This is a genomic window from Nocardia sp. NPDC051787 (assembly GCF_040681325.1).
Taxonomy (GTDB): Bacteria; Actinomycetota; Actinomycetes; order Mycobacteriales; family Mycobacteriaceae; genus Nocardia.
This window is the reverse complement of record NZ_JBFAYO010000002.1, coordinates 230687-345147: the sequence shown is the minus strand read 5'-3', so window position 1 is coordinate 345147 and position 114461 is coordinate 230687. Positions and strand designations below refer to the sequence as shown.

The window sequence follows — 114461 nt, the reverse complement described above, 5'->3', positions numbered from 1 at the left end:
CGCCCGGGTCACCGCGAGGACGACCAGCCCGGCGCACAGCGAGACGACGAAGGTGAGCAGCCGATTGGAGAACTCGACGGCCTGGTGGATCGCCGGAACCTCCGACACCGCGACCGGCGTGAAGCTGCCGGGGAAGCACTGCGGCCAGGTGGGGCAACCGAGACCGGACGCGGTGACCCGCACGACGGCGCCGGTGACCGAGATGCCCGCCTGGGAGAGGATCACCGCGACCGCGATGAGGCGCTGCGCCCGCAGCGAGGGCAGCGGCAGCTTGTCGACGAGTCGCAGGAACGCGCGATACAGCACGTCGAAAATGGTAGCCCGGCCGGATCCGGCCACCGCACCCGGTCTACTACATTCGGTCGTTGGCTGGCTCAGTGGAAGCGGAACAGCCGGGTCGCGAGGACGCCGGCCACCGCGCCCCACACCGCGAGCACGGCCAGGCCGAACCAATCGAGGCTGTTGCGCATCGCGTCCTCCAAAGCGACCGCCAGCGCGCCCGAGGGCACCAGCCGGGCCAGCACGCTCACCGCGGTCGGCAGGTCGTCGCGGGCGAACACGATGCTGGCGATGCCGAGCATGACGAACCACAGGATGTTCGCCAGCGCGAGAACCACCTCTGCCTTGAGCGTGCCGCCGAGCAGCAGCCCCATCGCCGCGAAGGTGGCGGTGCCGAGCGCGATCACAGCGGCGCCCAGCAGCAACCCGACGGGTGCGGGTCGCCAGCCCAGCGCGACGCCGATCAGGCCGAGCAGGACCGCTTGCAGCACCACGACGATGAGCACCGCCGCGCTCTTGCCCGCGATGACGCCCCAGCGCGGCAACGCCGTCGCGCCGAGCCGCTTGAGCGCGCCGTAGCGGCGGTCGAAGCCGACCGCGATGGCCTGACCGGTGAACGCGGTGGACATCACGGCCACCATCATCACCGCGGGCACGATCGTGTCCACCCGGTGGGTGCCCAGGTCGCCGAACGGCAGCAGGCTCAGACCGACCAGCAGCGTGATCGGGATGAACATGGTCAGCAGCAGCTGTTCGCCGTTGCGCAGCAACAGGATCAGCTCGAGCCGGGTCTGCGCGAACATCATCGCGGCGCGGGAACTCGGGCGCGGGGCGGGGGCGAAGGTGCCCGGCGCGAAGCGGTTGGCGGTCGAATCGTGTGTGCTCATCCGCGCAAATCCCGTCCGGTCAGTTCCAGGAAGACGTCTTCGAGACGGCGCTGATCGATCCGGATGTCGGTGGCCAGCACGTTCATTCGCGCGCACCACGCGGTGACGGTCGCGAGCACCTGCGGAGTGATCTCGCCCTCCACCAGATACGTCCCCGGCGCGGTCTCCCTGGGCGCGAAGCCTTCCGGCAGCGCCGCCTGCAACAACTCCAAGTTCAGTTTGGCCGGCGCGCAGAACCGCAGCTGCCCGGCCGCGCCATGGGCGGTGACCTCGGCCGGAGTGCCGGAGGCGACGATGCGGCCGTGGTCGATGATCACCAGCTGGTCGGCGAGCTGCTCGGCCTCGTCCATCATGTGCGTGGTGAGCACGACGGTCACCCCGTCGCGGCGCAGGGCGTCGATCAGTTCCCAGACCATCAGCCTGGCCTGGGCGTCCAGACCCGCGGTCGGCTCGTCCAAGAAGACGATCTCCGGCTTGCCCACCAGGGCGCAGGCCAGCGCGAGGCGCTGCTGCTGGCCGCCGGAGAGGCGACGGTAGGGCGTGCGCCGGTTGTCCTGGAGACCCAGCGTGCGCAGCAGCCAGTCGGGATCGAGCGGATCGGCGGAGTAGGCGGCCACCAAGTCGAGCATTTCGCCCGCTCGCGCACCCGGATACGCGCCGCCGCCTTGGAGCATGACGCCGATACGGGGACGAAGCCGTTCGGAATCGGTGACCGGGTCCAGGCCGAGCACTCGCACCGAACCCGCGTCCGGGGCGGCGAACCCCTCGCACATCTCCACCGTCGTGGTCTTGCCCGCCCCGTTCGGTCCGAGCAGCGCGAGCACCTGCGCCGGTTCGACGTCGAACGTCAGGCCGTCCACCGCCGTTGTCTCGCCGTAACGCTTGACGACATCGCCGACGCTGACGGCAGGTCCGGAAGTCACTGTCACGACTTCGCCTCGCTGGCGCTCGGCTGCCTCGCGCCCGCTGGTGCTGTGTTGATGGTTCCCTCGCTGCGCTCGGTCACGACTCCGCCTCGCTGGCGCTCGGCTGCGTCGTGCCCGCTGGTGCTGTGTTGATGGTTCCCTCGCTGCGCTCGGTCACGATCTCACACCGTAAGAGGTGGGCACCTGTGACGGAGCCGACACCCCCGTCTGCCCACGCCAGGGCAGCGCGTTGCGCGTGATCACGATGAACAGCACTCCGACGATCACGGTGGCGATGGCGGCACCCACGATCTGGAAGACCTCGAGGTTGGCGCCGCGCGGCATCAGGATCACGCTCACAACCGCCGAGAAGACCACCGCAGGAACGCGGAACACCGGCCGGGTGGCCCACGCGGCCATCGGCACGATCGCCCACAGCAGATACCACGGCTGCACCACCGGGAACAGCAGCACGATCGCGCCCAGCGCCACGCCGAGCGCGCCCACCGCGTGCAGCCGCCCGGTGCCGGTGGCCACCAGCATGCGCACCGTGAAGAAGCCCGCGACCACCGCCGCGATCGGCCGGGTGATGCTCAGCAGCGCGGTGGTGTGATCGCCCAGCCCCAGCAGCACACCGCCGAATCCGGTGATGATGCCGAGCGCGGTTGGCAGCGACATCCAGCTGCGCACCGCGTTCGCGGTGTTCAGCGTGTAGATCCAGCCGAATCCGAGCCCGCTGACCGAACTGATGAACAGCGTTGTGCCGATGGCGATCGCGCCGAGCATGGCGGCCGCGACGGCGACCGAGCGCAGCGAAGCGCCCCACCGCCGCGCCAGCGCCATCCCGACGAACCCGAGCACGATGATCGAAGTGAACTTGATCGTCGACGAGAGCGTGATGATGATCGCCCCGCTGATCAGCCACGCGTAGGCCCGGCCGTCGAACGGGTGGGTGTCCTCGATGGCGCGCAGGCAGAACTCGAGGCCCGCGAGCATCAACCCGAGCATCAGCGCGTCGTTGTGCACGCCGCCCACCAGGTGGAACAGCACCAGCGGGTTGGCCGCGCCGAGCCACAGCGCGCTCACCGGCGCGACGCCGCAGCGCACCGACAGCCGCGGCAGCGCCCAGACGATCAGCGCGACGCCACCCAGGGCCAGCATCCGGTGCACCCAGACGCCCGCGATGATGTTGTCGCCGGTGAGTTCGGCGATTCCGCGACCGATCCACAGGAACAGCGGACCGTACGGCGCGGGAGTATCGCGCCAAATGGTCGGAACGTTGTTGGTGAGGACGTTGTCGATGCCCAGCCCCGCGACCGGCCCCTCCTCATAGGGATCGATGCCGCGCGCGGCGATCTCGCTCTGCGCCAGATAGGAGTACACGTCGTTGCTGAACAGCGGCGGCGCCACGCTGAGTGGGATGATCCACAGCAACAGCGTGCGGTCCAGCTGCGAGCGGGTCAGCCGGTGGATGGGGGAGCCGCCGATGCCGCCCACCGCGAACCGGCCCAGCAGCAGCCAGGCCAGCACCACCACGACGGTGCCGGTCATGCACATGGCCAGCGAGCCGGTGTGCGCACGGGCGAAGATGCCGAGCACGCGAACGCCGGAGGTCGGGTTCTGATGCACCGGCTGCGCGCCGATGCCGAGCGCGCTGATCGCCATCAGCACCGTGCCCGTCGCGCCCATCAGGCGGATCCGCTCCAGCTGCGCCAGCTCTTTGCGGTCGAGTCCGGGCACTTCCGATTCGTCACGATGCAGCACCGCGATCGTGTGATCGGGCGTGGGCACATCGAGTCCGAGTGCCCGGCGCCCGAACGCCAGTGTCCTACGCCGCGCGCCCTCCAGTACCGCCACGAGACGAAGCCTAGTTCGGGCGGCGGTCGCCCACCGCGAACGGGCACCGGTCGTTCCGATCGGACCCCTCCCGTCCGCGGGGCACAATCGACGCATGGTTTCGGAGTCCAGGCGGCGGATCGAGGTCGCCGCGTGCGGGCTGCTGGCGCGGCACGGGTATCACGGGTTCGGGCTGAAAGCGTTGAGCGAGGCGGCCGAACTGCCGTACGGCTCGATCTACCACCACTTCCCGGGCGGCAAGGAGGAGATCGCGGTCGCCGCGATCACCGGTACCGGGGTGTTGACCGGCCGGATGATCCGGCAGGCTCCGAACGACGTGTTCGCCACCATGACGACGCTGTTCGAATTCATGGTCGCCAAGCTTGCGGACTCGGACTGGACCGACGGGTGCCCGATCGGCACGCCCGCGCTGGATGGCGGCAGCGACGTCGATGCGGTGCGCTCGGCCTGCGTGACCGCCTTCGACACCATGGAGCGAGCTTTCGCCGGGCTGCTCACCGAGCTGGGCCTGGGTGGGGAAGAAGCCGCGGCGTTGGCCACCACCGTGGTCGCCGCCTATGAGGGCGCCACGATTCTGGCCCGGATCAGGCAATCGGACGCGCCGCTGCGAACCGTGGCGGATTCCATGGAGCGGCTGATCCGGTCGACGTTCGCCGCGAACGGCGCCGGGTTCGCACCAGGCGATGCGTCGGTCCCCGGGGCAGGTCCGGTGGCCGGGCAAGCGGCAGCCGGAAATATTTCGGAAATGCCCCTCGATCAGGGCGATTCGGCGTAATTCCTTGACTAGAAAGAACGTTCTAGCGACACTCGGACGATGAAGCGTCTGATGCTCACCGGTCCCGGCGAAATGCGCTGGGAGGAACACCCGGAACCTGAACTGAGCGAGCCCGGCCAGGCACTGGTGCGGCCGGTCGCGCTGGGCCACCTGCGACCTCGACCCCGCCGTCTTGCGCGGAGCGTTCCCGCTGGCCGGGCCGTATCCATTCGGGCACGAGGGCGTCGCCGAAGTGGTCGCGGCCGGTCCGGAAGTCCGCAGCGTCACCGTGGGCGATCTGGTGGTCGTGCCCTTTCAGATCTCCTGCGGGAATTGCCGGGCATGCGCGCGTGGCAGGACTGGGAACTGCGGCAGCCATCCGCCGCTGTCCACCTTCGGGCTGGGTCCCCTTGGCGGGCTGGACTGGGGCGGATTGTGGGCCGACCTCGCCTTGGTGCCGCACGCCGACGCCATGCTCGTCCCGCTGCCGTCCGGCGTCGACCCGGCCGCCGTGGCCAGCGCCAGCGACAACATCCCGGACGCCTATCGCTCCGTCGGGCCGCAACTCGCCGCCGATCCGGGTGCCGAAGTCCTGGTGATCGGCGGACCCGCCGCCCCATCGATCGGCCTGTACGCCGCCGGGCTCGCGGCAGCCCTCGGCTCCGCTCGCGTTGTCTATCTCGATGACTCCGCTGAGCGGTTGGAGATCGCGAAGTCGCTCGGAGCCGACTCGATCGAGGGTCCGCAGGATGCCCGTGTCGGCCGGTTCCCGATCATCGTGGAGGCGGCGGGCGGGCCGAAGGCGCTGCGCGCCGCGATCGACGCCACCGCCTACGACGGCTGGTGCACCAGCGTCAGCGTCCAGCTGCAGGATGTCGCGCTGCCGATCCTCGATATGTACACCCGCTGCTGCACCTTCCACACCGGCCGCGCGCACGTCCGTCCGGTCATTCCCGCGGTCCTCGAGCTGGTCGCCGCGGGCCGCTTCGATCCGGCGCTCGTCACGACCGCCACGGCCGCGTGGGACGAGGCCGTGGACGCGCTACTGGAGACGCCGATGAAGCTGGTCGCCGTGCGGTGAATGCCGCTTGTGACCAATCGCACTCCATGAGCTCATCACCGCTCTGACCGTCAGGCCGGGCGTGTTCGCCAGGAGTGATGACGGGCATTCGATGGGTGAGCGGTCGCCGACCGGTTCATTCAACGGTGCTTATCCGCAGGTCGGCCCGGGGATGGCGGGCGGAGGCGGCGGGTGGGTGACCGTCCTGAGTGAACGCTCGGCGCCATGTAATTCGCGCAGGTCACTGGGGTCGATAACTCAGGGGACCCTTATTAGATTTCGGGAACGAATTCCGCCACACTGATGTTGTGAAAACCGTGGGTTTGCGGAGAGACGACGCAGGAGCCGGTCGCAGGGCCGACGCCGGGTCGGTCGCTGCGCCCGCGACGGTCGGCGGCGAGGGACATACCCGTGCGGCCATCGTCCAGTTGCTGCTGGAGGAAGGGCCGATCACCGCGACCGCCATCGGGAGCAGGCTGGGCCTGGCCCCGGCGGGCGTGCGCAGGCACTTGGACGCCCTGATCGAGTCCGGTCAGGCACGAGCCGGCCGATCGGCGCCGTGGCAGCAGAAGGGCCGCGGTCGCCCGGCCAAGCAATACCAGCTCACCGCGGCGGGACGAGGCAAACTGGGCCACGCCTACGACGATCTGGCCGGAGCCGCGATGCGGCAGCTCGGCAAGATCGGCGGCGATCAGGCCATCACCGAGTTCGCCCGCCAACGGGCACGCACTATCGTGGCCGGGATCGAACCGGTCGCGGAGCACACTCCGGAGCAGACCGAGGCCAAGGCCGAGGAGATCGCCGAAGCGTTCACCGACGCCGGTTTCGCCGCCACCACCCGCAAGGTGGGCGCGGGCGTGCAGATCTGCCAGCACCACTGCCCGGTCTCGCACGTCGCCGAGAAGTTCCCGCAGTTGTGCGCGGCCGAACTCGAGGCGTTCCGTGAGTTGCTCGGCACACACGTGCAGCGGCTGGCGACGATCGCCAACGGCGACTGCGCGTGCACCACGCACGTGCCGCTGGTGGTGCCACCGATAGCCCACACCACAACGTCAGCACAAACCGCTGCACAGCCCGCAGCGGTACGAACGAACGACTCCGGAAGGAGTGCCGAATGACGACGACCACCGACCAGGTGCAACCGCTCACCCAGGAAGAGACCATCGCCTCGCTGGGTAAATACGGTTACGGCTGGGCCGATTCGGATGTGGCCGGCGCCAGTGCGCAACGAGGTCTGTCCGAGGCGGTTGTCCGCGACATCTCGGCGAAGAAGAACGAGCCGGAATGGATGCTCGACCAGCGGCTCAAGGCGCTGCGCATCTTCGATCGCAAGCCGATGCCGATCTGGGGCTCCAATCTCGAGGGCATCGACTTCGACAACATCAAGTACTTCGTGCGCTCGACCGAGAAGCAGGCCGCGTCCTGGGACGAGCTGCCCGAGGACATCAAGAACACCTACGACAGGCTCGGCATCCCGGAGGCGGAGAAGCAGCGGCTGGTCGCCGGTGTCGCCGCGCAGTACGAGTCCGAGGTCGTCTACCACCAGATCCGCGAGGACCTCGAGGCCCAGGGCGTGATCTTCCTGGACACCGACACCGGTCTCAAGGAGCACCCGGAGATCTTCCAGCAGTACTTCGGCTCGGTGATCCCCGCCGGTGACAACAAGTTCTCCGCGCTGAACACCGCGGTGTGGTCGGGCGGCTCGTTCATCTACGTGCCGCCTGGCGTGCACGTCGACATCCCGCTGCAGGCCTACTTCCGGATCAACACCGAGAACATGGGCCAGTTCGAGCGGACGCTGATCATCGTCGACGAGGGCGCCTACGTGCACTACGTCGAGGGCTGCACCGCTCCCATCTACAAGTCCGACTCGCTGCACTCCGCGGTGGTGGAGATCATCGTGAAGAAGGGCGGCCGCTGCCGCTACACCACCATCCAGAACTGGTCGAACAACGTCTACAACCTGGTCACCAAGCGGGCCAAAGCCGAGGCGGGCGCGACCATGGAGTGGATCGACGGCAACATCGGCTCCAAGGTCACCATGAAGTACCCCGCCGTCTGGATGACCGGCGAGTACGCCAAGGGCGAGGTCCTGTCGGTGGCGTTCGCCGGTGAAGGCCAGCACCAGGACACCGGCGCGAAGATGCTGCACCTCGCCCCGCACACCTCCTCGACCATCGTGTCGAAGTCGGTGGCGCGTGGCGGCGGCCGGGCCTCCTACCGCGGCCTGGTGCAGGTGAACAAGGGCGCGCACGGCTCGAAGTCCACGGTGAAGTGCGACGCGCTGCTGGTCGACACGATCAGCCGCTCCGACACCTACCCCTACGTCGATATCCGCGAGGACGACGTGACCATGGGCCACGAGGCGACCGTCTCCAAGGTCTCCGAGGACCAGCTGTTCTACCTGATGAGCCGCGGCCTCACCGAGGACGAGGCGATGGCGATGGTGGTGCGCGGCTTCGTCGAGCCGATCGCCAAGGAACTGCCGATGGAATACGCGCTCGAACTGAACCGCCTGATCGAACTGCAGATGGAAGGAGCCGTCGGCTGATGGCAATCGAGAACGTTGCCGAAGCGGCCGAGGCTCGTACTCCCGCGGTCAACAAGGGCGAGGTGTTCACCTCGTTCGACGTGGATGCTTTCGAGGTGCCCTCCGCCAAGGACGAGGCGTGGCGCTTCACGCCGCTGCGCCGTCTGCGCGGACTGCAAGACGGCACGGCGGTCCGTGACGGCCGCGCGACCGTCGAGGTGGCGGCGGCCGACGGCGTGACGGTGGAGACGGTCGACCGTGCCGACGCCCGGCTGGGCGAGGGCGGTGTGCCGTCGGATCGCGTTGCCGCGCAGGCCTACTCGGGCTTCGAGCAGGCCACCGTCGTGTCGATCGGCAAAGAGGTCGAGGTCGGCGAGCCGGTGACCATCACGATCACCGGCCCCGGCGAGGGCAAGACCGCCTACGGTCATCTGCAGATCCGCCTGGACCGCTTCGCCAAGGCCACCGTGGTCATCGACCAGCGCGGCAGCGGGACATACGCGGAGAACGTGGAATTCGTGCTCGGCGACTCCGCCAAGCTGACCGTCGTCGCTGTTCAGGACTGGGCTGACGACGCCGTCCACACCACAGCGCACCACGCCAAGCTCGATCGCGACGCCACCCTGCGGCACACCTCGGTCACCCTCGGCGGCGACCTGGTCCGACTGACCGGGAACGTCCGCTACGACGGCCCCGGCGGCGACGCCGAACTGCTCGGCCTCTACTTCGCCGACGCGGGCCAGCACTTCGAACAGCGCCTGCTGGTCGACCACGCGGTGCCGAACTGCAAGTCGAGGGTGCTGTACAAGGGTGCGCTGCAAGGCGACCCGGCTCTGTCCGATGGACGCTCCGCAAGCTCCGCGTCTGGGCCGAAGGGCGATGCCCGCACCGTGTGGGTGGGCGACGTGCTCATCCGCGCCGCGGCCGAGGGCACCGACACCTTCGAGGTGAACCGCAACCTGGTGCTCACCGATGGGGCCAGGGCCGACTCGGTGCCGAACCTGGAAATCGAAACCGGCGAGATCGTCGGCGCGGGACACGCGTCCGCGACCGGCCGGTTCGATGACGAGCAGCTGTTCTACCTGCGCGCCCGCGGCATCCCGGAGGACGCCGCCCGCCGTCTGGTGGTGCGTGGGTTCTTCCACGAGATCATCCAGAAGATCGCGGTTCCCGAGGTCCGGGAGCGGCTGGAGGCGGCCATCGAGGCCGAACTCGCCGCCATCGGCGCCTGAACAACGACCCCATACCCCGCAAAGGAATTCGAATTCGATGACCACCCTGGAAATCAAGGACCTGCACGTCGAGGTCGCCAACCCCGACGAGTCCGGCGAGCCCATCAAGATCCTCAAGGGCGTGAACCTCACGGTGAAATCCGGTGAGACGCATGCGATCATGGGCCCGAACGGCTCCGGCAAGTCGACGCTGTCCTACGCGATCGCCGGTCACCCGAAGTACACGGTGACCTCCGGCTCGATCACGCTGGACGGCGAGGACGTGCAGGAGATGTCGGTCGACGAGCGCGCGCGTGCGGGCTTGTTCCTCGCCATGCAGTACCCGGTCGAGGTTCCCGGCGTCTCGATGTCGAACTTCCTGCGCACCGCCGCCACCGCCGTTCGCGGCGAGGCCCCCAAGCTGCGGCACTGGGTCAAGGAGGTGAAGGAGTCGATGAGCGAGCTGGAGATCGACGCCGCCTTCGCCGACCGCAGCGTGAACGAGGGCTTCTCCGGCGGTGAGAAGAAGCGCCACGAGATCCTGCAGCTGGGCCTGCTCAAGCCGAAGATCGCGATCCTGGACGAGACCGACTCCGGCCTGGACGTCGACGCGCTGCGCATCGTCTCCGAGGGCGTCAACCGCTACAAGGAGCGCGAGGACGGCGGCGTCTTGCTGATCACGCACTACACCCGCATCCTGCGCTACATCCAGCCGGAATTCGTGCACGTCTTCGTCGGCGGTCGCATCGTCGCCGAGGGCGGCCCCGAACTCGCCGAGGAACTCGACGCCAACGGCTACGTCCGCTTCACTCAGTCCGCGACCGCTGGAGCCTGATATGACCGCTACGGTCCGCACCCTCGACGTCGCCCGCATCCGGGCCGACTTCCCGATCCTGAGCCGCACGGTCCGGGACGGGAAACCGTTGGTGTACTTGGACTCCGGCGCGACCGCGCAGCGGCCGATCGGGGTGCTCGAGGCCGAACGCGACTTCCTGATCACCAGCAACTCGGCGGTGCACCGCGGCGCGCATCAGCTGGCCGAGGAGGCGACCGACGCCTATGAGGGCGCGCGGGCCGATATCGCGCGGTTCGTCGGCGTCGACGCGGGCGAGATCGTGTTCACCAAGAACGCCACCGAGTCGCTGAACCTGGTGACCTACGCGTTCGCCGACAACCGGTTCCCGTACCACGTCGGGCCGGGCGACGAGATCGTCATCACCGAGCTGGAGCACCATGCGAATCTGGTGCCCTGGCAGGAGCTGGCCCGCCGCACCGGCGCGACGCTGAAGTGGTACGGCGTCACCGACGAGGGCCGCATCGATCTGGACTCGCTGGAATTGTCGCCCGCCACGAAGGTGGTCGCGTTCACCCATCAGTCGAACGTCACCGGTGCCGTCGCCCCGGTCGCGGAGTTGGTGCGCCGGGCCGAGAACGTCGGTGCGCTGGTGGTGCTGGACGCCTGCCAGTCGGTGCCGCACATGCCGGTGGACTTCCGTGAGCTCGGCGTCGATTTCGCCGCGTTCTCCGGGCATAAGATGCTCGGCCCGTCGGGCGTCGGCGTGCTCTACGGCCGCCGCTCGCTCTTGGAGGAGATTCCGCCGTTCATCAGCGGCGGGTCCATGATCGAGACCGTGTTCATGGACCACAGCACCTACGCCCCGCCGCCGCAGCGGTTCGAGGCGGGCGTGCCGATGACCTCGCAGGTGGTCGGATTGGGCGCGGCCGTGCGGTATCTGGAAGAGATCGGGATGGACGCCGTTGCCGCCCATGAGCATACGCTGGTCAGCGCGGCGCTGGAGGGCCTCGGCGCGATCGAGGGTGTGCGCATCATCGGGCCGACCGAGAACATCGACCGCGGCGGCGCGGTGGCGTTCGTGGTCGACGGCATCCACGCGCACGACGTCGGACAGATCCTGGACGACGAGGGCGTCGCGATCCGGGTGGGCCACCACTGTGCGTGGCCGCTGCACCGGCGTTTCGGCATCGCCGCCACCGCCCGCGCATCCTTCGCGGTCTACAACACCGTCGCCGAGGTGGACGCGTTGGTCGCCGCGGTGCGGAAGGCCCAGAGCTTCTTCGGGGTTGCATAAGACATGCGCATGGAGCAGATGTACCAGGAAGTGATCCTGGACCACTACAAGCACCCGCATCGCCGCGGGCTGCGGGAGCCGTTCGGCGCCGAGGTGCACCACGTGAACCCGACCTGCGGCGACGAGGTGACCCTGCGCGTCGCGCTGGATGACAACGGCGATGTCGCCGACGTCTCCTACGATGGGCAGGGCTGCTCGATCAGCCAGGCCGCCACGTCGATCCTCACCGATCAGGTCATCGGGCTCCCGGTGCAGCAGGCGCTGAAGGTGGTCGACTCCTACAGCGAGATGATCTCCAGCCGCGGCACCATCGAAGGCGACGAAGACGTGATCGGCGACGGCATCGCCCTCGCCGGGGTGTCGAAGTACCCCGCACGGGTGAAGTGTGCGCTGCTCGGGTGGATGGCGTTCAAGGACGCCGTCCTGCGGATCGGCCCCGAGCAGCCCGCCGCCACCGCAGAAGAGAAGTGAAGCGTCCGATGGGAAACGGGGAAGCGTCATGAGTGACACACCGGCCACCGACACGACCGAGCAGGCCGAGCTGTCCGCCGAGGACATCAAGCTGCTCGAGGACATCGAAGAGGCGATGCGCGACGTCGTCGACCCGGAACTCGGCATCAACGTCGTCGACCTGGGCTTGGTCTACGGGTTGCGCGTCGACCAGGATAATGTCGCCGTCCTCGACATGACGCTGACCTCCGCGGCCTGCCCGCTGACCGATGTCATCGAGGACCAGTCGCGCAACGCGCTGGTGCGCAGCGGACTGGTGGAAGACCTGAAGATCAACTGGGTCTGGATGCCGCCGTGGGGCCCGGACAAGATCACCGAGGACGGCCGCGAACAGCTGCGCGCGCTCGGCTTCACGGTTTAGGCGTACCTCCGCCCTCCGCCTTCGCGTAGCGCCGTTCGACATCGGGCCCGGATCGCAACGATCCGGGCCCGTCCCATGTCCTTGCGCGGCGGCAGGCTTCCTGGGTCGTCATGCGGCATCGGCGTACTCGTCCCGCTATTGGACGGATTCGATGACGGCGGCAATGATTGCGGGGTGCCGATTCCTGGGCGCATCCGGTCGGCTTTGCCGTCGCGGTAAGCAGCCTTGCGATGGGGTCGGTGTTGGGCGCGGGATCGGCGAACGCGGCGGGCTTGTACGCGGCGATCGCGATGAGCGGGGGTTCTTGGACGTACGGGGTGAGCACCGATGAGGCGGGCTTCGACGAGGCAAGGGCCGCGGCGCTCGCCAACTGCGGTGCCGCCGACTGCGAGGTGCTGGCCTCGTGGGCGAACGGCTGCGGTGCGCTGGCCGAGAGCAACGAGGGTGTGGCCGCGGGGTCCGGTCCGAACCGTGCCGAGGCCGAGCGTGCCGCCTATCAGCGGCTCGCGGAGTTCACCCCGATGGCGCAGCTGGCCAACGTCGGTTCCGCCAGCCTGAGCGGCGCGAAGATCGTCGAGGTCGTTTGCACGAGCAACGCCCGCTGATACGACGGTGAGATTCCGGGGCCCGGATCCACGAGGGGTCCGGGCCCGTTCGCGGGCTCGCCTTCTCGCGAAAGGCGGGTTCGCCGGCCACCGCGCGCTCTGCCGTAGGGCGAGCCGACCGAAAAGCGTGCGGTAGCTGGCCTTTGGGGTTCCTGATCGGGAGCCTACGCGGCCGAGCACAACCGAATGTACGACGTGGTCCATACCGCACGGTGTGGGAAGCCTGATGTTGGACAAGGCAAGTGAGCGGGACGATGATCTGAGCCCTGAGTCTGTCGGAGACGGGGAGGATCGTATGTCGGTGCCGCACAAGGCTGCCCTTGGTCTGGCGGTGGTGTCCGCCGCCACCTGCGCCATAGTCGGCAGTCCTGCGGGCCAAGCGCGTGCGGCCGGGGCTTACCATGGCGCGATCGCGCTTTCGTCGAGCACCGGCGCGATCGGGTCGGCGGTCAACTTCTCGACCGCCGCCGCGGCCGAGACCGCCGCCCGTTCCCAGTGCGGTATCAGCGACTGCCGGACGGTCGTACAGTTCTGGAATGCCTGTGGGTCGCTGGTCCGGGGAGCCGACGGTCGCCACGGTTGGGCGTGGGCGGCCACCCGGGCCGACGCCGAACGCCGGGCCATCGAGTTCCTCGGTCCCAGCGCCCCGCCTTTCCCCGATCTCGGCAGCGCTGTGCCGCGCCCCGCCACAGTGCGCCTCACGGTCTGTACGATGACCGCCGGATAGCTCAGCGGCGCAGTATCTTCCGGGCCAGCCAGTTGCCGGAGAACTGGATGCCCTGCACACCCGCGATGATGATCAGCGCCGCGACCAGCGTGACCTGCCAATCGAAGCGCTGATATCCGTAGACCAGAGCGAAGTCGCCGACGCCCCCACCTTCGACCGTGCCCGCCATCGCGGACATGTCGACGATCGCGATCACCACGAACGTGTAGCCGAGAATCAACGGGCCGAGCGCCTCGGGAATCAGCAGGGTCAGGATGATCCGCAGCGGGCCCGCGCCCACCGCGCGCGCCGCCTCGATCACGCCGGGATCGACCGTCACCAGGTTCTGCTCGACGATGCGCGCGATGCCGAACGACGCCGCGACTATCATCACGAACGCCGCCGCCTCGGTGCCGATGGTCGTGCCCACCACCTCGAGCGTCACCGGGCCGAGCGCGGCGAGCAGGATGATGAACGAGATCGGCCGCACCACATTGACGATCACGTTCAGCAGCAGGTTGACCGGCGCGTTCGCCAGCAGCCCGCCCTTGCGGGTGGTGTAGAGCGCGGTACCGAGCACCACGATGGTGACGCCGAAGTCGCGATTGATCTTCCGCAGTAGCCGCAGCACCTCGCCGGTGGTTTCCGGGTCCAGTGCCGAGGTCGGCTCGTAGGCCAGCAGCAACGACGGCGAGGTGTCCAGCGCCCTGGCGATGCCGACACGCTGCTTCTGGCCGCCGGACAGCTGATCCGGATAGCTGCGCGCCTTGTCCGACAATCCGACGAAGTCGAGCAGTTCGGCGACGCGCGCCTTGCGTTCCGCGCGTTTCCGGCCCGCCACCTTCAGCAGGTACTCGACATTCCCGCGGCCGTGCGCGATTGGAATAGGTTGAACTGCTGGAACACCATCCCGATGTCGCGCCGCAGCCGCCGCACCTGCGCCTCCGGCGCATCCGTGATGGGCGTGCGGGAGATCTCGATGGTGCGGGCGGCTTCCCTGCCTGTTCGCCAGTAGGTTGCTCGCGGTCGGTTCGTTGTTGGTTGTACCCCGAATGGCACCGGAGAGGATGTTATAGCAGCGTTTCCTGATGGTTGCTACAAAGTTGCTAATCACCATGGGGGTGGGTGTGAGAATGAGTCCGGTCACGCGAGTTCGTCCCAGTCGGAATCCACCCACTTTCCTGGAAGGGAGCTCGGTTATGGCAGCACAGGACATGGCCACCGAAAGCAGGACGATGTCGGAGGGTCGGCGTGAGGAGATGGCGGATGTCCGGGGGGAGGTGGAGATGCTGCGGATGCGGTTGGACGAGGCGCGGCAGGAGGCACAGAGTGCCCGCCAGTACGCGATGCAGGCCAGCGGGTTGGCACGGCAAGCCCAGGCGCAGGCCCGTCAGGTGCAGCATCAGGCGCAGATGGCCCAGCAGGACGCGAACCAGGCCAATCAGCAAGCTCAGCAGGCCCGGCAGCAGGCCATTCTGGCGGCGAATCAAGCCCAGCAGGCCCAAAGTGAGGCCGACCGGGCCCAAAACCAGGCCCAGCAGGCCCAAGGGGAGGCCAATCAGTCCCAGCAACGCGCGGCCTCCGCGCAGGATCAGGCCGATCAGGCCACGCAGCTGGCGCAGCAGGCGGAGGATCAGGCCAGCCGCACCCAGGATCGGTCCAGCCAGTGGGAGATGCAGCTGCATCAGATCCGCCAGCAGGCCCGGCAGCTGCAGGGTCGCTGACCGGCGGACGGATACCGAGTGAGTACGCGCCGACGGACCGGCGCACCGGAAGCCCGGTGCGTTCGGTTCGCCGGTCCGGGAGAGGTGGGTGGCGATGAGTGATCAGACCCCGCCTCCCCCGGCGGAGGAGCCGGGGGTCGATGTCGAGGTGGTGGTACCTCAGGCGCTGAGCGCCGGGGTATATGCGAACGGATTCACCTGCTGGTACAACCGGACTGATTTCACCGTCGACTTCTTGGTCTATCTGCCCGCCGAACCCGGTGCGGTCAAGAGCGACGGGCCCGTGATGCGGCAGCCCGTGCAGGTGGTATCCCGCGTGAAATTCCCGCCCGCGTTGATCTTCCGATTGATGCAGACGCTCAACGATGCGATGAGCAACTACGAACGCCAGTTCGGGCACATCACCCACCTCGGCGAATAGCCGTCGAGCCGATTACGCGTCAGGAGAAACCCGCGATGGTCACCCGGTCCGGCCCGGTCATCCTCGTCGCCTGTGCGCTCGACCGCTCGGTCATGCCCGATCCAGCCGTGCGGTATCAGCCCGAACCGATCACCGGTCGCCGCTACCAGCCCGTCACCGTCGCTCCACGACCGGCGCCCACATCCCACCCCATCGTCTCCAGGCGGCCCGCGGGCAGCGTGGGGTGAGGCCGGGATCGGCGATCGGCGCGGTCCCTCGGCCGTCACGTCGCTGTGCCGGGCTCTGGACCAGCCACCGGTATCCGGCGAAACCCGTGCGGTCCGGCCGCGGAAGTGGACAGGATGCCGGAGTGGACGAGATGACGTATCTGTGGTCGAGACAGGCACTGCACGCGACGGCGGAGTTGCTGATCGCGGGGCCGCAGTACCAGAAGTTCGGCACAATCCGGCTGCGGGCCGCGCCCGGGGGATTCGGGGGTGTGCGGTGGCCTGTTTCGGTCGGCGGCGCCGAGCTGGTGTGGCCGGAGGGACGGACCCCACTGGAGGGAACCTACCGCGAGGTGGCGCGCGTGGCAGGCTTCGAACCGGGAGCGCCGGAGGGTTCCTATTCGGACACGACCGGTGTCGATCCCGACGCCGCGATCGAGCTGGACCCGTCGGCGGCTGGGCTGATCGAGGAGTGGTTCGCGGTGGGGGACAGGGCGTTACGCTGCCTGGCACCCGAGGTGACGCCGGTGCTGTGGCCGGAGCATTTCGATCTGGCGAGCACGCTGGACGAGGTGAACTATGGCGTGTCGCCGGGCGACGACGCGCATCCCGGACCGTACGCCTATGTCGGACCGTGGACCCCGCGCAGCGGCGATTTCTGGAACGCGCCGTTCGGCGCGCTGCGTCCGCGCGACAAGGTGCACACCGTTGCCGCGCTATTGCAATTCTTCGAGGAAGGCCGGGAACGGGCTGCTCAGAGCTGACCCCAAGTCGACCGGTTCGGTGGCCGGCCGCTCACCGAACGTCCGATCGGCGAAGATCAGGCGCCTTTGCGGGCCGCGGTCTTCTTGGCGGTCTTCTTCGCGGGTGCCTTCTTCGCTGTGCTCTTCGACGCCGCGCTCTTCGACGCCGCGCTCTTCGACGCCGCGCTCTTCGACGTGGTGCTCTCGGCCGCGCTCTTGGAACTCTTGGCCGCCGTCTTCTTCGCCGCCTTCTTCGGTTCGGTCTTCGCCGCACCGTCGCCGCCCGCCGTCCGGCGTCCGCTGGCCTCCAGGCTGCGCTGCAGCGCGGCCACCAGGTCGACCACCTCGGCGTCCATCCCGCTCGGCACCATCTCGGGCTGCTCGGGCACCGTGCCGGTGCCGCTGGCGATCGCCTCGTCCAGCAGACGTTTGAGCTCGATCTGGTATTCGTCGGTGAACTGGTCCGGATCGAAGTCGTCGGACATTGCCTCGACCAGCGTCTCGGCCATCTTGATCTCCTGCGGTTTCGGTTGGGCGACACCGTCGAGGGATTCGAAGTCGACCGAGCGCACCTCGTCCGGCCACAGCAGGGTTTGCAGCACCAGGACGCCGTCGCGCACGCGCAATGCGGCGAGCCTGGTCTTCTGGCGCAGCGTGAAGTTCACCAGCGCGGTGCGCTCGACCTCCTCGAGCGTCGTGGCCAGCAGCACGTACGCCTTCGGTGTGCTGGAATCCGGTTCCAGGTAGTAGCTCTTGTCGAACAGGATCGGGTCGATCTGGTCGGACGGCACGAACTGCAGCACCGGGATCTCATGCTTCTCCGCCACGGGCAGTTTCGCGAAGTCCTCGTCGGTCAGGACGACCTTGTCCCCGTCCGGAGACTCGTAGGCCTTGTCGATATCGGTGTACGGGACGGACTGACCGCACACGGTGCAGACGCGGTCGTATTTGATCCGGCCACCGTCCTTGGCATGGACCTGATGGAACCGGATGTCGTGGTCCTCGGTGGCGGTGTACACCTTCACCGGGACATTCACCAGCCCGAATGCGATCGAGCCTTTCCAGATCGATCTCATGCTCCCATCATGGCCGAACCCGGGCGACCGCGCGACGGAACCGGAATCCCGAGTGTCGCGGCCACGACACGCCGGCGCAGCCGCCACGGCAACGCGGCGAAGAGGCTTCGCATCGCGTCGACGGTGCCGGTCAGGTCGGTGCGGCCGGACAGATACGCGCGTTGCGCCGCCGGGGGCAACTCGAAGAACGCGTCGAAGAACTGCGGGATGTCGGCGGGCGGCAGGGCCAGCAACGCCCGCAGCCCCGCGCCGCGAAGACGATGAACAACCCGCGCGTCCGCCGGCCACACGTCCTGACCGGCCGCCATGGCATCGGCCGCGGCCAGCGCGGCGGCGACGCTGTATCCGGTCGCCGGATGCAGGAACCCTCCCGCCGCGCCGAACGTGTGCGGGCCCGGACGCCCGCCCTGGACGGGGAACCGGACATGCTCGACAGGTTCCGCACCGGTGAGCCGGATGCCTCTGGAACGCAGCCGATGGTGCAGGCGCAAGCGCAGCCGCGAACCCGCGAGCGCGGGACGACCGGCCAGACAGGTCTCTTCCAGCAGCATCCGCTCGTCGTCCAGCGGGATGGCGTAGAGGAACGAGGGCGTTTCGCCGGCCGCCGCGCCGTTGTCGGCGCGCCAATCCATGAACAGCGGTTCGAGGCCTGCGCAGCGCTCGGCGTCCACGATCACGCCATAGGCCGTCTGCTCGGCCCGCGCCGGGGAACGGGTGAGGCCGCGGGCGTCGACGACTCTGGCCGCCGCGATTGACCTGCCCGAGGCGAGAGTCACCCGCTCGGGCGAAACCTCGACCGCGCGGTCCTGGATGATCCGTGCGCCGGACAAGGACAACGACATCTGCAAACGCGCGGTATCCAGCACGACGTAGCGGCGGTCGACCCGATGCGCCCGAGTTCCCCATGCCAGCGGCCGCGCCACCGTCGCGGCAATGGCCTCCGGTGCCAGCCAATCCGGCAGTTCATCGGCCCACGCCGCATATGTGGCCGTCCATCCGCGCTCCGGCCGGGGATCCAGAGCGATGACCGTGCGCCCGCGCGCCGTAGCGCGATGCGCAAGGGCACGTCCGGCCGGGCCGAGACCACAGACGATCAGGTCCGGTGTCACGCTACGTCCGCCGGGGTGCGCCTGCGTGCATCGTCTGAGCCTTTCGTTCGCTCGCTCGGTCCTCGACTGGTCGGAGCCTAGTAGCTGCCTCGCCTCGACGGCGATATCGCGGTTCTCGCCGTCGGTCCACACTGTCATGCCGAAGCCGGGCAAGTCCGAGATGAATTCTTCGCGAATACCGCGGCACGGACCCGGCCGCGGGCCGGTTATCCGAGACCACGGTGGAGCTGCCGTCGAGACGCCGGAACAACGGCGCAGCGAACTCTGTTCCCGGGCGCGGTACCACACGCTTCGCGGACAGGTGAGATGTGCGCCCAGGAGGGTGGCGGCGTCACGGCAAATGTCCCGTCGCGCGGCGGCACCGGATCTCGGCCGCCCGGCGGGCGGTGCACGTCCGAGCGCCGGTCATGCACGGAATGTGTTCTCGCCCACCGCAGTTTCCCGCGACGTTGTTAGGATTCCGGGGCGCTGGCGCACGCATCCGGCCCCGGTGTCGAGGTTCGGCGGCGAATGACCGGCGTACCGGTGCGCCGCGATGGCGCGCCGGAAAGGTAGGCGAACCGGCGACACCGTGGCAGTCCGAGGACGAAAGCGGCCCGGCCGGAACGAGTTAGGGGTAGACGCGGTGTTCGAACTGACCAGGCGGCGCAGCCGGTGGATCCTGGGGGTGTTCGTCGTGCTCGCGCTGGCGATGGGCACACTGAGCGCGACGCTGTTCGACAAAGTGCAGGGCGGCGGGTACATCGATCCCGGCAGCGAATCCAGCCGGGCGGCCGCGGTGCTGCGGGACACCTTCGGCCAGGCCACCCCGAATCTCGTGCTGCTGGTGCAGACTCCCGGGTCGGTGGACGACGCCGGCGCGGTCACCGCGGCGACCGAGCTGGTCGCCGCGCTGAAGTCGGAATCCGGCGTCGCGGGCGTCGCCTCCTACTGGACCGAGAAGTCGCCCGCGCTGCGCAGCACCGACGGCGCCAAGGGCCTGATCGTGGCCAGCATCCTCGGCGAGGAGTCCCAAGTCGACCAACGCGTCGGCGATCTCGCCGAGCGGTTCGGCGGCACGCACGGCCCGCTGGAGGTGCGGGTCGGCGGCTACGCGATGTTGCTGCACGAGACGGTGCGACAGAGCGAGAAAGACGTCGTGCTCGGCGAATCCATCGCCTTCCCGGTCACGCTGATCGCGCTGCTGCTGGTCTTCGGTGGTTTGGTCGCGGCCAGCCTGCCGCTGGTCGTCGCCATGATCACGGTGATGATCACGATGGGCGCGCTGTGGCTGATCGCGAGCGTCACCGATCTCGCGGCGACCGCGACCAACGTCGCCACCCTGCTCGGGCTCGGCCTCGCGATCGACTACAGCCTGTTGATCATCAGCCGCTATCGCGACGAGCTGGTCGCCGGACAGCAGCCCGCGGCCGCGGTGATGGCGACCATGCGCTCGGCCGGCCGCACCGTCGCGTTCTCGGCCGTGACCGTCGCGGTGGCGCTGTCGGGCCTGTTGTTCTTCCCGCTGCTGGCCGTGCGGTCGATGGGGTACGCGGGCCTGGCCGTGGCGGTGATCGCCGCGGCGGTCTCGCTGACCGTGCTGCCCGCGATCCTGTTCCTGCTCGGCACCAAGATCGACAATGGTCAGCTGTGGTGGTTCCTGCGCGCCGCGCGGCCCGCGCCGGGCGAGGGCGCCTGGCATCGCCTGGCCCGGTTCGTGATGATGCGGCCGGTGCCCATCGGCCTCGCGGTGACCGCGCTGCTGCTGGTACTGGGCGCGCCGTTCCTCGGCGTGAAACTCGGCTTCCCGGATGAACGTTCGCTGCCGGAGTCGATGAACAACCGCCAGGTCACCGAGGCCATCCAGCGCGACTTCGCCGCCACCGAGCAGATCGGACTGTTCGCGGTGCTGCCCGAAACCACCTACGACGCGGCGGAATTGGACGCCTACGCCCGGGAACTGTCGGAGATCGAGAACGTCCGCCGGGTCGACACCGCCACCGGCAGCTATAGCCACGGCGGTCTGCTCGCCTCGCCCACCGCGGCCAACGACCGCTTCCGCGCGCCGAACGCCGCCTATCTCACCGTGGTTCCGGACACCACCGATCCCGGTGCGCTGGACCGGATCGCCAGTGCCGTGCGCGCGACGCCCGCCGCGTCGCCGGTGGTGGTCGGCGGCGTGGCCGCGGCGAACGCGGACGCGATCGACGCGGTGGTCTCCGCGCTGCCGTACGCGCTGTTGTTCGTCGTGCTGATCATGGTGGTGGTCCTGTTCCTGCTCACCGGAAGCGTCGTGCTGCCGCTGCTGGCGGTGGTGCTCAGCGTGCTGAGCCTGACCGCGACCTTCGGGGCGCTGGTCTGGATCTTCCAGGACGGGCATCTGTCCGGTTTGCTCGGCTTCACCGTCACCGGCGACCTGCCGCCGACGGTTCCGGTCATGCTGTTCGGTGTCGCGTTCGGCCTTGCCATGGACTACCAGGTGTTCCTGCTGGCCCGTATCCGCGAGGAGTATCAGCGGACCAGATCCAACGCGCTGGCGGTCACCTCCGGGCTGGAGCGGATCGGGCGGATCGTCACGGCGGCGGCGGTGTTGATCTCGCTGGTCTTCCTCGGCTTCCTCGCCTCGGACATCACGTTCATGAAAGCGTTCGGTATCGGCCTTCCGCTGGCGGTCCTGGTGGACGCGACCCTGGTCCGCGGATTCCTGCTGCCCGCGGCAATGGAGCTGCTCGGCGACTGGAACTGGTACGCACCCGGGCCACTGCGCAAGCTGCACCGGCGTTTCGGCATCGAGGAGGGACCCGCCGCCCCGGTTGCCGGCTCCCAGGATTGGCGTCAACCCGCCCGGCTCTGATCCGCGTATCCGGTAGGGTCGGTCGGGCATCCCGGGGGAGCCCGCACGGGGTGGGACGGCCGCCCGAGGATGTGGGAAGGCGACCGCGATGACGTATCCTCCCGGCCCCGGATTCGACGGTGGGTCAGGCGATTACCCGAAATCCGGCGATGTGCACTATGGGTGGGGGCAATCATCCCCGCCCAGCGAGTACCCGATGTCGGCGTGGGAAGCGCCGCCGCTGCCACCGCCGCCGAAGTCCAGCACCGGCCTGATAGCCGGGCTGGTCGTCGGCATCGTCGTTGTCCTGGTCGCGGTCGGCATCGGTGTAGCGGGGGTCCCGCGCGAGCGTGGCTCCGCGCAAGCCGCCGCCACGTCCGCCGACGCGACGACCCGTGCGACCACCGCCACCAGTACGCGGCCGGCTGGCCCGTCGTCCGGCCGGGTTAGCCACACCGAATACGCCGGGAACTGGGACTTCCGGTTCGACCGCGTCGAGTTGCACGCCGACTGGGTCGACGGCCGCGACCACTCCGACTGCGGCGACATCGACAAGGCGGGCAAGCTCACCGGTCTCGGCTGCACGTACGCGGCGGAAATGGTGTTCCGCACCGAGGGCGGCGCCTTGATGCTCACCCAGTTCATCCTCGGCTTGACCGATGAGAACCGGGCCGCCGCGGCGAAGGATCGATTCACCGACGCGGACCTGATCCTGCGGCCGGGCTCGTACATTTCCGGTTACTCGACCGGCAAGTGGAAGGACGGCAGCCAGAAGGAGTTCGTGGTGGTGACCATAGCGACCGCCACCGACGCGGTCGCCACGGAGACGGTGGAGAAGTATCTGCGCTACCGGCACGCCGACATACTCGGCGCACTGGCGTTCCGGTAGCGCGGCGGCCCGCATCGGCACGGGGATCTCCGTGGAGAGGTCAGAGTCCGCCGGTCGACAGCAGCCCGCCGTCCACCCGCACGGTCTCGCCGGTGATCCACGCGGCCTCGTCGGAGACCAGGAAGCCGATCAGGCGTGCCACGTCCTCCGGGCTGCCCAGCCGCTTCATCGGGTACACACTCGCGGCGCGTTCCTCGTCGGCCGAGTACAGCGCGTCGGCGAACTTCGTCTTGATCACGCCCGGCGCGACCGCGTTCACGCGGATCTTCGGTCCCAGCTGCCAGGCGAGTTCCTCGGTGAGGCGGATGAGCGCGGCCTTGGACGCGCCGTACGCGGCGATCACGCCGGTGGAGCGGATACCCGCCACGCTGGCCACGTTCACCACGGCGCCCCCGTGGTCGCGCATCCAGGCCTGGTACGCCTCCTGGATGTAGCCGAGCGCCGCGACCACATTCACGTCGAAGATCTTGCGCACCGCGTCCAGGTCGGCGTCCATCAGCGAGCCGAATACCGGGTTGATGCCGGTGTTGTTGATCAGGACATCCAGCGAACCGAACTCCGTGACCACGCGCTCGACCGCGGCCGCCCGATCCTCGGCGACGCCGGAGTTGCCCGCCAGCGCGACGACCTGCCCCTGGTGGCCCAGTTCCCGCAGCTCGGCGGCGGCCTCGTCCAGCGGGTCCTTCTTCCGCGCGGTGATCAGCACGTTCGCGCCGCGGCCGAGCAGCTCTGCCGCGACCGCCTTGCCGATGCCCCGGCTGGCCCCCGTGACCAGAGCGCTCTTGCCCAATAGATCGGTACTCATGGCATCGCACGGTAGCGCAGCGGTCCCCGCGTGCCGTTACCGCCGTCACATGCGGGGTGCTGGGCTGCGGGAGGGCCGTTCGTCCCGGTTAAAATCGGTGGTTCTTGTGCGCGTCGGGTCGCACAATCGAGCAGCATGCGTCCAGCACCACGATCCGCGAGGAGAAGTTTGTGATCACCGCGACCGACCTGGAGGTCCGGGCCGGAGTCCGCACCCTGCTGTCGGCCCCTGGGCCGGCACTGCGCGTGCAGGCGGGCGACCGGATCGGACTGGTCGGGCGTAACGGCGCCGGCAAGACGACCACGCTGCGCATCCTGGCGGGCGAGGGCGAGCCGTACGCGGGAAAGATCCTGCGTTCCAGCGAGATCGGTTACCTGCCGCAGGATCCGCGCGAAGGCAACCTGGACGTGCTGGCCCGCGATCGGGTGCTGTCCGCGCGCGGCCTGGACACGCTGATCCGGGAGATGGAGAAGCAGCAGGCCCTGATGGCCGAGGTGGCCGACGACAAGGAGCGCGAGAAGGCGGTACGCAAGTACGGCAGGCTCGAGGAACGGTTCTCCGCTCTGGGCGGTTACGTCGCCGAGAGCGAAGCGGCGCGCATCTGCCACAGCCTCGGATTGCCCGACCGGGTGCTCGGCCAGCCATTGCGCACTCTCTCCGGCGGCCAGCGCCGCCGAATCGAATTGGCGCGCATCCTGTTCGCCGCCTCCGATGGCAGCGGCGGCCGCTCGGACACCATTCTGCTGCTGGACGAGCCGACCAACCATCTCGACGCCGACTCGATCACCTGGCTGCGCGGTTTCCTGCAGAACCACGACGGTGGCCTGATCGTGATCAGCCACGACGTCGAACTGCTCGCCGACGTGGTGAACAAGGTGTGGTTCCTGGACGCGGTGCGCGGCGAAGCCGACATCTACAACATGGGGTGGAAGAAGTATCTGGACGCACGCGCCACCGACGAACAGCGCAGGCGCCGCGAACGCGCGAACGCCGAGAAGAAGGCGAGCGCGCTGCGCGCCCAGGCGGCCAAGCTCGGCGCGAAGGCCACGAAAGCGACTGCGGCGCAGAACATGGCCAAACGGGCCGATCGACTGATGGCCGAACTCGACGACGTGCGCGTCGCCGACAAGGTCGCCAGGATCAAGTTCCCCGAGCCCGCGCCGTGCGGGAAGACGCCGCTGATGGCCGAGAACCTGACCAAGGTCTACGGTTCGCTGGAGATCTTCACCGGCGTCGATCTCGCGATCGACCGCGGCAGCCGGGTGGTGGTGCTCGGGCTCAACGGCGCGGGCAAGACCACCCTGCTGCGCCTGCTTGCCGGTGTCGAGCAGCCGACCGCGGGCGGCTTGGTGCCCGGCCACGGCTTGAAGATCGGATACTTCGCGCAGGAGCACGACACCCTGGACGATGACGCCACCGTCTGGGAGAACATCCGCCACGCCGCGCCGGACGCGGGTGAACAGGACCTGCGTGGCCTGCTCGGCGCGTTCATGTTCTCCGGTCCGCAGCTCGACCAGCCCGCAGGCACTCTCTCGGGTGGTGAGAAGACCCGTCTGGCACTGGCCGGTCTGGTCTCCTCGGCGGCGAACGTGCTGCTGCTCGACGAGCCGACGAACAATCTCGACCCGGTCTCGCGCGAGCAGGTGCTGGACGCGCTGCGCACCTACGCGGGCGCGGTGGTACTGGTGACCCACGACCCAGGGGCAGCGGAGGCGTTGTCTCCGGAACGGGTGATCCTTCTCCCGGACGGGACAGAAGACCACTGGTCGGCGGAATATCTGGAACTTATTCAGCTTGCGTGAGTTTCATCACAGGAACCCGTTGATCATGGCCTGCTGAGTGCTTAGCCTGGAAAGACGCTGCTCGGCGACTCGGAGGAAGCCATGAGCGACAGGCCCACACAGAGCAAGGCCACATTGGGTAAGGGCACACGCGTCACCGGGAAGTCACGCGATCGCCTACAAACCCAGCTGAAGAAGCAATACGAGGCGGGTGCGAGCATCCGGTCACTGGCACGGTCCACCGGCCGTTCCTATGGCTTCATCCACAACGTGCTAGTGGAGTCGCATGTGCAGCTCCGCAGCCGGGGTGGGGCCAATCGCCGGAAAGGCCAGTAGCGCCCTGCGATGAATTCGCGCCGCGGGGATCGTCCGCACTGTTGAAACCGGTGTCGACGGAAGGACCTCGCGGTGCGGGAGCTGCTGCTGCAGATCATGGTGACGTTGGACGGCTACGCGGCCGGGCCGGACGGAGCGCTCGACTGGATCGAGGTCGACGATCCCGGACTGGACGACTATCTCGCCGAGCTGCTCACCGGCGTCGACGCGCAGATCTTCGGGCGCACGTCCTACGAGCTGCTCGCCGGGTATTGGCCGCAGGCGCAACGGAATCCGGCCACACCCGGAGACGCGCGGCTCGCTCCGCTGGTCAACGCGCTGCCCAAACTGGTGCTCACGCACCGGGGGGACCTGGAGCTGCCGTGGCAGCCCGCCCGCCGGATCGGCGCGGACCTGCCCGCCGAGATCGCGGAGCTGAAGAACAGCTCCGGCAAGCCGGTGGTGGTGTTCGCGGGCGTGCGGACCGCGCAGGAGTTCCTGCGCCTCGACGCGGCAGACGAGCTTCGGCTGCTGGTGTTTCCGGTGCTGCTCGGCGCGGGTCGGCCGCTGTTCGAGGGGGTGGCGCCACGGCGGCTGCGGCTGGTGGACGTCGTCGCGTTCCCGGCGTCCGGCGTGGTGCGGCAGACCTATCGCCGGGCTCAGTAACCGGCCACCACGCCGTCGCCGTCCACCAGGAGGTTGGCCAGGCTGCGGAAGATGGGCAGTCCGGTCTTGATCTCCAAATAGGCGAACTGGCCCTGCGGATTGACCTCGAGAAAGTAGTACTCGCCATCGCGGCCGAGCCGGATGTCGAGTACCCCGAAGGACAGCCCGAGCGCACCCATCAGGGTGGCCAGCGATTTGCTCACCGCGGCGGGCAGGTGGTCGGGCGTGAAGTCGACCGAGGTGTCCAGGCGGGAGTCGACCTTGCCGACCCCGGCCTGGGAGTCGATGCGCACGGTCCATTCGATCCCGTCCACCCACACGACGCGCAGGTCACACGTGGCGTCGATGTAGTCCTGGAAGGTGGTCGGCGCCGAACGGATCGCGGCGAGCCTGCCGAAGTCGTCGCGGGAGATGATCCTGGTTTCGGCGAATTCGCCGCGGCTGGTGCCGGTGCGCTTGTAAACGACCGGACCGGGCCGGGATTCGACGAAACTGCGCGCCTCGTCCGGGTCGTTGGTGATCAGCGTCTCCGGTACCGCGAACCCGGCCCGCAGCGCCGTTTCCAGCTGCACGATCTTGCGTCCCGCGGTGCGGTCCGCGCCTGGGTCGTTGACCCAGTAAGCCGGGATGGACCAGAGCAATCCCTGGATGAAGCCATCGCACTCGGCTTGGCGAAAGTCGTTGTCCGAGGCTCGGACCCCCGCGGGCACCTGGGCGGGATGCGGGCGCCGCCACCACACCGACCGGACGTCGTCGAGGCCGATCAGGTGCGACAGCGAGCGAGTCGTGCCGAGCCGGTCCAGGCGGAAGCTGCCGGACTCGCGCGGAAAATCCCGCAAGTCGAGTTGAATCGGACTGAGCCCATGGTGCTCTCGTAACGTCGCCGCCATCGCGGTGCCGTGGAGGTCATCGGATTCGGAGACGATCAAGACCGAAGCCTTCCGGCGTGCCGCCATGCGCGTGCCGTTCAGTCGAGACTGTCGCAGTTGATGCCGTCGTCGCTGCCGCCGAGCGATTTGGTCTGGCAGTAGGTGAACGTCGCGCCGCCCGCACCCGGGCCCTGGACGAGTTGCAGCCGGTCGGCCCAGCTTTCGGTGAGGCGGCGCAGCTGGTCGTCGCCGAGCGCCTCCGACGGCGACTCCGGGATGGTCATCGGCCGGTCGACCAGGTCGATCCGCAGTCGCTGGGTGAAGTCGGCGGTGGCGCCCGCGCGAATGTCCACCAGCACTGGGCGGCCGTCCTGACCGGAGTGCGGCACAGCGGAATCGACTACTCGCAGAACGTCGGACCGGCGGAAAGTCCACGTTCCCTCGGCGACGCGCACGCTGATCTCGCGGTCCGATTCCGCGACCAGCAGACCCTGGAGCGGAGGAACGCGGTCACCCCTCGGCGTCGTCCCGGGAAGGCGGATTGCGTCGGTCATAGCCGTTTCTCCGATCTGCTCACCATTTGCCACGACCCCCAAGCGTGTGAGCGATCATATCGCGGTAGGCGCTGCGATCGGTTGGGATCGGGAGATTTACCGGCCGATGGCAAACTGAATTCCGATCCGGAACTGGCGAGCACCGAAAGATTTCCGGCAGGACGGAAATAGTCAGGGGGCGATTATCGCGCTACCCCCGGTGGTGGCTACAGACCGCGTCCATAGCCCGATATTGGCGGCTGTGCATCTGTACTTTCGTGCACCGCGGCCTCCGGCGGGCGGCCCCGGCCGGAACCGTCACCGCGTCCGCACGGATCGTATTTCCTCGGCTCGGCAATGTGGGTCGTCTTGATCAGCTTGATCGAATCGGACTGCGTGAGCTGGGATTTGCGGTGCCACGCGCGCCGGAGGGGGCTCAGCGCCGGTTGCTGTTGCGCTCGGCCCACCACGCGGAAGCGTCGACGAAGTGGTTGTCGAACTCGTCTTGGGCCGCCGCGAGCTCGGCCATGGTCGATTCGCCTGCGGCGATGCGCTCCAGGAGGCGGAAGTACTCGAAGCGCTGCACGCCCGGTGTGAGGGCGATCAAGATGCGCGCCGAGCTGTCCGGCGCGGCGCCGAACGCGTGCGGCATGAACCTGGGCACCACGATCGAACCGCCCGCGCCCACCGTGACGATCCGGTCGCCCGCCAGCAGTTGCAGTTCGCCGTCGGCGACATAGAACAGCTCTTCGGAAAGCGTGTGGTAATGCGGTGCCGCGCCGTCGGCCCCGCGGTCCATGGTCACTTCGAGCGTGCTCAGGGCGCCACCCGCCGCCTCGGCGTCGATCAGTAGTCGCAGGGTGGCCGACTTCGTGTGCAGTGTCTCCGCGTCCTGCGGCTGGCGGATCGCGGCATCGGTGTGCGGGGCGGGGGCGCTCATCGGTACTCCAATGATTCGTTGATTTATAGTTCGCTACCGAACTATATACCGACGAATAGAATCCGCCCATGACCGAACGCAAGACCGACCCCATCGACGCGATCGTGGCGCAGTGGCGGCGCGAACGCCCGGACCTCGACCTCGGGGCCATGGCCGTGATCGGCAGGATGGGCAGGCTGATGATGGTGGCACAGCGCGAGATCGAGGCGGTGTTCGGCAAACACGGCCTGCAACGCGGTGAGTTCGATGTACTCGCCGCGTTGCGTCGTTCGGGGGAACCCTTCGAGCTGAACCCATCGGTCCTCGCCGATACGCTGATGCTCTCGCGGGCGGGGATGACCGGGCGGTTGGATCGGCTGGAAGCGGCGGGGCTGGTGCGGCGGGTCGCGGACGGACAGGACCGTCGCGCGATCCGGGTCGCCCTCACCGAGGCAGGGCGGGAGCTCGTCGACACCGTGGTCACCGAACACACCGCGAACGAGACCAGGATGCTGTCCGTGCTGACCGCCGATGAGCGGCGTGAACTGGACCGGATCGCGCGAATTCTGCTCAGCAGCATGGAACCGGGGGACCAGGCGCGGTAGCCCACGCGGCCCTCGACCCGTCGAAACTCGCTCTACATGGGGAAACTCGGGGGCCGGATGAGGTAGCTCGATACTCACGCCTGCGGTGCCGCGCGGGTTTACCTTGGAATTGCGTGCCGAAAGTTTCGGTGCGATTGTGCAAGGAGGACACGATGATCGACATCATCACTCTCCGCGGCACCGGGGAGCCGCGGAACTCCGATGGAACGCCCGCGGGCATGCTGCACGAAGTCGCCAAACTACTCGACACCGACAAATTCAGCTGCTTCGAGCCCGAGTGGCCCGCATCGGTGGGACCTGTGCCGGTGGGGCCCGCGCCGAATGTCTGGGGGCCCTCGCTGGACACATCGGTGCGGCTCGGCACGGCTGCGGGGGTGAAAGCCATCCAGGAGTCGCCGAATGTCTGCGGGCTGCTGAGTTATTCGCTCGGCGGCATCTGTGCGAGCCGGATCTTGGAGGGCGTCCGGTCGGGGAAGTACAAGAACATCGACGGCACGCCGCTGGAGATCGCGTTCGCGGTGAACATCGCCAACCCGTTGCGGCGGGCCGGTGAGTCGGTCGGAAACCTCTGCCCGGCATCGACCTTCGGTCTGCACGGGCAGCGCGGCGCGTGGCCTGCCTCGGTCGCGGTCCGCGAGTACGCCAACCCCGGCGACATCATCACCGCCGCCCCGAAGGATTCGCCGTTGCGCATCATCGGTGTCGGTATCTCGCCGTTCTCCTTCGTCGAGGGCGCTCGCATCGGCAACGTCGCGCCGCTGATCTTCGCCGAACTACTCGAAATCCTGCAACGCGACCCGATCGGCAACCTCGATCGCTACAGCGCGGCGGTCCGCGGCGTCATCGGTTACCTGACCCCATGGCCGTACGGTCAGCACGTGCTCTACGCGACGAAAAACATGCCGGGCACGAATGTTCTCTGGACCAAGCACGCGGCGGAGTACATCAACACCACCTACTCCTCCGCCTCTCCGGGTCTTTAGGCCGTACTAGTTGGGTGCCGCCGCATTTGCGTTCAGGTCCTGCGCTGCGTGCCACCCGCGTTCTGGGCGTACCGGGCGAGTTACCCATGTAGGTGCGAAATCAGTCGTCACGTTGGAGGTTGCGGCAGAAGCGCGGAGAAGAGAAGAAAGGGAGCGTCAGTGCTTGCGGCGGACGGAGGCCTCGACTAGATCGAGCACCGCGGAGAGGTTTTCGTTGGTGTGGCCGGAGGCGATTCGGGCGATCAAGCCGTCCAGGACGAGGTCGAGGTAGCCGAGCAGGACGTCGGTGGGGACGTCGTCGCGCAGTGCGCCCGCGGCCTTGCGGCGTTCCAGGCGGGCCAGGGTGGCGGCGGTGAGCTCGGCCGAACGCTGGGTCCAGCCGGCGCGGAATTCGGGATCGGTGCGCAAGCGCCGCGCGATCTCCAAACGCGTTCCGAGCCAGTTGAACTGCTCAGGGTGGGCGAGCATATCGCGCATCACCTGCACGATGCCCTGGTTGGCCGCGACGTCGGCCATGCGCTCGGCATCCTCTTGGGCGAGGGCGAGAAACAGCGCGTCCTTGTCGCGGAAATGATGGAAGATGGCACCCCGGGAGAGCCCGATCTCCTCCTCCAGGCGGCGCACGGTGGCGCCGTCGTAGCCGTACTCGGCGAAGCAGCGGCGTGCCCCGTCGAGAATCTGGCTGCGCCGGGCGGCGAGGTGATCGTCACTGACCTTGGGCATCGGGCTCCTCCGGGGGAAGCGGGCATCGCGCGTGGGGTGCGCGGTGCGGCGCGAAGCGGAATGTGGAGAGGTCCGCGCACCGCGGATGCGGTGCACGGACCCTTCTGCGACGGTTCCTACCGTCGGCGGAACACAGTTCAGCCGCGAATCATGTTGCGCAGCACGTACTGCAGGATGCCGCCGTTGCGGTAGTAATCGGCCTCACCGGGGGTGTCGATCCGCACGACCGCGTCGAAGGTGATCTTGTCACCATTCTCCTTGGTGGCGATGACTTTCAGGGTCTTCGGGGTGACACCCTCGTTCAGCTTGGTGATGCCCTCGATGTCGAAGGTCTCCGTGCCGTCCAGCTTCAGCGACGCGGCCGACTCGCCCGCCGGGAACTGCAGCGGGATGACGCCCATGCCGATGAGGTTGGAGCGGTGGATGCGCTCGAACGACTCGGTGATGACGGCCTTCACGCCCAGCAGCCGGGTGCCCTTGGCGGCCCAGTCACGTGACGAGCCCGAGCCGTACTCCTTGCCACCGAGCACGACCAGCGGGATGCCCGCGGCCTGGTAGTTCTGCGACGCGTCGTAGATGAACGCCTGCGGGCCGCCCGGCTGGGTGAAGTCGCGGGTGTAGCCACCCGAGACGTCGTCGAGCAGCTGGTTGCGCAGCCGGATGTTGGCGAAGGTGCCGCGGATCATCACCTCATGGTTGCCGCGGCGCGAGCCGTAGGAGTTGTAGTCCTTGCGCTCGACGCCGTTGGCCTCCAGGTACTGGGCGGCCGGGGTGCCCGGCTTGATGTTGCCCGCCGGCGAGATGTGGTCGGTGGTGACCGAGTCCCCGAGCAGCGCGAGCACCCGGGCGCCCGTGATGTCGGTGACCGGCTCCGGAGTCTGCGGCATGCCCTCGAAGTACGGAGGCTTGCGCACGTAGGTGGACTCCTCGGCCCACTCGAAGGTCTTGCCCTCCGGCGTGGGCAGGCTGCGCCAGCGCTCGTCGCCGCGGAAGACGTCCTTGTAGTCCTCCAGGAACATGTCGCGGGAGATGACCCGGTCGATGGTCTCCTGGATCTCCTGCGGCGAAGGCCAGATGTCCTTCAGGAAGACGTCGTTGCCGTCCTGGTCCTTGCCGAGCGCGTCGTGCTCGAAGTCGAAGTCCATGGTTCCGGCGAGCGCGTAGGCGATGACCAGCGGCGGCGAGGCCAGGTAGTTCATCTTCACGTCGGGGGAGATGCGGCCCTCGAAGTTGCGGTTGCCGGAGAGCACCGCGGTGACGGTGAGGTCGTTGTCGTTGACCGCCTTGGAGATCTCCTCCGGCAGCGGGCCGGTGTTGCCGATGCAGGTGGCGCAACCGAACGCGACCAGGTTGAAGCCCAGCTTGTCAAGGTACGGCCACAGGCCGGCCTTCTCGTAGTAGCCGTTGACGACCTGCGAACCCGGCGCCATGGAGGTCTTCACCCACGGCTTGCGGGTCAGGCCCTTCTCCACCGCGTTGCGGGCCAGCAGCGCCGCGCCGAGCATGACCGACGGGTTGGAGGTGTTGGTGCAGGAGGTGATCGAGGCGACCACCACCGCGCCGTGGTCGAGCACGAAGTCGCCGTACTCCTCGGTGCTCACCTTGACCGGCTTGGACGGACGGCCCTCGGCGCCGTTGGCCGCCGACACCAGGACGGCGTCGTCGTCGGCGAAGGACAGCACGGCCGGATCGCTGGCCGGGAACGACTCCTCGATGGCCTCGTCCAGGTGCGAGTGCGGCGTGCTCGCGGCGGGGCCGCTGACCTCGTCGCTGGTGTAGTTGTGGATGTCCTTGCGGAAGGCGACCTTGGACTCCGACAGCAGGATTCGGTCCTGCGGACGCTTCGGGCCCGCGATGGACGGCACCACGGTGCTCAGGTCCAGCTCGAGGTACTCGGAGTAGGCGGGTTCCTTGTCGGCGTCGTGCCAGAGGCCCTGCTCCTTGGCGTACGCCTCGACCAGCGCGACCTGCTCGTCGGAGCGGCCGGTCAGGCGCAGGTAGTCGACGGTCACGTCATCGATCGGGAAGATCGCGGCGGTGGAGCCGAATTCGGGGCTCATGTTGCCCAGGGTGGCGCGGTTGGCCAGCGGCACCTCGGCCACGCCCTTGCCGTAGAACTCGACGAACTTGCCGACCACACCGTGCTTGCGCAGCATGTCGGTGACGGTGAGCACGACGTCGGTCGCGGTCACTCCGGGCCGGATCTCGCCGGTCAGCTTGAACCCGACCACCCGCGGGATCAGCATCGAGACGGGTTGGCCGAGCATGGCCGCCTCGGCCTCGATACCGCCGACGCCCCAGCCGAGCACGCCGAGGCCGTTGACCATCGTGGTGTGCGAGTCGGTGCCGACGCAGGTGTCGGGGTAGGCCTGCCCGTTGCGGACCATGACGACGCGCGCCAGGTGCTCGATGTTGACCTGGTGCACGATGCCGGTGCTCGGCGGGACGACCTTGAAGTCGTCGAACGCGGTCTGGCCCCAGCGCAGGAACTGGTAGCGCTCACCGTTGCGCTGGTATTCGATGTCGACGTTGCGCTCGAAGGCGTCCTCGCGGCCGAACACGTCGATGATGACGGAGTGGTCGATGACCATCTCGGCGGGGGCGAGCGGGTTCACCTTGTCCGGGTCGCCGCCGAGGGTGGCCACGGCCTCGCGCATCGTGGCCAGGTCGACGATGCACGGCACGCCGGTGAAGTCCTGCATGATGACGCGGGCGGGCGTGAACTGGATCTCGGTGTTCGGTTGCGCCGACGGGTCCCAGTTCGCAATGGCGCGAATGTGATCGGCGGTGATGTTCGCGCCGTCCTCGGTGCGGAGCAGGTTCTCCGCGAGGACCTTGAGTGCGTAGGGGAGTTTCTCGGTGCCGGGCACGGCGGAGAGGCGGAAGATCTCGTAGGAGTTGCTACCGACCTCGAGGGTGCCCTTGGCGCCGAAAGTATCGATACTTGTCGTCACGTCAGCTCCACTCGTCTGTGAGGGTGGCCGCCGACGGGGCTGTGCCGGCGACCGAGTCTTCGGAGGTGCTCCGGCGCCGCTGGGGCGCCGGGTCCTCGCGGTACGACCTTAACAGTACGCTTGTCCTGTGAAACACCAGGGGGCCGGTTGGGCGTGCCGTGGGCCGGTGATGCGACACTCCGTCGCGTACTGTGCTTTCGAGCCAGCAAGGGGGACCTCGCTCGACCCTGCAGTGTTGGATGCCTGTCGCTTCGGTTGCCGATGCGGCTCGACAGACCGGATGGAAGATGACCGCCCCGCACACCTCGGTTTTCACCCCCATGGCCGCGGAATTGCCGCCGAACCTCACCACCGACACCGTGCGCTCGCTCAACGCCGATCTGGCCGATGATCACGTCGCGACGCTGACCGGCAAGGATGAGGCGGAACTGGCGGCCATCGCCGCGGAAGCGCGATCCCATGGAATCCCGCTGAGCATCGTGGTCGTCCCCGGCAATCCAGGACACGACTCGAGCCTACGGGACCTGGCCACCGAAGTCGGCAAGACGCAGCACGGCACCGTCGTCGTCTTCAGTGACGACTGGATCGGCACCTACAGCGACACGATCAGCCGGGTGCGGCTGGAATGGGCCGAGGACGCCGCGAAGTACCGGCAGGGTGACAGCGGCGAGGCGGCGAGCATCTTCGCGGCCCGTCTCGAATCGCCGGAATCGGTCTCCTGGACCGCCATGACCTGCGCGCTGCTTGCCGGGACGCTGGCGGCCATCGCCGGGCTGTACTGGCTCAAAGCCCGGCGGCCGCAGGCGGACGGGCATGTCTCCGCCGACCGGGTATTGCCGGAGGACGAGTCACCGGACGTTCGCGCCGTCTAGCGCCGCGCGGCGGTTCCGCTCTTCTCGGCCGGTCTCTCCGGGCGATCCGCCCTCGGCCGCGTGGCGTCGCCCGCGGTACCACTCTCGACTGGCTGGGCTCCTGGCGTGGTCTTCGCCCATATGGGGGCTGCGATGTGCCCCCTCGGTGGCAATCCGGACGTCAGTATCTCAGTAGCTAACTTTCCGTCCGGTTGGTCTGTTATGTCCGGCGGAAGCCTTGGCGAGGTTTAGCAAATTTGCAGCAATTGTGAATCGACACTGGTCGCCGGTGTTACTGCTGTTGTTTATGTGACTTATGTGTCATACGGTTCGAATGGTCACTGATGGGGAATATGAGTTTCCAGAGGCCATCTGTCGACCACAGTGCGTCATGGTTCGCCTGATGCCCGCGAGGCATTGCCGGAGTCCGGTCCATGGGAGGTGTGATGCGCAACAACGGCGAGCTAGCCGACCGGCGCCCGCTATGGGTCGCTATGGGATTGCTGATATCGGTCGCCACGGTGGTCACCACCGGACCGGTCGCCGCTGTGCCGCCTCCCCCGCCAAATCCCAGCGACACGCAGATCGCCCAGGCCGGCGCCCACGTCGACGCCGGGGTCGCGGAGGTGGGCACCCTCATCAACCAGGTCGCCACCGCCGACCACCAACTGCGGCAACTCGACGACGTGGTCGCGCAGCGCCGGGAAGACGTCAACCGGGCGCTGGTCGACCTGCAGAACGCGCGGGATGCCGCCGACGCGGCGGCCGTGGTGGTCATCGATACCCAGCGCGCACTGGTCGACGCCGGAGCGCGCGTCGGCCAGGCGCGGCACAACTTCGACCAGTTCGCCACCCAGGTCTACACCCGGCCCGGTTCCGATTCGATGATCACCTACCTCGCGGCCGCCACCCCGGCGGCCGCGCTCGACCGCGCCCAGGTGCTGGAGCTGGTCTCCAAGAACCGGCAGCAGGTGCTCGACGGCCTGCGCCGCGCCCAGATCGATCAGGGCAACAAGAATTCCGCCGCCAGGCAGGCGAAGTCGGCCGCCGATGCCGCCGCGGCCGTAGCGGCGGCACGCAAGACCGACGCGGAGAACGCGGTCGCCGCGGCAAAGGCCGAACTCGACCACCAAGCCGCGCAGCGCGACGACCTGCTGCGCAGGCGCCAGAACGCACAGGGCAGGCTGGATCAGGCGCGCCATAACGTGGCCGGTCTGCGGGACCAGCGTGACGCCTTTCTGGCCTGGGACGCGCAGCGCAAGGCCGAGGAGGCGGCGGTGCGCGCGGCCGCGGCGGCCGCCGCCGCCCGCGCGGCCGGTGATCAGGCCGCCCGGGACCGCGCCGCCCAGCTCGGCACCGGAAAGCGCCCGCACACCCAGCTGGAGGACACGCCGCCGCGCCGGAGTGCGCCACGGCCGGACTCGCCCTCGGTCGGAGGTTCGACGGCGATCGAGATCGTGGTCGACCGGGCGATGTCGCAGCTGGGCGTCACCTATGCCTGGGGCGGCGGCGACGAGGACGGGCCTACCCTCGGCATCCGCGACGGCGGCGTCGCCGATAGCCATGGCGATTACAACAAGGTCGGCTTCGATTGCTCGGGTCTGATGGTCTACGCGTTCGCGGGCATCGGGGTTTCACTGCCGCACTACAGCGGCTACCAGTACAACGCGGGGACGAGGGTGCCGGTCGGTGAGCGAGAACGCGGCGACATGCTGTTCTGGGGTCCGAACGGCAGCAGGCACGTCGCGCTGTATCTCGGGGACGGCAAGATGGTCGAGGCACCCGAGTCCGGCGATGTGGTGAAGGTGTCCCCGGTCCGCGAAAGCGGCATCATGCCCTACGCGGTGCGCATAGTCTCCTGACATATCGGACATTCCGGGTATCGCAGGGGGGCCGGGGGCTCGTCGAATTCCCATCATGTCGGGTCCCGTTGCGGCACAGGCCGTGATTACCTGGAATAGTTGTGGCAGCACGCACAGGACCAAGGCGAAAGCGGGGATGTTGGTGACTTCGACGGACGGTGTGAGCGGGGCGAACCTGGCGAAGGATGCGCCGGCCCCAGCGCCCAGCACCCTCGAGCGTGACGTCCAGACCCTGGAGAAGGCGATCTACGAGGTCAAGCGGGTGATCGTGGGCCAGGACCGCCTGGTCGAACGTCTGCTGGTCGGTGTGCTCGCGCGTGGTCACGTGCTCCTCGAAGGCGTTCCCGGTATCGCGAAGACCCTGGCCGTGGAGACCTTCGCCAAGGTGGTCGGCGGTTCGTTCGCGCGCGTCCAGTTCACGCCCGACCTGGTGCCGACCGACCTCATCGGTACCCGCATCTACCGGCAGGGCCGCGAGGAATTCGACACCGAACTCGGCCCGGTCGTCGCGAACTTCGTGCTCGCCGACGAGATCAACCGCGCGCCGGCCAAGGTGCAGTCGGCGCTGCTCGAGGTGATGGCCGAGCGGCACGTGTCGATCGGTGGCAAGACCTATCCGATGCCGGATCCCTTCCTGGTCATGGCGACACAGAACCCGATCGAGAGCGAGGGTGTGTACCCGCTGCCCGAGGCGCAGCGCGACCGCTTCTTGTTCAAGCTCCTCGTCGACTACCCCTCCGTGGAAGAGGAGCGCGAGATCATCTACCGGATGGGCGTGACCCCGCCGGAGGCGAGCCGGATCCTGCAACCGGAGGACTTGATCCGCCTGCAGAAAGTCGCGGCCAACACCTTCGTTCACCACGCCCTGGTCGACTATGTGGTCCGGGTGATCACGGCGACCCGTACGCCGGCCGACTTCGGCATGCAGGACGTCGCCAGCTGGATCTCCTACGGCGCGTCGCCGCGCGCCAGCCTCGGGATCATCGCCGCGGCCCGTGCCGTCGCGCTGATCCGCGGCCGCGACTACGTGGTGCCGCAGGATGTCGTCGAGGTGATTCCGGACGTGCTGCGGCACCGTCTGGTGCTGTCCTACGACGCGCTCGCCGACGAGATCAGCCCGGAGGACGTGATCAAGCGCGTGCTGCAGACCGTCGGCCTGCCGCAGGTCGCGCCGCAGGCCGTCGCGCCCACTGCGGCCCCGCAGGGTGCGCCGCAGCAGCAGATTCCACAGCCGCCGTCGCCGCAGCAGCAGGCCGTGCCCCAGCCGCCGAACGGGCAGCCGTCGCAGCCCGCGGGCACCATTCCGCCGAAGTGACCTCGGCCTCGGATCCGGTCGCGCCAGTGCCGATGTCGTCGCACGCACCACCGTCCTTCCACGCAGGGGAGCTGACCGACCCCCGGCTCTCGGTCGCGCTGAAAACCCTCGAGCTCACCGTCCGCCGCAGGCTCGACGGCGTGCTACACGGTGATCACCTCGGGCTCATTCCGGGACCCGGCTCCGAGCCGGGCGAGGCGCGCGTGTACCAGCCGGGCGACGATGTGCGCCAGATGGATTGGTCGGTCACCGCCCGCACCACCCACCCGCACGTGCGGCAGATGATCGCCGACCGGGAGCTGGAGACCTGGATGGTGGTCGACCTGTCGGCCAGCCTCGACTTCGGCACCGCGTCGTGCCAGAAGCGCGATCTCGCCATCGCCGCCGCGGCTGCCATCACGCATCTGACCAGGGGCGGCGGCAACCGGATCGGTGCGGTCGTCGCGACCGGCGAGCGTCTGGTCCGCATCCCGGCACGTGGCGGGCGCCTGCACGCGCAGTCATTGCTGCGCAGCATCGCGACCACCCCGCACGCGCGTGACGGCGTCCGCGGCGACCTGCGTGGCGGCATCGAATCGCTGCGCCGCCCGCAGCGCAAACGCGGGCTCGCGGTGATCATCAGCGACTTCCTGGGTGACATCGACTGGCAGCGCTCGCTGCGCGCCATCTCCGCCAGGCACGACCTGCTCGCGGTCGAGGTGCTCGACCCGCGCGACCTGTCGCTGCCCGACATCGGCGACGTCGTGCTGCACGACCCGGAGACCGGGCGCACCCGCGAGTTCAGCATGACGCCCACCCTGCGCGCCGATTTCGCGACCGCCGCGCAGCGCCACCGCCAGCAGGTCGAGCAGGCCCTGCGCAGCTGCGGCGCTCCGGTGCTCACCCTGCAAACCGATCGGGACTGGATCGCCGACGTGGTCCGGTTCGTGTCCACCCGGCGCCACAGCTTCGGCGCCCCGACCGGGCGGGTGCCACGTCAGTGAGTATTTCGCATTTCACCGCGCAGATCTGGCTCGGATTCCTCGCCGTCATCGCGTTGATCGCGCTCGGCTACGTCCTGGTGCAGCGCAGCCGGCGCAAGCACATGCTGACGTTCACCAACATGGAGCTGCTGGAGAAGGTCGCTCCCTCCCGGCCGAGCCCGTTCCGGCACGTCGCCGTGGCGCTGCTGCTGGTCGGCATGGTGTTCCTCACCGTCGCCGCGGCGGGGCCGACGGCGGTCAAGAAGGTGCCGCGCAACCGCGCAACCGTCATGCTGGTGATGGACGTGTCGCTGTCGATGGAGGCGACCGACGTCGCGCCGAGCCGGATTCAGGTCGCGAAGAAGGCCGGTAAGGAGTTCGTCGACGGCCTGCCGGAGGGCGTGAACATCGGTTTCGTCACCTTCGCGGGCACCGCCTCGGTGATGGTGTCGCCGACCACGAACCACGAAGCGGTCAAAGCCGCGATCGACAACGTGCGGCTCGCCGAGCGCACCGCGACGGGCGAAGGCATTCTCACCGCGCTGCAGGCGATCGACACGCTGGCCACGGTTCTCGGCGGAGCCCAGGAACCGCCACCGGCCCGGATCGTCCTGATGTCGGATGGTAAGCAGACCGTCCCCGCGTTCGAGGACGTCGACAATCCGCGGCACGAGTTCGTCGCCGCCCGGCTCGCGAAGACCAAGAATGTCCCGATCTCCACGATCTCGTTCGGCACCAGTTGGGGCGTCGTCGAGATTCCGCGCGAGGACGGCAGCCGCGAGCAAGTGCGGGTGCCGGTGGACGACGACGCCATGCGCGAACTCGCTCGGCTGTCCAGCGGAGAGTTCTACTCCGCGTCGTCCCTGCAGGAGCTGACCAGGGTCTACGACACCTTGGAGCAGCAGATCGGTTACGAGCTGACCAGAGGCGACGCCAGCCGTCCGTGGCTGCTGCTGGGACTGCTGGTGATCGCCGCGGGAATCGTCATCGGCCTGCTGTACCGCCAGCGCCTGCCCTAGCGCTACGAGTCGCGTCCCGATGTCCGCACCACCCAGCAGGACTCCCTTCGACTCGGGCTGCCGTTGTGCCGATTCACCAACACCGCCGGGTGCGAGTGTCGGTTCGACGAACGTGGCGGCCCTGTCATGACCGATCTATACGACCAGGTAGGTTGAACCCCATGTCGAACATCACATCCCGGTCGGTCCTGGTGACCGGCGGTAATCGCGGCATCGGTCTCGCGGTCGCGCAGCGTCTGCTCGCCGACGGTCACAAGGTGGCCGTCACGCATCGTGGGTCCGGAGTGCCGGACGGTTTGTTCGGTGTGAAATGCGATGTGACCGACAGTGAGTCGGTGGATGCTGCGTTCGCCGAGGTCGAAGCGCACCAGGGCCCGGTCGAGGTGCTCGTGGCCAACGCGGGCATCACCGACGACACGCTGCTGATGCGGATGACCGAAGAGCAGTTCACCCGGGTGCTCGACGCCAACCTGACCGGTGCGTTCCGCTGCGCCAAGCGGGCAAACCGTGCGATGCTGCGGGCGCGCTGGGGCCGGATGATCTTCCTCGGCTCGGTGGTCGGCCTCAGCGGTCAGGCCGGCCAGATCAACTACGCCTCGTCCAAGGCCGGTGTGATCGGTCTGGCGCGCTCGATCACCCGTGAGCTCGGCTCGCGCTCGATCACCGCCAATGTCGTCGCTCCTGGCTTCATCGAGACCGACATGACCGCGGGGCTGCCCGACGACATGCGCGATATGGCCAAGAAGTTCATCCCCTTGCAGCGGCTGGGCCAGCCGGAAGACATTGCGGCCGTAGTGAGCTTCCTGGCGTCCGAGGATTCCGGCTACGTTTCCGGCGCCGTGATCCCGGTCGACGGCGGCATGGGTATGGGCCACTGACCCGACCGAACGCGTAGCGCGGCCGGTCCCGGCTGCCCGCAGCCAACTCACCATCCGAGATTTCAGGAGAACCGAGAACACATGGGCGGACTGCTCGAAGGTAAGACCATTCTGGTCACCGGCATCATCACCGATTCGTCGATCGCGTTCCACGCGGCGGCGGTCGCGCAGGAGCAGGGCGCGAAGGTGGTCATCACCGGCATCCCGGAGCGGCTGCGGCTGATCGATCGGATCGCCAAGCGCCTGCCGCAGGAGGTCCCGCCTGCCATCGGGCTCGACGTCACCAGCGAGGAGGATCTCGCCGGACTGGCCGACAGGCTGCGGGAACTGGCGCCCGAGGGAATCGACGGGGTACTGCACTCGATCGCGTTCGCCCCCCGCACTCTGATGGGGCCGGAGGCTCGGCCGTTCCTCGAGGGGCCCGGACCGGACGCCGCGAAGGCGTTCGAGATCTCGGCATGGAGCTACGCGTCGCTGTCGCGCGCGGTGCTGCCGGTGATGAACGAGGGCGGCTCCATCGTTGGCATGGACTTCGATCCGCGCACCGCGATGCCGTACTACAACTGGATGGGCGTGGCCAAAGCGGCGCTGGAGTCGGTGAACCGGTACGTGGCGCGGGAAGTGGGCACTGCCAAGAAGATCCGCTCCAACCTGATCGCCGCCGGTCCGATCAAGACGCTGGCCGCCAAGGCGATCGCGGGCACCGCGACCGACGACGCCGCCAAACTCAACCAGCTCAACACCTACTGGGACGGCGCGTCGCCGATCGGCTGGGACGTCGACGATCCCACGGTGGTGGCGAAGTCGATCGTCGCGCTGCTGTCGGACTGGCTGCCGGGGACCACCGGCTCGATCATCTACGTCGACGGCGGAGCCAGCCACAACACCTGGTTCCCGGAGAACATGGCGATCAACTGAGCTCCGATTCGATGGGAGACACCGTGGTCCGGGCCGTCGACGCGCTGCTGCTGCTGTCCTTCGGCGGTCCGGAACGGCCCGAGGACGTGATGCCGTTCCTGGAGAACGTCACCCGGGGCAGGGGAGTGCCGCGCGAGCGCCTCGACGCGGTCGCCGAGCACTACCTGCACTTCGGCGGCGTTTCCCCGATCAACGCGCTCAACCGGGACATCATCACGGCGGTAGAGGCCGAATTGGCCACGGCGGGGCTGGATCTGCCGGTCTATTTCGGTAACCGGAATTGGCATCCCATGGTGGAGGACACCGTCGCGCGGATGGCCGCCGACGGTGTCGGCTCCGCGCTGGTGTTCCCGACCTCGGCGTGGGGTGGGTACTCCGGCTGCCTGCAGTATCACGAGGACATCGCAAGGGCACGTGCGGCTTTCGGTGCCAGCGCGCCGGAGCTGGTGAAGCTGCGTCAGTACTTCGACCACCCGCTGCTCATCGAGGCGTTCGCCGACGCGATTCGCGTTGCGCGGGAGCGGCTTCCGGTTGACCAGCGTGCCGGAGCGCGACTGGTATTCACCGCTCATTCGGTTCCGGTGTCCGCCGACGCCGCCGCGGGCCCGCCGCCTGACGGCGGCACGCTCTACAGCCGCCAGGTCGCCGAGGCCGCCCGATTGTGTACCGCTGCGACCGGTTTCCCCGACTACGACCTGGTCTGGCAGTCTCGTTCCGGTCCGCCGCAGGTGCCGTGGCTGGAGCCGGACATCGTCGACCATCTGGACGACTTGGCCGCGAAGGGTGTCGAAGCCGTCGTCGTTTGTCCGGTCGGCTTCGTCTCCGATCATCTCGAGGTCATCTGGGATCTCGACAACGAGGCCGCGCAGAAGGCCGCCGAACTCGGCATGGGGTTTTCGCGGGCTGCTACGCCCGGCGCCGATCCCCGCTTCGCGAAGCTGGTCGTCGAATTGATCTCCGAGCATCTGGGCGATACCGAACCCCGTCGGCTCGGCGGCGTCCCGGGATACGGCTGCACGCGCAACGGCGCTCCGTGCGCGCCCGGCTGCTGTGCTGCGAATCGTCGTCCCAGTGCTGGGAATTGACGCCGAGCACGCGCCGATAACATCCATCTGCGCCTGAGACCAATCAACGAACTCATACCTCTGGGGGTAATTTTCGATGACCTATGCCGACGTGCTGACCAACGCCGCCGTACTCGACCCGCACGCCTGGTCCGACGCGGATGTGTGGACCGTCGCTCTGGACGCCACCGAAGCCCGCCGCCGCCGCGGCCGTAGCAGCGGTAAAGGCTTTTCGATTGTCGGCCTTATCCTGTGCCTCGGGGTTGTCGCCGTGGTCATCGGCCTGGTGATCTGGCTGAGCAAACGAGGAAAGTCGAACTCGAACCAGCCCCAGCAGCAGTATCCGCCGCAGCAGTATCCGCAGGCTCAGCCCTACCAGCAGCCCTACCAGCCGCAGCAGCAGTATCAGCAGCACCCACAGCAGCAGTATCAGCAGCCCTACCAGCCGCAACCGCAGCAGCAGTACCAGCAGCCGTACCCGCCGCAGCAGTAGCCAGCCGCCCTGGGGGAGGAGGTCAGTCGTTTCCGCGCGCCGAGGCGTGCACCGCGACCAGTCTGGCCGCGCGGATCGCGTCCCACAGCGGGCGCAACAGCGATTCCTGCGCGCCGATCGCGCTGGCGGAGGTGGGAGCAGAGGCCGGTTCCCGCTGCGCCACCGTGAGGATGGCCGCGACATGGTCCGCGGTATCCAGAATGCGCCTGGCGCGCAACGGAATCGAGTCGGGATAGTCATGCCGGGAGTAGTCGGCGAGTTCGGCCTCGATGAGCTCACGCGGATCGGATTCGGCCGTGCCGAGCGCGGTGGTGTGCAGTTTCATCAGCGCGTCGGCGGCGTCGCGGACCGCTTCCCGCATCGCGTATTCGGCCTCGCCCAGCGACATGTCAGGGCCCGGCGCCGCGGGGATGGGGGTGCTGTAGACGGTCCACTGCAGGGTGGCCTCGTCCGCCCACTGTGGGATGAGACCGGTACCGTCGGTGCCGGGGACACCGATCAGGATGCCTTCCTCGGCGGCGATCGCGTCGGCGGCGAACGCCGTGCCCCCGGGGACTCCGCGCACGTCTCCGGGGACCGGGAGTACCAGTCGCAGCTGCGAACCCGGCAGCGCCATGGTCTCGCGAATCACCTTGAGCAGGGCCATGACTCCGCTTCCCGGCAGATTGCCGTGCGCGGACCAGGGTAAGTCGGTGCGGCCGCCGGCGAGCGGATCACCCGCCGCGATCGTGTGCTTCGGCGCCCACGCGTGCAAGGCCGCCAGAACGTCGTCGGGCGCACTGCGGCCGGCCAGCCAGGAGCTCGCCCACACCGTCAGCGTCGCGCTTGGAGAGCACATAATTATCGAGCATAAAGGGTGGGCGCTACCGGTGGGCATCCATGCGCGATGGCATTCGTGAGCAGCGCCGGGACCACGGGCGCAGCACCCGTGACGACCGCTGGTTCCGCGCGGATACCGTCCGGCATCCGTCTGCCGCGGCCACGATCCGCTGACGCGCTACGACGTTTTCAGCCGATGTCCGTCCTCAGCCCTCCCCGGTCCGCGTGGAGCCCGGAGGCGGCTGCTTGTGTGCCGGGGCGAGTGGAGGCTCGAGGCTGCTGCACATGCACTGGGCCGAGTGGAGGCTCGAGGCTGCTGCACATGCACCGGGCCGAGCGAAGGCGAGGCAGCTGCCTATTCCGGTTCGGTGACGAAGTCGATCAGTCGCTCCACCGCGCCGATGAGCGGCGCCTCCAGGTCGCGGAATGAGCTCACCGCGCCGTAGACGCGCCGCCATCCGTCCTGCGGGGTGCCCCAGCGCAGGCGTGCGCAGACGCCGGTCTTCCAGTCCTCGCCCCGCGGCACGTGGGGCCACTGCGCGATCCCCACGGTCGCGGGGCGCACCGCCTGCCAGACATCGATGAACGGATGCCCGGTCACCAGCACGTGCGGTCCGAGCCCGGTGGTCAGCTGCGTCTCCTTCGATCCGGTCACCAGATGGTCGACCAGCACGCCGACCCGCCTGCCCGGGCCCGGCTGGAAGTCCGCCAGCCGCTCGGCCAGGTTGTCCAGGCCCTCCAAGTGCTCGACGACCACGCCTTCGACGCGCAGATCGTGACCCCACACCCGCTCCACCAGCGCCGCGTCGTGGACACCCTCGACCCAGATCCGGCTACCACGGGCCACCCTGGCGCGCAGCCCCTCGACCCGGGTGGAGCCCGAGGCGGAGCGGGCCGGCTTCTTCGGCGCGGCCGTGACCGGCCGGACCAGCGTGACGGGCTCGCCGTCGATGAGGAACGCGGCCTCGCGCAGCGCGAACAGGCGCACCGCGCCGCGGGCGTCCTCGAGCTTCACGAACTCGCCGTCGTAGCTGCGATCGAAACCGACCACCGCGCCGCAGAATCCGGTGGCGGCGTCTTCGACGACCAGGTCGCGTTCCGCGGTGACCGTAGGTACCGCCCGCGTTTTCGATCGGGGATGTCCGGAGAAGATGTCGCCATACCTGTCACGCCCGCTCACCCGCCTGAAGCTAGCACCGCCGCTGGAGTTTTCAAGGCAACGGGTCTGCGCGCGTCCCGGCGGCGAATTCGCACGGCGTACTCACGGCGGTCGGTCCCGCGAGAACGGCCGGAGCACTACAGTGATCGTGTGGCCGCAATTTTTTGGCTTGTCGCGGGCATCCTGCTCGCGGCAGCGGAAATGCTCACCGGGGACCTGACGCTGCTGATGCTCGGTGCGGCCGCGCTCGGCACCGCGGGTGTCAGCGCCGCGGCGGGCACGTCGCTCGTAGTGGACGCCATCGTGTTCGCGGTGATTTCAGGGGTGCTGCTGCTCGGCGTCCGCCCGATTCTCCGGCGACGTTTCGGAACTCCGCCACCGACGCCGACGAACGTGGACGCCCTGCCGGGTAAGACGGCGCTGGTGCTCGAGCAGGTCGCGGCGCATTCCGGTCAGGTGAAACTCGGCGGGGAAGTATGGACCGCGAGGCCGATGGACGTGAGCGAAGTCTACGAGCCGGGTACGACCGTGTACGTCATGAAGATCGACGGCGCGACCGCCGTCGTCTGGAAGGGGCCGTAATGGCTGTACTGATCGTTGCCGCCGTCCTCGTCCTGTTGGTCGTGGTGGTGGTCTTCAAGTCGATCGCGCTGGTGCCGCAGGCCGAGGCCGCGGTGATCGAGCGCCTTGGCCGGTACTCGCGCACGGTATCGGGCCAGCTCACGTTCCTCGTCCCGTTCGCCGACCGGATCCGCGCCAAGGTGGATCTGCGCGAGCGGGTGGTGTCGTTCCCGCCGCAGCCGGTGATCACCGAGGACAACCTGACCCTGCACATCGACACCGTGGTCTATTTCCAGGTGACCAGCCCGCAGGCGGCGGTCTACGAGATCAGCAACTACATCGCCGCGGTCGAGCAACTGACCGTCACCACGTTGCGCAACGTGGTCGGCGGGATGACGCTCGAGCAGACGCTCACCTCCCGCGACTCGATCAACGGCCAGCTGCGTGGCGTGCTCGACGAGGCGACCGGGCGCTGGGGGCTGCGCGTCGCGCGGGTCGAGTTGAAGAGCATTGATCCGCCGCCGTCGATCCAGGAGTCGATGGAGAAGCAGATGAAGGCCGACCGCGAGAAGCGCGCGATGATCCTTACCGCGGAGGGTCAGCGGGAATCGCAGATCAAGACGGCCGAGGGCGCCAAGCAGGCTCAGATCCTGTCCGCCGAGGGCGCCAAGCAATCGGCGATCCTGTCCGCCGAAGGTGAACGGCAGAGCCGCATTCTGCGCGCCCAAGGTGAGCGCGCCGCCGCGTATCTGCAGGCGCAGGGTCAGGCCAAAGCCATCGAAAAAGTCTTCGCCGCCATCAAATCCGGCAAGCCGACGCCGGAACTGCTTGCCTACCAGTACCTGCAGACGCTGCCCATGGTCGCCCGCGGCGACGCCAACAAGGTCTGGCTGGTACCGAGCGATTTCGGCAAGGCGCTCGAAGGGTTCGCCAAGAGCTTCGGCACGCAGGGCCAGGACGGGGTGTTCCGCTACGAACCGCCCGCCTCCGACGGCTCGGAGGTCAAGCCGGAGGACGACTCCGATGTCGCGGACTGGTTCGACACCGCCCCCGACCCGACCATCGAGCGGGCTGTGCGCGCCGCCGAGGCCACGGCGCGCACTCCGGTCGAGGGCTTGGCGCCGGCCGCGCCGCCGCAGGGGTACGAACCCTCCCCGCACCAGCCGGTGCTTCCTCCGCAGGAGGCTTTCCCGGCGCAGCAGCCGCCGCAACAGCAGCCGCCGCAGCAACCCCCGGCCCACCGCCCGGATGACCCGCACGGCCGCCCCTGGCAGCCCCCGGAGAACTTCTCGAAGTAGGACCGCGTCGAAGCGCCCCGGATTCCCACTGGAGTCCGGGGCGCTGTGGCACCGGGAACGCTCAATCGGGCAGTCCCGAGGCGCGGATCGCCGGAACGATGACGTCGGCGACGCCGCGCATGCCCTGCGGGGTGGGGTGGTAGGGGACCAGCGTTTCGGTGGCGATCACCGGGTCGATCCAGCGAACACCGGCGGGGGCGCATGCGTCGTGGCCTTCCGATGCGGCGCGGGTGTCGACATAGGTGGCTCCATGTGCCGTGGCGGCGCGGGCCACCACAGTGTTGAGGCGGTCGAAGGCGGCCTGTATATGGGCGGCGTCGGACGGGCGAAGGCCGACCAGTTCGGGGCAACCGCCGTCGCGGACGTAGCGCGGCCAGCCGTCCACGACGATCTTCGCCTTCGGTGCCAGCGACGAGATCTGCCGCAACGCGGCCGAATACGACGCCGCGATGCCATCGATGTCGGCGTCCCAAGCCGGACCGGCGCAGGCGCCGATGCCGGATATCCCGGACACGTGGCAGCCGACCACGTGTTCGGCCATCAGGGCGTCGTTGGCGCCGATGTGCACCGTCACCAGTCTGGTGCCCGGGCCGAGGGCGTCGAACTGCGGTGCGATGCCCGGCTCCTGCGATGTGGTGAGGTCTCTGATGCGCGCCGAGTTGCACGTGCGGTCGTCGAGCCGCAGGCCGAGATCCAGGGCGACCAGCTTCGGTGTGTTCGCGGTCGAGCGGAGACACCGCGGCGGGGCCGAGGTGTCGAAGTTCCGCACACCGGTGGTGGCCGCGCCGGAATCGCCGAGCGCGACGTACTCGGCCCCTCCTCCGGCGGGCATCGCGACGGCGGGGGCGGTGCTGCCGAGGGCGAGCAGGCAGGCGGTGACGGCGATGGCGTGCGGCAGATTCGTCATGTCGTGTCCTGTGCGGTGTCGGCTGGCGCTGTCATGAGTGGGCGAGCACGTCTTCTTGTGCCGCACGCTACTCGGCAAGCCGTTCTGTGGCGCGGAATCCAGTGGCAGACTTCCAGGCATGACAACACCTGGATGGGCCGATGTGGACGGCTACCTAGTGGACACGCTGGTGGCGGATCCGACGTCCGAAGCCGCACTGGCCGCGAACAAGGCGGCGGGCCTGCCCGCGATCGACGTGTCACCGCCGCAGGGCAAGTTTCTGCATCTGCTGGCCAGGACGGTCGGGGCGCGGCGGGTGCTGGAGATCGGCACGCTCGGTGGATACAGCACCATCTGGCTCGCCCGCGCGGTCGGCGCGAAGGGACAGGTGGTGACGCTGGAGTTCGCCGCGCAGCACGCGGAGGTGGCACGGGCGAACCTGGAGCGGGCCGGGGTGGGCGACCGGGTGGACATCCGGGTCGGCGCCGCACTGGACAGCCTGCCCGTGCTCGCCGAGGAGGACCCCGATCCGTTCGATCTGGTGTTCATCGACGCGGACAAGGCGAACAACTCGAACTACGTGCTGTGGGCGCTGCGCCTGACCCGGCCGGGCTCGGTGATCATCGTCGACAACGTGGTCCGCGGCGGCGCGGTCGCCGAGGAGCACTCGCAGGACCCGGCCGCACAGGCCAGCCGGGAACTGATCGAATTGCTCGCCGCCGAACCGAGCCTGGACGCGACCGTGGTGCAGACCGTGGGCAGCAAGGGATGGGACGGTTTCGCCTACGCCGTCGTCAACGGCGACAGCTTCGAGTGAGCCGCCGCGGTCAGGGAATCAACACCACCTTGCCGGTCGTTCCACGCGTTTCCAGCGCGCGGTGTGCGGCGGCTGCCTCGGCCAGCGGGAAACTGTGCACTGCGGGGCGCAGCCGACCGGCGGCCGCCTCGGCCATGGCTAGCTCCTCCAGGACGCGCAGATCGCCACCGGCCCGCGCCAGCATCGGCGGGCCGACCACCAGCTCCGAGGTGATGTCGCGCGCGGCGAGTTCATCGGCTGAAAGCGCAAGCGGCCCTTCGTCGTTCGCACCGGACCGGCCGTAGACCAAATGCTGCCCACCTTTGCCGAGTAGGTCCACACCTGCGCGGGCGACGGCGCCGCCCACGGAGTCGAACAGCACGCTGGCCCCGCGGTCGCCGATGTACGCACGACCTCGGTCCGGCCAATCCGGCAGTAGGTAATCCACCGCGAGGTCGGCGCCGTTGCGTCGCACCTGCTCGACTTTCGCGGGGCCGCCCGCCAGTCCGATCACTGTCGCTCCAGCGTTCTTGGCGTACTGCACCAGCAGCGTGCCGATGCCGCCCGCCGCGGCTGTCACGACGGCGACACTGTCGGAATCCAAGTGGGTGAACTGGAGAATGCCCATGGTGGTGCGCCCGGTGCCGATCATCGCCACCGCCTCGGCCGCATCCAGGTTCGCGGGTATGTCGAGCAGCCGAGCGACTTCCGTCACCGCCAGCTCGGCGTAACCGCCCGGCACCGCGCCCAGATGGGCCACCACCCGCGCGCCGAGCAGGCTCGGGTCGACGTCCGCACCGACTCGGTCCACGGTGCCCGCGACCTCGCGTCCCGGGATGGTCGGCAGTTGCGGCAACGTATAGGGGCCCGGCTCGCCCTTGCGGAGCGTTGTGTCCACCAAGTGCACTCCGGCGGCGGACACGGCGATGCGAACCTGGCCGGGACCGGGGGTGGGGTCGGATACGGTTTCGTAGCGCAGGTTTTCGGCCGGGCCGAAGCTATGAAGGCGAATGGCGTGCACGGTGACTCCTGTTCGTAATGCGGTCACCGACCAGCTTGCGACCTCGAGTTAGGTGGAGGTCAATCGCTCGCGCCGTGCCGCCCGTGCCGCGAATCCGTCGCACAGGGCGTCGAGCCCGCCATAGAGTAGTTCCTCCTGCGTCAGCTCGCTTACGCCGCTGCCCGCGAGATCGGCGAGCACCGGCGGGACCGGCCCCTCGGTCGTGCCGTTCAGCAGTGTCCGCAGAGCGTTGTCGCCGGCGGGATTCATGCCCTTGCGCGCCATCAACTCGGCGCTGATCTCCGGCAGGGTGGCCCCGGAGATGTAGTTCCACACGGTGAAGGACATGCTCGTCGCCTCGCGGGTGGACACACCGAGTTCCAGGAAGCCGTCCACCAGCCACGCGAGGCAGGTCAGGCTTTGCGGGCCGAAGCTGTAGCGCGGCGTGGCGAAGGTGAGCAGCACCCACGGATGCTGCCGGTAGAGCGCCCAATCGATCTCGGCGGCGATGCGGACCCGGTCGCGCCAGGTCCACCGTTGCCCCTCCGGCGCGGGGTACGGGTTGCGCCGGGCCACCTCGTCGGTCATCAACGCCAGTAGCTCGTCCTTGTTCGCGACGTGGCGATACAGCGACATGGCTCCCACGCCGAGCCGGTCGGCGATGCGCCGCATGGACAGCGCGTCCAGGCCCTCGGCATCGGCGAGCTCGATGGCGGTGCCGACGATGGCGGTGCGGTGCAGCTTGATCTCGGTCATCCCACGGCTCGCTTCCAAATTGGCGCCCGGATCCGTAGCGTACACTGTACCCGGACCATGCGTACGACGTACGCGCCAGCGAGAGGACGTTCGGAATGACAGACGTGCGGGCAGTAGGGACGGCGCCGACCACGGTGGGCTCGCGCCGCGCCTGGCTGGGCCTGGCCGTCCTGCTGCTGCCGGTGCTGCTGGTGTCGATGGACATCTCGGTGCTGTTCCTCGCGTTGCCGACGCTGACCGTCGACCTGGACCCCTCGGCGGACCAGCAGTTGTGGATTCTCGATATCTACGGGTTCCTGATCGCGGGCCTGCTGATCACCATGGGCAACCTCGGTGACCGGGTCGGGCGGCGCACCATCCTGCTGGCCGGCGCCGCGGTGTTCGGGATCGCGTCGGTGATCGCGGCGTTCGCGCCGAGCGCGGGCGTGCTGATCGCGGCGCGGGCGCTGATGGGCATTGGTGGCGCGACCTTGCTGCCGTCCAGTCTGGCGCTGATCTCCAGCCTGTTTCCCGACGCGCGCGAGCGCGCCGCCGCGATCGGCGTGTGGACGGCGTTCTTCGCGGGCGGCTCGGCCGTCGGACCGATCATCGGCGGCATTCTGCTGCACCACTTCTGGTGGGGCTCGGTCTTTCTCATCAATATCCCGGTGCTACTGATCTTGCTCGCGTTCGGCCCGTTCGTGCTCCCGGAACATCGGGCGGCCGTACTGGGACCGCTGGACTTGCCGAGCGTCGCCCTGTCCATCGGCGGCATCCTGCCGGTGGTCTACGGCATCAAGCACGCCGCGACCGAAGGCATCGACGCGCAGGCCGCCGTCATCGCGCTGATCGGCGCGGTGCTCTCGATCGTCTTCGTCCGCAGGCAGCGGCAGCTCGACGAACCACTGCTCGACCTGCGGTTGTTCGCCAGGGTCCCGTTCTCGGTGGCGATCGGCTCCAGCCTGATCGGCATGATGTCGCTGGCCGGTCTGAGTTACCTGACCAGCGTTTATCTGCAGTCGGTGACCGGGCGCACGCCGCTCGCCGCGGCGCTGTTCGGCATCCCGATGGCGATTGCGGTGTTCGTCTGCTCCATGGGCGGCGCACGGGTCGGCCACCGCTTCGGGGTTACCGCCACGTTCGTGTTCGCCTTGCTGGCCTCGGCGGTCGGCAACCTGATGGTGCTCGGCGTCGGCGTGCACGGCGGGCTCTGGTGGTATCTGACCGGCTCCACCATCGCCGGCATCGGCTATGGCCTGGCCTTCACCCTGGTGTCCGACGTAGCGGTGTCCTCGGTGCCGGCGGAGCGGGCCGGGTCGGCCGTCGGTATCTCCGAGACCAGCTTCGAGTTGGGCAACGCACTGGGCCTCGCCCTGCTCGGCTCGCTCGCGGCGCTGATCTTCCGCTCCGGCGGTGACTATGCGGCGACGCTCGGCGAGACCATTCAGAAGGCGGGCGGCGATGCGGCGCTGATCGAGTCGGCACGCGAATCCTTCGTCAACGGAATGCATATCGCGGTGGCCGTCGGCGCTACGGCGCTGGTGGCGATGGCTCTGATCGCCCGGTTCGCCTCGTCCGCCCGGCGTTGACCGGGCGCGGGCCCAGCGACCGGAGTTACAGTCGAATCCGTGAACCACACCCCGGCCTCGAGCAACGGGCGGCCGATCGCCGAACGGGTGGCGACGCGCCTGCTCTATCCCACATCGCGTCCGCGTGAAAGGACGTTGCGCGCCGCGGTCGACGGCCAGATCGTGCTGGTCACCGGCGCATCGCACGGAATAGGCAAAGCCAGCGCGCGCAAGCTGGCCGCGGCGGGGGCGACCGTTCTGCTCGTCGCGCGCTCCGCCGAGGAACTCCACCGGTTGGCCACGGAGATCACCGCGGCGGGCGGCGTCGCGCACGCCTATCCCACCGATCTCACCGACATGGATGCGGTCGAACGCCTCGCCCGCGGACTGCTCGACGAACACGGCCGCCTCGACGTGGTGATCAACAACGCGGGCAAGTCGATTCGCCGTCCCATCGCCGAGTCCTACGACCGCTTCCATGATTTCACGCGCACCATCGATATCAACTATCTCGGTCCGGTGCGCCTGCTGCTCACGCTGCTGCCCGCGATGCGCGCTCGCGGGCGAGGGCACATCGTCAACATCTCGACGTGGGGTGTGCGTGTGCCGCCCGCCCCACGGTGGGCGGCCTATGGTGCGTCCAAGGCCGCGTTCGACGTGTGGTTGCGCAGCGTCGCGGCCGAGGTGGCCTCCGACGGCGTGACGACCACCTCGATCTATATGCCGCTGGTACACACCAGGATGAGCGCGCCCACCGACTTCAGCCGGGTTCCCGGGCTGACCGTCGACGAGGCCGCCGACCTGGTCTGCCACGCGGTGACCGCCAAGCCGCGCGAGATCGCCCCCTGGTGGTCGGCGCCGGTGCAGGCGTGGACCGACCTGACCCGTGGCCGCGCCCAGCGATTCATGGAACGCGCCTTCCGGCGCTGACCCGCACCGAAGCGGAACCGGCACGACGCAGGAACGCCGGGACACCTGTGCGACACGCCGGACATAGGATCGACGGGTGCGTGAATCAGGTCTGTGCGGTCCGGCTGCGTCGAGCCTTACGACGGTGCTCGCACTCGCCGACTCGCGGCTGCCGATCGGTGGGCACGTGCACTCCGGCGGAGTGGAGGAGGCCGTCGCCTCCGGCCTGATCCGCGACGCGGCCACAGTAGAGCTGTACCTGCGCCGCCGAATCCGGACAACGGGCCTGGTGGCCGCCTCGCTGACCGCCGCGGTGTGCGCGGGCGAACTCGATCCGGCCCGCGCCGAGACGGAGGCCGACGCGCGCACACCCGCGCCCGGCGCCCGCGCGGCGTCTCGCGCGCAGGGCCGCGGCCTGCTGCGTCTGGCCAAACAGCTGTGGCCTGAGCACGAATGGTCGCCACTCGGCACGACACCGCACCTGTCCACGGTTTTCGGTGTGGTCGGCGCGGCCGCCGCGGTGCCGCCCCGGCAGATCGCGAGCGTTGTCGTCTACACCACCCTCACCGGTGCGGCGACCGCCGCCCAGCGCCTGCTGGCGCTGGACCCCGCCGCGATCGCCGCGTGCACGATGCGCCTCGCCGACCTGTGCGACCGGGTCGCCGCCGAGGCGGTGACCGGTCTCGCCGCGGTGTCCGATCCACTGCAAGACGTGCTCGCCGAGCGTCACCTGCGCCGCGACATGCCACTGTTCGCCAGCTGAACCCCTCGAACGAAGGAGACCGCGCCATGCCCCCGCACCTGATCGACGGCGAGCCGCACGACCACAGTCACGATCGGCCCAAGCGGACCCGGACTCCCGGCGAGGCGTTGCGCATCGGCATCGGCGGTCCGGTCGGCTCCGGCAAAACCGCTCTGGTGGCCGCGCTGTGCAGGCAACTGCGCGACGAGCTGTCACTGGCCGTGCTGACCAACGACATCTACACGACCGAGGACGCCGACTTCCTGCGCAGGCACGCGGTACTGCCCGACGAGCGGATCACCGCCGTGCAGACCGGCGGCTGCCCGCACACCGCCATCCGCGACGACATCACCGCCAACCTCGACGCCATCGACGATCTGGTCGCCGCCAACCCAGCACTGGATCTGATCCTGGTCGAATCCGGCGGTGACAATCTCACCGCGACATTCTCCTCCGGACTGATCGACGTGCAGATCTTCGTCGTGGACGTGGCGGGCGGCGACAAGGTACCGCGCAAAGGCGGTCCCGGCGTGACTTTTTCGGATCTGCTCGTGATCAACAAGACCGATCTCGCCCCGCTGGTCGGCGCGGATCTGGGCGTGATGGAGCGCGACGCGGCGCGGGTACGTGCCGGCCGCCCGACCGTGCTGGTCTCGCTCACCGAGGACCCGGCGGCGACGCCGGTGCTGAACTGGGTGCGCGAGCAACTACGCGCGGTCGCCGGGCAGGACCGCGCGGGCACCGGCGAATCCGCTGTCGCGCACTGAGTTCCGCTGTTGCGCACCCAGGTACGGATAGTCGCCACCGCCGCGGCACTCCCGGAGATCCACGCCAGCGGTGGACTGTCGGCTCGCCGCACCGGTCCGCGGACGGTTCATCTGATCGGCACTGCCGCCACGCCGCTCGGCGGTGACGAGCTCGACGTCGTCGTCGTGGTCGCACCGGGCGCCGAACTGGTGGTGCGCTCGGCCGCGGCGACCTTGGCGCTGCCCGGCGCGACGACGACGCTGTCGTTCGCGCGATGGCAGCTCGAGGTCGGTAGCGGGGGAGCGCTTGATTTCGATCCCGAGCCGATGATCGTCGCGGGCACCGCCCGTCACCACACCGTCACCACGATCCGGCTGGCCGCCGATGCCCGGCTGCGCATGCGTGAACGCGTCCAGATCGGCCGCGCTGGTGAGGATGCGGGTGAGTGGCGGGGAGACCTGATCGCCGACGTCGACGCCACCCCGTTGCTGCGCCATCGTCTCGAACTGGGCGCGGGAACAACGGCCGACGACGCGCTGGCCGCTCCGCGCGCGCTGGAGAGCGAACTCGTCTATCCCGACGGACGTCCGGCGGCGACAACAGGTTTGACACAGACCCGGCTGCCGCTCGCGGCCGGTGGCAGCCTGTTCACTCGCACCGGTTCGCTGCTCGCCGTCTCCGAATGAGACCTCGCCGAGCCTGTGGCGGGGCTGCTATTCGACTGGGACTGCTCGGTTCCGTTGCGGCGATACGCCGCAGCCCACATCAGGAGTCGTAACGAACCTTCGTACGCGTCCTGTGGGATCGCCCAGTCCGGGTGTAATCCGGTCGATCCGGGGAGAAAAGAAAAGGGTGGGAGCCCGCCAGCGTCGCCGGGTTCCCACCCTTTCCGGCTCGTCCCTCGAATGCGCCGGTCCGGTCAACCGTTGGCCCCCTCCAGGGCCGGATCGACTTCAGGAGTGCCGTCGGACTCCGGAGGTGTGCTGAGGGCCTGCGGGGGCGCGCTGATGGAGTGCACCGCACCGAGCGCCGCACCGACGCCCGCGCCGATGGCCGCAAGGGGAACGGCCATGAGGGCCGCGCCGTAAGCGGCACCCATCGGGCCGGCGGCAAGACCGATCGGCGCGAACGGCAGACCGATTGCCCCGCCGATCACACCGCCCATGGCGGCCCCGAACAGCGCGAACGGGCTTGCCACCGCCGCACCCGCGGCCGCACCGATCGCCGCGGCGCCCACGGTCTGGCCGGCGATGCGGTCGGATCTGGTGCGCTCCATGCCGACCGAGTCGAGGAATGTCGCCATATTGGCCTCGACTTGCGCGGCGCCGTCGTTGAGCTGGATCGCCTGCTCCCGGTAGAGCCACTCCGGCGCGTCGACTTGCACGTCACCGAAGCGCAACTTGCCCGGCGGCGGCGCGATCGGCGGCACCGGGTCGACCGGAACGGGCAGGTGCAGCACGTCCACCGGGGCCAGGTATTTCTTCTCCGGCATCGGCCGCGCCCATTGCAGCGAGCTGAGCGTGTCCTCCGGAATATGCAGGCCCTCGTACGGACGCACGTTCGGCGCTTCTGCCGCGGGCCACTGCTGATCGGCCGGCCCCGCCGGAACGGACTGATCGGGCTCGGCGTTCGCGGTTCCGGTTCCCACCAGCGCGACGACCAAGGGGATCGCACCCGCTACGACGATCGAGCCGATCTGCTGTCGACGCGGGTCGGCTGCTCTGTGCTTGCCTGTGCCCATAGATCACCTTTCATCCGGAAGGAGACTTCGACGCCTCACATTCGGATTCGCTGGCGACCTGGATTGGTCGAGCGTGCTATGACACCACGAATTGAAATAACTGCGTGTTTGCTATCTAACCCGCTTTGACGTTGGTGCTGGCTTTGTCCACCGCCGCCCGGCTATTGGTGGAGGCGCCGAGCGCAGCGGCCAGTTGTTCGGCGTCTTCGTCGTCGCCGGTATTGATCGCCTCCAGGGCTAGTCGCGCGAACACCCACTGCTCGGTAGCCGCCATCTGTCCGCGGGTGCGGCCGAGGAAGGTGACGAACCACTGGATCACGGTGATGATCCGGCTGCGATAGCCGACCAAGTAGTACAGGTGCAACGCCAGCCAGGCCAGCCACGCGATGAACCCGCCGAACTCCAGCTTGCCCACCTGGCACACGGCGCTGAACCGCGAGATGGTGGCCATGCTGCCCTTGTTGAAGTATTTGAACGGCTTGCGCTCCTGTGGCGTCTGTCCGTTCAGGCCCGCCTTGATCTGCTTGGCTGCGTAGGTCGCGCCCTGGATGGCGCCCTGCGCCTGACCGGGCACGTTCGGCACCGACATCAGATCGCCGACCACGAACACGTTCGGGTGGCCCTTGACGGTCAGGTCCGGCTCGACCACGACCCGGCCCGCGCGATCGACCTCGGTGCCGTCGGACTGCTCGGCGATCATCTTGCCCAGCGGGCTGGCCTGCACGCCCGCCGACCAGACCTTGCACGCCGACTCGATGCGGCGGATGGTGCCGTCGGAGTCCTTCACTGTGACACCGAACGCGTCGACATCGATCACCATCGCGTTGAGCTGGATCTCCACACCCATCTTCATCAACCGTCGTTCGGCTTTGCCGCCGAGCTTCGGCCCCATCGGCCCGAGTACCGCGCCCGCGCCCTCGATCAGCACCACGCGCGCGTCGCGCGGATCGATGTTGTGGAAGGTGCCCTCCAGGGTTCGGTCGGAGAGCTCGGCGATCTGACCGGCCAGCTCGACGCCGGTCGGGCCTGCGCCGACGATGACGAAGGTCAGCAGCCGGTCGCGCTCCTCCTGGGTGGTGGCCAGCTCGGCCTGCTCGAACGCTCCGAGGATCCGTCCGCGCAGCTCCAGCGCGTCGTCGATGGTCTTCATGCCGGGCGCGAAGGTGGCGAACCGGTCGTTGCCGAAGTAGGACTGCTGCGCGCCGGTCGCGACGATCAGACTGTCGAACGGGGTGACCGTGTCCTTGTCGAGCAGCCGCGAGGTCACCGTCTTGTGGTTCAGGTCGATGTCGGTGACCTCGCCGAGCAGCACCTGCGCGTTCTTCTGCTTGCGCAGCACGAGCCGGGTGGCGGGCGCGATCTCGCCGACCGACAGGATGCCGGTAGCGACCTGATAGAGCAGCGGCTGGAACAGGTGGGTCGAGGTCTTGGAGATCAGCGTGACATCGACGTCGGCGCGCTTGAGGTGCTTGGTGCCGAACAGGCCGCCGAAGCCCGAGCCGATCACCACCACCCGGTGACGACCGTTCCCGACAGTCTGACTGCTCATCGTGCTGCTCCTCGATGGACCTCGGGGGGCGTCCCCGGCGACGGTTCCTGACACGCCCAACCGTAGCCGCCGCGCCGTGCACCGTCACGGCGAGATCCCCGTTCCTGGCGTGTTGCGGTGCGAGATCTCACCGCCGGTGAATCGCCGCGGGGAGGATCGTCGCGGCGGAACCGGCCGAGCGGACGCGGCGGAAAGCCTACGATGGACACTGTCGTTCAGGGAGGTTCGCCATGGTCGCCGGTGACCGCGTGATCGGTCGAAAACCCAGCGTGCAGGCCGAATCGGAGAACGCCGCGCTGATCGAGGTCCCGCACGATCATCTGATCGACCGCGCGCTGGGGTTACTGCCGGAACGGCGCCAGGTGCTGGCCAGTCCACCGCGCGGCAGCGACACCGTCGCCGTGCGCGGCGATGCCGGCTTGCCCTATCTGGGCCGGGCGTTGCATTACATGCGCTGGGGTCCGGCCGAGATGATGGAGCGCTACCGCCGCTACGGGCCGGTCTCGCTGAACACCTCGCTCGGCGTGGACCGGGTACTGGTCGCGGGGCCGGACGCGCTCGACGAGGTGCTCGGTCACCGGCGCCGGGACTTCGGCCAGGGCTGGGACTACTTCATCGGTCCGTTCTTCCGGCGCGGACTGCTGCTGCTGGAATTCGACGAGCACAAATTCCATCGCCGGATCATGCAGCAGGCCTTCACCAGGGACCGGCTGGAGGCACACCTGGCGGCGCTGACACCGGTGGTGCGCGCGAGCATCGCGCGGTGGGTTCCGCAGAGGCGCAACGCCGAACGGACCGTCCGGCTGTATCCGACGATCAAAGAGCTGACCCTCGACATCGCCGGAGAGACGTTCATGGCCGTCGACGTCGGCCCCCGGCGCCAGCAGCTCATCGACGCGTTCGTGGATTGCACTCACGCTGGGCTGGCCATCGTCCGGCACTCGGTGCCCGGGGGCAACTGGCGGGCCGGACTGCGCGGCCGGAAAGTGCTCGAGGAGTACTTCACCGCCATGCTGCCGCAGAAGCGCCGCACCGAATCGCCGGACTTCTTCTCCGGGCTGTGTCATGCGCGCAGCGAGGACGGCGGCGTCTTCGGCGACGCGGACGTGGTGAACCACATGATCTTCCTGATCATGGCCGCGCACGACACCACGACGACCACGGCCACCGCGGTCGCCTATTACCTGGGCAAACACCCGGACTGGCAGCAGCGGGTGCGTGCCGAGGTGCTCGGCATGGATGAACGGCTCGGCGACGCGCCGCCGACCATCGCGGATCTGGAGGGACTGCGCGATCTGGACTTGGCCGTCAAGGAAAGCCTGCGGTTGATGCCGCCGGTTCCGGGATTGTCGCGTCGCGCCGTGCGCGACACCGAGATCGCCGGGCACTACATTCCGGCCGGCGCCCCGGTCGACCTCGCCTACCAGGTGAATCACCTGCTGCCCGAGCTATGGACCGAGCCAGGGCGATTCGACCCCGAGCGGTTCGGCGAGCAGCGGCGCGAGGACAAGTCGCACCGCCTGGCCTGGATGCCGTTCGGCGCGGGCGCGCACAAGTGCATCGGGATGCACTTCGGCACGTTCGAGGTCAAGACGGTTACCGCCGCCTTGGTCCGCGAATACGAGTGGCGGATCCCGGAGAAATACCGGATGCCCTGGGGATTCACCACGATTCCGTTCCCCAGGGACGGCGCGCCCATGACGCTGCGCAGGCGTTCGGCTACCTGAGTGCTTCACACGAGTCCCAGCCCTGCTGCCCTCCGAGGCCGCAGGCGCTGGCAAACAAACACAGTCCAGCCGCTTCACGCCTCCCAGCCCAGTCGGGTGCGAGTCTTACGAGCACCGTTCGCGGCCCGTCTCGCGTCCGAGTGACCGAAGCGCATGCGCCGCAGGCGCGAGTCTCGGTCGCTCGGACGCGAGACTTCCCGGGGCCGCGAACACGCAGCGCCGCAGGCGCTGCAAATCAGACTCAGCGTCCGGCGAACAGCATTTCCGCGACCTTGGTATCGGTGTCGGCGCCTTCGGTGTAGCCGCCCGAGTCACCCAGCGACGTCATGATGGCCAGGGTGTAGCGCTCGCCCGGTCCGGCGAAGCCCACCGAGTTGACCACCCAGCCGCCCTCCTCGGAGGACCAGCCGTTCTTCAGGCCCGGGCGCATCTTCGCGCCCGCGCCCCACACGCCCCAGTGCTGGTTGGAGTCGACCGCGCGCATCCGGTCCACCAAGTAGTTGCGGTCGTCCGGGTGCATCTGCTCGAGGATGTGGTTCATCAGGCGGTCGAGGTCGGCGGCGGTGCACTTCTGGAACGACCAGTCCGGGAACAGCGCGGTGTTGGTCGGCTGCGGCACCAGCGAGGTCATGCCGTTGGCGCGGAAGGCGTTGTTGAACGCCATCCGGTCGATGCCCGCGTACTTCGTCCACAGCAGGTCGGCGGCGCCGTCGTTCGAGGTGGCCAGCATCGATTCCAGCAGGCCGCGGTCTTCCGGAGGCAGCGCGATCGCACCGACGCGCGCCCGATTCAGCAGATCGGCGGCGATCGCGAGTTTGATCGTGGACGCGGTCCAGACCGCGCTTTCGGCGTTGGCATTGGCGTAGATCCCGCCGGACACCCGGTCGCGAACGACGTAGCCGGTGGCGCCGGGACGGTTCTTGAGATAGGCGTCGACGGCGGCGATACGGCTGCTCATATCGCAGTCGAAACCGGCCAGGCATCCCTGCGTATGCGCGAGCGGCGCCGCGCCCGCGGTCGGGAGCATGGCGGGCAGGCTCGGAGCGAGGATCGCGGTGGCGGCGAGGACACAGGCGGAGGCGGCCACGCGGGGAACGGTTCGGGTGGCGGGCGACGGATAACGCACGAGGGACCACGATCGCACATTGCGGGTCCGGACGCACGTCTTGAGCTCGGGTCCGGGTTGTGCTATTCGGGCGTTTTCGTGCTTGCGTGGCACCGGGTTCCGACTGTCGTCGCAGGCCGGAGCGGTTCAGCGGAAGGCGGCGCGGAGTTCATCGACCGTCCGTCCGTTGAGGCGGTAGCAGTGTTCGAACGCCTCGGTGTGCCGGTCCCGGGGCCAGGAATGGAGGACGACGGTACGACCGTAGTGGCGCGAGTTGACGAGCTCCCAACGGTCACCGACCCGGCGGACTGTGAATCCGCCTCTCGGAACCAGGGGAATCACCATCGCATCCATGAACGCGAACCAGCCTTTCGGTGCAGCTCTCGTCCCTCCCCGGTGCAGCACTGTCGCACATCGGTCGCGCGGAGCCCGCGTGACACGACGGAGTAATCCGTTCTCGTGTGGTCTATTTCACTCGTGTCCGGATGGGGCGGTGCGATTGCGCGTCGGTCGCCGGGCGTATAAACGTGCACGAAGTCCGAGGCCAGCGCAGCCCGGCACCAATCGACCGAGAGGGCGCAGATGCCGCTGCACATCCACCGTGCCGAGCGCGCCGACGTCCTCGCCCGGGCGCTCGCCGGGGTGCTGTCGTCGCCGCAGGAGGACCCGTTCGCGGCCGAGGTGGTCGCGGTGCCCGCCAAAGGCGTGGAGCGCTGGCTGACGCAGACGCTCTCGGCGGTGCTGGGGGCGGGCGACTCGGCCGACGGTGTCTGCGCGAACATCGCCTTTCCGTCACCGGCCGCGCTGGTCGCCGAAGTACTGGCCGCGGCGAGCGGGGTGGCGCCCGAGGACGACCCGTGGACGCAGGAACGGGCCGTGTGGACCCTGCTGCGGGTGATCGACGCGTCGTTGCCGGAGCCGTGGTGCGCCGTGCTGGCCAGGCATCTGGGCGCGCCGGCAGGCGCGGGCCGCGAGCACCGTGTCGGTCGGCGTTACGCGACCGCGGCCGAAGTGGCCGCGCTGTTCGACAGCTACGGCACCCAGCGCCCAGCACTGATCACCGAGTGGGCGGCGGGCCGGGACACCGACGGCGCGGGCGCCGCGGTGCCCGACGACCTGCTCTGGCAACCCATGCTCTGGCGCAGGCTGCGCGCCGAGATCGGGGCGCCCAGCCCGGCGGAGCGACTCGAGGCCGCCTGCGCGCGCCTGCGCGCGCAACCGGATCTGGTCCCGCTCCCCCCGCGGGTGTCGCTGTTCGGGGTCACCCGGCTCCCCAGCGACCAGCTCGCGGTGCTCTCGGCCCTGGCCGCCGCTCGCGACATCCACCTGTGGCTCGCGCATCCGAGCCCCGTCCTGTGGTCGCGGTTGGATCGGATGCCCGCGGCGCGGACCCGTGCCGAGGATCGCAGCGCCGCGGCTGTGTCGCATCCGCTTCTGGCGGGACTGGCCCGCGACGTCCGGGAGCTCCAGCAGCGGCTGGACGATCTCGCGGCCACCGGCTCCGACACCCACTGTTCCGCCGCGGTGGCTGGGACCGATAATGTTGCACCGGAAGGGGATTCGCCCACGACATTGCTCCGTGCGTTGCACGCGGGCATCCGGGCCGATCGATGGCCGCCGGTGCCAGGAGCGGTCGGCGCGGACGGCACCGTGCAGGTGCACGCGTGTCACGGTCCGGCGCGGCAGGTCGAGGTGCTGCGGGAATGCCTGCTCGGGCTGTTCGCGGCCGACGAGACACTCGAGCCGCGCGACGTGCTGATCATGTGCCCTGAGGTAGAGACGTATGCGCCACTGGTACGCGCCGCGTTCGGGCAGCGGACGCCGGGATCGCCTGAGGCGCAGGCTGATTCGGATCACCCGGCGCATCGGCTGCGGGTGCGCCTTGCCGACCGGGGGCGCGGGGTGACCAATCCGCTGCTCGCGGTGATCGGGGTGCTGCTGGATCTCGCCGACGGCAGGGTGACCGTAACCCAGGTGCTCGACCTCGCGGCGGCCGAAACCGTCCGGCGCCGTTGCGGTTTCGACGACGACGACATCGAACGGCTGCGCGAGTGGGCGGCCGAATCCGGCGCGCGCTGGGGGATCGGGCAGCGCCAGCGCCAGGCGTTCGGGCTGGCCGACTTCGCGCAGAACACACTCAACAGCGCGGTGGACCGGATTCTGCTCGGCGTCACCGCGGGTGAAACCTCGGACGACTGGCTGGATCTCGCGCTGCCACTGGACGACGTGGACAGCAACGACGTCGACTTGGCCGGACGCTTCGCCGAGTTCATCGACCGGCTCGCGGTGTGCCTGCGCGACCTGCGCGGTCCGCGGCCCGCGCAGGAGTGGGCGGCGGCGCTGGGCCGCGCGTTGGACCTGCTGACCGACGTGCCGGAGGCCCAGGCGTGGGTGCGCACCGAGGCCAGGCAGGAGCTCGCCGCCGCCACCGAGCACGCGGGCGAGGTGTCGTTGCGGCTGGCCGACGTCGGGGTGCTGCTGCGTTCGCGGCTGGCCGCGCGGCCGACCAGGGCCAACTTCCGTACCGGGGAGCTGACCGTCTGCACGATGGTGCCGATGCGGTCGGTGCCGCACCGGGTGGTGGTGCTGCTCGGCTTGGACGACGAGGTGTTCCCGCGCGCGAGCGGCGCGGACGGTGACGACCTGCTGGCCAGGCAACCGCTGCTGGGCGAACGGGATCCGCGCGGCGAGGACCGGCAGCTGCTGCTGGACGCGGTTCTCGCGGCCCGTGACACGCTGCTGGTATTGCACACCGGCGCCGATCCGGTGAGCGGGGCGCACCGGCCGCCCGCCATCCCGGTCGCCGAACTGCTGGACGCGCTGCGGGCGCACGTCGGCGCCGCGGCGATGGAGGAGGTGGTCACGCGGCATCCGCTGCAAGACTTCGACCGCCGCAATTTCCGAGCCGAGCGTCCGTTCAGTTTCGACACCGCGGCGCTGGCGGGCGCGCACGCGTCCGGGCGTCCCGCGCAGCCGCGTCCCGCGTTCCTGCCCACGCCGCTGCCGCCCGCCGAAAAGACGGATGTGGCGCTGGCCGACTTGATTTCGTTCGCGGAGCATCCCGTGCGCGCATTCCTGTGGCAGCGTCTCGGCCTGCGCGTCCCGGAGCACGAGGAGGACATCGCCGACCGGCTGCCCATCGAACTCGACGGCCTCGCCAAGTGGGAACTGGGCGAGCGCCTGCTCGCCGCCCGCCTGACCGGCGCGGATCCGGCGGGGTTGCGGGCGGCGGAATGGCGGCGCGGCACCCTGCCGCCCTTCGGTTTCGGCGCGGCCGTGCTCGACGAGGTCGAGCACACGGTGGACCGGTTGGTGCGCGTCGCGCAGGCGGACTATGCGGGCACCCCGCGCGCCGTGGACATCGCGGTGGATCTGGGCAACGGACGCAGGCTCACCGGCACCGTGCCGGAGGTGCGCGGCGAAACGCTGGTCCGCACCACGTTCTCCCGGCTCGCTCCGAAACACCGTGTGGGCGCGTGGGTTTCATTGCTGGCCCTCGCCGTCACCGAGGACCGGTCGTGGCGCGCGGTGAGCACCGGTCGTGGCCGATTCGGCCGTCCCGCATGGCGCTGTGAGCTCACCGCGCCCGATCCGCCGGTGGCCGGGGAGATCCTGCGCGAGCTCGTCGCGCTGCGCGACGCGGGGCTGACCGAACCGCTGCCCGTCGCGCCCACCGCCACCGCGGTCTACGCCGAACGCCGCTTCCGCGGGGCGGATACCGGCGACGCGATCGCCGCGGCGGAGCGTGAATTCAACGGTGGCCCCAATGGTCCCGGGCCATTCGGTGACCACACCGACCGCCACCTGCGCTACGTCTGGGGCCCGGCGCCCCGGCTCGGCGACCTCATGGCCGCGCCCGCACTTGCGGGAGAGCCGGGTGAGACCACCCGCTTCGGCGCGCTGGCCCGGCGGATCTGGGCTCCGCTGCTGGCCGCGGAAAGCCAGGGGCAGCCGTGATCGGTCACGACGCGGCCCGGCGGCGCCACCCGTCGGGCGCGCTTCGGCGCGGAGCACTGGAATCCACCACCGCCATGGCGCGTGTTGGTCGCCCTTGCGCGGTCGGGTGCACGGCAGAATGGCAGCTCGGACAGTCGTATCCGGCTGGCACTTCGGATCCGCTCGGCGCGGCGTGGCCGATCCACCGCACGTTCGCGACGTCCACAGATCGCGTGACGTCCGGCCGCGCAGGAGGGAGGCACGCGTGACCGTCCAGGAAACCTCCTTCACCGCGCCCGGGTTCGACACCGCCGCCGCGTTCGAGCCGTACGGGCCCTTGCCGACCGGAACGACCGTGCTGGAAGCCAGTGCCGGCACCGGCAAGACGCATGCCATCGTCGGGCTCGCGGTGCGCTACGTCGCCGAGGCCGGTATCGAGGTGTCCCAGCTGCTGCTGGTGACGTTCAGCCGCGCCGCCACCCAGGAGCTGCGGGAACGAACCCGCGACCGGTTCGTCGCCGTCGCCGCCGGATTGGCCGACCCGGACGCGGCGCGGGCCCATGCCGACGAGCTGGTCCGGTATCTGGCGGACGCCGACGAAGCGCAGGTGCGCCTGCGGCGCAGGCGCCTGCTGACCGCCCTGTCGGATTTCGACGCGGGCACCATCGCCACCACGCACAGCTTCTGTCAGCGGATGCTCGACGAACTCGGGTTCGCGGGAGAACACGATCCCGGTACCCGGCTGGTGGAAAACGTGGACGACCTGGTCGCCACGGTCGTCGACGATCTGTATCTCAACCGATACGCGCGCGCCGAACCGCCGTTCCCGGTGAAGGAGGCCCGCTCGCTCGCCCTGGCCGCGGTGCGGGACCGGCACGCGGCGCTCGTCCCCGACGGCGAGTCCGATGCGAGCGAGCGGGTGGCATTCGCGCACGCCGTCCGCGCGGAGACCGAACGACGCAAACGGCTGGCTGGGCTGCGCGACTTCGACGACCTGCTGGTGCTGCTGCACGACGTGCTCGCCGATCCGGAGCACGGCCCCCGCGCGTGCCGCCGCATCCGCGCACGCTACCGCGTCGCCCTGGTCGACGAGTTCCAGGACACCGACCCGCTGCAATGGGACATCCTGCGCAGGTCGTTCCACGGACATACCACGTTGGTCCTGGTCGGCGACCCGAAGCAGGCGATCTACGCCTTCCGCGGCGCCGAGGTGCTCAGCTACCTGGACGCGGTCGCGCACGCCGACACCCGCAAGGAGCTCACCACCAACTGGCGCAGCGACGCAGGACTGCTGGCCGCGCTGGACCACCTGCAGGGCGGTGCCGAGCTGGGGCACAAGGAAATCGGCGTGCATCAGGTCACCCCGACCAGGGCGTGGTCGCGGTTGTCCGGTCCGGATGAGCTGATCACCCCGATGCGCGTGCGGTGCCTGCCCCGCACGGGTGCCGGACCACTGAACAAGTCCGGGTTCCCGTCCGTCGGCCGCATGCGAGCCAAGGTCGCCGACGACCTGGCCGCCGACATCGTCCGCCTGCTGGAATCCGGCGTGCTGCTCGATGTGAAAGCGGAACCCGGTGTAGGGGTTGCAGATTCGAGCGAGGCGTTGTCCGGCGACGCGGCGCGCAGGCTGATCGGACCCGGTGACATCGCGGTGCTGGTGCGGACCCGCTCGCAGATCGAGGTGGTGCGCGCCGCGCTGGACCGTGTCGGCGTTGCCTCCGTACTCGCCGGCGGCACCAGCGTCTTCGCGACCAGCAGCGCGACCGACTGGCTGTGGGTGCTGCGCGCGCTCGAACAGCCGCACCGTGGCGACCGGGTGCGGCTGGCCGCGTGCACCCCGCTGCTCGGCGTCACCGCGGCCGAGATCGATAGCGGGGGAGCGGATCTCGTCGGGCGGGTCAGTGCGCAATTGCGCGAGGCCGCGCGGCTGTTCACCCGCGCGGGCTTCGCGGCCGTCTTCGAGAAGATCGCCGCCGAAGCGTGCCTGGCGCAGCGGCTGCTCGCCGTGGAGAACGGGGAGCGCCGGCTCACCGACCTACGGCACATCGCGCAGCTGCTCGACCAGGTCGCGCTCACCGAAGGACTCGGGCTGACCGCGCTGACCCGATGGCTGGCCGACCGGGTGCGCGATCCCGCCTCCGGTGCCGTCGCCGACCGCAGCCGCAGGCTGGACCGGGACGCCGCCGCCGTGCAGATCGCGACCGTGCACGCCAGCAAAGGACTGGAATTCCCGGTCGTCTACCTGCCCTTCGCCTGGGACAGCGCGAAGAACCCGTACCCCGCGACGCTGCTGTTCCACGACGACAATGGTGCGCGCGTGCTCGACGTGGGCGGGCCGGACGCGGCGGGCTATGCCGAACGCAAGGCACGCAGCGAAGCGGAGGAGGCGGGAGAGGAGCTGCGGCTGCTGTACGTCGCGCTCACGCGGGCGATGTGCCAGATCGTCGCCTGGTGGGCACCGGCGATCACCACCGCGGCTTCCCCGCTGCACCGGATGGTCTTCGGGCGGGCCGACCGCGCCGCCGCGGTCGCCGCGCGCGCCGCCGTGCCCGCGGATGCCACTGCCGCCTCGGCCTTTTCGGCCTGGGCCCAGGACGCGGGAGCGGCTGTCTCGGTGACGGCGGTGGCCGCGAGCGACGACGTTCCGACCCGGCGGGTGCGTACCGAATCCGGCCTCGGCGAGCTGGCGGCCGCGCGGTTCGACCGCGTCCTGGACCAGCAGTGGCGGCGCACGTCGTACTCGGCGCTCACCGCGTCGGCGCACGGACCGGCACTGGAGACCGACAGCGAACCGGAGGACACCGGAGATCCCGGCGACGAGCCCCCGGGTGCACCGACGATCGGCGCGTCCGAGCCGGAGCCCACCGGCGCCGCCTCGCTGATGAACGCGCTGCCCTACGGCGCGGAATTCGGCACGCTCGTACACGGCGTACTGGAACGGATCGACACCGATCGCGCCGATCTGGCGGCCGAGGTACGCGACCGGTGCCGCGAGGCGGTGGCGGAACTGATGGCCGAGGTGGACCACGAACAGCTCGCCGCCGCGCTGCTCGCGGTGCTGCGTACACCGCTCGGGCACGGCTGCCTGGCCGACGTCGCCCGCCGCGACCGCCTCACCGAACTCGAATTCGAACTGCCGCTGGCGGGTGGCGACCGGACCGTCGCCACCGCGGCCACGCTGCGGCGGATCGCCGACCTGCTGCGCGCGCATCTACCGGCCGACGACGACCTGTACGCGTACGCGGACCTGATGGCGGCACTGGAGGACATCCCGCTGCGCGGTTACTTGACCGGCAGTATCGATGCGGTGCTGCGCATCCTGGATGACGCGGCGCCGCGGTTCGTCATCGTCGATTACAAGACCAACCGGCTCGGCATCGGCGATCTCACCGTCGCGCATTACACGCGCGACCGGATGGCCGCCGAGATGCTGCGCTCTCACTATCCGCTGCAGGCGCTGCTGTATTCGGTCGCGCTGCACAGATATCTGCGCTGGCGACTGCCGGGCTACGATCCGGCGCGCCATCTCGGTGGCGTTCGATACCTGTTCGTGCGCGGCATGGTCGGGCCGGAGACGCCGTCCGGTTGTGGCGTCTTCGACTGGTATCCGCCCGCCGATCTGGTCGTCGCACTGTCGGCGCTGCTGGCCGGGGAGGCCGGGCGATGACCTCGATTCAGGTGGCGCAGCGGGGAACCGGCCTGTTGCGCACGTTCAACGAGGCGGGTGTGCTGTCGGCCGCCGACGTGCACGTGGCGCTGCGGCTGGGCAGGCTGGGCCGGGAATCGTCGGAAGAGGTGCTGTTCGCCGCGGCGCTGGCCGTGCGCGCGGTGCGCTCCGGCTCGGTGTGCCTGGAACTGCACCGGATGCGGGAGATCGGCGTCGATGCCGACGAAACGTGGGACGCGGGCATCGATCCGGCGACGCTGCCGTGGCCGGATATCGCGGCGGTGGTGGCCGCGCTGCGGGTCAGCCCGCTGGTGTGCGGCGGACCGGCGGGGCCGTTGCGGCCGCTGCGGCTGGTCGAATCCCAAGGGCCCGGCGATTCCGGCCCGCTGCTCTACCTGGATCGGTACTACCGGCAGGAGCAGACGATCCGGCGGGTGCTCACCGAGCGGTCCGCGCAGCACCCGGTAGTCGATCCGCGGATCGTGCGTAGCGAGCTGGACCGGTTGTTCGACGCACCGGTGGGCGCGGCGCCGGATCGCCAGCGGCTGGCGGCGGCACTCGCGGCGACGCACTGGACCACCGTGGTGGCGGGCGGGCCCGGCACCGGAAAGACCCACACGATCGCGCGGATCATCGCGCTGCTGGTCGCACACCGCGAGGCCGAGCCCAAGCTGCCCGCGCTGCGCATCGCGCTGGCCGCGCCGACCGGCAAAGCGGCCGCGCGCTTGCAGGAAGCCGTTCGAGAACAAGCCGATTCGCTCGGACTCCCGGATCTCACCGCCGCGACCCTGCATCGGCTGCTCGGCTGGCAACGCGGGCGTGGCACCCGGTTCAGGCATCACGAGTTCAACCGCCTGCCCTACGACGTGATCGTCGTCGACGAGACGTCGATGGTCTCGCTGACCATGATGAGCAGGCTGCTGGCCGCGTTGCGCCCGGACACCCGACTGATCCTGGTCGGCGACCCGGATCAGCTCGCCTCGGTCGACGCGGGCGCCGTGCTCGCCGACCTCGTCGCCGGACCGGTCGCCACCACCCCGAACCCGGTCCTCGACCAGATTCTCGGCCAGGAAACCCCAGCCGCGGATCATTCGGAAGCGCTGACCGCGCTGGAGCGGACCCGGCTGCGCGGCGGCATCGTGCGATTGACTCGTGGCCGCAGGTTCGGCGGCCGCATCGCCGACCTGGCCGTCGCCGTGCGGGCGGGTGACGCGGACACCGCCGTCGAGCTGTTGCGCACCGGCGGCGACGAGTTGTCGCTGGCCGCGCCCGATCACCTGACCGCGGTGCGCGCCGACGTCGTCCGCGCCGCCGCCGCGGTCACCGGCGCGGCGCTCGAGGGGGACGCGGCGGCCGCGCTCAGCGCACTCGAATCGCACCGGTTGCTGTGCGCGCACCGCCAAGGACCCTTCGGCGTCGAACGCTGGGACCGGATGGCCGCCGAGTGGGCCGCCGCCGGAGGAGCGGGCCCCGACGCCCACCAGGCCCCGTGGTACCCCGGCCAACCGCTGCTGGTGACCGCGAACGATCACGAGGCGCGCATCTACAACGGCGACACCGGCGTCGTCGTGCGCATGCCCGACGGTTCACTGCGGGCGGCGTTGCAACGCGGCAGCGAACCGTATCTGGTGCATCCCACCCAGTTCCCCGCGGTCGTCACGGTCTTCGCCATGACCATCCACCGCAGCCAGGGCAGCCAGTACGACACCGTCTCCATCGTGCTGCCCGAGCCGGAATCGACCCTGCTGACCAGGGAACTGCTCTACACCGCGATCACCAGGGCCCGCCGGCACGTGCGGATCATCGGAACCGACGAGTCCATCCGCGCGGGTATTGCGCGCCGGGTGCTGCGCGCCAGCGGACTGTCACGCCGGGAAGCAGAACCCGTAATTGGGTCCCGGTAGTAATCGCGCGGGTGGTCGGTTCGTTCGGTGGCCGGAGTCCGCCGAGCGGTGGATTCGTTGAGGGTGGGTTCGCCGCAGGCGGATGCCAGGAGCGTGAGGGCGAGGGCGAGCCGCCGTGCCGAGCCGGGTGGTGCGGCGACTGCCGGTGAAAACGGGTTTCATGGGTTGTCTGCTGTCGATGGGATGGGCTCGGATCAGGGTCACGGTTGGAGCAGGGCTTTGATGGCGCGGCGTTCGTCCATCGCCCGGTAGCCTTCGGCGACCTCGGCCAGGGGCAGCGTGAGGTCGAAGACCTGGCCGGGGTCGATGCGGCCGGTGCGGACGCGGTCGATGAGATCGGGCAGGAATCGGCGCACCGGTGCCGGGCCGCCGCGTAGTCCGACATGGGAGAAGAACAGGTCTTCCCCGGAGATTTGCACGTCGTGGGGGACGCCGACGAAGCCGACATTGCCGCCGGCGCGGGTCGAGCGCAGCGCCTGATTCATGGATTCGGCGGTGCCGACGCATTCGAGGACCGAGTCCGCGCCGATGCCGTCGGTCATTTCCCTGATCCGGGCGATACCGTCGTCGCCGCGTTCGGTGACGATGTCCGTGGCACCGAACGCGGTGGCGAGTTTCTGCCGGTCGGGGTGGCGGCTCATGGCGATGATGCGTTCGGCGCCGAGTTCGCGAGCCGCGAGTACCCCGCACAGGCCGACCGCGCCGTCACCGACGACGACCGCTGTGGAGCCGGGACCAACCTCGGCCGCGACCGCGGCGTACCATCCGGTGCCCATCACATCCGACAGGGTGAGCAGGCTGGGGATGTGCTGGGCGTCGGGCTGGTCGTCGGTCGCGACGAGGGTGCCGTCGGCGTGCGGGATGCGCACGTACTCGGCTTGGCAGGTGGACATGAATTCGCGGTGCACGCAGGAGGATTGGTAGCCGTTGCGGCAGTTCGGGCAGGTGTTGTCAGAGGTCGCGAAGGAGCCGACGACGAACTGTCCCGGGGTGATCGTGGTGACCTGGTCGCCGATCTCTTCGACGATACCGACGTATTCGTGTCCCATCGGGTGGGCGTGATCGACGGGGTCGAGGCCGCGATACGGCCACAGATCCGACCCGCATACGCAGGTGGCGACGGTGCGGATGATCGCGTCGGTCGGCGCGGTGATCACCGGGTCGGCCAGCTGCTCGAAGCGGATATCGCCTGGTGCGTGAATAACGGTGCCTCGCATGATGTTTCAGCTCCTTCGGTGGTCGGTGCGGAGTTCGGTCTCCGAGTCAGTTCAGGTTGTCGCGGAAGAACGTGGTCAACGTGCCGAAGGGGATCAGATCGACTCGATCGTAGAGATCGACGTGACCGGCTCCCGGGACGATGAGCAGCTGCTTGGGTTGACCGGCGAGTCGGAATGCCTCGTCGGTGAATTCTCGGGAATGAGCGTTTTCACCCGCGATGAACAGCATCGGGCGAGGGGAAATCGTCTCGATGTCGGTGAACGGGTAGAAGTTCATGAACTTCACGTTGCTGGTCAGCGTGGGGTGCGTGGTGGTGTTGGGGCTGTTCCCTCGTGCCGTGCGATAGAAGTCGTAGAACTCGCGATCGATGGCAGTCGAGCCATCGTTCAGCTCCTCCGGAGTTCCGATGGGGCTGGCAGCGGTTTCACCACCGGCGAATTCGACATCACGCTGCTGAGCTGCCTGTTCGAGAATGCTCTTGCGCTGCTCGAGGGTGAGCGAATGCCGCAACCCGTTGCGGTTGGCCGCCCCCATGTCGTACATGCTGACCGTGGCGACAGCCTTGATGCGTGGATCGATCTTGGCGGCGCTGATGGCGAAGCTGCCGCTGCCGCAGATGCCGAGGGCGCCGATCCGCTCGGTGTCGACGAAGGGCTGGGCGCGCAGGTAGTCGACGCCCGCGCTGAACGCCTCGGCATAGATGTCCGGCGCGACGGCGCTGCGCGGCTGGCCATCGCTCTCACCCCAAAAGGACTGGTCGAAGGACAACGTCACGAAGCCCTGCTCGGCCAACTTCGTGGCGTACAGGTTCGCACTCTGTTCCTTGACCGCGCCCATGGGCGCTCCGACGACCATCGCGGCGGTCTTCGCATGGCGGTCAAGACCTTTGGGGACGAATAGATTTCCAACGATGGTCATCCGGTACTGGTTGGTGAACGACACCTTCTCGACCGTGACCCGGTCACTGGTATAGAAGTTGTCCGCACCGCGGGAGATGTCGCCGGATGCCAGATTCGGTGTCGCCCCGGTCGGGGAGTCGGCGAGCGGCGGCGAGGCACTGCAACCGGTGGCGGCCAGAACGCTCACCGCGACCGCGGCGGCGGCCACTTCGAGCACGCCCCGGCGCAGGAAGCGCCGACCTGTCGTCAAGGTCTGCCGGTGGGTATCACGCGTGGTGCGCATGTGGATCTCTCCTTGTCATACCTGAGTGAGCGGTGGTGTGGCTGCGGGCTCGCCGAAGGTCCATCGAGATGGGTCCGAAATGGTCAGCAGCATCAGCGCCGTCGCGAGGGCGCTGCTGACCCGCGGGGCGCGTTCGGTGGTCGCGGTCATCGGCCTTTCGTTGGAATCGTGATCACTCCGGAAGAGTCCGGGTGCTCGATGATTGCTGACAATGTCCACGACATCACCTCCGGCGCGAAGGTGGGAGTCCCGGTTGATGCAGGTACTGACAGGGACTGTTTGCTGGTGGTGCCGGACGCTACCGTTTGGTGCATGGACAACCGAGCCGAAGTCCGTGAATTCCTCACCTCGCGCCGGGCCCGGGTCACCCCCGAACAGGTCGGGCTGCCCGCGGGCACCCATCGCCGCGTGGCCGGGCTGCGCCGTAGCGAGGTGGCAGCCCTGGCGGGAGTCAGCGTGGAGTACTACACCCGGCTCGAACGCGGCGCCCTCAGCGGCGCCTCGCCCGAGGTCCTCGACAGCCTCGCCAAAGCGCTGTGCCTCGACGAGGCCGAACGCGCGCACCTGTTCGACCTCGCGCACGCCGCCAGCCCCGTCGCCCGGCCACCGCGGCGGCGCAGCCCGAAAACCTGGGCGCCGCATGCCAGCCTGCAGTGGGTTCTCGACGCCGTCACCGCGGGTCCGGCGTTCGTGCGTAACGGTCGCATGGACCTGGTAGCGGTCAACCGGCTGGCCCGCGCCTTCTACACCGAGGTCTACGACATGCCCGGTCAGCCACCGAACCTGGCCCGGTTCACCTTCCTCGACGAGCGGGCTCAGGCGTTCCACCGCGACTGGGACGCCGCCGCCGACGTCGTCGTGGCCATTCTGCGCACCGAGGCCGGTCGCGACCCGCACAACAAGGATCTGCACGACCTCATCGGTGAACTGTCCACACGCAGTGTCGAATTCCGGCGGCGCTGGGGCGCGCACGATGTGCGCCACCACGGCACCGGATCCAAGACCTTCCGCCACCCGATCGTGGGCGTGCTCACCGTCGCCTACGAGGGCTTGGAAATGGCGGCCGAGCCTGGTCTGACCCTCACCATCTACACCGCCGAACCCGGTTCGGCCTCCGAGGAGGCGATGCGGCTACTCGCCTCCTGGGCCGCCACCGAATTCGCCACCATCGATGCCGACGCTTCCATACCTGCTCGCCCCGAACACTGACCCCCTCCGCCGCGCCCGTCGGTGATTGGCCGACTATGACACGCGGTACCGGCGGAGGACTTCTTTCACCGCATCCGTGACCGGGGGTTCTTCAGCCAGACTGGTCCAGGTATAGGCGTCGTGCTCGGTCAGCTGCACTGGCTCGGAGCTGGTCACGTCGGCGGTGAAGTTGAGCTGGCGGCTCTTCTTGCCACCGCCGGATTGGTAGTCGAATTCGCCGAGGTAGTCGCGAATAGCGGCGACGTCGAGCCCGGTCTCTTCCTTGACCTCCCGGATCAGCGCTTGGTCGAGGGGTTCGCCGGGATCAACTTTGCCGCTGGGCAGTTCCCAGATGCTGCCCATGAAGTCGTCGGCAGGCCGTTGCAGCAGCAGTATGTTGGCGCCGTGTTGGACAACGGCTCCGACGACGAGTTGCTGCACGCCGTCGCGGTCGGCCGCACTGGCCAGCTTCTGCAAGAGCGTGGTCTCGATCATCAATTCGTATCCCTTCAGTTCTGTGTGGTGTGTGATGACTCTGCGGATTGCTTCGATGTGGCGGTCGACCAGCGGCAGGTTCTTGCCGCGATGCCAGACAGGCAGTTTCAAGGTTGCGTGGTGGCAGGGGGAGCCTGAACGGTCGATTTCCGCGCAGCGCTCGGCCAGCAGTACAGTGTGGACCGCTTGATGGGAATGTCATCGAAGGAATCAGGGTGCAGCCCGACCACGAGATGTCGCTCGCCGAGCCGATAACGTCGATCAGTCCCATGCTGCGGGTTGGGGGCGGGAAACTGCGCGGCAGGCGGGAGGCGCCGAACCGCTTCGGTTGGGTCAACAGCACCGGACGCTGCTCACCCCTGATGAGGCCCGCGGTGGCCACCAGCTTGGCGTAGTGCCAGGTGTAGTCCCGGCCCGGTGAAGTGGGGTTCCCCCGAAAAAGTGGACAAGGTTAGCTTGCTTCGGGGGCGGCGTTGAGGGTCGACTCGTAGTCGATAGGTGAGCGCGTTGATTGACTGGCGAGCTGGTGGCCGTCGCGGCGACGGCCACCAGCGCGTGCGTCAGGCGGTGGTCGGGGTCTTCTCCTCGATGCGGTCGACGGTGGCTGGAACGAGGCGACGGCGGCGTGGCGACCACCAGTTCGCCGGGCCCATCAGCTGGACCAGTGCGGGGACCAGGAGCATCCGGACGAGGGTGGCGTCCACGACCAGGGCGATGATCATCCCGAGGCCCAGGAACCGCATGGGGCCGAGCGGTGACAGGGTGAATGCCCCGGTGACGATCACCAGCAGGGTGGCGGCCGCGGTGATGACCCGTGCGGTCTTGACCGTGCCGAGTCGTACCGACGCGGCGGTGTCGGCGCCCGCGTCATGTGCCTCCACCATGCGCGACAGCAGGAACACCTCGTAGTCGGTGGAAAGCCCGAACACCACGGCGAGGATCAGCACCAGCATGCCCGCGGTGATCGTTCCGGTGCTGACGCCGAGCACACCGGCCAGGTGTCCGCCGCAGAAGATCCAGCTGAGCACGCCGAACGTGGCGGCCAAACTCAGGAACGCCATCGCGACGGCCTTGAGCGGCAACACGATCGAGCGGAACGCCGCGTACAGCAGCACCATCGTCGCGGCCACCATGACGAGGATCATCCACGGCATTCGCGCGACGATCGAGCGCACGCTGTCCACGGTGGCCGCCGTATCGCCGCCGATCCAGATGACCGTGCCGTCCGGCGGAGCCAATTCGCGCATGCCACGCACTGTCGCACCCGCTGCTTCGGTGCGGTCGGTGCTGTTCAGGAACGCGTGGAACACGACGAAGTCCTCCGCGCGGCCCACTTGCACCACCTGCCGCACACCTTCGACTTTGCCGAGCGCGGATGCGGTCGCGTCGACGGCGGCCGACTGCGGTGGGCCGTCCACTCCGTGCAGCACGGCGGTGACGCCGCTGCCCGCCGCGGGAAACTGCGCGGTGAGTTCCTCGACGGTACTGCGCATCTCGTTGCCCTCGGGCAGCGCGCGATGATCGATGTCGCCGAGCCGCAGTCCGGTCAGCGGAGCCGCGAGCAGGAGCAGAATGGCGCCGACGACCACCGTCACCAGACCCGGCCGCCGCAGCACACGGTCGACCAAGCGTCCCCAGAACCGCTCGGCGCGATCGGTGGCCCGCGCACTGCCGATGCGCGCGCCGAACAGCACCAGCAGGGCGGGCAGCACGGTGAGCGAGAGCGCGGCGGCCAGCGCCACCGCGGTGATCGCGCCGATGCCGAGTGATCGCAGCACCGCCTGCGGAAAGACGAACGTGCCCGCGAACGCGCAGATCAGCAGCAGCGCCGAGAACGTGACCGTGCGGCCGGCCGTGGCGTAGGTGCGGGTGATCGCGGACTTCACGTCGTGTCCGTCGGCGACCTCCTCGCGGAACCGGGTGACCAGGAACAGCCCGTAGTCGATGGCCATGCCCAGCCCCAGCAGCGAGGCGACGTTCACCGCGAACGTGCTCACCTCCGTGACTTCGGCGAGCACGCGGATCGCGCCCATCGCGCCGAGCACCGTCAGGCCGCCGACCACCACCGGGAAGGACGCGGCGATGAACCCGCCGAACACCGCCACCAGGATCCCCAGCGTCAGCGGCAGCGAGAGCGATTCGGCCCGGAGGAGATCGCGCTGGGACTGCTCGTTGATCTCGGTGGAGATCGCGCTGTAGCCGGACAGATCGGTCGCGATACCCGGAACCCGGAGCTGGGGTTCGATGTCCGGATACGCGCTGACGCGCTGGTTGGCGTCACCGGCGAGATACACCACCGCGAGAGCGTGCCGATTGTCCGCCGACCGTAGGAACTGCTTCCGAGCGAACCCCGCGTTCCAGTAGGTTTCGATCGGTCGTTGCATCATGGCGGGGTCGATCCGGGCCAGCGACTCTTGGACGCGGGCGCCGATATCGTCGACGGTCTGTCCCTCCGGTGCCGTGTACCGCACGACCACGTCGGGATTCTGCGGGCCGAAGTGCTCGCTCACCAACTCGTCCACTCGCGCCGACTCGCTGCCGGGATCGACGAAACCGGCCGCGGTGACTTTGTCGGACGCTCCGAGTCCGAGCAGACCGGCCAGCAGCATCACCCCGGCCACGATCGCGAGCACGATGCGGGGCCGGGCGAGGACGACGCGGATCGGGGCGGTCATCGCGCGACCACCGCGGGCATCGCCAGCTCGGCCTCCAGCCGCGCGGCGATCTTGTCCAACAGCACTTCCAACCGGGCCTCGATGCCGGAGCCATTGCGGCAGGAGACGGTCAGCTCCAGCCTCCCGTGCGCTTCGATCATGGTGAACAGCAGCGGCATCGCGCCGCTGTGCTGGGGCAGCAACCGTACACTGGTCGGCGTCCAGCCGGGCACCGTCATCTCGTCCAGATCGATAGTGCCCATGTGTGACACGGTGGCCGAGACCATGTTGCGGTTCAGTCGCGCTCCGAGCCAGTTGCTCGTGCGCAGCACCCCGCGGATCACGCCGGGTGGGAATTTCGACAGGCGGCCATTGTCGAGCTGGTTCAGCTCCCGTCGTTCCCGCAGCCCGCCGCGCATCCGGCCGCTGATCGTCTCCCAGCTCTCGCTCGGGGAGACGTCGAGGAACAGCGGCAGCGCCAAATTGGCGGTGGAGCGCAGGACGGGGTCGTGCCTGCGCAGGTCGACCGGAATCATGAAACGGGACTCGGCACCCGACTCCGCGGCCAGGATCGCCGCTATCCGTGCGACGATCCCCTTTCCGGTCGCGTTGATCGTGCGGTGGCGCAGTAGCCAACGCGGGGCCGCCCGATTCTGGCGGCCGCGTCCGGTCGCCGCCTTGAAGGTGGGCAGCACCAGGGTCGGTTTGCCGGGCGCGCCGATCCTTGCCACGAGTTCGGCGTCGGCGATCGGATCGGGCGCGCCGATCGGCGGGTGTCCGCGCAGCGCGCGGAACACGTCGTCCACCCACAGGCGCATGCCCATCCCGTCCATCACGCCGTGGAAGGCGCGGAACACGATGGTGGTCTGTTCGCCGGTGAGCAGCAGCACTTCGGTGGTCCGGTCCGGCGTCGGACCGATCGGTGTGTTCAGCACCGCGTCGTTCTCCAGCGCGGCGTAGTTCAGCGACCAGCCCGGCACGTGGCGCACGCCGGCGGCCAGACCACAGTCCACCCACTCGTCACCGTCGCGGACCAGGCGTGCACCGGGATTGGCCGCCGAAGCCACGTCGACGGCCCGCTGCAACGCCGCCGGGTCCAGGCTGCCGTCGCCGTGGACGGCCATGTGCATGACGAACGGTGGAGTCACCGCGCGCGTGGAGAAGTACAGACGTTCGGTGGAAGTGATCTTCCTGCGAAAGACGGTGGCGTTGCTCATCCTGGCCTCCGGTACCGGTGGGTGTTCAGCGCAGATTCCGGGTGAGCTCGACCGGACCGCCTTGGGTTTCCAGCCATGCCAGGAGGTCGGCCAGTCCACTGTCGCGGTCCACGATCGGCCGGTAGCCGAAATCTCGTGCGGCGGCGGTGGTGTCGTAGGTGGCGCTGCGGGACAGCAGCGCGACGGTGTAGCGCGACAGGGGAGGCGACCAGCGGGTCGCGACGGCCGGGATGCGCCAGATCGTCTCGACCACGCGCACCGCCGCGTTGATCACCGTGCGGTTGGGCTTCCGGGTCGGTGGCCGGTACCCGAGCCGGGTGGCGACCTCGCCCAGGAAACGCCAGACATCGGTCTTCTCGGCGTCGGCGACGAAATACGCCTTGCCGCCCACAGCGTCCGAGTTCGCCGCCTTCACGCAGGCGTCCACGATGTTGTCGACGTGGCAGAGCGAGGCGTAGACGGTACGGCCGAAGGACAGGTCCGGCAGTGTTCCCATACCGGCGCGGCCGAGCATCCGCACGATCGGACCGGACCGGTCGCCCGCGCCCCAGATCGCGCGTGGGCGCAGGGCGCAGGTGCGGAAGCCCGGGCTGTCGGCGGCCAGGACGGCTCGCTCTGCCGCGGCTTTGGTCTCCGCGTAGAGATTCAGGTAGCGCCGCGGGTACGGCACCGATTCGTCGACGTCGAGCTGGTCGCCGCCGTAGTAGTCCATCATCGCGCTCGGGCTGGAGATGAACACGAAACGTCCGGTTCCGCCTCGGCGGGCGGCTTCGAGCAGCCGCTCGGTGGCCCGGACGTTCTCGTTCCAGAACTGCTCCCTGGTGCCGCGCTCGTCCACCCGCGCCGCGCTGTGGAACACGATGTCGACGCCGCGGGTCGCCTCCTCCAGCGAGGCGGGGTCGGTGAGATCGCCGTAGACCAGCTCGATCTTGTCGATGTCGTCACGCAGGTCGGCCAGGTTGCTGGTGCGGCGCACCAGGATCGTCACGTCGTGCTCGCCGTCGCGCACGAGCCTGCGCACCAGCGCCCCGCCCAGAAATCCGGACGCGCCGGTTACCAGAACTTTGCTCATTGCTCTTTCTCCTTGCCGGGCTGAGTCCGCCACCAGGTCAAGCCGAAGATCTGCGTCAGCACCGCGGTCTCGAGCCGACTGTGGCCCGAGCCCTCGGCGGCGCGCAGGGCCGCCGGAATCTGGGCCGCGTGCACCACGATGCTGAGGAACGCGTCGATCCACCACACCGTGCGCAGCAGCCGGCTGTCCGGGACACGGTCGGTTGCCGCGGCCAGCGCGCCGCCGGCCAAATACAGCCACCCGAGTACGGGAATTGCCCGAAATGCAGTAATTTTCATTTTCTTTTATGCGTCCGTTCCGAGCCGTTCGGCCGCCCACAACGCGAGTCGTTCGCGCCCGATCTTGGCGTTGTGCCGGATATCGACCGGAAAGGACGGGTGGACCAGGAAATCGGCGATGGTCCTGGTGATTTCGAATTGTGTGCCGTGGGCCCGCAGCGCGGGCTCGACGATGTCCGGGTCGGCGCCCGGCTTCATTTCGACGCAGAGCACCGGCCGCTGCGCCCCACGCGGGCCGACCCCGACCAGCGCCGTGCGGGCCACGCCCGCGACGGTGTTGAACACCTGCTCGACCTGAACGGTGAACATCGGCCCGTCCACGGTGACCACCCGCTGGCTCTTGCGTCCGCAGAACCAGATCCGTCCTTGCTCGTCGATCCACGCGAGATCGCCGGTGCGGTGCCAGATCCGATCGCCGTCGACGATCTTGCCCTGCGCGTTCGCCTGCTCCGGCCAGTGGTAGCTGGTGCTGACGTTCGGCCCGGCGACCACGAGTTCGCCGATGCCGCGGGTTGTTTCCAGCTCGCCGGCGAGTTCCTCGGCCCTGGCCATGGTCGGAATCGGATTGTCGGTGATCGCCACGACCCGCGCCTGCAGCTGGTAGGACGGTCTGCCGATACAGGTGCCCTCGCCGCGGTGCGCCCGCTCGACCAGTCCGTCCAATAGTTCGCGGGATTCGATGGTGGACATCGGCAACGCTTCGGTGGATCCGTACCCGGCGACGACCTGCACGTCCTCGTCGAGCACCTCGCGCAGCCCCGCGATGCACCAGTCCGGCACCGGAGCCCCGCCGGAATAGATGCTCTCCAGCGACGTCAGCGTGGCCGGGTGGGCACGCAGATGCTCGAGCAGCGGGATCAGCACGGCCGGGCAGGCGAACATGGTTCGCACGCCGAACTTCTGGATCGCGTCGACCACGTGCGCCGGATCGGTCGCGCCCACCTTGCTCGGGATCAGCGGCGGCAGGACACAGCGCGAGCCGAGCAGCAGGTCGAGCACGCCGACCAGCGGCAGGGTGATCAGCGAAGCCTCCGGCGTGACCTCGCCGCGCGCCATGTGCACCTGGTCGACCGTCGCGGCCAGGTTGCCGTGGGTCATCCGCACGGCTTTGGCCGGTCCCGTGCTGCCGGTGGTGAACGCGATCAGCAACAGGTCGTCCTCGGTGGCGGGACGGCTCGGCGGCACCGGGCCAGTGGGGGTCCGGCCCCATGCCCGCAGCGATTCGCCCCGCCAGAACCAGCGTTTGCCGACCGTGACCGCGGTGTGGACGGTGCGGAAGCTGCGCGGGAACAGCACACGCAACGCGTGCGCCTGCGGGATGCCGATGAACGCCTCGGCATCCACGGCGCGCAGGCAGCGCAACATCTTTCGCACGCCCATGCCGGGGTCGATCACCACCGGCACCGCCCCGAGCTTCATCAGCCCGAACATGATCGCGTACAGCTCCGGGCTCGGCAGCACCAGCACGATCGTGCGTGTCCCGGTACCGACGCCCGTCGCGGCCAGCCGTTCGGCGATCGTCTCCGACCACAGGTCCAGCTCGCGATAGGTAAGGTGCCGGTAGGCCGGCAGGCCATCGGGGTCGACCCCGTCCGCGTAGCGAACCGCCACACGGTTGGGATCAGTGCGGACGACCGCACGAAACCGATCGATGGCCTGCCAGTAGGTTCCCGTTGTCACGCAGGCGCCCCGGCGAGTACGGGCAACCGGTACAGCACCGCCGCGGCCGCCGGGCCCGCGCCCGCCGCGACGAACAGCACCTGGCGGTACTCGGCGAAGCTATCGTCCGCGATCGCCCGGTCGTACGCCGTGGGCAGCGTGGCCGTGTGCGGGTCGCCGTAGCGCAGATCCGGTGTGCGGACCGATCGCTGGTCGATGCCGAGGGCGGCGGCCAGCTGCTTCGGAAACTCCGGGCTCGGCGTCGACGCGATCAGCGCGATCTCGCTCAGCGAGGCGTGGTCGGAATCGGCCAGCGCTAGGCGTGCTGCGTCGACGGCCACCGCCAGCAGGCGGTCTTCGAAGCCGGGCTCCCGTACCACGGTGATCAGGCCGCGCCCCCGGTTGCCCATCGTCGAGGTCTCGAGATAGCCCTCGACCGCCGGCGTGCCTTCACCCTTCACGGCATGCACCGTGCCGAAGCCGACCGGTTCGTCGGTCCGCTCCAGCAACAATGCCGCGCCGGAGACGGCGTACGGGAACTCGTCGTCGGCGATGTAGCGGGTCATCGACGGATGGGTGTCGCCGGACACGATCAGCACATGCTCGGCGCTGCCGGTCTCCAGGACGGAGGTGGCCACCTGAACCGCGTTGAGCACGCTGACCGCCCCGTTCATCAGATCGAACGAGAAGGTCCTCGGGTCGTCTTTGGCGTATTCCAGACCGATGCCGGCCGCCTTCTGGATCAGAGCCGACACCGCGGGTTCGACGATGTTCGAATCGCGGTAGATGCCCGCGTTGATCAGCAGGCCGATCTGATCGGAACGGATTCCGGCGCGCTGCAGGCTCTGCTTGGCAGCGCGGGCGGTGTGCTCGATGATGCTGTGGGTGTCGCCGGCCCGGCTGACGCCGGTCGACTTGATGCGCACGCTCATGACTGACCTCAGACCTTCAGCGACGAGATGGTGGTGGACACGAACCCGGTGACGATGCCGGAGGCCGCCGGGATCAGCAGCAACTTCGAACCCGCGGGGAGGTTCTGCTGGCTGAGCTGGTCGTGCAGCACCATGAAATGCGAAGTGGTGGAGGTGTTTCCATACTTGTCGATGACCCGGAGATCCGGCGGCATCGGGGTGCCCAGCTCGCGCTCGGCGATGGCGTTCATCCACGGAATGGCGGAGGCGCCGAACTGGTGGTGGATGACGTAGTCGAAGTTCTCGTCGGCGAAGGTCTTGCCCCGCGCCTCGAGGAACTTGCGCTGGGTATTGGTGCCGAGCAGGAAACGGTCCTCGTTGTGCATCGTGCGGTTGTCGGTGTACATCGCCATGCCTTGGGTTTTGCCGCTCGGCATGCCGAGGCATAGATGCGAGTATTCCGCGGCCGTCATCATTTCGATGTAGTGGATAACATCGTTTTCATCGACGGCCTGGTCCAGGACGATGGCGCATCCGGAGTCGCCGACAGTCAGCGAAGCGAACTGCCGATCATATTTCTCGGAAATCTCGTTGACCGCGGTGTCGGCGATTGCGGTAATCGCTTCACCACTGACGACGATTCCGTTACGGGCGGCGCCGGAGCGGATCATCCGGTCTAGGATGTAGGTGCCGGTGAGCATCCCGGCACACGCGTTGGATATATCGAACGCAATGGCGTTCTTGGCGCCGATAAGACGGCTGATCCCCAAGGCGAACGAAGGCTCCATATACATGCGAGAGGCATGCTTGCTCCGTGAGATCGAGGTGTAGATGATCACGTCGATATCCTCTGGACCATACTGTGACCTGGATAGACAGTCCTCGACAGCCTTCATGGCCAGAGTGAACGAGTCTTCGTGACTTTCCGGTCGAGTATCACGCCGCCGGCGTTCACGGACGCCGGTGATTTTCTCCAGATCGAATGAAGGGGGTTCCTTCATCTGGGACAGCAGCTCCTCGGTGGTAACGACATTCGAGGGCAGATAGGCGCCGATGGATTCGAAGCGAGAATGGGACACGAGCGCTCCTGAAATCGTTGACATATACGGTTCCGGATCGACTCTGATCGTCGGTGAGATTGACACTACCCGACAGTAACAACGAATGGCTATAGGTACGGTGACCGATCCGTCTGAGACGGGAATCACGTCCCGGCGTAGATGTTTCGCGAGGTATCGCCAACTGGTGACCGGCTGGCTATGGCGTTCGCATCAGTGCGATTCGATCGCACGTATCGGTTTATCGCGGTGTTTTCCATTCGAGACCCAGCGTGAGGCTCGAGGTCGGCGAATCCACCGCTTTCGGAATGGCAACTGACCGGCTATTGCCGAATGGTGGTTGTTCATGCGCGCTCGGCCAGTTGTGCCCACCGGTGGATGTGAGTGACTTCACTGCGAATCTCGCATCCGGGACCGGTGGGTATCGCTCGGTCTGTCCGGCCCGTCCCCTTTGCCGAACTCTGTTGCGGGAGAAGGGAACCCGTAGTTCCTACCGGGGTCCGTCCGGCTCGTGTCTCGAACCCACTACCTGGGGCGATAGGGTGGGAGGAGGGCGAGCGTCGCCCGATCCGGGAGGACGTTCGCCGACGACCGAAGGGAGAGGTGATGACGACTGCGGCCGAGCACGTCGATGTGCTCATCGTCGGCTCCGGGCTCTCCGGCATCGGCGCGGCGTGCCACGTGCGCCGGGCCTTCCCGTGGCGCTCCTACCTGCTCCTGGAGGGCCGGGCGGCCCTGGGTGGAACGTGGGATCTGTTCCGGTACCCCGGCATCCGCTCCGACTCGGACATGTTCACCCTCGGCTACCGGTTCAAGCCGTGGCTGGGCGAGGATTCGATCGCCGACGGTGGTGCCATCCTGGACTACCTGCGCGAGACCGCCGCCGAATACGGCATCGATCGCCGTATCCGCTTCCGGCACCGAGTGATTCGCGCCGAGTGGTCCAGCGCGGACAACCGCTGGACGGTGTACGCCGAGCGCACCGACACCGGCGAAACCGTGACGGTCACAGCGGGATTCCTCTTCTCCTGCTCCGGGTACTACCGCTACGACGCCGGGTACGCCCCTGAGCTCCCCGGCGCCGAACGGTTCGCCGGTTCGATCGTGCATCCGCAGTTCTGGCCGGAGAAGCTCGACTGCGCGGGCAAGCGGGTGGTGCTCATCGGCAGCGGCGCCACCGCGGTGACGCTCGCTCCGGCGCTCACCGCGCAGGGTGCGCACGTGACCATGCTGCAGCGCAGCCCGAGCTACATCATCTCAGCACCTTCCCGCGACCCGCTTGCCCGCACGGTCCGCCGCTTGCTGCCCGAGCGCGCCGCGTACGCGCTCGCCCGCGCCGAGTACGTCGCGATCTCCACCGCGCTCTACCAGTTCAGCAGGCGCTTTCCGACGGGTACGCGCAAACGCATACGCGGCTGGCAGCGGCGCTGGCTGCCCGCGGGATACGACATCGACACGCACTTCACGCCCCGGTACAACCCATGGGACCAGCGACTGTGCCTGGCGCGCGACGGCGATTTCTTCCGCGCTATTCGGCGCGGCGTACTCGACGTGGTCACCGACCGGATCGAGACCTTCACCGAGACCGGTCTGCGCTTGGCCTCCGGAGCGACGCTGGAGGCCGATGTCGTCATCACCGCAACGGGTTTGAACCTGCAAGTCTTCGGCGGTGTCGAACTTGTGGTGGACGGCACACCGGTGACGCCGTCGGCGACCATGGCCTACAAGGCGATGATGCTGTCCGGCGTGCCGAACTTCGCCTTCGTCATCGGGTACACGAACGCCTCGTGGACATTGAAGGCGGATCTGGTGTCGGAGTATGTCGTGCGGCTGCTGAAACACATGGACCAGCACGGATACGTGCGCTGCGTGCCGGTCCGGGACCCGTCGGTCGGCACCCAATCGCTGTTTCCCGGCTTCACCCCCGGCTACGTGCGCCGCTCGGCGAGCCTGTTCCCGGTCCAAGGTGATCGCGCACCGTGGCGGCTGCGGATGAACTATCTGCGCGACCTGTTCACGCTGCGATACGGCCGGATCGCCGATCGGGCCATGCGTTTCGAACGAGCGCGCCGCCGCGCGGAAGCCGGCGCCCGGGACTAGGCGTACCTCCGCCTCCGCTCCGGCCGTGCGCGTTGTGCGTACCTCCGTGCCTCCGCTCCGGCCGTGCGCGTTGTGCGTACCTCCGTGCCTTCGCTCCGGCCGTGCGCGGGCTGAGGACGGACTGCGCACGGCAGCGCCCCGTTATGCCTCGGTGCCGAGCGACGAGCGCGCCGTTGCGATCCGCTCGATGACATTGGCGGCGTGCTCGTCGAAACGTTCCCGTGCGACCGGGATCTCGCCGTCGAGCCAGGGCCGGTAGAGGTAGGCCAGCGCACCGAAGATGGCGTTGGCGTTGAGGGCGAAGTCGTGCTCGTCGGACACCGGATCGGCGTAGTCGCCCGCGCCGATGATGAGCGCGATCGGCGCCGTGAACAGGCCGATGAGCTCGTTCGCCCGTGGCATCAGTACCGGCGTGGCCTGCGATTCCACGAACATGATCCGGCCGCGTCGGCGGTCCTCCAGCAGGTAGTCGGTGAAGACCCCGACCATGTGGCGGAACATCGCGTCGCGTTCGACCGGTGCGTTGGGTAGCTCCACGAGCAGCCGGTCGCGTGCGCCGAGGACCACGGTGTCGAGCACGGTCGTCAGCAGGGCGTTGAGGTTGGGGAAGCTCTCGTAGAAATAGCGCTCGGTCAGCCCGGCCTGCCTGCATACGCCGCGCATCGACGTCTCGGCGGCGCCGACGGTTGCCATCAACTCCGTGCAGGCCTCGATCAGCTGTTCCCGGCGCGCGGCGACGCGATCGGCCGGAGATTGTCCGCGCCAGCGACGCATACCCGGAATCGACCCGTCGGCTTCGACCATGCGGTCATCCTCTCACAGCGATCGAGTTGACATCAGGTGATGTTGACAGCAGTTGATGTCATCAATAGATTGCGGGGATACCGATCAACGACGAGGGGTCTGAGATGGGGTCTGCCATTTACGCCGACCAAGCGCACGCGATCAACGCACGCGCCGTCGAGTTCGATTTCGCCACGGTGCCGATGCACTACATCCCCGGCGAGGCGATGGCCACGCACATCATCAACGTGATGCATCTGGTGTTGCCCGAAGGGGAACGCGCGATGGCGCAGGCGCTGGCCGAGGCGTTGCCCCTGATCGAGGACGAGCGGTTACGCGAGGAAGTGCGCGGCTTCATCGGCCAAGAGTCCATGCACGCCAGTTCGCACGAGAAGGCGCGCAGGCAGCTGGAGCGGCTGGGCCTGGATGTGGGCCCCATGGTCGACCGTGTCGCGTGGCTGATCCACCGGGTGCTCGGCGACCACGGGCTGACGGGGCGGGCCAAGCACGAGTGGCTGTGCGAGCGTCTGGCGCTGTTCGCGGGCATGGAGCACTACACCGCGGTGATCGGCGAATGGCTGCTGACCAACGACAAGCTGGAAACCAAGGGCATGCATCCGGCGATGCTCGACCTGATTCGCTGGCACGGCGCCGAGGAGGTCGAGCACCGCAGCGTCGTCTACGACGCGTACATGTACGTCGACGGTGGATATGCGCGCAAGGCGCGGCAGGCGTTGATCGCCAGCGCGGGATTGCTGATCCTATTCGTCGTCTCGGGCGGCTACCTGTTCCACAAGGACCCGTCACCGGAGAAGGGACGGTTCTGGCCGCTGCAGTTCGTCAGCGCGTCGGTGCGCGGCGTGGTGCCGAGCATGACGACCTTCCTCACCGAGATCCCGCGCTACCTGCGGCCCGGCTTCCACCCGTCGCAACTGGGCCCGATGGACAACGCGCTGCGCTACCTCGCGCAGTCGCCCGCGGCACGGGCGGCGGACGCGTGACCGCCGTCGGGGAGCGGTTCCGGCCCGGCGCCGCGCTGCGGCTGATCGGCTCGGCCGCTGACGCGTACAAGCGGCTGTTCGTGGAAGGCGATACCGCGCGATTGCTGTCGCGCCCCCACCCGGTGCGCCACACCGGTTACGACCTCGAGATGGTCATCGATCGGATCGGGGAGGAGGCCGACGGGGTGGTGAGTCTATGGCTGCGCGACCCCGGCGGTGCTCCGCTGCCCGCTTGGACGCCGGGCGCTCATCTGGACGTCTTCTTGCCGTCGGGGCGCCAGCGGCAGTACTCGCTCACCAGCGATCCCGCCGACCGCGGGTTCTACCGCATCGCGGTGCGCCTCATCGCCGGAGGCGAGGGCGGCTCGGAGGAGATCCACCGGGAGCTGAAGGCGGGTGACCGGCTGCGCGTGCGCGGTCCGCGTAACGCGTTCCCGTTCATCGAGTCGCCGTGCTACCTGTTCGTCGCGGGTGGCATCGGGATCACGCCGATCCTGCCCATGGTCGCCGCCGCCGAGCGCGCCGGGGTGCCGTGGCGGCTGATGTACCTGGGCCGGACCCGGTCGCGGATGCCGTTTCTCTACGAGCTGGCCCGCTATACCGGCGGCGACGTGGTGGTGCGACCGGACGACGAGTTCGGCATCCCGGACGCGCGGATGATCTTCGAGCAGACGCCGACCGGCGCCGCGGTGTACGTCTGCGGCCCGCCGCCACTGGCGGAAGCCGCGCGTGCGGTGCTAGCCCTGCACGACCCGACGATCTCGCTGCACACCGAGCGGTTCTCGCCGCTACCGGTGCGGGACGGTGAGCCGTTCCGGATCCGCCTGCACCGCAGCGGGTTCGACGTGGACGTGGCCGCCGACGAGTCCGCGCTCGGCGCGATCCGCAGGGTGCTGCCGGGGGTGGCCTACTCCTGTCAGCAAGGGTTCTGCGGGACCTGCAAGACGAGGGTGCTCGCAGGCGCGGTGGAACACCGGGACCGGCTGCTGCCCGACAACGAGCGCCCGAACGCGATGCTGATCTGCGTGTCCCGGGCGCGTGGCGGCGAACTCGACTTGGACCTGTGAGCCATCGACACAGCTCGGCGGGCAATGGTGCCCGCGTGGGAGGAAGGCATGACTGTGACTGCGGATCCGGAACACGTACCGATCGTGGTGATCGGAGCAGGGATCGCCGGGATCGGCCTCGCCGTATCGCTGCGGAAGGCCGGTTTCAACGATTTCGCCGTGCTGGAACGCGCCGGGGACCTCGGCGGCACCTGGCGGGCGAACACGTATCCGGGCTGCGCGTGTGATGTGCCTTCGCACCTGTATTCGTACTCCTTCGCGCCCAATCCGAACTGGTCGCGCACCTACGGGACGCAGCGGGAGATCCTCACCTACATCCGGTCGGTCGCGACGCGCCACGATGTGGTGCGCCACATGCGGTTCGATGTCGAACTGGTGGAGGCGCGCTGGGACGAGGCGGCGACCCGGTGGCAGTTGCGCACCGGTCGCGGGGACCTGACGGCAGACGTGTTGATCTCGGCCGTAGGGCCGTTCAGCGAGGCTCAGATCCCGTCGTTGCCCGGCGCGGAAACGTTCGAAGGCAGGCAATTCCATTCGCTGCACTGGGACCATGAGCACGACCTCACCGGTGAGCGGGTCGCGGTGATCGGCACCGGCGCCTCGGCGGTGCAATTCATTCCGGAGATCCAGCCTGTGGTCGGCAAGCTGACCGTGTTCCAGCGCTCGGCGCCGTGGATCGTCTCGCGACTGGATCGCCGCACGCTGCCCGCCGAACGAGCGTTGCTGCGCCGGATGCCCCTGCTCGGCAAGGCGATCCGCGGTCTGTACTACACCGGCATCGAGGGGTTCGGCCTGGTCGGCTTCGTGGACAAGCGCTTCCGGCACCCGTACGAGGCGCTGGGGAAACTCCAGCTGCTGCGCCAGGTTCGTGATCCGGCGCTGCGCCGCAAGCTCACCCCCGACTATGTGATCGGCTGCAAGCGCGCGATCTTCTCCGACGCCTACTATCCGGCACTGACCAAGCCGAATGTCGAACTGGTGACCGACGGCATCCGGGAGATCCGCGCACGGTCGATCGTCACCGCGGACGGCGCTGAGCGCGCGGTGGACACGATCATCTTGGGTACCGGATTCGGCGTCCCGCCTGCGATTTTCGATCGGATACTCGGCGTCGACGGCCGATCGATCGGCGATCGCTACCGGTCGCGTCCCAGCAGCTACCTCGGCGCGACCATGGCGGGTTTCCCGAACTTCTTCTGCACCCTCGGGCCGTTCGGCGCGGCCGGCAACCAGTCCGCGATCTATATGATCGAAGCGCAGGTGCGCTATATCGTCGATGCCGTGACCACCATGCGTGCGCGGAACATCCAGCGGATCGATGTGCGCGAGGAGGTTCAGCGCGCCTTCCTCGACGAGGTGGCCGAACGCAGCCGCGACACCGCCTGGCTGACCGGCGGCTGCCGCAGCTACTACCAGACCGCAGACGGCGGCAACGCGGGACTTTATCCGAACTGGAGCTTCGAATATAGACGGCGCACAAGCCGCTTCGATCCGGAGTCCTACCAGTTGCGGGTCGGGTGAGCGCCGTGGTCATGGACCTGCTGCGCCGGGTGCTTCCCTTCTCCGCCCAGTCCGCCGCGGACCGGCTGGATGTCCGGGATCGGGTGGTGGTGATCACCGGCGCGGGCACCGGCATCGGCCGCGCACTCGCCGAAAAGCTCTACGCCTCGGGCGCTTCGGTGGCGCTGATCGATATCGATGAGGCCGCCGCCGCGACGGTCGGCCGCTCGATGGGGGAGCGCGCGCTCGTCGTGCGCGCGAACGTCTCCGATCGAATCGGCATGCGCCAGGCGATATCCCGGGTACGTGAGCGCTTCGGCCGGATCGATGTGGTGGTGGCCAACGCGGGCGTGGTGCCGGAGCCCGCGACGATCAGGACGATGAATCCCGGGGATTTCGATCGGGTCATCGGCATCAACGTCACCGGCGTGTTCAACACCGTGCACCCGGCGCTGGACGACATCGTCGCCGCGAACGGACACGTCGTGGTCGTCTCCTCCGCCGCGGCGTTCGCACCCGGGATGGGTGGCTCGCCCTACATGGTGAGCAAGGCCGCGGTGGAGCAGTTCGGGCGAGCGCTGCGGGTCGAGCTGGCCGCGGTCGGGGCCACGGCGGGCGTGGCGTACTTCGGCGTCGTCGACACCGCGATGACGCACGGCACGCTCGACGAGGACGAGCTGGGCGCCGACCTGGGCGCGCTGCTGCCCTGGCCGCTCAACCAGCGGATCACCGTGCGCGACGCGGCGGAATCCCTCGCCGAGGGCATCGCGCGCCGGGCGCCGCGCACCGTCGCGCCGCCGCAATGGGAGCCCTACGCGCTGCTGCGCGGCGTGATCAACGTGGTGCTCGACGGCAGGCTCGCACGCGACCCGCGGGTGCACGACCTGATCCACCGCGTCGAACAGCGCAGGACGGAAACCCAGCCGGTCACCCCGGTTCCGCGCTGACCTACGGCTGGGCGGGAAAGATCGTCTCCAGCGTCAGCGCGTACTGCAGATCGGCACGGGTGCCGAGGGTGGTGAGCAGCACCCGGATCATCGTCAGGCGCGCGGCGGCGACGGTATCCGCGTCCGGTTCGGCGCCGGGCGCGGTGCCCGCGGAGATGCGGTAGACCACGTACTCGCACAGGTGCAGCGCGGCGTCCAAGTCGAGCGGGCTCGGAACAGGACGGCCCAGCTCGGTGAAGGTCTCGCGCACCAGGTCGCGAATGTCGTCGAGCGCGCGCTCCCGGTACGCCGAGACCGGCGATCCCTGGTCGTGCAGTTCGGCGAACAGCGGACGCAGCATGGGGCCATGACCGCGCGCCCAGTCCAGATAGGCGTCGATCAGCCGGATGCCCAGCTCGACGGGCTCGTCGGTGCCGCTCAGCGCCGTGCGGATGCCGCCGACCAACCCGTCGTTGGAGCTGTCCAGTACCGCGAGCAGCGGTTCGGTCGCGTTGCCGAAATAGCGGTAGAACGTCGGCCGCGCCAGCCCCGCCTGCTCGATGATCTGCGCGACGCTCAGCCCGCGGGAACCGGTGCGGGTGAACACTTCCGCGGTGGCGAGCACGATACGGGCGCGCACCTCTTCGGCCTGTTTCTGGGTCTGCGGCGGACGCCCGCGCCGCGCGGTGGTGGTCTCAGCCGACATCGTGCCGCCTCACAACGCCGCCCTCCGCATGCCTGTGTCCCACGACGAACAGCTTGACACGAGGTGTGACATAGACATTAATCTAACACAACTGTTCATTAAATGGTGCTTGCGTGCGGCGCAGCCCACCGTCCTCGAGAGGGCCGACCATGACGACCGCCCCCCAGCTGGCCCCCGCCGACGCGCTGCCTTCGTCGCTGGTGCAGCCGCTGCTTTCGCACGCCGTCGCGGGCGGCGCCCCCGCGGTCGAGCTGTTCGCGCCCGCGACCGGCGCGAAGATCGTCGACCTTCCGCAGTCCGCCACCGAGGACATCGAGACCGCCTTCGTGACCGCGCGGGAAGCGCAGCGGCAGTGGGCGCGGCGGCCGGTCCGGGAGCGCGCCGCGGTGCTGCGCCGGTTCCACGACATCGTGCTGGCCGAGCAGGACACCATCCTCGACATTGTGCAGACCGAGACCGGCAAGTCGCGTGCGCACGCGTTCGACGAGGTCGGCGACGTGGCCGTGAACGCCAGGTACTACGCGTCGGTGGCCGACCGTCTGCTGGCCACGCGCAGGCCGCGTGGTGTGCTTCCCATGCTCACCCGGGTCGACGTGCGACACCGGCCCAAGGGCGTGGTCGCGGTCATCTCGCCGTGGAACTACCCGCTGGCCCTGGCCGCCTCCGACGCGTTACCCGCCCTCGTCGCGGGCAATGCCGTGGTGGCCCGCCCGGACAACCAGACCGCGCTCACCGCACTGTGGGCCATCGACGCCGCCGTGCGCGCCGGATTGCCGCGCGGACTCTGGCAGGCGGTGCTCGGCCGCGGATCGGTGATCGGCGGCGAGGTGATCGCCCGCGCCGATTACGTCGACTACACCGGTTCCAGCGCGACCGGCCGGACCATCGCGCAGCAGGCGGGCGAGCGGCTGATCGGGTACTCACTCGAACTCGGCGGCAAGAACCCGCTGCTCGTGCTCGCCGACGCGGACGTCTCGCGCGCGGCCAAGATCGCCATCCGCGCCTGCTTCGCCTCCGCCGGACAGCTCTGCGAGTCGATGGAGCGGATCTACGTCCACGACAGCGTGTACGACCGCTTCGTCGCCGAATTCGTCGGCCACGTCGAGAAGATCGAGCTCGGCGCCGGGCTGGACTACGACAGCGATATGGGGTCGCTGACGTTCCAACGCCAGCTCGACACGGTCACCGCACACGTCGACGACGCGGTCGCGAAGGGCGCCACCGTGCTTGCGGGCGGTCGCGCGCGGCCGGACCTCGGCCCGTACTTCTACGAACCGACGGTGCTGACCGGGGTGCGGCCCGGTATGACGGTCCACCGCGAGGAGACGTTCGGTCCCGTGGTGTCGATCTACCGGGTGAGCAGCGATGATGAAGCTATAGAACAGGCCAACGACACCGCATACGGCCTGAACGCCAGCGTGTGGACCAAGGACACCGCCCGCGGCCGTGCGGTCGCGGCGCGGATCAACGCGGGTTCGGTGAACGTCAACGAGGGCTTCATCGCCGCGTGGGGCAGCGCCGACGCGCCGTCCGGCGGGCTCGGCATCTCCGGCACCGGGCGCAGGCACGGCCCCGAAGGCCTGCTGAAGTACATCGACACCCAGACCATCGCGGTGCAACGGGTGCTGCCGATCGCGCCGCTGCCCGGCATGTCGGAAGCGATGTGGGCGAAAACCATGACGCTGTATTTCGGCGTGATGAAGGCGCTACGGCAGAAGTAACTCGCACGACTCACGGATCAGGAAAAACACGGATGAAACTGAACACGGTCGCGGGCAAGCGGGTCCTGGTCACGGGAGCCGCGATGGGGCTCGGCAAGCTGTTTGCCGAACGCGCGGTGCGTGACGGCGCCGCCGCGGTGGTGCTGTGGGACATCAACGAGACCGCGCTGAAGGAGACCGCCGCCGAACTGACCGGTCTCGGCGGCGCCGTGCATCATCACGTGGTCGACGTCTCGGCGCGGGAAGCGATCGCCGAGGCGGCCGCGACCGTGCGCGAGCAGGTCGGCGGCATCGACATCCTGGTCAACAACGCGGGCATCGTGCGCGGCAACAGCTACTTCTGGGAAACCGGCAATCGCGCCGACATCGACAAGACGATGGCGATCAACGCGATGGCCCCGATGTACGTCACGCTCGAGTTCCTACCCGCCATGGTCGCGGGCCCCACCGAGGCGCGGGTGCTCACCATCGCCTCGTCGGCCGGTCTGGTGTCGAATCCCCGCATGAGTGTCTACGCCGCCTCCAAGTGGGCGGCACTGGGCTGGTCGGATTCGGTGCGCATCGAACTGGAGCAGGCGGGCCACGACCACGTGAAGATCACCACCGTGTGCCCGACCTACATCAACACCGGAATGTTCGAGGGCGCCAAGGGATTCTGGTTCACCCCGATCCTGGAACAGCAGGACGTGGTCGACACCTCGTGGCGCGAAATGAAGAACGGCACCCCGTTGGTCGTGCTGCCCTGGACCTCCCGCCTGAACAAGGCGATCTCCGGCCTGCTCCCGATCAAGCTGCGCGACCTGTTCCTGAACACAGTCGGCGTCTACCACTCGATGGACCAATTCACCGGCCGCAAGAAGTAGTGGCACAGTACGTCGCGTCTCCGTCTCCTTGTGTGCACCCCGACCTGGTTCCGCTGATCCACGTCGCCCTTGAGGCTCCACTGTTCACATTGCTGTTCCGAGGGCCAACCACCCTGAACCAGGAACGTCTGAGCACGCAATTCTTCAGCGTCGAATTCACGCGCCGCGCGTTCCTGAACTCTGCACGCGAGTATCTGGGCCAAAATCTCGCACCGGAATGAGCGGCCGGAACGATAGCGTTCGTTAGTTGGCGGGTGCCCAACAACTACTTCTAGACGTGAGGTGAAGGACGCTCATTCCCGAGGGACTTACCTTGCATCACCGTGTCGTGAGGCTCGACGTGAACGCGGGGTAACCGTGGTGTATCTGAAACACCGATATAGCCGCCGCTGCACTGATCAGCAGTGCAAGGGCTGACCGAGACAACTGCGAAGATCGCAATGCTCCGAAGCTGCCGATCGGTATACGTCACGTTCTTACTCCTTGTCTTCAGATGTAGCCGCAGGGGTATAGCCGCGGTACAAGAGGTTTCGATGTAGCCGGACGCCATCGTCGGTAAGCCAGTACACCGGCTCGCGGCGCTGACCTCCGGTGTGCGATGTTCCGGACTGGGCATACCCGCCATCCAGCAGCCAGCGCAGCGCGGCAACAGTCGGTCCGAGACGAAAGCTGCCCGCGAGATTACGAGCCGAGATCGGCTTTCCGATCAACCCGAGCGCACGAACTGTCCGTATCAGCCCGCGTGCCAATTCCACTTCTTTACCGGCAGGATCCGTAACTCGGCCCATCCCGCCCTTCCGTTAGATCGTTCCGCGTGAATTATCTTGAGCTGTAAATAATTCCGCCCAATACTCGCGACGGATCGCATCCCACAGCCCCGACAGTCTCGGGAACCGCTCACGCATCTCCGCCAAGTCGGGAGCGGCGGCGAGAACAGCTGCCGAAAACAAACATTGCGTCTCGGGGTCGTTACCCACCAGCATTATTCGAACACGGTGGTGGTCGAGTAGCCAGTGTGCGACCCAGCCGTCCACTTCCGTGCAGCGCTCGCTCATACCAGCCCCTCGAAAGTTATTGATTGCCTTCGCTGCCGAGACTGTTCGTGCTCGGGGCAGGTGATGCCAACTCCGAAAGCTTGCTCAACACTTCGCGAATCGTCTGTGTCGTCGGCCCGCTGTGCGCGCTCGGCTCACTGTCCAGTGGCGGGAACGCGATTCCCCGCGCGGCGGCGCGCTCGCGTGGGCTCGAGGTCTGCGGCGCGAGTCGGCCCGCATCCACCAACGTGCGGTGCGCTGCCGCTTTCCATAGGCAGTGGTCGACCCGGCAGGCGAGGTGACGTTGCATTTGCTTGTGGGCGAGTTCGACGTCGGCGTTGTCGCAGACCTGCGGGGGCGTCACGATCACGGTCCTATTGATCACGCCGCCCCCATTTCGATCGGTGCCTGGTGCATGATCCGCAACCAAGTCTCTGGCGGGCACACGGTTTGCAGGTCGAAGTCTTCGCAGACCCGCGCTGGCTGGTTATCGACGTGGACCAGGTTGTACACCACGATCGCCGCCACGCCCAGCCCCGCCGCGATACCAATCGCGTAGCCGATCGGGTCGGTAGTGCCTTGCGGGGGCCGCACAGTGTACAGGTAGCGCAAGCCCAGCGATCGGGCGTGCCGCTCGATTAACAGTTAGTCGTATTGCGAGTGAAGAGGGTCGGGGAAGATCAGGCAGCTCACGCGGTGGCACTGGCGGGGCCGGGGATCGCGTCGTCACCGAGTTGTTCGGCGACGAAATCAGTCGCCAGGGCCAGCGCGGCCTCGTGGCCGTCGGCGGCCAGAGGCAGCCATGGGAGCGCCAGCTCAGTCATCACCGCTCCGACGTGGTAGTCGGCCAGTGTCCGGAATTGCTGGTTGCCGTCGCGGGACTTGTTGGTGCCCAACGGAATATTCGGGTCGAGCTGCGTGCGGAAGACGAGGTGATAGCGGTCGCTGTGGGCGCGAGCCAGCGTCTCCAGGTACGCCCGTCCCTCCTGGTCCGGGGTCTCACCACGATAGTCCAGAGCGGCCCGGTAGTAACCTAGCGCGTCGGGGACCGCGCGGTCGACCAGCACCACATCGCCGTGTAGCCATGCCTCGAGCTCGTTACTGATCCCGCGCGTCATGATCCACAACGTGGAGGTCCAGGTGTGATTCCACAGGATGGGCAACCCCAAGCGTTGCGCTTGTTCGCCGAGGTCCGCGACCGTGGAGACTTGCAGGCCCGTCCGGCGTAGCTCATGAGCCAGCCGGGCAAGGAAGGTGCTCTTGCCGGTGGAATGGGTGCCGACCACCGCGATGGTGACCGGCTGATCGAGGGAATTCACCACAAACCTCCTTCGGGTTCTGGGACAGGCAGGAACTCAGGAAGCCCAGCCGCAGTGACCAACTCGGGCCAGTCCAGTCCGCCATCAGTGATCAATGCGCAAAGCAACTGCCACGCGGCCCAGGTGTCGTATCCGGCGCGGTGGTAGCCCTGCCCGGCAATGGTGCTGGTGTCGAGTTGGCCGCGTTCGATGAGTTTGTCCAGCGCATACGAATCCAGCCCCCGCCAGACCGTCTTTGCCAGCCGCAGCGTGTCCAGAATCATCGGCGGGTTCCAGTCCGGCAGATGCGCTGTAAGGACCTTGCGCTCGACAGTGGCGTTGTGGGCGACCAGCACCCGCCCGCACAGAGCTTCGTCGATCTCGTCGGCTACTTCCTGCCACTGCGGGCAGTCGGCCAGGTCGGCGTTGGTGATTCCGTGGACCTTGCGCGTGACGATCGGTGTCACCGGCTGTTGCGGCCGAATCAGCCACGACCGCAACGCATCCAGGGTCGTCGGCCCGTCCAACAACAACAGCGCGATCTCGATGATCTCCGGCGGGTTCTGCCCGTTGCCCTCTACATCGACAACGGCCAACTGCCGCTCGCGCAAGGCGTTCGGAAACGGAAGTGGGTTCGTCATGATGGCGTGTTCTCCCTCGTGGTGGGCCAGCCGAGATCGTCGCGGCCGTGACGGTTGTGGTGGTGTGGTTTGTCGATGTCGTGGACCTGGTATCCGTGACCGTGCTGGAGCAAGTAGCGGCGCTGCTCGTCCAACCCGGCCACGACCACGGCGCGGTCGTTGACCTCTATGAGGGTGCCGCCCAGGTCGGCGGCCTGATCGGCGACATGCCGTTCGTCGGGGCGTCGCCACGCCCGAGCGCACCGCTGTAGCGGTGCGGCCGGGCAGATGTCGCACAGTTCGCGGATGCCGTAATGGCCGTTGTAGTCGGCGATTCCGTGCGCGTAGGCGACCGCGCAACTGGTCTTGCGGAACAATGGGGAACCGGGGCGACTGGTGTCGGCGGCATTGAGAATCCGTCGTTCCAGCGCCTCGGGGAACACCTTGCGCCGGGCACCGTCCGGATACGGTTCCGGCAGTCCGTTCGCCCGGTAATAATCGCGGATCTGGTCTTTGAAGAACAGACCAGTGAACACGGTCGCGTGTGCGTGGTGGCTCAGCGTGAGCGCACGGCGTAGATGCTCGTCCGAGTCGTTGAGACCCGGCACGATCGGCCGCCAGTACAACACCACCCGATACCGGTCCGCGCGCTCGAACGCCGTCACCAGCGATCGCGCTGCAATCGTGGAGTCGACCGGCTCGACACGTGGGTCGCCGATACCCGAATGCGTAACCAGGACAGTGACTTTCAGATTCTTGATCGATTTCAGGACCGCGCAGTCCTCCGGCTCGATCCGCCACCGGGTGATCACCAGAACGTGGTTGGTCAATCCGCGCGCATCCAGCAGTTTCAGCATTGTGAAGGTGTGCTGCTTGACCCTGGGCAACATCGGGTCGGTAGCCCGGTTCAGCAGCTGGATCGGTGTCACGTGCGGCCGGAAGTACCGATGACTGGTGAGCAGGTCGGCGGCCTCCTGGTCGTCCATCAGCGCTCGCGGAACCTTCATCTCGAAGTTGTCGAACAGATGCCGCACGCAATACCCGCAATCCAGCGGGCACCCCACAATCCAGTTCAGACTGAGCCCGGACTTGCGGTACTCGATCACGTCCAGCAGTTCCGGCCGCATCCGCGCTCGCTGTGCCGCGTCCAGCAGCGGAACGCCGTGGCGGGTAGTTGTTGTCATGGCCTGCGCCTCCCATTCGATTCCAGGCCACCGGTTTCGCGGTGCCTACATCGAGCAGACCGCCGCGTCCCCCAGGCCAGGAAGATGGCAAATCGCCGAAAAGCCGATTTGCCACCCCCGTGCGGTAGGTAAGAATGAACCGATGCAGGGGGTACCGATGAACGACCCGGCCAGCGAATCAGAACGGCAACCGGCAAGCGTCGCAGACCAGTTGGCGCGCGAAATCAAGCGTCGCAGGCAGGCGGCGGGTCTGAGTCAGCGCCAGCTTGCTGCCAAGATTCGCTATACACGTCAGTACATCGGCATGGCCGAGAGTCACGACGCCGTGCTCCCATCGCGCGAACTCGTGGCCGCGCTGGACGCCGGGCTCGGTGCGGACGGCGCACTGGTCACACTGCGCGCGCAGGCCCACGACGTGCAACGCACCACGCGCATGCGCAACAGGTCGACCGCCCCGGAGAACACGGTCAACGGCACCACCGTCATGTTGCCGGTTATCATCGACGGCCGAGTCGTATCACTGCCTCTCGATCCGCGTATCGTCGGTCTAGCGGGTGGCAGCCTTGCCGGTTCCGCTGGTAAACCCGAAGACGATGGGGATTTTTCTGTGATAAACCGTCGCACACTACTCACTCAAGGAATTGCGGTTGCGGCCATCGGCGCATTAGACCCCGACCTTATTCATAATTCTGACCCCGTTGAGGCTGGCGTTCGTTCAAGGCAAATTTCTGAACGCACCCTCACTAGCTTTACGGCCGTGACCCGCTTGCTTGCAGGCCAAAGACAAAGCATTGCACCCGATGCGCTATTGACACTAATTTCGGCGCATCGAAATTCGGTGACAACACTGTTTCGGAGCGCCGCCGACGAACGTGTCAAGAATCAGATCGGCTTCCTCCTTGGTGAAACCTCAATCGTCGCAAGTCGACTCTGGAGCGCAATCGGAGATCGTTCGATGGCGCTGGCGAGTTGCGTATTCGCAAAGCGTCTCGCGGACGACATTAGAGACCCGGCACTCGGTGGGATTGCAAGAATCTTCGAAAGCAATCTCCGTTCGGACGCCGCGACGCTGATCGGTTCAGACGGCGATGTCGTGGACGGTCTCCAACTGCTCGGGGAAGCTGCCGCAGTCGCCGACGTTCTTCCACCCTCCGCCCAAGCTCGGATAGCAGCAGAGCAAGCACAGGCATTCGCAGTGCTGGAGCTGGCCAGGGAATGCCGAGAAGCACTAGCGCGCGCACGCCGCGCTGTAGACGAGATCGCCGAGCCCGATCAGACCGGCCTTTTCAGCGATTGGAATCGCACACGACTTACGGTCTATGAAGGAACATGCTGGCTGTTCCTTAACGAGCCTCGGAAAGCGATAACTGCACTGAATCAAGCCATCAGCACAACCGCAGCGGATAATCGGAATGTCACTCTCGCCGCACGAGTCGACCTCGCGAGCGCCCACGTACTTAGTGGCGAACTAGAAGAAGGGTGCCGAATACTGGGAGACGCATACGAAAATCTCGTCGCAATGGGAAATTCGCGAGGGATTGAACGCGCCCAGCGTGCGCTTGGCCGACTCGAGCCATGGAAAACTGAAACACCGGTTCGGGAGCTTCGGGAAAGGATAGAAAACCTCAAGGTTTCCTAATTATTACCTGCCAAGGAAGCTACGGTCGAGACCACCATATCCGTGTCCAGTCGGTCCAAGGCCGCGTCGGGAGAATGCTGCTCGAGCTCATTACGGGGCATTCGATGCGCGACCGCGATAACGCGAAAACCTGCATGCCGAGCACAAGCAATGTCGTTCGGGGCATCACCAATGACAACCGTCCGGCTCGCATCGAGCATAGTGCCGTATTGAGCGGCGAACCGTTCGACAACCACGGCAGGAAGCTCGAATCGGTCACGCGCGTCATCGCCGAACGCGCCGATACCCAGATCCAGGTATCGGTCCAGGCCGGATACGCGAAGCTTGACTTCGGCTGCTACACGCAGATTTCCAGTCAAGACAGTCTGCACGAACCCGTGTTCGTGCAGGGAGGCAATGGAATCAAACGCACCCGGATACGCTGGCTGCTCACGGGCAAGTTCCTGTTCCCCCTCGAACATGACACGGGCCAGTACCTCGTGAAACCGCTCGACGCCCTCTTCGGCAACCTCCGACTGCACCCCCGAAGCAACAGCAGTATCCACAACGATCGACTCGTCGGTGTATCCATGCACGCGCGCCTTCGGGAAGACGATCGACTCCTCTTGAAGACCATAGGTGCGGGTGACAGCCCTTCGGAGCCAACGCAAGTCAGCCGGTATCAAGGTGCCGTCGACATCCCAAACGACTAGACCCGCGTAAGCCGCACTCATGCCGAGCATTCTGGCATGAGTTCGGTCTGGGCGGCACTCTGCACGTCGTCCGGACTAGTCCAACTTTGCTATCGCACGGTCGTCCGTGTCCGTGATGGGTTGCCTACCGGTCGACTCCCAGCTGGCCGGCGAAACGTAGCGGCCTTCCCTCGGGCGCGATCGCTTGTCTCCTCGGTGGCTGCTGATCAGCCGTCGCCCGCTCGTCATCAATCCCGCCATTTGGTGACTGACGACTGTTGATGTACGCCACGGTGTCGTGGCCGCGATGCTGGTGAACACGGGCGTGTGTGCGGCGGTGGCTGAGTACGCCGGGCTCGTGCTCCCCATAGGTCAGAGACGGGTGCCGACCACGACGGTCGCATAGTGCTCGCCGGATTCCGCGACGCGGCCCGCGAGACCGTGCTCGCTCAAGACCGACATCACGATCGGCGCCTGGTCCTCGCTGGACTCGACCAGCAGGTGGCCGCCGGGAGCCAGCCAGGCGGCGGCGTCGGCGGCGACGCGGCGGAAGATGTCGAGGCCGTCGGACCCACCGTCGAGGGCGGTACGCGGTTCGTGATCGCGGGCCTCCGGAGGCATCTGCATGATCATCGCGGAGGGAACGTAGGGGGTGTTGCAGAGCAGGATGTCGATGCAGCCGCGCAGTTCCTCCGGCAGGGCCTCGAACAGGTCGCCCTGGTAGACGGGGGCGCCGAGCGGGGTGAGATTGCAGCGGGCGCACTCGACCGCGACCGGATCGATATCGGCGGCAGCCAGGGTCACCATGCGGCCCTCGGCCGCGAGGATCGTGGCCGCCGCCAGCCCCAGCGCTCCGGAGCCGCAGCACAGGTCGACGATCATCGGGTGACCCGTCCTGGCGCGGACCAGCTCGACCGCGCGGTCGACCAGGAACGCGGTGCGCCGGCGCGGCACGAAAACGCCGGGGGACACGGCCACCCGCAGCCCGTGGAACTCCGCCCAGCCGAGCACATGCTCCAGCGGGGTGCCGTGCACGCGCTGGGCGACCAGCGCCTCGAGCGCGGCGCCGGTCTCCGCCGCGGCGGCGATCAGCAGCCGCGCCTCCTCCTCGGCGAACACACAACCCGCCGCGCGGAGCTGGGCGACCACATCGGTTCCGGCTGACGTCACCGCGCCATCCTGCCGCGCCAACGGGAGATTCCGCCAACGCATTTTCCGGGAGATCGGGACCCGCACGGGTCGGGTCCCGATCGCGGGTCAGCGTGCCGTACTCAGCTGGAAGGTGCGCGTGGCGTCGAGGTAGATGCCGCGCTGCGACGCTCTGCCGGGTGGGGGTAGCTGGGAGACCAGCTGCTCCAGCGAGGTCGTCGCTCCGACCACCCTGGTGCCCGCGACGATGAAATCGGCGACGGCACGGCGAATGTGATTGGGCGAGGTGACCACGATGGCGCTCGTCGCACCGGCATCCCGCAGCATCTGCGTGCTGAACAGGGCGTTCTGCACGGTCGAGCCCGCGCGGCTCTCCACCTGTATCCGTGACGCGGGCACACCGTGGGCGGTCAGCCAGTTGCGCATGGCCTCGGCCTCGGTGATGCCGTTCTGCGGGTTGCCGCCGGTGACGACGATCGGCGAGAACGGTGCGGCGATCGATTGCAGCCACGCGGCGGTGAGCCGGTTGACCAGTTCCGGGCGCGGCGACCCGTCCGGGAGCAGGCCGTAGCCGAGGACGACGATGCCCGTCTGCGGCCCGGCCAGCGCGGGCAGCGGATTCGGCAGGGTGCCGACCGCGGCGCGGATGGCGCCGAGCACGTTTTCGGTGCCCTGCGCCTTGGCCGGATCGACGACGCGCAGCCGCGCCATGGCGTCGATGAGGGCGAGCAGGTCGCCCGCGTAGTCGGACCAGATCGCTTGCAGGGAGAGCGCTTCCGCGTCACCAGGGTCGGCGCCGATGAGGGCGCGCAGGTCCGCGCGGCCCGCGGCGTCGTCGCCGTTGGTGAAGTGCCGCTGGGCGGAGTTGTAGAGCGCGGCGGTGTCCGGCGCGGCGTGCGCGGGAACACCGGCCAGACCGGTGAGGGAGAACGTGGCGAACGACGTCGCGACGAGAAGTTTCACATGCCTCGAGATCTTCACTACAGTCGACACCTTTCCGCTGAGGAACGGGTTGGCACGCACTAGCAGTCACTTGGGGCAAACAGAGATCACGATACGGGCGATCGAACCCGGCATAAGGGAACTGCCGGACGGATTCCGCGCTGGTGTTGCGCGTCTACCTGCCGACCGGGGCCGCGGACGGCTCGGGCTGCCTCTGCTTTCGCTCGCCCGGGCGCGGGATGGGAGAGGGACTTCGTCCGGCTGTTGCTGTTCCGCGGCCGGCTCGGTTCGACGCGGCCCGGCGTGGGGCCGGGAACGAACTTCGGGTGGCTGCTCCCATTAGGCTGTGTCGACGTGGATACCGTTTCGCTGTCCGGCAAGGAACTCGCCGCCGCCATCAACGCCGACACCAAGGCTCGCGCCACCGCGCTCACCGAAGGCCCGGGCGCGCCGCGTCTCGCGCTGATCGTGGCGAACGACGACCCGGCCAGCGCCTGGTATGTGAACTCGCTCCGCAAGGCGGCCGAACGGCTCGGCATCGCCTGCGACACGGTCGATCTCGGTCCCGACGCGACCGTGGCGGCGATCCGCGCCGAGCTCGCCGCGCGCGGCGAGGACCCGGCCACCGACGCGATCATGCTGCAAACCCCCCTTCCGGCCGGCGTCAGGCTCGACGACGTGAGCTCGGCGATCGTCGCGACGAAGGATGTCGACGGCGTGAGCCCGCTGTCGCTCGGCCTGCTCGCGGCCGGGTTGGACGGCTTCGTCCCGGCCACCTCCGAGGCCGTGGTGGAACTGCTCGCCCACCACGAGGTCCCGCTCGCCGGCCGGCACGTCGCGGTCGTCGGCCGCTCGAACATCGTCGGCAAGCCGCTCGCCCAGCTGCTGCTGGCGAAGGACGCCACGGTCACGGTGTGCCATTCCCGCACCGCCGACCTGGCCGCCGTCACCGCCACCGCCGACGTCGTCGTCGCCGCGGCGGGCCGCATCGGCCTGATCTCCGGCAAGCATGTCCGCGCAGGCGCGGTGGTCATCGACGTCGGCACCAACGAGGCGCCCGACGGCAAGATCGTCGGCGACGTCGACGCCGACTCGGTGCGCGGCAAGGCCGCCGGGCTGAGCCCCGTCCCGGGCGGCGTCGGCCCCGTGACCACCGCCCTGCTCATGCGCCACGTCGTCGCCGCCGCCGAAACCGGCCGCAAGGGCTGACTGCTCCGACCCCCGTTACCTCGCACCGGCCTCCGCTGCGAGGCCGGACACGGCAGCTGAGGAGCGCGGGATTCAGCCGCGACCGATGGCGCTGATCAGGGTGCGGTTGCCGTCCTTGGTCGTGGTGACGATCTGCGGGTTGTAGGTGACCGGAGCTTGCCCCGGGCGATGTTCGGTGACGACCACGACGTACTGACCAGCGAACGCCCCAGGGGTGATCGCCACGCAATGAGTGGTGCCCGCAGGGATGGTGTCGATACCCTGCTGGATGGCGTCGGCGGTCTGCACCGCGGCGTCGGCGGTCGTGGTGCTGCGGACCTGCTCGCCGGAGCGGGTCACGTAATAGGCATGCTGGAAGGCGAAGATCACCGCGGGGCCGGAATCGAAACCGCCCACACCGTTGCCCTGGATGCGGTTGCCTACCCGCTCGGCCGGGCACTGCGCGATCGGCGTCGCCGCCGACGCGGTGGCCTGGGCGGACGGGGCGGATCCGGTCGGCTCGCCCGAATCCCCGGTGCCGAACTGCATGTAGGCCGCGAAGCCGAGAGCGGCGACGCCAAACGTGCCGAGCAGCGGTGTCGCCCACCGCGGCCTTGCCTGCCGCCCGCCCGAGCGATCGATCAACCCGGTGAATTCGTCCTCGTAGGGCGAGGCCTCGGGTGCCGGCGCGGGTCCGGGTGGCGGCGGCTGCACGCCGGCGGGTGCCTGGTCGACCCACGCTGACCACTCACCCTGGTAGTCCTCGCCGCCTCCGGGTGGGTTGCCCGCTTGCCCGGCTATGCCCCGACTCCCGCGGTCGTAGCCAGGTCGTGCGCTCATCTCCGGTCCGTCCATCGCCCCACCCTTCATCAGGTCCCCGTCAGGTTATCCGCATGCCCCGGTTGCGGGAACGCGGTGCCGCGTCCTTCCACCGAGCTTCACGCACTCCGGAGAATACTGCCGGGTATCTGGTTCGGGCACGTCCGCAGACGCCAGGCGCAGCGGTCTTCGAGTCGAAAACCCTTGCCGCACCGGCGGTGCCGCTCACCAGTGTGTGATCACCGGGTCTCCGATGCCGAGGGTGTAGTAGACCCATTCGGCATCGGCGGGTGCGAGGTTGATACAGCCGTGGCTGACGTTCGCATAACCCTGCTGATCCACCGACCACGGGGCCGAATGTATGAAAACGCCGCTCCACGTGAGGCGTTCGGCGAACTCACCATTGATGATGTAGCCCTCCGGCGAGCTCAGCGGAATGCCGATGGTGCGGGAGTCGAACACGATCGACCGGAACTTCTCCAGAACCGGCCAAGTGCCCGACGGCGTTTCGAAGCCCGGCTTGCCCATCGAGGCGGGCATGGTCCGCACGACGGTGCCGCCGATGGTGACCGTGAACGTGTGCGCCGACATGTCGGCGTCACCGAAAACACCTGCGTTGGTCCGGAATTCCGTGCGTGTACCGCCGACCGAGACGACGATGCGGGCATTGGCGGGCAGGAACCCGGTCGGCGTCCACACCGCTTCGCGATCGCCGGTCCACGCGAGCGTGCCCGCGAGTGGCTGGGTCGTTCTGATGTCGATGGATTGTTCCGTACGTGCGCGATCCGTCACGGGCGCGGCGAAACGAATGGTCACGGGATGAGCGACACCCACCACCTGGCCGTTCGAAGGTCCGATCGACGCCACGGCAGGTGCCGATGGCCGTCCGATCACCGTCGCTGCCGCCGCACCCGACCCGAACGCGGCCAGTGCCACGATCACGGTCGCGAGGAACAGGTACCGAATTGCGCTCCTCATGGCGTCCACCCCTTCGAGATGGTGTGGTAGGCAAGGAAACATTCTAAGCCCGCATGATCAACTCGGCCACGGATGGATTTGGTCCGTGGTCCAGTTGTGATCGGTGGATTCGCCTACCACTGGTCGCCTACCCGTTCGGCCGCGAAGGAAACAGGCGCCGATGCCGGGGGTAGCTGGATCAGCGGGTGGGGCGTGCGGGCAGCGGTTCCGGTTCGGTTGCCGACCGCGCGTCGAATTCCGCTCGGGCGGCGAGGATTTCATGCTGGTGCTCGACGGCCCAGACCCCCATGGCGTGGCTGAGTTCACCGATGCTGGAACCGAGTTCGGTGAGCGAGTACTCCACCCGGGGCGGCACCGTGGGGTATACCGCGCGGCGCACCAGCCCCTCGCGTTCCAGGTTGCGCAGCGTGCGGGTGAGCATCTTCTGGGTGATGCCATCCAGGCGGCGGCGCAGATCGTTGAAGCGGACCGGCCCCTCGTTGTCGCGCAGGACGCTCAACACGAGCATGACCCATTTGTCGGCGAGGGCGGCCAGCACTTCCCGGGCAGGGCAATGGTGCAAGTAGCTCTCGACCAAGCTCGGCGACTTGGACCAGTCGCATGCAGTATCCACGGGTACCTCGGTATCAAAAAGGTGCCTTCTTTCCAGAAGATACCAGGCTCCCACAGAATCGTCGCATGCTCGCAATCACGCAGAATGCGTTCGGAGGTCCGGAAGTTCTCCACGTGGTGGAGGTCGATCGGCCGAGGCCCGGTCCCGGGGAGGTCCTGGTGCGGGTCGCCGCCACCAGCGTCAACGCGGCCGACTGGAAGGCGCGTGCCGGGCTGATCGGCGGGCTGGGTGATCCGCCGCTGACCTTGGGACTCGACGTGTCGGGTGTCGTGGACGAACTCGGTCCGGGCGTGGGCCGCTTCGCGGTGGGCGAGCCGGTGTACGGCATGGTGTTCGGCGGCGGCAACGCGGAATACGTTGTGGCGCGGGCCGATACATTGGCGCAGAAGCCGAGGAACATTGATTTCGTGCACGCGGCGGCACTGCCGACGGCGGCGCTGACCGCCTGGCAGGCGCTGGCCGCGCTCGGTGCCCGACAGCGCCTGCTCGTGCACGCGGCCGCGGGCGGCGTTGGGCACCTCGCGGTTCAGATCGCCGGGCACCGCGGGGCGTTCGTGGTCGGCACCGCACGCGCCACCAACCACGAGTACCTGCGTGGGCTCGGGGCCGATGAAGTGATCGATTACGCCGCAGTCGATTTCGGCACCGCGGTCCGTGACATCGATATCGTCCTCGATTTGGTCGGCGGTGCATATGGTTCCCGTTCGACCTCCGTATTGCGCCCCGACGGCAGATTGATCGACACCCAGGGTTCGGACGCCGAGGCCGACCCGCGTTACGAGCGCTTCTACGTCGAACCGTCCGGTGCCTCGCTGCGCGAGATCACCACCATGGTCGAACGCGGGCATCTGCGCGCCACGATCGACCAAATCCTGCCGCTATCAGAGATCGCGAAGGCGCATCGGCTCAGCGAATCCGGACGGGTGCGCGGCAAGATAGCGCTGGTTGCCTGGAACCCGCCCGAGGAACGCGCTACCGGCCGCGCCGGCGCGGGATTATTTGCGTAGCGCGTGCACTACGTCGGCGTGCAGGGCGTCGGCGCGTGCGGTCAGCTCGTCGATGCGGAGCAGCACGGGCGCGAAGCGATCGCCCTCGGCCGCGGGCAGTGACATCACGTTGATCTCGATGTTGAGCTGCGAGCTGGCCGCGGCCGCACGGCAGGCGTCGGCGGCGGCACCGATATCGGTGATCACGTTCGGGTTTCCGATCGGGAACAGTTCCGTGGCCAGCGACAGCACCTCGTCGGCCTCGTCGACGACCGCGGACGGGACGCGGGCGGCTTCGAACAGCGCGGCGTTGATCGCCGCGGTACGGGCGGCGCGTTCCTCCACAGTGTCCTTGGGCAGCTTGTAGGCGGCGCCGACGGCCGTGAACGCGGCGGCGTCGGCGTCGGCGAGCGCCAGGGCCCGCTCGCGGGCGGCGTCGGCGGCCTCGATGATGCGGTCGACCACGGGGCGGTTGTCCGCGTCCTTGGCCCGGGTGGTGTAGCGAGCCACCATCGCCACCAGCGCGGCGGCCTGCGCGGCGTGCAGCGCGGCCACCGCGCCGCCGCCCGGCGCCGGAATCTTGGCGGCCAGATCGTTCAGGTACTGCGCGAGGTTGACCTCGCCGAAGGACGGCGCAGTGTCCGTGGACGACGTGCTGGGCTGCGACACGGGGATGTTGCCTTTCGTTCTCGGCGAGAGTGGGACTACGGGTAGACGCTACCTCGTCGCACCGGCGGATCCGGCCGCGACCACACCTCTGGCGGCCATTCCCGGCTGGCCGGTGCGCGGGCGCCGCGTAGTCGCCGTTATGTTGAGTGCCATGCGGATCGGATTGAGCATCAACTACTCGGGGGGCTTCAAGGAGGCGGCGGCCGAAGTCGCCGACCTCGAGCGGGCGGGTCTGGACATCGTGTTCGTCCCCGAGGCGTACTCGTTCGACGCGGTGAGCGCACTCGGCTACCTGGCCGCCAAGACGACGCGTCTGGAGCTGGCCTCGGGCATCCTGCAGATCTACACACGCACCCCGAGCCTGACCGCGATGACCGCGGCGGGCCTGGACTTCGTCTCTGACGGCCGCTTCCTGCTCGGCCTTGGTGCGTCGGGTCCGCAGGTGATCGAGGGCTTCCACGGGGTGCCCTACGATGCGCCGATCGGCCGCACCAAGGAGCTGGTGGAGATCTGCCGGAAGGTGTGGCGGCGCGAGCGCCTGGAGTACCAGGGCAAGCACTATCAGATCCCGCTGCCCGCCGGGCAGGGGACCGGTCTGGGCAAGCCGCTCAAGCTGATCAATCATCCCGTCCGCGAACGTATTCCGGTGCTGCTGGCCGCGCTCGGGCCGAAGAACGTGGAGCTCGCCGCCGAGATCGCCGAGGGCTGGCAGCCGATCTTCTTCCTGCCGGAGAAGGCGCGGGATGTGTGGGGCGATTCGCTCGACGCGGGCCTGGCCAAGCGTGACCCCGCCCTCGGCGACCTCGACGTGTTCGCCGGTCCGGCGCTGGCCATCGGGGACAACGTCGAACCGCTGCTGGAGTTCGTGAAGCCGCACTTGGCGCTCTACATCGGCGGCATGGGCGCCAAGGGGAAGAACTTCTACCACGCCTTGGCCACGAAGTACGGCTACGGGGCGGAGGCCGACCGCATCCAGGAGCTTTACCTGGCCGGTGCGAAGGAGGCCGCGGCGAAGGCCGTCCCGGACGCGCTGGCGCGGGACATCTCCCTGGTCGGCCCGGCGGGCTACGTCAAGGAACGGGTCGCGGCCTTCCGGGAGGCGGGCGTCACGGTCTTGAACGTCGTGCCGATGGCGGGCACCGCCGCTGAGCGGGTCAAGCTGATCGAGCAGCTGCGCGAACTGGTGTGAGCGGAGCGTCGCCGCCGTCGCCGGGTGCGACGGCGGCGACCGCCCTGGTCAGCTCTGCCGCAGCGCCGCGAGCGCGGCGTCCAGCGTGGAATGTAGCGCGAACACCTGGTCCAGGCTGGTCATCTTCAGCTGGCGGCTGGTCGCTGGGCCTTCGGCGACCACGGCGATCGCGGTCGTGGTGCCCGCACGTTGATGGGCGGCGACGAGCGTCGCCATGCCCGCCGAGGCGAGGAAGCTGACCGCGGTGAGGTCGATGATCAGGGCCGCTGGCTTCCCACTGAGAATGGCCTCGATCGCGTTCTCCAGGGCGGGGGCTGTCGCCAGATCGACCTCCCCGGCCACCGTCAGCACCGTCGCGCCGTCGTGCGCCGCGACCGTGGTGGTCATCGTGTCCGCGAGGGGATACGCGTCTCCGGAAGTGTTGGTCACCCCTTCACAACACACAAATCGCGGCAGATTCGCAACATTTGAGTGTTCATAGAGCTACCTTGTTCGCCGATCGGCCTGCCCGGACGGCGGCTGCGCCGCCAGGACCCGTCGATGACTCTGCGTGAGCGGGTGGCCTCGCCGATGAGCATGGGAACGCTTCCGCCGGCTCGGCCAGTGACGCGCGGACGTAGGTCAAGGTGGCCGAGCCGTCCGCTCGCCGTCGCCGTACTCGCGCTATCCGCGAGCGCACTCAGCGTCGGCAGCGCCTCCGCGGCTGCTGCTACAGCCGCCCCCGTGTTGGGCTCGGTGGAAGTGTGTGCCCCCATCCCGGTCGGCCCGTTCGAGATCAGCCTCTGCCCGTAACCGGCAAGCCCGAGTTGCACGCGGCGGTGGCGAGGCCGTACATGGTGAGGCAGGATTCCTGGTTTCCAGTTCGGAGTCGTCACCGCCGCGCAGCATGCGCAGCAAGATCGACCTGGTAATGGGGTGTCCCACCGTCCGCCGAGGCCTCCAGCGACGGATGCTCATCGCCCCTGCACGATGCCCGAAGGTTCGTCGTGGCGGACGAACCGATGGCTGTGCCTTCTCGTTGCTGCCGCGCACCCAGGGGATGCGGCGACTGCGCCAGTTGTCCCCTCGTTGCGGCAGTTCCTGGCCACGGCCGCCCGTACAGACCGTAGGGTTGGCGACGGTGCCCTTTCCCAGCGACAGCAGGCAGGAGTATGTGATGCCGCCGAACAACGGGACCCGTCGTCCGACACAGGAACGCGCCAAGGCGACCAAGGAGCACATTCTCGACACTGCCGCACGCCTGTTCGGCGAACACGGGATCGCCAACACCTCGACCAACCGGATCGCCGCCGAGGCCGGAGTGAGCGTCGGCACCGTCTACCGACACTTCACCGACCGCACGGTCATGGTGGAGAAGCTGATCGAGCGGCTGCTGGAAAATGCCGAACAACGCTTCACTCAGCGCGTGTTCGGCCTCGCCGAGCAAACCACCGCGGAGCTGGTGGCGTCCATTTTGGAGGTCATCACCGACGAGTTGATGGCCAACGCCCAGTTGATACGCGCGATCTCGGCAGGAGTCCCGTTCTACGACACCGGCATCCCCGAGCTCGAACTCCGCCTGCGTCTTTTCGCCAAGGTGGCGGTGATCCAGCTCCTCGGCCCCGGCGACGACCACAAATACGACGTCATGAGCATCGTGTTGATCAACACCGGCATCGCGGCAGCACTCCGCGCGTCAGTGCTCGAGATCGACAACCAGCAACGTACACAGGCCCTCGCCATCACCGCGCGTGCGGTTGCGGCATGGATCGAATCCGAACGCACGCGGGACTCGGCATGACGCAGGACGAATGCGGAACGATCGGCGCACCGTCAGGTCGCACAACACCCGGCCTCCCAGGCCGCCGGGCAGGAGCGAGTACGTGCGGCCGCCGATGAAGTCGACTCGTCGTCCGGCACAAGAACGCGCGAAGGCGACCCGGGAACACATCCTCGCTACGGCCGCGCGCCTGTTCGGGGAACGCGGGATCGCCAACACCTCGACCAACCGGATCGCCGCGGAGGCCGGAGTGAGCGTCGGCACCGTCTACCGCCACTTCGCCGACCGCACGGTCATGGTGGACGAGCTGCTGGAAAGGCTGCTGGAAAATATCGAACAGCACCTCGTTCGCAGCGTGTCCGCCACCGCTGGCAAAACCGTTCTGGAACTGGCCGTCACCATCCTCGAGGCCATCACCGACGAATTGGTGGCCAACGCCTCACTGGTGCGAGCGCTTGCGGGCGGGCTGGCGTACTACAACAGCGGTCTCCCGGAATTCGAACCACGCCTGCGGGCGCTACTGAAAGTTCTGGTAATTCAGGTACTCGGCTCCGGCAATGAAGAAGCCCACGACGTGATGGCGTTCGTTCTGATCAACATCGGTTTCGCGGCGGCGGTCCGCGCCGCACTACTCGATGCTGACACCAGCGAGCGCAAGGAAGTCATCGTCATGACCGCCCGTCTGATCGCGGCAGCCGCTGAAGCCGAGATCGAGGCATCGACAAGCCTCGGATAACCGCCACGCACTATCGGTCACCGGAGCGGCAACTCTGTGGGTCGCCGAAAGGTACTGTCCCACATTCGATAACGGCATCGGGCCTGGAGCTGAGCCGGGCTGGCCTCCGGCTGTGATCGCGACCTTCGTACAACTCACAGAACTTCGGCACACTCGAATACGAGGCAGGCGTGTCGAAATGGCCTGGTTCGCGAATCGCGGTTCACACGGCGTCGACCCGGGTATCGGGTTGGCTGCGCTTGCTGAACGTACGGGCGACGAGCGCCGAACGCAGCTGCCACCAACCAGACGTGGCGGTGGGGTCGAGTCCGGTGAGCTGGGCGATGCGCCTGAGCCGATAGTCGACGGTGTTGGTGTGGATGTGCAGCGAGCGAGCCGTGCGTTGGCGATTGAGGTTGTTGCTGATATGGCTGCGCAATGTTTGGAGCAGTTCGGGGTGATCGCCGAGGGGGTCCAGCAGCGACTCGAGAGTTTCACGAGCCGGACCCGGCCGGGTCAGCTGGTATTCCAGCGCCAAATCGGCGAAGCGGTACAGGTTGGGAGGACCTTGCAGCCGCCGCACCATATCGAGCAGTTCGTGAGCGCGATCGGCTGCAGCGGGTACCCCGGCGCCCGACGCGGTAACGACGGCCGCTGTCACGGGCACGCGCGCGGCCGCCGACAGCTGAGCGAGCAGTTCGTCGAGGTGCTCGTCGCTCAGCGTCGCAGTCGGGATCAGGATCGTCCCACCGTCCACACTGAGCAACGCGAGCGCGTTCTCGCCGCAGCGAATAGCGAGTTCGGCCTGGAGGCGGCGCAGTTTGCGGCGGGCTACGACCTTGCTGTCGAGCATCGGATGCTGCTCGTCCGGGTGTTTTGGAATATCCACTGCCAGAACGGAGTACTCGTCGGCGATGCCTAGTCCGCATTCGCGGGCCATTGTTGCGGTGGTGTGTCCCGCCAGCAGCGCGGAGGTGAGAGTGTGGACGGCGGTGTGGTGCTCACTGACCGCAGCCTTGTGCTCACTGACATAGGCGCGGGCGACTGTCGCGCTCATAATGTCGAGCATCTCGACCACCAGTTTCGCGCCGTCCACCAGATTGTTGCAGTCCTTCACCGTCGCGTTCGAGAAGATGAGATCCATACCGACCTTGAATCCTTCATGGATGGAATGCAGGATCGTGTCGATCGGCACGCCTTCCCGGGCCCAACCGGCGGCCGCTTCGGCCAGCCGGTCGGTCTGCGCCGGAATATCCTGCCCGTCCAGCATGCTGACAGACAGCTCGAGACAGACCTGGGTGATGGCAGTGACATCACCGGTGATGATGTCACCGGGCAGCGTGGCGCAGGTTGTCACGTTGTCGATGAAGTGCCCGACCAGCTGCCGAGACACCCCCTCCACGTCCTGTACGGGCAATGACACCGGTTTGCCCGAGACGGTCAACCCATTCCGGAGTGCCCCAGTGGTTGTCATCGTCGACTCCATTCCGCCTAGTTGCTGCGGTTCTTCCGGCCGATGGTCCGGTCCGCAGCCGCGCGAGGCCGCGGATTCCCGCGGCGAACGCGATTGACCTGTAGCCCTTGATCGGTCGGGATCCAACGATAAGGTGATCTCGGGCTCAGCTTCTACTCCTCATTGCCCGACCGCTCGATGTCGGTGAATCATGGCGGTGATCTGCGCCGAAGGCCATTCGTGACAGCGTTCGAAGATATCCGTCAATGGTTCTGCGAGACAGTTGCTCACTTTTTGCGCTGCGCTCACGGGCCGGTTGATCAGGGCTGAATGCCCGATTCAGCCGATCGGCATGCACTCCTGGGGTTACTGGCAGGGCGCGCTGACATGGTCTTGACCGGTCCTGGCTGCGGGGCTCAGGGAGTGTCGGGGAGTCGAGCAGCTCGTACTTCGGCGTCGAGCCATGCGCCGATCATCTGCGCGGTCATCGCGATGGCCTCGCGGCGTTCGTGGTCGTCGACCTCCAGGGCCGTTGTGCGCAGTACCGCCGCGAAGCCGGTATTGATCAGCACGTATGTCATCATGTCGTACTTGTGATCGTCGCCGGGGCCGAGGAACTGGATCAACAGCACCTTGACCAGTAGACGCAGACGCGGTTCGAATTCCGGGATGCCGCTGCTGTGGAACTGAACTCCGCCGACCAGCGCGCGCACCAAGTACGCGTGGGCTACCAACTCTTCGGTGAACAGTTCCAGCATCTCGGTGAGTACCTGCGGAGCCGAGGGGAGCAGCTGCGGAGTCGGGCGCTGCGACAAGTCGGACACCCAATGGGTGAAACGCCGCTCTGTGTTCTCGAGAAGGCGCTCGAGCAGTTCATCGACGATGGCGGCCCGATCGGGAAAATACCGATAGACCGTGCCGATGCTCAACCCGGCCGCCGCCGCGATCCGGTTCGTCGAGGTTTCGCCGATTCCACGCTCACAGAACAACCGTGCCGCGGTGTCGAGTATCTGCTCCCTGGTTTCCTTCGCCCGCTGCTGGGTCGGGCGACGGTGCTGTGGGGCGGCCTTCTGCGGCATCACACTTCCCTGCCTCGGGGTGAAAACTGAGCTTTACTCATTTCACTGTAGTTGTCGAATACCACTGCCGCTTGGGGTAGCTTGTTAGGCCACTGAATTCACGGCCGACAGCGCGGGCACAGCTGACCGCAGCGGCGCGCGACAGAGGCCATTGGCGGGCCCACGGAGGTGCGGATGGCGGCTGGTCGGGTGCCCAGAGGTCGGCTGGTGCGCGGGAGTCGGGTGGGCCGGCTGGTCGCGGGCCAGGCTGTGCGTGGGGTCGGGACTCGGTTGTCGATGATCGGTCGGCCGCACGAAGCCCGGCAAATACTCGCAGAGCGGTCCGCTCTGCAAGCCGCGCAGCAAATGGTCACTGTGCTCGGCGGCATGAAAGGCGCGGCGATGAAGCTGGGTCAGATGCTGTCGGTGCTCGATGTCGACCTCGTCCCGGAATCACACCGTGAACTGTTTCGGGTCAAGCTCGCCGAACTTCGAGATCGCGCACCGGAGGTTCCGTTCAGGGCGATGCGGAAGGTCATCGAGGATGATCTCGGGCCGATGTCGCGAGTGTTCGCCGATTTCGACGAGATGCCGGTGGCCGGTGCCTCGATCGGCCAGGTGTATCGGGCGAGGTTGCACGACGGGCGCATGGTCGCGGTGAAGGTGAAATACCCCGGGGTGGACGAGGCCGTCCAGGCGGACATGCGTAACTTGCAGTTGTTCGCCAAGCTGTGGAGATCCGTGCTGCCCAGCGCGGCAGACGCCGCCGTGCTGGAAGAGATCGCCCGCAACATCGGCA

108 protein-coding genes (2 of these 108 running past the window's edge) are annotated in these 114461 nt (G+C 68.2%); 59 read left to right on the top strand and 49 right to left on the bottom strand.

Going from position 1 to position 114461, the window contains the following annotated elements; translation table 11 throughout:
- The 4 genes from AB0M45_RS03510 to mptB form a co-directional block, all read right to left on the bottom strand.
- Positions 1–306, bottom strand: the 5' end (the start) of a protein-coding gene (locus AB0M45_RS03510; RefSeq protein WP_364322447.1) for a heme A synthase. The gene continues 663 nt to the left of window position 1, outside the view; 306 of the gene's 969 nt are visible here — the first part of the coding sequence; it begins with the start codon at positions 304–306; its stop codon lies beyond the left edge, outside the window.
- Between the two features lie 68 nt (positions 307–374).
- Positions 375–1166 carry an ABC transporter permease gene (locus tag AB0M45_RS03505; RefSeq protein ID WP_364322445.1) on the bottom strand — a complete coding sequence of 264 codons (792 nt, stop codon included), beginning with the start codon at positions 1164–1166 and terminating at the stop codon, positions 375–377.
- A complete protein-coding gene (locus AB0M45_RS03500) occupies positions 1163–2089 on the bottom strand; it encodes an ABC transporter ATP-binding protein (protein WP_364322585.1) in 927 nt (308 codons plus the stop codon). Before AB0M45_RS03500 ends, AB0M45_RS03505 begins: the two co-directional genes overlap by 4 nt.
- A gap of 156 nt (positions 2090–2245) precedes the next feature.
- Positions 2246–3928: a polyprenol phosphomannose-dependent alpha 1,6 mannosyltransferase MptB gene (gene mptB / locus AB0M45_RS03495; protein ID WP_364322443.1), complete on the bottom strand. Its 1683-nt coding sequence runs from the start codon at positions 3926–3928 to the stop codon at positions 2246–2248.
- A gap of 94 nt (positions 3929–4022) precedes the next feature.
- Between mptB and AB0M45_RS03490 the strand changes: the two genes are divergently transcribed.
- The 11 genes from AB0M45_RS03490 (at position 4023) to AB0M45_RS03440 (ending at position 13776) form a co-directional block, all read left to right on the top strand.
- A complete protein-coding gene (locus AB0M45_RS03490; protein ID WP_364322441.1) occupies positions 4023–4703 on the top strand; it encodes a TetR/AcrR family transcriptional regulator in 681 nt (226 codons plus the stop codon).
- A gap of 172 nt (positions 4704–4875) precedes the next feature.
- Positions 4876–5763, top strand: a complete 888-nt coding sequence (locus AB0M45_RS03485; RefSeq protein ID WP_364322439.1) for an alcohol dehydrogenase catalytic domain-containing protein — start codon at positions 4876–4878, stop codon at positions 5761–5763.
- A gap of 296 nt (positions 5764–6059) precedes the next feature.
- Entirely contained in the window at positions 6060–6860 is an 801-nt protein-coding gene (locus AB0M45_RS03480; protein WP_364322583.1) for a metalloregulator ArsR/SmtB family transcription factor, read from the top strand.
- Complete coding sequence (gene sufB, locus AB0M45_RS03475) at positions 6857–8293, top strand: Fe-S cluster assembly protein SufB (protein WP_364322437.1); 1437 nt, start codon at positions 6857–6859, stop codon at positions 8291–8293. Before AB0M45_RS03480 ends, sufB begins: the two co-directional genes overlap by 4 nt.
- Entirely contained in the window at positions 8293–9504 is a 1212-nt protein-coding gene (gene sufD / locus AB0M45_RS03470; protein WP_364322435.1) for a Fe-S cluster assembly protein SufD, read from the top strand. The genes sufB and sufD overlap by 1 nt, the downstream gene beginning before the upstream one ends.
- Before the next feature lie 37 nt (positions 9505–9541).
- Positions 9542–10318 carry a Fe-S cluster assembly ATPase SufC gene (sufC, locus tag AB0M45_RS03465; RefSeq protein ID WP_364322433.1) on the top strand — a complete coding sequence of 259 codons (777 nt, stop codon included), beginning with the start codon at positions 9542–9544 and terminating at the stop codon, positions 10316–10318.
- A gap of 1 nt (position 10319) precedes the next feature.
- On the top strand, positions 10320–11573 hold the full coding sequence (locus AB0M45_RS03460; RefSeq protein WP_364322431.1) for a cysteine desulfurase: 1254 nt from the start codon (positions 10320–10322) through the stop codon (positions 11571–11573).
- A 3-nt stretch (positions 11574–11576) separates the two neighbouring features.
- Entirely contained in the window at positions 11577–12044 is a 468-nt protein-coding gene (sufU, locus tag AB0M45_RS03455; protein ID WP_364322429.1) for a Fe-S cluster assembly sulfur transfer protein SufU, read from the top strand.
- A gap of 28 nt (positions 12045–12072) precedes the next feature.
- The gene (locus tag AB0M45_RS03450; RefSeq protein WP_364322427.1) at positions 12073–12444 is read left to right on the top strand and encodes a metal-sulfur cluster assembly factor; all 372 of its coding nucleotides are present in this window, start codon (positions 12073–12075) and stop codon (positions 12442–12444) included.
- Between the two features lie 230 nt (positions 12445–12674).
- On the top strand, positions 12675–13049 hold the full coding sequence (locus AB0M45_RS03445) for a DUF4189 domain-containing protein (protein WP_364322425.1): 375 nt from the start codon (positions 12675–12677) through the stop codon (positions 13047–13049).
- A 295-nt stretch (positions 13050–13344) separates the two neighbouring features.
- Entirely contained in the window at positions 13345–13776 is a 432-nt protein-coding gene (locus AB0M45_RS03440; protein WP_364322423.1) for a DUF4189 domain-containing protein, read from the top strand.
- 1 nt (position 13777) lies between these two features.
- Here AB0M45_RS03440 and AB0M45_RS03435 read toward each other — a convergent pair whose 3' ends face one another.
- Positions 13778–14596 (bottom strand): ATP-binding cassette domain-containing protein, encoded by an 819-nt coding sequence (locus tag AB0M45_RS03435; protein WP_364322421.1) that lies wholly within the window; start codon positions 14594–14596, stop codon positions 13778–13780.
- Positions 14597–14954: 358 nt separating this feature from the next.
- Here AB0M45_RS03435 and AB0M45_RS03430 point away from each other — a divergent pair, with 358 nt between their 5' ends.
- The 4 genes from AB0M45_RS03430 (at position 14955) to AB0M45_RS03415 (ending at position 16870) form a co-directional block, all read left to right on the top strand.
- Positions 14955–15479: a hypothetical protein gene (locus AB0M45_RS03430; RefSeq protein WP_364322419.1), complete on the top strand. Its 525-nt coding sequence runs from the start codon at positions 14955–14957 to the stop codon at positions 15477–15479.
- A gap of 94 nt (positions 15480–15573) precedes the next feature.
- On the top strand, positions 15574–15900 hold the full coding sequence (locus tag AB0M45_RS03425; protein ID WP_364322417.1) for a DUF3467 domain-containing protein: 327 nt from the start codon (positions 15574–15576) through the stop codon (positions 15898–15900).
- A gap of 35 nt (positions 15901–15935) precedes the next feature.
- Positions 15936–16127: a hypothetical protein gene (locus AB0M45_RS03420; protein ID WP_364322415.1), complete on the top strand. Its 192-nt coding sequence runs from the start codon at positions 15936–15938 to the stop codon at positions 16125–16127.
- A gap of 131 nt (positions 16128–16258) precedes the next feature.
- Positions 16259–16870 (top strand): hypothetical protein, encoded by a 612-nt coding sequence (locus tag AB0M45_RS03415; RefSeq protein ID WP_364322581.1) that lies wholly within the window; start codon positions 16259–16261, stop codon positions 16868–16870.
- 56 nt (positions 16871–16926) lie between these two features.
- Here AB0M45_RS03415 and AB0M45_RS03410 read toward each other — a convergent pair whose 3' ends face one another.
- The gene (locus AB0M45_RS03410) at positions 16927–17925 is read right to left on the bottom strand and encodes a Ku protein (RefSeq protein ID WP_364322413.1); all 999 of its coding nucleotides are present in this window, start codon (positions 17923–17925) and stop codon (positions 16927–16929) included.
- The gene (locus tag AB0M45_RS03405) at positions 17922–19034 is read right to left on the bottom strand and encodes a lycopene cyclase family protein (protein WP_364322411.1); all 1113 of its coding nucleotides are present in this window, start codon (positions 19032–19034) and stop codon (positions 17922–17924) included. Before AB0M45_RS03405 ends, AB0M45_RS03410 begins: the two co-directional genes overlap by 4 nt.
- A 625-nt stretch (positions 19035–19659) precedes the next feature.
- On the opposite strand from AB0M45_RS03405, the gene AB0M45_RS03400 reads away from it, so the two are divergent.
- Positions 19660–21867, top strand: coding sequence for an MMPL family transporter (locus AB0M45_RS03400; RefSeq protein WP_364322409.1), 2208 nt, complete (start codon positions 19660–19662; stop codon positions 21865–21867).
- Positions 21868–21955: 88 nt separating this feature from the next.
- Complete coding sequence (locus tag AB0M45_RS03395) at positions 21956–22735, top strand: hypothetical protein (protein ID WP_364322407.1); 780 nt, start codon at positions 21956–21958, stop codon at positions 22733–22735.
- Between the two features lie 40 nt (positions 22736–22775).
- On the opposite strand, the gene AB0M45_RS03390 is transcribed toward AB0M45_RS03395, so the two are convergent.
- A complete protein-coding gene (locus AB0M45_RS03390; RefSeq protein WP_364322405.1) occupies positions 22776–23540 on the bottom strand; it encodes an SDR family oxidoreductase in 765 nt (254 codons plus the stop codon).
- Positions 23541–23710: 170 nt separating this feature from the next.
- Here AB0M45_RS03390 and AB0M45_RS03385 point away from each other — a divergent pair, with 170 nt between their 5' ends.
- The 3 genes from AB0M45_RS03385 to AB0M45_RS03375 all read left to right on the top strand — a co-directional run bounded on the left by AB0M45_RS03385 (position 23711) and on the right by AB0M45_RS03375 (position 26302).
- A complete protein-coding gene (locus tag AB0M45_RS03385; RefSeq protein ID WP_364322403.1) occupies positions 23711–25342 on the top strand; it encodes an ABC-F family ATP-binding cassette domain-containing protein in 1632 nt (543 codons plus the stop codon).
- Between the two features lie 81 nt (positions 25343–25423).
- Positions 25424–25657 (top strand): helix-turn-helix domain-containing protein, encoded by a 234-nt coding sequence (locus tag AB0M45_RS03380; protein ID WP_083889466.1) that lies wholly within the window; start codon positions 25424–25426, stop codon positions 25655–25657.
- Between the two features lie 72 nt (positions 25658–25729).
- Entirely contained in the window at positions 25730–26302 is a 573-nt protein-coding gene (locus AB0M45_RS03375; RefSeq protein ID WP_364322400.1) for a dihydrofolate reductase family protein, read from the top strand.
- On the opposite strand, the gene AB0M45_RS03370 is transcribed toward AB0M45_RS03375, so the two are convergent.
- The 3 genes from AB0M45_RS03370 to AB0M45_RS03360 all read right to left on the bottom strand — a co-directional run bounded on the left by AB0M45_RS03370 (position 26296) and on the right by AB0M45_RS03360 (position 28644).
- Positions 26296–27231: a hypothetical protein gene (locus AB0M45_RS03370; protein WP_364322398.1), complete on the bottom strand. Its 936-nt coding sequence runs from the start codon at positions 27229–27231 to the stop codon at positions 26296–26298. The genes AB0M45_RS03375 and AB0M45_RS03370 overlap by 7 nt on opposite strands.
- Before the next feature lie 38 nt (positions 27232–27269).
- The gene (locus AB0M45_RS03365) at positions 27270–27725 is read right to left on the bottom strand and encodes a hypothetical protein (protein ID WP_364322396.1); all 456 of its coding nucleotides are present in this window, start codon (positions 27723–27725) and stop codon (positions 27270–27272) included.
- A 415-nt stretch (positions 27726–28140) separates the two neighbouring features.
- Entirely contained in the window at positions 28141–28644 is a 504-nt protein-coding gene (locus tag AB0M45_RS03360) for a cupin domain-containing protein (protein ID WP_364322394.1), read from the bottom strand.
- 68 nt (positions 28645–28712) lie between these two features.
- Between AB0M45_RS03360 and AB0M45_RS03355 the strand changes: the two genes are divergently transcribed.
- On the top strand, positions 28713–29228 hold the full coding sequence (locus AB0M45_RS03355) for a MarR family transcriptional regulator (protein WP_364322392.1): 516 nt from the start codon (positions 28713–28715) through the stop codon (positions 29226–29228).
- A 152-nt stretch (positions 29229–29380) separates the two neighbouring features.
- A complete protein-coding gene (locus tag AB0M45_RS03350) occupies positions 29381–30211 on the top strand; it encodes a hypothetical protein (RefSeq protein ID WP_364322390.1) in 831 nt (276 codons plus the stop codon).
- A 156-nt stretch (positions 30212–30367) separates the two neighbouring features.
- On the opposite strand, the gene AB0M45_RS03345 is transcribed toward AB0M45_RS03350, so the two are convergent.
- Together AB0M45_RS03345 and acnA are read right to left on the bottom strand one after the other, a co-directional pair.
- The gene (locus AB0M45_RS03345) at positions 30368–30934 is read right to left on the bottom strand and encodes a TetR/AcrR family transcriptional regulator (protein ID WP_067465980.1); all 567 of its coding nucleotides are present in this window, start codon (positions 30932–30934) and stop codon (positions 30368–30370) included.
- 137 nt (positions 30935–31071) lie between these two features.
- A complete protein-coding gene (gene acnA / locus AB0M45_RS03340; RefSeq protein ID WP_364322387.1) occupies positions 31072–33888 on the bottom strand; it encodes an aconitate hydratase AcnA in 2817 nt (938 codons plus the stop codon).
- Positions 33889–34175: 287 nt separating this feature from the next.
- On the opposite strand from acnA, the gene AB0M45_RS03335 reads away from it, so the two are divergent.
- The 9 genes from AB0M45_RS03335 to AB0M45_RS03295 all read left to right on the top strand — a co-directional run bounded on the left by AB0M45_RS03335 (position 34176) and on the right by AB0M45_RS03295 (position 43250).
- Positions 34176–34760: a DUF6676 family protein gene (locus AB0M45_RS03335; protein WP_364322385.1), complete on the top strand. Its 585-nt coding sequence runs from the start codon at positions 34176–34178 to the stop codon at positions 34758–34760.
- Between the two features lie 425 nt (positions 34761–35185).
- Positions 35186–36601: an NlpC/P60 family protein gene (locus tag AB0M45_RS03330; RefSeq protein ID WP_364322383.1), complete on the top strand. Its 1416-nt coding sequence runs from the start codon at positions 35186–35188 to the stop codon at positions 36599–36601.
- A gap of 136 nt (positions 36602–36737) precedes the next feature.
- Entirely contained in the window at positions 36738–37916 is a 1179-nt protein-coding gene (locus tag AB0M45_RS03325; protein WP_364322381.1) for a MoxR family ATPase, read from the top strand.
- 32 nt (positions 37917–37948) lie between these two features.
- Positions 37949–38899, top strand: coding sequence for a DUF58 domain-containing protein (locus AB0M45_RS03320; RefSeq protein ID WP_364322579.1), 951 nt, complete (start codon positions 37949–37951; stop codon positions 38897–38899).
- Positions 38896–39897: a VWA domain-containing protein gene (locus AB0M45_RS03315; RefSeq protein ID WP_364322379.1), complete on the top strand. Its 1002-nt coding sequence runs from the start codon at positions 38896–38898 to the stop codon at positions 39895–39897. Before AB0M45_RS03320 ends, AB0M45_RS03315 begins: the two co-directional genes overlap by 4 nt.
- A gap of 161 nt (positions 39898–40058) precedes the next feature.
- Positions 40059–40775 (top strand): 3-oxoacyl-ACP reductase FabG1, encoded by a 717-nt coding sequence (fabG1, locus tag AB0M45_RS03310; protein WP_364322377.1) that lies wholly within the window; start codon positions 40059–40061, stop codon positions 40773–40775.
- Between the two features lie 81 nt (positions 40776–40856).
- A complete protein-coding gene (gene inhA / locus AB0M45_RS03305; RefSeq protein WP_364322375.1) occupies positions 40857–41693 on the top strand; it encodes an NADH-dependent enoyl-ACP reductase InhA in 837 nt (278 codons plus the stop codon).
- Between the two features lie 11 nt (positions 41694–41704).
- The gene (locus AB0M45_RS03300) at positions 41705–42778 is read left to right on the top strand and encodes a ferrochelatase (RefSeq protein ID WP_364322373.1); all 1074 of its coding nucleotides are present in this window, start codon (positions 41705–41707) and stop codon (positions 42776–42778) included.
- A 76-nt stretch (positions 42779–42854) separates the two neighbouring features.
- Positions 42855–43250, top strand: coding sequence for a hypothetical protein (locus AB0M45_RS03295; protein ID WP_364322371.1), 396 nt, complete (start codon positions 42855–42857; stop codon positions 43248–43250).
- A 22-nt stretch (positions 43251–43272) separates the two neighbouring features.
- Here AB0M45_RS03295 and AB0M45_RS03290 read toward each other — a convergent pair whose 3' ends face one another.
- Together AB0M45_RS03290 and AB0M45_RS03285 are read right to left on the bottom strand one after the other, a co-directional pair.
- The gene (locus AB0M45_RS03290) at positions 43273–44088 is read right to left on the bottom strand and encodes a hypothetical protein (protein WP_364322369.1); all 816 of its coding nucleotides are present in this window, start codon (positions 44086–44088) and stop codon (positions 43273–43275) included.
- A gap of 336 nt (positions 44089–44424) precedes the next feature.
- Positions 44425–45249 carry a DUF3097 domain-containing protein gene (locus tag AB0M45_RS03285; RefSeq protein ID WP_364322367.1) on the bottom strand — a complete coding sequence of 275 codons (825 nt, stop codon included), beginning with the start codon at positions 45247–45249 and terminating at the stop codon, positions 44425–44427.
- Positions 45250–45378: 129 nt separating this feature from the next.
- Here AB0M45_RS03285 and AB0M45_RS03280 point away from each other — a divergent pair, with 129 nt between their 5' ends.
- A complete protein-coding gene (locus tag AB0M45_RS03280) occupies positions 45379–45810 on the top strand; it encodes an NfeD family protein (RefSeq protein ID WP_364322365.1) in 432 nt (143 codons plus the stop codon).
- Positions 45810–47087, top strand: a complete 1278-nt coding sequence (locus tag AB0M45_RS03275) for an SPFH domain-containing protein (protein WP_364322363.1) — start codon at positions 45810–45812, stop codon at positions 47085–47087. The genes AB0M45_RS03280 and AB0M45_RS03275 overlap by 1 nt, the downstream gene beginning before the upstream one ends.
- 61 nt (positions 47088–47148) lie before the next feature.
- Here AB0M45_RS03275 and AB0M45_RS03270 read toward each other — a convergent pair whose 3' ends face one another.
- Positions 47149–47994: an SGNH/GDSL hydrolase family protein gene (locus AB0M45_RS03270; RefSeq protein WP_364322361.1), complete on the bottom strand. Its 846-nt coding sequence runs from the start codon at positions 47992–47994 to the stop codon at positions 47149–47151.
- A gap of 118 nt (positions 47995–48112) precedes the next feature.
- On the opposite strand from AB0M45_RS03270, the gene AB0M45_RS03265 reads away from it, so the two are divergent.
- Positions 48113–48790, top strand: coding sequence for an O-methyltransferase (locus tag AB0M45_RS03265; RefSeq protein ID WP_364322359.1), 678 nt, complete (start codon positions 48113–48115; stop codon positions 48788–48790).
- 10 nt (positions 48791–48800) lie between these two features.
- Here the strand turns inward: AB0M45_RS03265 and AB0M45_RS03260 are convergent, their stop codons facing one another.
- Entirely contained in the window at positions 48801–49790 is a 990-nt protein-coding gene (locus AB0M45_RS03260) for a zinc-binding dehydrogenase (RefSeq protein WP_364322357.1), read from the bottom strand.
- 48 nt (positions 49791–49838) lie between these two features.
- Positions 49839–50525, bottom strand: a complete 687-nt coding sequence (locus tag AB0M45_RS03255) for a helix-turn-helix domain-containing protein (RefSeq protein ID WP_364322355.1) — start codon at positions 50523–50525, stop codon at positions 49839–49841.
- Between the two features lie 95 nt (positions 50526–50620).
- Here AB0M45_RS03255 and AB0M45_RS03250 point away from each other — a divergent pair, with 95 nt between their 5' ends.
- The 5 genes from AB0M45_RS03250 to AB0M45_RS03230 all read left to right on the top strand — a co-directional run bounded on the left by AB0M45_RS03250 (position 50621) and on the right by AB0M45_RS03230 (position 55156).
- A complete protein-coding gene (locus tag AB0M45_RS03250; protein WP_364322353.1) occupies positions 50621–52093 on the top strand; it encodes an MFS transporter in 1473 nt (490 codons plus the stop codon).
- 87 nt (positions 52094–52180) lie between these two features.
- The gene (locus AB0M45_RS03245; protein ID WP_364322577.1) at positions 52181–53002 is read left to right on the top strand and encodes an SDR family NAD(P)-dependent oxidoreductase; all 822 of its coding nucleotides are present in this window, start codon (positions 52181–52183) and stop codon (positions 53000–53002) included.
- A 76-nt stretch (positions 53003–53078) separates the two neighbouring features.
- Positions 53079–53744 (top strand): urease accessory UreF family protein, encoded by a 666-nt coding sequence (locus AB0M45_RS03240; RefSeq protein ID WP_364322351.1) that lies wholly within the window; start codon positions 53079–53081, stop codon positions 53742–53744.
- 26 nt (positions 53745–53770) lie between these two features.
- The gene (gene ureG, locus AB0M45_RS03235) at positions 53771–54490 is read left to right on the top strand and encodes an urease accessory protein UreG (RefSeq protein ID WP_364322349.1); all 720 of its coding nucleotides are present in this window, start codon (positions 53771–53773) and stop codon (positions 54488–54490) included.
- Positions 54491–54499: 9 nt separating this feature from the next.
- Entirely contained in the window at positions 54500–55156 is a 657-nt protein-coding gene (locus AB0M45_RS03230) for an urease accessory protein UreD (protein ID WP_364322347.1), read from the top strand.
- Between the two features lie 233 nt (positions 55157–55389).
- On the opposite strand, the gene AB0M45_RS03225 is transcribed toward AB0M45_RS03230, so the two are convergent.
- Positions 55390–56211: a hypothetical protein gene (locus tag AB0M45_RS03225; protein WP_364322345.1), complete on the bottom strand. Its 822-nt coding sequence runs from the start codon at positions 56209–56211 to the stop codon at positions 55390–55392.
- A gap of 115 nt (positions 56212–56326) precedes the next feature.
- Positions 56327–57760: an NAD(P)/FAD-dependent oxidoreductase gene (locus AB0M45_RS03220; RefSeq protein ID WP_364322343.1), complete on the bottom strand. Its 1434-nt coding sequence runs from the start codon at positions 57758–57760 to the stop codon at positions 56327–56329.
- Positions 57761–57990: 230 nt separating this feature from the next.
- On the opposite strand from AB0M45_RS03220, the gene AB0M45_RS03215 reads away from it, so the two are divergent.
- Positions 57991–59487, top strand: coding sequence for a cytochrome P450 (locus AB0M45_RS03215; protein WP_364322341.1), 1497 nt, complete (start codon positions 57991–57993; stop codon positions 59485–59487).
- 241 nt (positions 59488–59728) lie between these two features.
- On the opposite strand, the gene AB0M45_RS03210 is transcribed toward AB0M45_RS03215, so the two are convergent.
- Positions 59729–60574 (bottom strand): tat pathway signal sequence, encoded by an 846-nt coding sequence (locus tag AB0M45_RS03210; protein ID WP_364322339.1) that lies wholly within the window; start codon positions 60572–60574, stop codon positions 59729–59731.
- A 600-nt stretch (positions 60575–61174) separates the two neighbouring features.
- Between AB0M45_RS03210 and recC the strand changes: the two genes are divergently transcribed.
- The 3 genes from recC to recD all read left to right on the top strand — a co-directional run bounded on the left by recC (position 61175) and on the right by recD (position 70099).
- A complete protein-coding gene (gene recC / locus AB0M45_RS03205; RefSeq protein ID WP_364322337.1) occupies positions 61175–64549 on the top strand; it encodes an exodeoxyribonuclease V subunit gamma in 3375 nt (1124 codons plus the stop codon).
- Positions 64550–64865: 316 nt separating this feature from the next.
- Positions 64866–68195: a UvrD-helicase domain-containing protein gene (locus AB0M45_RS03200; protein ID WP_364322575.1), complete on the top strand. Its 3330-nt coding sequence runs from the start codon at positions 64866–64868 to the stop codon at positions 68193–68195.
- Positions 68192–70099, top strand: coding sequence for an exodeoxyribonuclease V subunit alpha (gene recD / locus AB0M45_RS03195; protein ID WP_364322335.1), 1908 nt, complete (start codon positions 68192–68194; stop codon positions 70097–70099). Before AB0M45_RS03200 ends, recD begins: the two co-directional genes overlap by 4 nt.
- 200 nt (positions 70100–70299) lie before the next feature.
- Here the strand turns inward: recD and AB0M45_RS03190 are convergent, their stop codons facing one another.
- From AB0M45_RS03190 to AB0M45_RS03180, 3 genes are read right to left on the bottom strand one after another with little or no spacing between them, the layout of a single operon-like run.
- Complete coding sequence (locus AB0M45_RS03190) at positions 70300–71316, bottom strand: zinc-dependent alcohol dehydrogenase family protein (RefSeq protein WP_364322333.1); 1017 nt, start codon at positions 71314–71316, stop codon at positions 70300–70302.
- 46 nt (positions 71317–71362) lie between these two features.
- The gene (locus tag AB0M45_RS03185) at positions 71363–72499 is read right to left on the bottom strand and encodes an alpha/beta hydrolase (protein ID WP_364322331.1); all 1137 of its coding nucleotides are present in this window, start codon (positions 72497–72499) and stop codon (positions 71363–71365) included.
- Between the two features lie 15 nt (positions 72500–72514).
- Complete coding sequence (locus AB0M45_RS03180; RefSeq protein WP_364322329.1) at positions 72515–72649, bottom strand: hypothetical protein; 135 nt, start codon at positions 72647–72649, stop codon at positions 72515–72517.
- Between the two features lie 162 nt (positions 72650–72811).
- On the opposite strand from AB0M45_RS03180, the gene AB0M45_RS03175 reads away from it, so the two are divergent.
- A complete protein-coding gene (locus AB0M45_RS03175; RefSeq protein WP_364322327.1) occupies positions 72812–73708 on the top strand; it encodes a helix-turn-helix transcriptional regulator in 897 nt (298 codons plus the stop codon).
- A gap of 33 nt (positions 73709–73741) precedes the next feature.
- Here AB0M45_RS03175 and AB0M45_RS03170 read toward each other — a convergent pair whose 3' ends face one another.
- Positions 73742–74293 (bottom strand): NUDIX domain-containing protein, encoded by a 552-nt coding sequence (locus tag AB0M45_RS03170; RefSeq protein WP_364322325.1) that lies wholly within the window; start codon positions 74291–74293, stop codon positions 73742–73744.
- A 104-nt stretch (positions 74294–74397) separates the two neighbouring features.
- Between AB0M45_RS03170 and AB0M45_RS03165 the strand changes: the two genes are divergently transcribed.
- Complete coding sequence (locus AB0M45_RS03165) at positions 74398–74577, top strand: hypothetical protein (protein WP_364322323.1); 180 nt, start codon at positions 74398–74400, stop codon at positions 74575–74577.
- A 165-nt stretch (positions 74578–74742) separates the two neighbouring features.
- Here AB0M45_RS03165 and AB0M45_RS03160 read toward each other — a convergent pair whose 3' ends face one another.
- The 7 genes from AB0M45_RS03160 to AB0M45_RS03130 are packed head-to-tail and all read right to left on the bottom strand — an operon-like array spanning position 74743 to position 83052.
- Positions 74743–76857 (bottom strand): MMPL family transporter, encoded by a 2115-nt coding sequence (locus AB0M45_RS03160; protein ID WP_364322321.1) that lies wholly within the window; start codon positions 76855–76857, stop codon positions 74743–74745.
- Complete coding sequence (locus AB0M45_RS03155) at positions 76854–78053, bottom strand: peptide synthetase (RefSeq protein ID WP_364322319.1); 1200 nt, start codon at positions 78051–78053, stop codon at positions 76854–76856. The genes AB0M45_RS03160 and AB0M45_RS03155 overlap by 4 nt, the downstream gene beginning before the upstream one ends.
- A 25-nt stretch (positions 78054–78078) precedes the next feature.
- Complete coding sequence (locus AB0M45_RS03150) at positions 78079–79125, bottom strand: NAD-dependent epimerase/dehydratase family protein (RefSeq protein WP_364322317.1); 1047 nt, start codon at positions 79123–79125, stop codon at positions 78079–78081.
- Positions 79122–79403 (bottom strand): hypothetical protein, encoded by a 282-nt coding sequence (locus AB0M45_RS03145; RefSeq protein ID WP_364322315.1) that lies wholly within the window; start codon positions 79401–79403, stop codon positions 79122–79124. Before AB0M45_RS03145 ends, AB0M45_RS03150 begins: the two co-directional genes overlap by 4 nt.
- Before the next feature lie 6 nt (positions 79404–79409).
- Positions 79410–81083, bottom strand: coding sequence for a fatty acid CoA ligase family protein (locus AB0M45_RS03140; protein ID WP_364322313.1), 1674 nt, complete (start codon positions 81081–81083; stop codon positions 79410–79412).
- Positions 81080–81994, bottom strand: coding sequence for a hypothetical protein (locus AB0M45_RS03135; RefSeq protein WP_364322311.1), 915 nt, complete (start codon positions 81992–81994; stop codon positions 81080–81082). Before AB0M45_RS03135 ends, AB0M45_RS03140 begins: the two co-directional genes overlap by 4 nt.
- A gap of 8 nt (positions 81995–82002) precedes the next feature.
- Positions 82003–83052 carry a 3-oxoacyl-[acyl-carrier-protein] synthase III C-terminal domain-containing protein gene (locus tag AB0M45_RS03130; RefSeq protein WP_364322309.1) on the bottom strand — a complete coding sequence of 350 codons (1050 nt, stop codon included), beginning with the start codon at positions 83050–83052 and terminating at the stop codon, positions 82003–82005.
- Positions 83053–83637: 585 nt separating this feature from the next.
- On the opposite strand from AB0M45_RS03130, the gene AB0M45_RS03125 reads away from it, so the two are divergent.
- Positions 83638–85131 carry an NAD(P)/FAD-dependent oxidoreductase gene (locus AB0M45_RS03125; RefSeq protein WP_364322307.1) on the top strand — a complete coding sequence of 498 codons (1494 nt, stop codon included), beginning with the start codon at positions 83638–83640 and terminating at the stop codon, positions 85129–85131.
- A gap of 141 nt (positions 85132–85272) precedes the next feature.
- Here the strand turns inward: AB0M45_RS03125 and AB0M45_RS03120 are convergent, their stop codons facing one another.
- Positions 85273–85935, bottom strand: coding sequence for a TetR/AcrR family transcriptional regulator (locus AB0M45_RS03120; RefSeq protein WP_364322305.1), 663 nt, complete (start codon positions 85933–85935; stop codon positions 85273–85275).
- 104 nt (positions 85936–86039) lie between these two features.
- Between AB0M45_RS03120 and AB0M45_RS03115 the strand changes: the two genes are divergently transcribed.
- Genes AB0M45_RS03115 through AB0M45_RS03100 form a run of 4 tightly spaced genes read left to right on the top strand, consistent with a single transcriptional unit; the run spans position 86040 to position 90429 of the window.
- The gene (locus AB0M45_RS03115) at positions 86040–86915 is read left to right on the top strand and encodes a metal-dependent hydrolase (RefSeq protein ID WP_364322303.1); all 876 of its coding nucleotides are present in this window, start codon (positions 86040–86042) and stop codon (positions 86913–86915) included.
- Positions 86916–86959: 44 nt separating this feature from the next.
- Positions 86960–87982 (top strand): PDR/VanB family oxidoreductase, encoded by a 1023-nt coding sequence (locus tag AB0M45_RS03110; RefSeq protein WP_364322573.1) that lies wholly within the window; start codon positions 86960–86962, stop codon positions 87980–87982.
- A gap of 48 nt (positions 87983–88030) precedes the next feature.
- Positions 88031–89503: an NAD(P)/FAD-dependent oxidoreductase gene (locus AB0M45_RS03105; RefSeq protein WP_364322301.1), complete on the top strand. Its 1473-nt coding sequence runs from the start codon at positions 88031–88033 to the stop codon at positions 89501–89503.
- Complete coding sequence (locus AB0M45_RS03100) at positions 89500–90429, top strand: short-chain dehydrogenase/reductase (RefSeq protein ID WP_364322299.1); 930 nt, start codon at positions 89500–89502, stop codon at positions 90427–90429. The genes AB0M45_RS03105 and AB0M45_RS03100 overlap by 4 nt, the downstream gene beginning before the upstream one ends.
- Position 90430: 1 nt before the next feature.
- On the opposite strand, the gene AB0M45_RS03095 is transcribed toward AB0M45_RS03100, so the two are convergent.
- Positions 90431–91114, bottom strand: coding sequence for a TetR/AcrR family transcriptional regulator (locus AB0M45_RS03095; protein ID WP_364322298.1), 684 nt, complete (start codon positions 91112–91114; stop codon positions 90431–90433).
- A gap of 149 nt (positions 91115–91263) precedes the next feature.
- On the opposite strand from AB0M45_RS03095, the gene AB0M45_RS03090 reads away from it, so the two are divergent.
- Positions 91264–92835: a succinic semialdehyde dehydrogenase gene (locus AB0M45_RS03090; protein ID WP_364322296.1), complete on the top strand. Its 1572-nt coding sequence runs from the start codon at positions 91264–91266 to the stop codon at positions 92833–92835.
- A gap of 32 nt (positions 92836–92867) precedes the next feature.
- A complete protein-coding gene (locus tag AB0M45_RS03085; protein ID WP_364322294.1) occupies positions 92868–93698 on the top strand; it encodes an SDR family NAD(P)-dependent oxidoreductase in 831 nt (276 codons plus the stop codon).
- A gap of 1071 nt (positions 93699–94769) precedes the next feature.
- Here AB0M45_RS03085 and AB0M45_RS03080 read toward each other — a convergent pair.
- The 5 genes from AB0M45_RS03080 to AB0M45_RS03060 form a co-directional block, all read right to left on the bottom strand.
- Positions 94770–95117 (bottom strand): hypothetical protein, encoded by a 348-nt coding sequence (locus AB0M45_RS03080; protein ID WP_364322292.1) that lies wholly within the window; start codon positions 95115–95117, stop codon positions 94770–94772.
- A complete protein-coding gene (locus tag AB0M45_RS03075) occupies positions 95114–95344 on the bottom strand; it encodes a hypothetical protein (RefSeq protein ID WP_364322290.1) in 231 nt (76 codons plus the stop codon). Before AB0M45_RS03075 ends, AB0M45_RS03080 begins: the two co-directional genes overlap by 4 nt.
- Before the next feature lie 77 nt (positions 95345–95421).
- The gene (locus AB0M45_RS03070; RefSeq protein WP_364322288.1) at positions 95422–96051 is read right to left on the bottom strand and encodes an AAA family ATPase; all 630 of its coding nucleotides are present in this window, start codon (positions 96049–96051) and stop codon (positions 95422–95424) included.
- Positions 96048–96671, bottom strand: coding sequence for a 3'-5' exonuclease (locus AB0M45_RS03065; RefSeq protein ID WP_364322286.1), 624 nt, complete (start codon positions 96669–96671; stop codon positions 96048–96050). Before AB0M45_RS03065 ends, AB0M45_RS03070 begins: the two co-directional genes overlap by 4 nt.
- Positions 96668–97834: a radical SAM protein gene (locus AB0M45_RS03060; RefSeq protein ID WP_364322284.1), complete on the bottom strand. Its 1167-nt coding sequence runs from the start codon at positions 97832–97834 to the stop codon at positions 96668–96670. Before AB0M45_RS03060 ends, AB0M45_RS03065 begins: the two co-directional genes overlap by 4 nt.
- Before the next feature lie 157 nt (positions 97835–97991).
- On the opposite strand from AB0M45_RS03060, the gene AB0M45_RS03055 reads away from it, so the two are divergent.
- Positions 97992–99473 carry a helix-turn-helix transcriptional regulator gene (locus AB0M45_RS03055; protein ID WP_364322282.1) on the top strand — a complete coding sequence of 494 codons (1482 nt, stop codon included), beginning with the start codon at positions 97992–97994 and terminating at the stop codon, positions 99471–99473.
- On the opposite strand, the gene AB0M45_RS03050 is transcribed toward AB0M45_RS03055, so the two are convergent.
- From AB0M45_RS03050 to AB0M45_RS03040, 3 genes are all read right to left on the bottom strand, one after another.
- Positions 99470–100186 carry a haloacid dehalogenase-like hydrolase gene (locus AB0M45_RS03050; RefSeq protein ID WP_364322280.1) on the bottom strand — a complete coding sequence of 239 codons (717 nt, stop codon included), beginning with the start codon at positions 100184–100186 and terminating at the stop codon, positions 99470–99472. The genes AB0M45_RS03055 and AB0M45_RS03050 overlap by 4 nt on opposite strands.
- Before the next feature lie 330 nt (positions 100187–100516).
- Positions 100517–101314, bottom strand: coding sequence for a putative protein N(5)-glutamine methyltransferase (locus AB0M45_RS03045; protein WP_364322278.1), 798 nt, complete (start codon positions 101312–101314; stop codon positions 100517–100519).
- A gap of 87 nt (positions 101315–101401) precedes the next feature.
- On the bottom strand, positions 101402–102274 hold the full coding sequence (locus AB0M45_RS03040) for a YdcF family protein (RefSeq protein ID WP_364322276.1): 873 nt from the start codon (positions 102272–102274) through the stop codon (positions 101402–101404).
- Between the two features lie 315 nt (positions 102275–102589).
- On the opposite strand from AB0M45_RS03040, the gene AB0M45_RS03035 reads away from it, so the two are divergent.
- Positions 102590–103444 (top strand): bifunctional 5,10-methylenetetrahydrofolate dehydrogenase/5,10-methenyltetrahydrofolate cyclohydrolase, encoded by an 855-nt coding sequence (locus AB0M45_RS03035; RefSeq protein ID WP_364322274.1) that lies wholly within the window; start codon positions 102590–102592, stop codon positions 103442–103444.
- Between the two features lie 72 nt (positions 103445–103516).
- Here AB0M45_RS03035 and AB0M45_RS03030 read toward each other — a convergent pair whose 3' ends face one another.
- The 3 genes from AB0M45_RS03030 to AB0M45_RS03020 all read right to left on the bottom strand — a co-directional run bounded on the left by AB0M45_RS03030 (position 103517) and on the right by AB0M45_RS03020 (position 105833).
- On the bottom strand, positions 103517–104263 hold the full coding sequence (locus AB0M45_RS03030; RefSeq protein ID WP_364322272.1) for a hypothetical protein: 747 nt from the start codon (positions 104261–104263) through the stop codon (positions 103517–103519).
- Positions 104264–104467: 204 nt separating this feature from the next.
- Positions 104468–105220 carry a L,D-transpeptidase gene (locus tag AB0M45_RS03025; protein ID WP_364322270.1) on the bottom strand — a complete coding sequence of 251 codons (753 nt, stop codon included), beginning with the start codon at positions 105218–105220 and terminating at the stop codon, positions 104468–104470.
- A gap of 178 nt (positions 105221–105398) precedes the next feature.
- Complete coding sequence (locus tag AB0M45_RS03020) at positions 105399–105833, bottom strand: helix-turn-helix domain-containing protein (RefSeq protein WP_364322268.1); 435 nt, start codon at positions 105831–105833, stop codon at positions 105399–105401.
- Positions 105834–105898: 65 nt separating this feature from the next.
- On the opposite strand from AB0M45_RS03020, the gene AB0M45_RS03015 reads away from it, so the two are divergent.
- Positions 105899–106840, top strand: coding sequence for an NADP-dependent oxidoreductase (locus tag AB0M45_RS03015; protein WP_364322266.1), 942 nt, complete (start codon positions 105899–105901; stop codon positions 106838–106840).
- Here the strand turns inward: AB0M45_RS03015 and AB0M45_RS03010 are convergent.
- A complete protein-coding gene (locus AB0M45_RS03010; RefSeq protein WP_364322264.1) occupies positions 106829–107488 on the bottom strand; it encodes a cyclodeaminase/cyclohydrolase family protein in 660 nt (219 codons plus the stop codon). The genes AB0M45_RS03015 and AB0M45_RS03010 overlap by 12 nt on opposite strands.
- Positions 107489–107639: 151 nt before the next feature.
- On the opposite strand from AB0M45_RS03010, the gene AB0M45_RS03005 reads away from it, so the two are divergent.
- Positions 107640–108677, top strand: a complete 1038-nt coding sequence (locus tag AB0M45_RS03005; RefSeq protein WP_364322262.1) for an LLM class F420-dependent oxidoreductase — start codon at positions 107640–107642, stop codon at positions 108675–108677.
- Between the two features lie 48 nt (positions 108678–108725).
- Here the strand turns inward: AB0M45_RS03005 and AB0M45_RS03000 are convergent, their stop codons facing one another.
- Complete coding sequence (locus AB0M45_RS03000) at positions 108726–109064, bottom strand: STAS domain-containing protein (RefSeq protein ID WP_330234420.1); 339 nt, start codon at positions 109062–109064, stop codon at positions 108726–108728.
- A gap of 733 nt (positions 109065–109797) precedes the next feature.
- On the opposite strand from AB0M45_RS03000, the gene AB0M45_RS02995 reads away from it, so the two are divergent.
- Positions 109798–110457, top strand: a complete 660-nt coding sequence (locus AB0M45_RS02995; protein WP_364322260.1) for a TetR/AcrR family transcriptional regulator — start codon at positions 109798–109800, stop codon at positions 110455–110457.
- Between the two features lie 10 nt (positions 110458–110467).
- Positions 110468–111172, top strand: coding sequence for a TetR/AcrR family transcriptional regulator (locus AB0M45_RS02990; protein WP_364322258.1), 705 nt, complete (start codon positions 110468–110470; stop codon positions 111170–111172).
- A gap of 202 nt (positions 111173–111374) precedes the next feature.
- Here the strand turns inward: AB0M45_RS02990 and AB0M45_RS02985 are convergent, their stop codons facing one another.
- Together AB0M45_RS02985 and AB0M45_RS02980 are read right to left on the bottom strand one after the other, a co-directional pair.
- Positions 111375–112625 carry a helix-turn-helix domain-containing protein gene (locus tag AB0M45_RS02985; RefSeq protein ID WP_364322256.1) on the bottom strand — a complete coding sequence of 417 codons (1251 nt, stop codon included), beginning with the start codon at positions 112623–112625 and terminating at the stop codon, positions 111375–111377.
- A 395-nt stretch (positions 112626–113020) separates the two neighbouring features.
- Positions 113021–113683, bottom strand: coding sequence for a TetR family transcriptional regulator (locus AB0M45_RS02980; RefSeq protein ID WP_364322254.1), 663 nt, complete (start codon positions 113681–113683; stop codon positions 113021–113023).
- 174 nt (positions 113684–113857) lie between these two features.
- On the opposite strand from AB0M45_RS02980, the gene AB0M45_RS02975 reads away from it, so the two are divergent.
- Positions 113858–114461, top strand: the 5' portion of a protein-coding gene (locus AB0M45_RS02975; RefSeq protein WP_364322252.1) for an AarF/ABC1/UbiB kinase family protein. The gene runs 794 nt beyond the window's last position; only the first 604 of its 1398 coding nucleotides appear in the window; the start codon lies at positions 113858–113860; the stop codon falls past the right edge of the window.

Coding starts and splice junctions, on each gene's coding strand:
- AB0M45_RS03505 (WP_364322445.1), bottom strand. CDS start 1,166: ATGAGCACACACGATTCGACCGCCAACCGCTTCGCGCCGGGCACCTTC.
- AB0M45_RS03490 (WP_364322441.1), top strand. CDS start 4,023: ATGGTTTCGGAGTCCAGGCGGCGGATCGAGGTCGCCGCGTGCGGGCTG.
- sufB (WP_364322437.1), top strand. CDS start 6,857: ATGACGACGACCACCGACCAGGTGCAACCGCTCACCCAGGAAGAGACC.
- sufD (WP_364322435.1), top strand. CDS start 8,293: ATGGCAATCGAGAACGTTGCCGAAGCGGCCGAGGCTCGTACTCCCGCG.
- sufC (WP_364322433.1), top strand. CDS start 9,542: ATGACCACCCTGGAAATCAAGGACCTGCACGTCGAGGTCGCCAACCCC.
- AB0M45_RS03460 (WP_364322431.1), top strand. CDS start 10,320: ATGACCGCTACGGTCCGCACCCTCGACGTCGCCCGCATCCGGGCCGAC.
- sufU (WP_364322429.1), top strand. CDS start 11,577: ATGCGCATGGAGCAGATGTACCAGGAAGTGATCCTGGACCACTACAAG.
- AB0M45_RS03450 (WP_364322427.1), top strand. CDS start 12,073: ATGAGTGACACACCGGCCACCGACACGACCGAGCAGGCCGAGCTGTCC.
- AB0M45_RS03445 (WP_364322425.1), top strand. CDS start 12,675: ATGGGGTCGGTGTTGGGCGCGGGATCGGCGAACGCGGCGGGCTTGTAC.
- AB0M45_RS03440 (WP_364322423.1), top strand. CDS start 13,345: ATGTCGGTGCCGCACAAGGCTGCCCTTGGTCTGGCGGTGGTGTCCGCC.
- AB0M45_RS03430 (WP_364322419.1), top strand. CDS start 14,955: ATGGCAGCACAGGACATGGCCACCGAAAGCAGGACGATGTCGGAGGGT.
- AB0M45_RS03425 (WP_364322417.1), top strand. CDS start 15,574: ATGAGTGATCAGACCCCGCCTCCCCCGGCGGAGGAGCCGGGGGTCGAT.
- AB0M45_RS03420 (WP_364322415.1), top strand. CDS start 15,936: ATGGTCACCCGGTCCGGCCCGGTCATCCTCGTCGCCTGTGCGCTCGAC.
- AB0M45_RS03415 (WP_364322581.1), top strand. CDS start 16,259: ATGACGTATCTGTGGTCGAGACAGGCACTGCACGCGACGGCGGAGTTG.
- AB0M45_RS03410 (WP_364322413.1), bottom strand. CDS start 17,925: ATGAGATCGATCTGGAAAGGCTCGATCGCATTCGGGCTGGTGAATGTC.
- AB0M45_RS03395 (WP_364322407.1), top strand. CDS start 21,956: ATGACGTATCCTCCCGGCCCCGGATTCGACGGTGGGTCAGGCGATTAC.
- AB0M45_RS03390 (WP_364322405.1), bottom strand. CDS start 23,540: ATGAGTACCGATCTATTGGGCAAGAGCGCTCTGGTCACGGGGGCCAGC.
- AB0M45_RS03380 (WP_083889466.1), top strand. CDS start 25,424: ATGAGCGACAGGCCCACACAGAGCAAGGCCACATTGGGTAAGGGCACA.
- AB0M45_RS03365 (WP_364322396.1), bottom strand. CDS start 27,725: ATGACCGACGCAATCCGCCTTCCCGGGACGACGCCGAGGGGTGACCGC.
- AB0M45_RS03360 (WP_364322394.1), bottom strand. CDS start 28,644: ATGAGCGCCCCCGCCCCGCACACCGATGCCGCGATCCGCCAGCCGCAG.
- AB0M45_RS03355 (WP_364322392.1), top strand. CDS start 28,713: ATGACCGAACGCAAGACCGACCCCATCGACGCGATCGTGGCGCAGTGG.
- AB0M45_RS03350 (WP_364322390.1), top strand. CDS start 29,381: ATGATCGACATCATCACTCTCCGCGGCACCGGGGAGCCGCGGAACTCC.
- AB0M45_RS03345 (WP_067465980.1), bottom strand. CDS start 30,934: ATGCCCAAGGTCAGTGACGATCACCTCGCCGCCCGGCGCAGCCAGATT.
- AB0M45_RS03335 (WP_364322385.1), top strand. CDS start 34,176: ATGACCGCCCCGCACACCTCGGTTTTCACCCCCATGGCCGCGGAATTG.
- AB0M45_RS03330 (WP_364322383.1), top strand. CDS start 35,186: ATGCGCAACAACGGCGAGCTAGCCGACCGGCGCCCGCTATGGGTCGCT.
- AB0M45_RS03325 (WP_364322381.1), top strand. CDS start 36,738: ATGTTGGTGACTTCGACGGACGGTGTGAGCGGGGCGAACCTGGCGAAG.
- AB0M45_RS03320 (WP_364322579.1), top strand. CDS start 37,949: ATGTCGTCGCACGCACCACCGTCCTTCCACGCAGGGGAGCTGACCGAC.
- fabG1 (WP_364322377.1), top strand. CDS start 40,059: ATGTCGAACATCACATCCCGGTCGGTCCTGGTGACCGGCGGTAATCGC.
- inhA (WP_364322375.1), top strand. CDS start 40,857: ATGGGCGGACTGCTCGAAGGTAAGACCATTCTGGTCACCGGCATCATC.
- AB0M45_RS03300 (WP_364322373.1), top strand. CDS start 41,705: ATGGGAGACACCGTGGTCCGGGCCGTCGACGCGCTGCTGCTGCTGTCC.
- AB0M45_RS03295 (WP_364322371.1), top strand. CDS start 42,855: ATGACCTATGCCGACGTGCTGACCAACGCCGCCGTACTCGACCCGCAC.
- AB0M45_RS03290 (WP_364322369.1), bottom strand. CDS start 44,088: ATGTGCTCTCCAAGCGCGACGCTGACGGTGTGGGCGAGCTCCTGGCTG.
- AB0M45_RS03275 (WP_364322363.1), top strand. CDS start 45,810: ATGGCTGTACTGATCGTTGCCGCCGTCCTCGTCCTGTTGGTCGTGGTG.
- AB0M45_RS03270 (WP_364322361.1), bottom strand. CDS start 47,994: ATGACGAATCTGCCGCACGCCATCGCCGTCACCGCCTGCCTGCTCGCC.
- AB0M45_RS03265 (WP_364322359.1), top strand. CDS start 48,113: ATGACAACACCTGGATGGGCCGATGTGGACGGCTACCTAGTGGACACG.
- AB0M45_RS03255 (WP_364322355.1), bottom strand. CDS start 50,525: ATGACCGAGATCAAGCTGCACCGCACCGCCATCGTCGGCACCGCCATC.
- AB0M45_RS03250 (WP_364322353.1), top strand. CDS start 50,621: ATGACAGACGTGCGGGCAGTAGGGACGGCGCCGACCACGGTGGGCTCG.
- ureG (WP_364322349.1), top strand. CDS start 53,771: ATGCCCCCGCACCTGATCGACGGCGAGCCGCACGACCACAGTCACGAT.
- AB0M45_RS03225 (WP_364322345.1), bottom strand. CDS start 56,211: ATGGGCACAGGCAAGCACAGAGCAGCCGACCCGCGTCGACAGCAGATC.
- AB0M45_RS03220 (WP_364322343.1), bottom strand. CDS start 57,760: ATGAGCAGTCAGACTGTCGGGAACGGTCGTCACCGGGTGGTGGTGATC.
- AB0M45_RS03215 (WP_364322341.1), top strand. CDS start 57,991: ATGGTCGCCGGTGACCGCGTGATCGGTCGAAAACCCAGCGTGCAGGCC.
- recC (WP_364322337.1), top strand. CDS start 61,175: ATGCCGCTGCACATCCACCGTGCCGAGCGCGCCGACGTCCTCGCCCGG.
- recD (WP_364322335.1), top strand. CDS start 68,192: ATGACCTCGATTCAGGTGGCGCAGCGGGGAACCGGCCTGTTGCGCACG.
- AB0M45_RS03190 (WP_364322333.1), bottom strand. CDS start 71,316: ATGCGAGGCACCGTTATTCACGCACCAGGCGATATCCGCTTCGAGCAG.
- AB0M45_RS03185 (WP_364322331.1), bottom strand. CDS start 72,499: ATGCGCACCACGCGTGATACCCACCGGCAGACCTTGACGACAGGTCGG.
- AB0M45_RS03180 (WP_364322329.1), bottom strand. CDS start 72,649: ATGACCGCGACCACCGAACGCGCCCCGCGGGTCAGCAGCGCCCTCGCG.
- AB0M45_RS03175 (WP_364322327.1), top strand. CDS start 72,812: ATGGACAACCGAGCCGAAGTCCGTGAATTCCTCACCTCGCGCCGGGCC.
- AB0M45_RS03160 (WP_364322321.1), bottom strand. CDS start 76,857: ATGACCGCCCCGATCCGCGTCGTCCTCGCCCGGCCCCGCATCGTGCTC.
- AB0M45_RS03155 (WP_364322319.1), bottom strand. CDS start 78,053: ATGAGCAACGCCACCGTCTTTCGCAGGAAGATCACTTCCACCGAACGT.
- AB0M45_RS03150 (WP_364322317.1), bottom strand. CDS start 79,125: ATGAGCAAAGTTCTGGTAACCGGCGCGTCCGGATTTCTGGGCGGGGCG.
- AB0M45_RS03145 (WP_364322315.1), bottom strand. CDS start 79,403: ATGAAAATTACTGCATTTCGGGCAATTCCCGTACTCGGGTGGCTGTAT.
- AB0M45_RS03135 (WP_364322311.1), bottom strand. CDS start 81,994: ATGAGCGTGCGCATCAAGTCGACCGGCGTCAGCCGGGCCGGCGACACC.
- AB0M45_RS03125 (WP_364322307.1), top strand. CDS start 83,638: ATGACGACTGCGGCCGAGCACGTCGATGTGCTCATCGTCGGCTCCGGG.
- AB0M45_RS03120 (WP_364322305.1), bottom strand. CDS start 85,935: ATGGTCGAAGCCGACGGGTCGATTCCGGGTATGCGTCGCTGGCGCGGA.
- AB0M45_RS03115 (WP_364322303.1), top strand. CDS start 86,040: ATGGGGTCTGCCATTTACGCCGACCAAGCGCACGCGATCAACGCACGC.
- AB0M45_RS03105 (WP_364322301.1), top strand. CDS start 88,031: ATGACTGTGACTGCGGATCCGGAACACGTACCGATCGTGGTGATCGGA.
- AB0M45_RS03095 (WP_364322298.1), bottom strand. CDS start 91,114: ATGTCGGCTGAGACCACCACCGCGCGGCGCGGGCGTCCGCCGCAGACC.
- AB0M45_RS03090 (WP_364322296.1), top strand. CDS start 91,264: ATGACGACCGCCCCCCAGCTGGCCCCCGCCGACGCGCTGCCTTCGTCG.
- AB0M45_RS03085 (WP_364322294.1), top strand. CDS start 92,868: ATGAAACTGAACACGGTCGCGGGCAAGCGGGTCCTGGTCACGGGAGCC.
- AB0M45_RS03065 (WP_364322286.1), bottom strand. CDS start 96,671: ATGACGAACCCACTTCCGTTTCCGAACGCCTTGCGCGAGCGGCAGTTG.
- AB0M45_RS03060 (WP_364322284.1), bottom strand. CDS start 97,834: ATGACAACAACTACCCGCCACGGCGTTCCGCTGCTGGACGCGGCACAG.
- AB0M45_RS03055 (WP_364322282.1), top strand. CDS start 97,992: ATGAACGACCCGGCCAGCGAATCAGAACGGCAACCGGCAAGCGTCGCA.
- AB0M45_RS03050 (WP_364322280.1), bottom strand. CDS start 100,186: ATGAGTGCGGCTTACGCGGGTCTAGTCGTTTGGGATGTCGACGGCACC.
- AB0M45_RS03030 (WP_364322272.1), bottom strand. CDS start 104,263: ATGAGCGCACGACCTGGCTACGACCGCGGGAGTCGGGGCATAGCCGGG.
- AB0M45_RS03025 (WP_364322270.1), bottom strand. CDS start 105,220: ATGAGGAGCGCAATTCGGTACCTGTTCCTCGCGACCGTGATCGTGGCA.
- AB0M45_RS03015 (WP_364322266.1), top strand. CDS start 105,899: ATGCTCGCAATCACGCAGAATGCGTTCGGAGGTCCGGAAGTTCTCCAC.
- AB0M45_RS03005 (WP_364322262.1), top strand. CDS start 107,640: ATGCGGATCGGATTGAGCATCAACTACTCGGGGGGCTTCAAGGAGGCG.
- AB0M45_RS03000 (WP_330234420.1), bottom strand. CDS start 109,064: ATGACCACCACGGTCGCGGCGCACGACGGCGCGACGGTGCTGACGGTG.
- AB0M45_RS02990 (WP_364322258.1), top strand. CDS start 110,468: ATGCGGAACGATCGGCGCACCGTCAGGTCGCACAACACCCGGCCTCCC.
- AB0M45_RS02985 (WP_364322256.1), bottom strand. CDS start 112,625: ATGACAACCACTGGGGCACTCCGGAATGGGTTGACCGTCTCGGGCAAA.
- AB0M45_RS02980 (WP_364322254.1), bottom strand. CDS start 113,683: ATGCCGCAGAAGGCCGCCCCACAGCACCGTCGCCCGACCCAGCAGCGG.